This is a genomic window from Streptomyces sp. NBC_01429, from assembly GCF_036231945.1.
Lineage (GTDB): Bacteria > Actinomycetota > Actinomycetes > Streptomycetales > Streptomycetaceae > Streptomyces.
This window is the reverse complement of record NZ_CP109599.1, coordinates 6,253,029-6,366,507: the sequence shown is the minus strand read 5'-3', so window position 1 is coordinate 6,366,507 and position 113,479 is coordinate 6,253,029. Positions and strand designations below refer to the sequence as shown.

104 protein-coding genes, 3 rRNA genes, 3 pseudogenes and 1 riboswitch (1 of these 111 running past the window's edge) are annotated in these 113,479 nt (G+C 71.0%); of the genes and pseudogenes, 43 read left to right on the top strand and 67 right to left on the bottom strand.

Features of this window, described 5'->3' with window-relative positions:
- The 10 genes and pseudogenes from OG627_RS28055 to OG627_RS28010 all read right to left on the bottom strand — a co-directional run.
- Positions 1-484, bottom strand: the 5' portion of a protein-coding gene (locus OG627_RS28055) for an NUDIX hydrolase (protein WP_329069723.1). The gene continues 284 nt to the left of window position 1, outside the view; only the first 484 of its 768 coding nucleotides appear in the window; it begins with the start codon at positions 482-484; its stop codon lies beyond the left edge, outside the window.
- A 160-nt stretch (positions 485-644) separates the two neighbouring features.
- A pseudogene (locus OG627_RS28050) lies at positions 645-1,960 on the bottom strand (pseudouridine synthase).
- Positions 1,960-2,535 (bottom strand): SMC-Scp complex subunit ScpB, encoded by a 576-nt coding sequence (scpB, locus tag OG627_RS28045; RefSeq protein ID WP_329073043.1) that lies wholly within the window; start codon positions 2,533-2,535, stop codon positions 1,960-1,962. Before scpB ends, OG627_RS28050 begins: the two are co-directional and overlap by 1 nt.
- Before the next feature lie 98 nt (positions 2,536-2,633).
- Entirely contained in the window at positions 2,634-3,617 is a 984-nt protein-coding gene (locus OG627_RS28040; protein WP_329069721.1) for a segregation and condensation protein A, read from the bottom strand.
- Positions 3,618-3,664: 47 nt separating this feature from the next.
- A complete protein-coding gene (locus tag OG627_RS28035; protein WP_329073041.1) occupies positions 3,665-4,261 on the bottom strand; it encodes a hypothetical protein in 597 nt (198 codons plus the stop codon).
- The gene (locus OG627_RS28030) at positions 4,258-5,379 is read right to left on the bottom strand and encodes a ParA family protein (RefSeq protein WP_114625862.1); all 1,122 of its coding nucleotides are present in this window, start codon (positions 5,377-5,379) and stop codon (positions 4,258-4,260) included. Before OG627_RS28030 ends, OG627_RS28035 begins: the two co-directional genes overlap by 4 nt.
- A 382-nt stretch (positions 5,380-5,761) precedes the next feature.
- Entirely contained in the window at positions 5,762-6,877 is a 1,116-nt protein-coding gene (gene ald, locus OG627_RS28025) for an alanine dehydrogenase (RefSeq protein ID WP_329069720.1), read from the bottom strand.
- A 181-nt stretch (positions 6,878-7,058) separates the two neighbouring features.
- Positions 7,059-9,425: a tetratricopeptide repeat protein gene (locus OG627_RS28020; RefSeq protein ID WP_443073552.1), complete on the bottom strand. Its 2,367-nt coding sequence runs from the start codon at positions 9,423-9,425 to the stop codon at positions 7,059-7,061.
- A 390-nt stretch (positions 9,426-9,815) separates the two neighbouring features.
- Positions 9,816-10,442, bottom strand: coding sequence for an NUDIX hydrolase (locus OG627_RS28015; protein WP_329069718.1), 627 nt, complete (start codon positions 10,440-10,442; stop codon positions 9,816-9,818).
- Between the two features lie 95 nt (positions 10,443-10,537).
- The gene (locus tag OG627_RS28010) at positions 10,538-12,226 is read right to left on the bottom strand and encodes a CTP synthase (protein WP_329069716.1); all 1,689 of its coding nucleotides are present in this window, start codon (positions 12,224-12,226) and stop codon (positions 10,538-10,540) included.
- A 424-nt stretch (positions 12,227-12,650) separates the two neighbouring features.
- On the opposite strand from OG627_RS28010, the gene OG627_RS28005 reads away from it, so the two are divergent.
- From OG627_RS28005 to OG627_RS27990, 4 genes are all read left to right on the top strand, one after another.
- The gene (locus OG627_RS28005; protein ID WP_329073039.1) at positions 12,651-14,459 is read left to right on the top strand and encodes a glycoside hydrolase family 15 protein; all 1,809 of its coding nucleotides are present in this window, start codon (positions 12,651-12,653) and stop codon (positions 14,457-14,459) included.
- Between the two features lie 427 nt (positions 14,460-14,886).
- On the top strand, positions 14,887-15,681 hold the full coding sequence (locus OG627_RS28000; RefSeq protein WP_329069714.1) for an SDR family oxidoreductase: 795 nt from the start codon (positions 14,887-14,889) through the stop codon (positions 15,679-15,681).
- Positions 15,682-15,823: 142 nt separating this feature from the next.
- A complete protein-coding gene (locus OG627_RS27995) occupies positions 15,824-16,717 on the top strand; it encodes a helix-turn-helix transcriptional regulator (RefSeq protein WP_329069712.1) in 894 nt (297 codons plus the stop codon).
- A 244-nt stretch (positions 16,718-16,961) separates the two neighbouring features.
- Positions 16,962-18,590, top strand: coding sequence for a PucR family transcriptional regulator (locus OG627_RS27990; protein WP_329069710.1), 1,629 nt, complete (start codon positions 16,962-16,964; stop codon positions 18,588-18,590).
- Between the two features lie 19 nt (positions 18,591-18,609).
- Here OG627_RS27990 and OG627_RS27985 read toward each other — a convergent pair whose 3' ends face one another.
- The 5 genes from OG627_RS27985 to OG627_RS27965 form a co-directional block, all read right to left on the bottom strand.
- Positions 18,610-19,698, bottom strand: coding sequence for a glycosyltransferase family 4 protein (locus OG627_RS27985; RefSeq protein ID WP_329069708.1), 1,089 nt, complete (start codon positions 19,696-19,698; stop codon positions 18,610-18,612).
- A 291-nt stretch (positions 19,699-19,989) separates the two neighbouring features.
- Entirely contained in the window at positions 19,990-21,735 is a 1,746-nt protein-coding gene (gene recN / locus OG627_RS27980; protein ID WP_329069706.1) for a DNA repair protein RecN, read from the bottom strand.
- A 207-nt stretch (positions 21,736-21,942) separates the two neighbouring features.
- Positions 21,943-22,848: an NAD kinase gene (locus OG627_RS27975; protein ID WP_329069705.1), complete on the bottom strand. Its 906-nt coding sequence runs from the start codon at positions 22,846-22,848 to the stop codon at positions 21,943-21,945.
- A complete protein-coding gene (locus tag OG627_RS27970) occupies positions 22,845-23,660 on the bottom strand; it encodes a TlyA family RNA methyltransferase (RefSeq protein WP_329069703.1) in 816 nt (271 codons plus the stop codon). The genes OG627_RS27975 and OG627_RS27970 overlap by 4 nt, the downstream gene beginning before the upstream one ends.
- 34 nt (positions 23,661-23,694) lie before the next feature.
- Positions 23,695-24,012: a hypothetical protein gene (locus tag OG627_RS27965; protein WP_329069700.1), complete on the bottom strand. Its 318-nt coding sequence runs from the start codon at positions 24,010-24,012 to the stop codon at positions 23,695-23,697.
- Positions 24,013-24,054: 42 nt separating this feature from the next.
- Between OG627_RS27965 and OG627_RS27960 the strand changes: the two genes are divergently transcribed.
- On the top strand, positions 24,055-24,402 hold the full coding sequence (locus OG627_RS27960; RefSeq protein ID WP_329069697.1) for an SCP2 sterol-binding domain-containing protein: 348 nt from the start codon (positions 24,055-24,057) through the stop codon (positions 24,400-24,402).
- A 40-nt stretch (positions 24,403-24,442) separates the two neighbouring features.
- On the opposite strand, the gene OG627_RS27955 is transcribed toward OG627_RS27960, so the two are convergent.
- Entirely contained in the window at positions 24,443-25,306 is an 864-nt protein-coding gene (locus OG627_RS27955) for an ABC transporter ATP-binding protein (RefSeq protein ID WP_329069696.1), read from the bottom strand.
- Positions 25,307-25,443: 137 nt separating this feature from the next.
- On the bottom strand, positions 25,444-26,325 hold the full coding sequence (locus tag OG627_RS27950; RefSeq protein WP_329069695.1) for a FecCD family ABC transporter permease: 882 nt from the start codon (positions 26,323-26,325) through the stop codon (positions 25,444-25,446).
- Positions 26,326-26,474: 149 nt separating this feature from the next.
- On the opposite strand from OG627_RS27950, the gene OG627_RS27945 reads away from it, so the two are divergent.
- Positions 26,475-27,362, top strand: a complete 888-nt coding sequence (locus OG627_RS27945) for a siderophore-interacting protein (protein ID WP_329069693.1) — start codon at positions 26,475-26,477, stop codon at positions 27,360-27,362.
- A gap of 108 nt (positions 27,363-27,470) precedes the next feature.
- Here OG627_RS27945 and OG627_RS27940 read toward each other — a convergent pair whose 3' ends face one another.
- Positions 27,471-28,502 (bottom strand): HAD-IIA family hydrolase, encoded by a 1,032-nt coding sequence (locus tag OG627_RS27940; protein WP_329069691.1) that lies wholly within the window; start codon positions 28,500-28,502, stop codon positions 27,471-27,473.
- Between the two features lie 74 nt (positions 28,503-28,576).
- Between OG627_RS27940 and OG627_RS27935 the strand changes: the two genes are divergently transcribed.
- Complete coding sequence (locus OG627_RS27935) at positions 28,577-29,986, top strand: DUF1015 domain-containing protein (RefSeq protein ID WP_329069689.1); 1,410 nt, start codon at positions 28,577-28,579, stop codon at positions 29,984-29,986.
- 109 nt (positions 29,987-30,095) lie between these two features.
- On the opposite strand, the gene OG627_RS27930 is transcribed toward OG627_RS27935, so the two are convergent.
- The 6 genes and pseudogenes from OG627_RS27930 to OG627_RS27905 all read right to left on the bottom strand — a co-directional run bounded on the left by OG627_RS27930 (position 30,096) and on the right by OG627_RS27905 (position 38,579).
- On the bottom strand, positions 30,096-30,818 hold the full coding sequence (locus OG627_RS27930; protein ID WP_329073037.1) for a tetratricopeptide repeat protein: 723 nt from the start codon (positions 30,816-30,818) through the stop codon (positions 30,096-30,098).
- 87 nt (positions 30,819-30,905) lie between these two features.
- Positions 30,906-31,658 (bottom strand): annotated as a pseudogene (locus tag OG627_RS27925) (hypothetical protein); the annotation flags it as partial.
- A 507-nt stretch (positions 31,659-32,165) separates the two neighbouring features.
- A 5S ribosomal RNA gene (gene rrf / locus OG627_RS27920) occupies positions 32,166-32,282 on the bottom strand.
- Between the two features lie 134 nt (positions 32,283-32,416).
- Positions 32,417-35,539: ribosomal RNA gene (locus OG627_RS27915) — 23S ribosomal RNA — on the bottom strand.
- A gap of 300 nt (positions 35,540-35,839) precedes the next feature.
- Positions 35,840-37,365: ribosomal RNA gene (locus OG627_RS27910) — 16S ribosomal RNA — on the bottom strand.
- Together the 16S, 23S and 5S rRNA genes form the textbook arrangement of a ribosomal RNA operon.
- 563 nt (positions 37,366-37,928) lie before the next feature.
- Positions 37,929-38,579, bottom strand: coding sequence for a DNA-3-methyladenine glycosylase (locus OG627_RS27905; RefSeq protein ID WP_329069687.1), 651 nt, complete (start codon positions 38,577-38,579; stop codon positions 37,929-37,931).
- Between the two features lie 106 nt (positions 38,580-38,685).
- On the opposite strand from OG627_RS27905, the gene OG627_RS27900 reads away from it, so the two are divergent.
- From OG627_RS27900 to OG627_RS27890, 3 genes are all read left to right on the top strand, one after another.
- Positions 38,686-39,468: a sporulation protein gene (locus OG627_RS27900; protein WP_329069685.1), complete on the top strand. Its 783-nt coding sequence runs from the start codon at positions 38,686-38,688 to the stop codon at positions 39,466-39,468.
- Between the two features lie 86 nt (positions 39,469-39,554).
- Entirely contained in the window at positions 39,555-40,094 is a 540-nt protein-coding gene (locus tag OG627_RS27895; protein WP_329069683.1) for a YbhB/YbcL family Raf kinase inhibitor-like protein, read from the top strand.
- A gap of 153 nt (positions 40,095-40,247) precedes the next feature.
- Complete coding sequence (locus tag OG627_RS27890) at positions 40,248-40,784, top strand: HNH endonuclease (RefSeq protein WP_329069681.1); 537 nt, start codon at positions 40,248-40,250, stop codon at positions 40,782-40,784.
- Between the two features lie 59 nt (positions 40,785-40,843).
- Here the strand turns inward: OG627_RS27890 and OG627_RS27885 are convergent, their stop codons facing one another.
- The 4 genes from OG627_RS27885 to OG627_RS27870 all read right to left on the bottom strand — a co-directional run bounded on the left by OG627_RS27885 (position 40,844) and on the right by OG627_RS27870 (position 44,060).
- Positions 40,844-41,620, bottom strand: coding sequence for a sulfite exporter TauE/SafE family protein (locus OG627_RS27885; RefSeq protein ID WP_329069679.1), 777 nt, complete (start codon positions 41,618-41,620; stop codon positions 40,844-40,846).
- Positions 41,621-41,733: 113 nt separating this feature from the next.
- Positions 41,734-42,666 (bottom strand): SPFH domain-containing protein, encoded by a 933-nt coding sequence (locus OG627_RS27880; protein WP_329069677.1) that lies wholly within the window; start codon positions 42,664-42,666, stop codon positions 41,734-41,736.
- Between the two features lie 90 nt (positions 42,667-42,756).
- Positions 42,757-43,185: an NfeD family protein gene (locus OG627_RS27875; RefSeq protein ID WP_114622019.1), complete on the bottom strand. Its 429-nt coding sequence runs from the start codon at positions 43,183-43,185 to the stop codon at positions 42,757-42,759.
- Between the two features lie 83 nt (positions 43,186-43,268).
- Positions 43,269-44,060 carry an ABC transporter ATP-binding protein gene (locus tag OG627_RS27870; RefSeq protein WP_329069675.1) on the bottom strand — a complete coding sequence of 264 codons (792 nt, stop codon included), beginning with the start codon at positions 44,058-44,060 and terminating at the stop codon, positions 43,269-43,271.
- Positions 44,061-44,187: 127 nt separating this feature from the next.
- On the opposite strand from OG627_RS27870, the gene OG627_RS27865 reads away from it, so the two are divergent.
- Complete coding sequence (locus OG627_RS27865; protein WP_329069674.1) at positions 44,188-44,988, top strand: hypothetical protein; 801 nt, start codon at positions 44,188-44,190, stop codon at positions 44,986-44,988.
- A 59-nt stretch (positions 44,989-45,047) separates the two neighbouring features.
- On the opposite strand, the gene OG627_RS27860 is transcribed toward OG627_RS27865, so the two are convergent.
- From OG627_RS27860 to OG627_RS27850, 3 genes are all read right to left on the bottom strand, one after another.
- Entirely contained in the window at positions 45,048-45,296 is a 249-nt protein-coding gene (locus tag OG627_RS27860; protein WP_329069672.1) for a chaplin, read from the bottom strand.
- Positions 45,297-45,504: 208 nt separating this feature from the next.
- Positions 45,505-46,152: a response regulator transcription factor gene (locus OG627_RS27855; RefSeq protein WP_329069670.1), complete on the bottom strand. Its 648-nt coding sequence runs from the start codon at positions 46,150-46,152 to the stop codon at positions 45,505-45,507.
- Entirely contained in the window at positions 46,145-47,290 is a 1,146-nt protein-coding gene (locus OG627_RS27850) for a GAF domain-containing sensor histidine kinase (protein WP_329069668.1), read from the bottom strand. Before OG627_RS27850 ends, OG627_RS27855 begins: the two co-directional genes overlap by 8 nt.
- Positions 47,291-47,546: 256 nt before the next feature.
- Here OG627_RS27850 and OG627_RS27845 point away from each other — a divergent pair, with 256 nt between their 5' ends.
- The 3 genes from OG627_RS27845 (at position 47,547) to OG627_RS27835 (ending at position 50,328) form a co-directional block, all read left to right on the top strand.
- Positions 47,547-48,245 (top strand): SDR family NAD(P)-dependent oxidoreductase, encoded by a 699-nt coding sequence (locus OG627_RS27845; protein WP_329069667.1) that lies wholly within the window; start codon positions 47,547-47,549, stop codon positions 48,243-48,245.
- Entirely contained in the window at positions 48,242-49,318 is a 1,077-nt protein-coding gene (locus OG627_RS27840) for an S-adenosylmethionine:tRNA ribosyltransferase-isomerase (protein ID WP_329069665.1), read from the top strand. Before OG627_RS27845 ends, OG627_RS27840 begins: the two co-directional genes overlap by 4 nt.
- A gap of 272 nt (positions 49,319-49,590) precedes the next feature.
- Positions 49,591-50,328 (top strand): transglycosylase SLT domain-containing protein, encoded by a 738-nt coding sequence (locus tag OG627_RS27835; RefSeq protein ID WP_443073551.1) that lies wholly within the window; start codon positions 49,591-49,593, stop codon positions 50,326-50,328.
- Between the two features lie 132 nt (positions 50,329-50,460).
- Here OG627_RS27835 and OG627_RS27830 read toward each other — a convergent pair whose 3' ends face one another.
- Positions 50,461-53,103 (bottom strand): ABC transporter ATP-binding protein/permease, encoded by a 2,643-nt coding sequence (locus OG627_RS27830; protein WP_329069661.1) that lies wholly within the window; start codon positions 53,101-53,103, stop codon positions 50,461-50,463.
- 350 nt (positions 53,104-53,453) lie between these two features.
- On the opposite strand from OG627_RS27830, the gene serB reads away from it, so the two are divergent.
- Positions 53,454-54,674, top strand: a complete 1,221-nt coding sequence (serB, locus tag OG627_RS27825) for a phosphoserine phosphatase SerB (RefSeq protein ID WP_329069659.1) — start codon at positions 53,454-53,456, stop codon at positions 54,672-54,674.
- A gap of 178 nt (positions 54,675-54,852) precedes the next feature.
- Here serB and OG627_RS27820 read toward each other — a convergent pair whose 3' ends face one another.
- From OG627_RS27820 to OG627_RS27805, 4 genes are all read right to left on the bottom strand, one after another.
- Complete coding sequence (locus OG627_RS27820) at positions 54,853-55,371, bottom strand: SixA phosphatase family protein (protein WP_329069658.1); 519 nt, start codon at positions 55,369-55,371, stop codon at positions 54,853-54,855.
- 93 nt (positions 55,372-55,464) lie between these two features.
- Positions 55,465-55,674: a hypothetical protein gene (locus OG627_RS27815; protein WP_329069656.1), complete on the bottom strand. Its 210-nt coding sequence runs from the start codon at positions 55,672-55,674 to the stop codon at positions 55,465-55,467.
- Positions 55,675-55,829: 155 nt separating this feature from the next.
- Positions 55,830-55,946 carry an SGM_5486 family transporter-associated protein gene (locus OG627_RS27810; protein ID WP_329069654.1) on the bottom strand — a complete coding sequence of 39 codons (117 nt, stop codon included), beginning with the start codon at positions 55,944-55,946 and terminating at the stop codon, positions 55,830-55,832.
- A gap of 4 nt (positions 55,947-55,950) precedes the next feature.
- The gene (locus tag OG627_RS27805) at positions 55,951-57,306 is read right to left on the bottom strand and encodes a CynX/NimT family MFS transporter (protein WP_329069653.1); all 1,356 of its coding nucleotides are present in this window, start codon (positions 57,304-57,306) and stop codon (positions 55,951-55,953) included.
- Between the two features lie 67 nt (positions 57,307-57,373).
- Between OG627_RS27805 and OG627_RS27800 the strand changes: the two genes are divergently transcribed.
- Positions 57,374-58,048: a FadR/GntR family transcriptional regulator gene (locus OG627_RS27800; RefSeq protein WP_329069652.1), complete on the top strand. Its 675-nt coding sequence runs from the start codon at positions 57,374-57,376 to the stop codon at positions 58,046-58,048.
- Positions 58,049-58,103: 55 nt separating this feature from the next.
- Here the strand turns inward: OG627_RS27800 and OG627_RS27795 are convergent, their stop codons facing one another.
- The 4 genes from OG627_RS27795 to OG627_RS27780 all read right to left on the bottom strand — a co-directional run bounded on the left by OG627_RS27795 (position 58,104) and on the right by OG627_RS27780 (position 62,303).
- Complete coding sequence (locus OG627_RS27795; RefSeq protein ID WP_329069650.1) at positions 58,104-58,484, bottom strand: hypothetical protein; 381 nt, start codon at positions 58,482-58,484, stop codon at positions 58,104-58,106.
- A gap of 172 nt (positions 58,485-58,656) precedes the next feature.
- Positions 58,657-59,424 carry an enoyl-ACP reductase FabI gene (gene fabI, locus OG627_RS27790; protein WP_329069648.1) on the bottom strand — a complete coding sequence of 256 codons (768 nt, stop codon included), beginning with the start codon at positions 59,422-59,424 and terminating at the stop codon, positions 58,657-58,659.
- Between the two features lie 4 nt (positions 59,425-59,428).
- On the bottom strand, positions 59,429-60,148 hold the full coding sequence (gene fabG, locus OG627_RS27785; RefSeq protein ID WP_329069646.1) for a 3-oxoacyl-[acyl-carrier-protein] reductase: 720 nt from the start codon (positions 60,146-60,148) through the stop codon (positions 59,429-59,431).
- A 178-nt stretch (positions 60,149-60,326) separates the two neighbouring features.
- Positions 60,327-62,303, bottom strand: a complete 1,977-nt coding sequence (locus tag OG627_RS27780) for a translation factor GTPase family protein (protein WP_329069644.1) — start codon at positions 62,301-62,303, stop codon at positions 60,327-60,329.
- Between the two features lie 285 nt (positions 62,304-62,588).
- Between OG627_RS27780 and OG627_RS27775 the strand changes: the two genes are divergently transcribed.
- Genes OG627_RS27775 through tyrS form a run of 3 tightly spaced genes read left to right on the top strand, consistent with a single transcriptional unit; the run spans position 62,589 to position 66,832 of the window.
- A complete protein-coding gene (locus OG627_RS27775; RefSeq protein ID WP_329069642.1) occupies positions 62,589-64,112 on the top strand; it encodes a TldD/PmbA family protein in 1,524 nt (507 codons plus the stop codon).
- A gap of 5 nt (positions 64,113-64,117) precedes the next feature.
- Positions 64,118-65,509 carry a metallopeptidase TldD-related protein gene (locus OG627_RS27770; RefSeq protein WP_329073035.1) on the top strand — a complete coding sequence of 464 codons (1,392 nt, stop codon included), beginning with the start codon at positions 64,118-64,120 and terminating at the stop codon, positions 65,507-65,509.
- A 54-nt stretch (positions 65,510-65,563) separates the two neighbouring features.
- Positions 65,564-66,832, top strand: a complete 1,269-nt coding sequence (tyrS, locus tag OG627_RS27765) for a tyrosine--tRNA ligase (RefSeq protein ID WP_329069640.1) — start codon at positions 65,564-65,566, stop codon at positions 66,830-66,832.
- A gap of 145 nt (positions 66,833-66,977) precedes the next feature.
- Here the strand turns inward: tyrS and OG627_RS27760 are convergent, their stop codons facing one another.
- Positions 66,978-67,271 carry a GlsB/YeaQ/YmgE family stress response membrane protein gene (locus OG627_RS27760; protein WP_329069638.1) on the bottom strand — a complete coding sequence of 98 codons (294 nt, stop codon included), beginning with the start codon at positions 67,269-67,271 and terminating at the stop codon, positions 66,978-66,980.
- 213 nt (positions 67,272-67,484) lie between these two features.
- Between OG627_RS27760 and OG627_RS27755 the strand changes: the two genes are divergently transcribed.
- Together OG627_RS27755 and OG627_RS27750 are read left to right on the top strand one after the other, a co-directional pair.
- Positions 67,485-67,841 carry a DUF3099 domain-containing protein gene (locus OG627_RS27755; RefSeq protein ID WP_329069637.1) on the top strand — a complete coding sequence of 119 codons (357 nt, stop codon included), beginning with the start codon at positions 67,485-67,487 and terminating at the stop codon, positions 67,839-67,841.
- Positions 67,842-68,075: 234 nt separating this feature from the next.
- Entirely contained in the window at positions 68,076-68,354 is a 279-nt protein-coding gene (locus tag OG627_RS27750) for a hypothetical protein (protein WP_329069635.1), read from the top strand.
- Between the two features lie 24 nt (positions 68,355-68,378).
- Here OG627_RS27750 and moaA read toward each other — a convergent pair whose 3' ends face one another.
- From moaA to OG627_RS27735, 3 genes are all read right to left on the bottom strand, one after another.
- Entirely contained in the window at positions 68,379-69,368 is a 990-nt protein-coding gene (gene moaA, locus OG627_RS27745; protein ID WP_329069633.1) for a GTP 3',8-cyclase MoaA, read from the bottom strand.
- 191 nt (positions 69,369-69,559) lie between these two features.
- Positions 69,560-71,197, bottom strand: a complete 1,638-nt coding sequence (locus tag OG627_RS27740) for a solute symporter family protein (RefSeq protein WP_329073033.1) — start codon at positions 71,195-71,197, stop codon at positions 69,560-69,562.
- 17 nt (positions 71,198-71,214) lie between these two features.
- Positions 71,215-71,592, bottom strand: a complete 378-nt coding sequence (locus tag OG627_RS27735) for a DUF485 domain-containing protein (protein ID WP_329069631.1) — start codon at positions 71,590-71,592, stop codon at positions 71,215-71,217.
- Positions 71,593-71,844: 252 nt separating this feature from the next.
- Here OG627_RS27735 and OG627_RS27730 point away from each other — a divergent pair, with 252 nt between their 5' ends.
- On the top strand, positions 71,845-73,413 hold the full coding sequence (locus OG627_RS27730; protein ID WP_329069629.1) for a S8 family peptidase: 1,569 nt from the start codon (positions 71,845-71,847) through the stop codon (positions 73,411-73,413).
- Between the two features lie 121 nt (positions 73,414-73,534).
- Here OG627_RS27730 and OG627_RS35580 read toward each other — a convergent pair whose 3' ends face one another.
- Positions 73,535-73,735 (bottom strand): hypothetical protein, encoded by a 201-nt coding sequence (locus tag OG627_RS35580; protein WP_443073550.1) that lies wholly within the window; start codon positions 73,733-73,735, stop codon positions 73,535-73,537.
- Here OG627_RS35580 and OG627_RS27725 point away from each other — a divergent pair.
- Positions 73,734-75,455: an NACHT domain-containing protein gene (locus OG627_RS27725; RefSeq protein ID WP_443073549.1), complete on the top strand. Its 1,722-nt coding sequence runs from the start codon at positions 73,734-73,736 to the stop codon at positions 75,453-75,455. The two genes, OG627_RS35580 and OG627_RS27725, sit on opposite strands and share 2 nt — an antisense overlap.
- 237 nt (positions 75,456-75,692) lie before the next feature.
- On the opposite strand, the gene OG627_RS27720 is transcribed toward OG627_RS27725, so the two are convergent.
- Positions 75,693-76,409: a VIT1/CCC1 transporter family protein gene (locus tag OG627_RS27720; protein ID WP_329069627.1), complete on the bottom strand. Its 717-nt coding sequence runs from the start codon at positions 76,407-76,409 to the stop codon at positions 75,693-75,695.
- A gap of 173 nt (positions 76,410-76,582) precedes the next feature.
- Here OG627_RS27720 and OG627_RS27715 point away from each other — a divergent pair, with 173 nt between their 5' ends.
- The 5 genes from OG627_RS27715 to OG627_RS27695 all read left to right on the top strand — a co-directional run bounded on the left by OG627_RS27715 (position 76,583) and on the right by OG627_RS27695 (position 81,640).
- Positions 76,583-77,563, top strand: coding sequence for a DEDDh family exonuclease (locus OG627_RS27715; protein WP_329069625.1), 981 nt, complete (start codon positions 76,583-76,585; stop codon positions 77,561-77,563).
- A 172-nt stretch (positions 77,564-77,735) separates the two neighbouring features.
- On the top strand, positions 77,736-77,972 hold the full coding sequence (locus OG627_RS27710; RefSeq protein ID WP_329069622.1) for a hypothetical protein: 237 nt from the start codon (positions 77,736-77,738) through the stop codon (positions 77,970-77,972).
- A 181-nt stretch (positions 77,973-78,153) separates the two neighbouring features.
- Positions 78,154-78,960 carry an SURF1 family cytochrome oxidase biogenesis protein gene (locus tag OG627_RS27705; protein WP_329069620.1) on the top strand — a complete coding sequence of 269 codons (807 nt, stop codon included), beginning with the start codon at positions 78,154-78,156 and terminating at the stop codon, positions 78,958-78,960.
- Positions 78,961-79,052: 92 nt separating this feature from the next.
- Positions 79,053-80,879, top strand: a complete 1,827-nt coding sequence (locus tag OG627_RS27700) for a glycoside hydrolase family 15 protein (RefSeq protein ID WP_329069618.1) — start codon at positions 79,053-79,055, stop codon at positions 80,877-80,879.
- A 5-nt stretch (positions 80,880-80,884) separates the two neighbouring features.
- Positions 80,885-81,640 carry an SDR family oxidoreductase gene (locus tag OG627_RS27695; protein WP_329069616.1) on the top strand — a complete coding sequence of 252 codons (756 nt, stop codon included), beginning with the start codon at positions 80,885-80,887 and terminating at the stop codon, positions 81,638-81,640.
- A 120-nt stretch (positions 81,641-81,760) separates the two neighbouring features.
- On the opposite strand, the gene amaP is transcribed toward OG627_RS27695, so the two are convergent.
- The 5 genes from amaP to OG627_RS27670 form a co-directional block, all read right to left on the bottom strand.
- Positions 81,761-82,339: an alkaline shock response membrane anchor protein AmaP gene (gene amaP / locus OG627_RS27690; RefSeq protein WP_329069615.1), complete on the bottom strand. Its 579-nt coding sequence runs from the start codon at positions 82,337-82,339 to the stop codon at positions 81,761-81,763.
- Between the two features lie 4 nt (positions 82,340-82,343).
- On the bottom strand, positions 82,344-83,051 hold the full coding sequence (locus tag OG627_RS27685) for a DUF6286 domain-containing protein (RefSeq protein ID WP_329069614.1): 708 nt from the start codon (positions 83,049-83,051) through the stop codon (positions 82,344-82,346).
- Positions 83,048-83,392 carry an Asp23/Gls24 family envelope stress response protein gene (locus OG627_RS27680; RefSeq protein ID WP_329069612.1) on the bottom strand — a complete coding sequence of 115 codons (345 nt, stop codon included), beginning with the start codon at positions 83,390-83,392 and terminating at the stop codon, positions 83,048-83,050. Before OG627_RS27680 ends, OG627_RS27685 begins: the two co-directional genes overlap by 4 nt.
- 6 nt (positions 83,393-83,398) lie before the next feature.
- Entirely contained in the window at positions 83,399-83,590 is a 192-nt protein-coding gene (locus OG627_RS27675) for a hypothetical protein (RefSeq protein WP_329069610.1), read from the bottom strand.
- A gap of 64 nt (positions 83,591-83,654) precedes the next feature.
- The gene (locus tag OG627_RS27670) at positions 83,655-84,155 is read right to left on the bottom strand and encodes an Asp23/Gls24 family envelope stress response protein (RefSeq protein WP_329069608.1); all 501 of its coding nucleotides are present in this window, start codon (positions 84,153-84,155) and stop codon (positions 83,655-83,657) included.
- 95 nt (positions 84,156-84,250) lie between these two features.
- Here OG627_RS27670 and OG627_RS27665 point away from each other — a divergent pair, with 95 nt between their 5' ends.
- Positions 84,251-85,015, top strand: a complete 765-nt coding sequence (locus OG627_RS27665; RefSeq protein WP_329069606.1) for a hypothetical protein — start codon at positions 84,251-84,253, stop codon at positions 85,013-85,015.
- 47 nt (positions 85,016-85,062) lie between these two features.
- Here the strand turns inward: OG627_RS27665 and OG627_RS27660 are convergent, their stop codons facing one another.
- From OG627_RS27660 to OG627_RS27650, 3 genes are all read right to left on the bottom strand, one after another.
- On the bottom strand, positions 85,063-85,884 hold the full coding sequence (locus OG627_RS27660) for an enoyl-CoA hydratase/isomerase family protein (RefSeq protein ID WP_329069603.1): 822 nt from the start codon (positions 85,882-85,884) through the stop codon (positions 85,063-85,065).
- A 151-nt stretch (positions 85,885-86,035) separates the two neighbouring features.
- Positions 86,036-86,257: a helix-turn-helix domain-containing protein gene (locus OG627_RS27655; RefSeq protein WP_030753304.1), complete on the bottom strand. Its 222-nt coding sequence runs from the start codon at positions 86,255-86,257 to the stop codon at positions 86,036-86,038.
- A 394-nt stretch (positions 86,258-86,651) separates the two neighbouring features.
- Complete coding sequence (locus OG627_RS27650) at positions 86,652-88,250, bottom strand: ABC-F family ATP-binding cassette domain-containing protein (protein WP_329069598.1); 1,599 nt, start codon at positions 88,248-88,250, stop codon at positions 86,652-86,654.
- A 197-nt stretch (positions 88,251-88,447) separates the two neighbouring features.
- On the opposite strand from OG627_RS27650, the gene ypfJ reads away from it, so the two are divergent.
- Both ypfJ and OG627_RS27640 read left to right on the top strand, forming a co-directional pair.
- Entirely contained in the window at positions 88,448-89,338 is an 891-nt protein-coding gene (gene ypfJ / locus OG627_RS27645) for a KPN_02809 family neutral zinc metallopeptidase (protein ID WP_329069596.1), read from the top strand.
- A gap of 110 nt (positions 89,339-89,448) precedes the next feature.
- Positions 89,449-89,850, top strand: a complete 402-nt coding sequence (locus OG627_RS27640; RefSeq protein ID WP_329069595.1) for a VOC family protein — start codon at positions 89,449-89,451, stop codon at positions 89,848-89,850.
- Between the two features lie 34 nt (positions 89,851-89,884).
- Here the strand turns inward: OG627_RS27640 and OG627_RS27635 are convergent, their stop codons facing one another.
- From OG627_RS27635 to OG627_RS27625, 3 genes are all read right to left on the bottom strand, one after another.
- Positions 89,885-91,192 carry a hypothetical protein gene (locus OG627_RS27635; protein ID WP_329069593.1) on the bottom strand — a complete coding sequence of 436 codons (1,308 nt, stop codon included), beginning with the start codon at positions 91,190-91,192 and terminating at the stop codon, positions 89,885-89,887.
- A 297-nt stretch (positions 91,193-91,489) separates the two neighbouring features.
- The gene (locus tag OG627_RS27630) at positions 91,490-92,623 is read right to left on the bottom strand and encodes an alpha/beta hydrolase (RefSeq protein ID WP_329069592.1); all 1,134 of its coding nucleotides are present in this window, start codon (positions 92,621-92,623) and stop codon (positions 91,490-91,492) included.
- A gap of 85 nt (positions 92,624-92,708) precedes the next feature.
- Positions 92,709-93,389, bottom strand: a complete 681-nt coding sequence (locus OG627_RS27625) for a class II aldolase/adducin family protein (protein ID WP_329069590.1) — start codon at positions 93,387-93,389, stop codon at positions 92,709-92,711.
- A 172-nt stretch (positions 93,390-93,561) separates the two neighbouring features.
- Between OG627_RS27625 and OG627_RS27620 the strand changes: the two genes are divergently transcribed.
- From OG627_RS27620 to OG627_RS27590, 7 genes are all read left to right on the top strand, one after another.
- A complete protein-coding gene (locus OG627_RS27620; RefSeq protein ID WP_329069588.1) occupies positions 93,562-94,857 on the top strand; it encodes an inorganic phosphate transporter in 1,296 nt (431 codons plus the stop codon).
- On the top strand, positions 94,854-95,099 hold the full coding sequence (locus OG627_RS27615; RefSeq protein ID WP_329069586.1) for a hypothetical protein: 246 nt from the start codon (positions 94,854-94,856) through the stop codon (positions 95,097-95,099). Before OG627_RS27620 ends, OG627_RS27615 begins: the two co-directional genes overlap by 4 nt.
- 62 nt (positions 95,100-95,161) lie before the next feature.
- A riboswitch (cobalamin riboswitch) is annotated at positions 95,162-95,313 on the top strand.
- Between the two features lie 33 nt (positions 95,314-95,346).
- Positions 95,347-96,354: a cobalamin biosynthesis protein gene (locus tag OG627_RS27610; protein WP_329069584.1), complete on the top strand. Its 1,008-nt coding sequence runs from the start codon at positions 95,347-95,349 to the stop codon at positions 96,352-96,354.
- On the top strand, positions 96,351-97,895 hold the full coding sequence (locus OG627_RS27605) for a cobyric acid synthase (RefSeq protein ID WP_329069582.1): 1,545 nt from the start codon (positions 96,351-96,353) through the stop codon (positions 97,893-97,895). The genes OG627_RS27610 and OG627_RS27605 overlap by 4 nt, the downstream gene beginning before the upstream one ends.
- A gap of 37 nt (positions 97,896-97,932) precedes the next feature.
- Positions 97,933-100,023 (top strand): putative cobaltochelatase, encoded by a 2,091-nt coding sequence (locus tag OG627_RS27600; RefSeq protein ID WP_329069580.1) that lies wholly within the window; start codon positions 97,933-97,935, stop codon positions 100,021-100,023.
- Positions 100,023-100,622, top strand: a complete 600-nt coding sequence (cobO, locus tag OG627_RS27595; protein ID WP_329069579.1) for a cob(I)yrinic acid a,c-diamide adenosyltransferase — start codon at positions 100,023-100,025, stop codon at positions 100,620-100,622. Before OG627_RS27600 ends, cobO begins: the two co-directional genes overlap by 1 nt.
- A gap of 13 nt (positions 100,623-100,635) precedes the next feature.
- On the top strand, positions 100,636-102,063 hold the full coding sequence (locus OG627_RS27590; protein WP_329069578.1) for a cobyrinate a,c-diamide synthase: 1,428 nt from the start codon (positions 100,636-100,638) through the stop codon (positions 102,061-102,063).
- A 46-nt stretch (positions 102,064-102,109) separates the two neighbouring features.
- Here the strand turns inward: OG627_RS27590 and OG627_RS27585 are convergent, their stop codons facing one another.
- On the bottom strand, positions 102,110-102,859 hold the full coding sequence (locus OG627_RS27585; protein WP_329069576.1) for a ZIP family metal transporter: 750 nt from the start codon (positions 102,857-102,859) through the stop codon (positions 102,110-102,112).
- A gap of 117 nt (positions 102,860-102,976) precedes the next feature.
- On the opposite strand from OG627_RS27585, the gene OG627_RS27580 reads away from it, so the two are divergent.
- The 3 genes from OG627_RS27580 (at position 102,977) to cobC (ending at position 104,674) form a co-directional block, all read left to right on the top strand.
- Positions 102,977-103,417: a cobalamin biosynthesis protein gene (locus OG627_RS27580; protein WP_329069574.1), complete on the top strand. Its 441-nt coding sequence runs from the start codon at positions 102,977-102,979 to the stop codon at positions 103,415-103,417.
- A gap of 65 nt (positions 103,418-103,482) precedes the next feature.
- Complete coding sequence (locus OG627_RS27575) at positions 103,483-103,629, top strand: hypothetical protein (protein ID WP_329069572.1); 147 nt, start codon at positions 103,483-103,485, stop codon at positions 103,627-103,629.
- On the top strand, positions 103,613-104,674 hold the full coding sequence (gene cobC / locus OG627_RS27570; RefSeq protein WP_329069570.1) for an Rv2231c family pyridoxal phosphate-dependent protein CobC: 1,062 nt from the start codon (positions 103,613-103,615) through the stop codon (positions 104,672-104,674). Before OG627_RS27575 ends, cobC begins: the two co-directional genes overlap by 17 nt.
- A 148-nt stretch (positions 104,675-104,822) precedes the next feature.
- Here the strand turns inward: cobC and OG627_RS27565 are convergent, their stop codons facing one another.
- The 8 genes from OG627_RS27565 to OG627_RS27530 form a co-directional block, all read right to left on the bottom strand.
- The gene (locus OG627_RS27565) at positions 104,823-105,827 is read right to left on the bottom strand and encodes an SCO1860 family LAETG-anchored protein (protein WP_329069568.1); all 1,005 of its coding nucleotides are present in this window, start codon (positions 105,825-105,827) and stop codon (positions 104,823-104,825) included.
- A gap of 202 nt (positions 105,828-106,029) precedes the next feature.
- Positions 106,030-106,473: an NUDIX hydrolase gene (locus OG627_RS27560; RefSeq protein WP_329069566.1), complete on the bottom strand. Its 444-nt coding sequence runs from the start codon at positions 106,471-106,473 to the stop codon at positions 106,030-106,032.
- A gap of 18 nt (positions 106,474-106,491) precedes the next feature.
- Positions 106,492-107,286 carry an STM4013/SEN3800 family hydrolase gene (locus tag OG627_RS27555; protein WP_329069564.1) on the bottom strand — a complete coding sequence of 265 codons (795 nt, stop codon included), beginning with the start codon at positions 107,284-107,286 and terminating at the stop codon, positions 106,492-106,494.
- Positions 107,283-107,780, bottom strand: coding sequence for a hypothetical protein (locus OG627_RS27550; protein ID WP_329069562.1), 498 nt, complete (start codon positions 107,778-107,780; stop codon positions 107,283-107,285). The genes OG627_RS27555 and OG627_RS27550 overlap by 4 nt, the downstream gene beginning before the upstream one ends.
- On the bottom strand, positions 107,773-108,351 hold the full coding sequence (locus tag OG627_RS27545; RefSeq protein WP_329069560.1) for a dTMP kinase: 579 nt from the start codon (positions 108,349-108,351) through the stop codon (positions 107,773-107,775). The genes OG627_RS27550 and OG627_RS27545 overlap by 8 nt, the downstream gene beginning before the upstream one ends.
- Before the next feature lie 56 nt (positions 108,352-108,407).
- The gene (locus tag OG627_RS27540) at positions 108,408-109,499 is read right to left on the bottom strand and encodes a radical SAM protein (RefSeq protein ID WP_329069558.1); all 1,092 of its coding nucleotides are present in this window, start codon (positions 109,497-109,499) and stop codon (positions 108,408-108,410) included.
- Between the two features lie 136 nt (positions 109,500-109,635).
- The gene (locus tag OG627_RS27535; protein ID WP_329069555.1) at positions 109,636-109,839 is read right to left on the bottom strand and encodes a hypothetical protein; all 204 of its coding nucleotides are present in this window, start codon (positions 109,837-109,839) and stop codon (positions 109,636-109,638) included.
- On the bottom strand, positions 109,836-110,282 hold the full coding sequence (locus tag OG627_RS27530) for an ATP-binding protein (RefSeq protein ID WP_329069553.1): 447 nt from the start codon (positions 110,280-110,282) through the stop codon (positions 109,836-109,838). The genes OG627_RS27535 and OG627_RS27530 overlap by 4 nt, the downstream gene beginning before the upstream one ends.
- 233 nt (positions 110,283-110,515) lie before the next feature.
- On the opposite strand from OG627_RS27530, the gene OG627_RS27525 reads away from it, so the two are divergent.
- Complete coding sequence (locus OG627_RS27525; RefSeq protein WP_329069551.1) at positions 110,516-111,790, top strand: XRE family transcriptional regulator; 1,275 nt, start codon at positions 110,516-110,518, stop codon at positions 111,788-111,790.
- Positions 111,787-112,324 (top strand): annotated as a pseudogene (locus tag OG627_RS27520) (GNAT family N-acetyltransferase). The gene OG627_RS27525 and the pseudogene OG627_RS27520 overlap by 4 nt, the downstream one beginning before the upstream one ends.
- 13 nt (positions 112,325-112,337) lie before the next feature.
- Here the strand turns inward: OG627_RS27520 and OG627_RS27515 are convergent.
- A complete protein-coding gene (locus tag OG627_RS27515; protein ID WP_329069549.1) occupies positions 112,338-113,429 on the bottom strand; it encodes an amidohydrolase family protein in 1,092 nt (363 codons plus the stop codon).
- Between the last annotated feature and the right edge of the window lie 50 nt (positions 113,430-113,479).

Below are 113,479 nucleotides of genomic sequence, written 5' to 3'. Positions count from 1 at the left end.
CGATCCGGTCGTAGGCGTCGGCGAGGATGCGTCCGTGGTCGAAGGCGAGCAGCGCGTGGCCGTCGAACGGCGTCCACCGGGCCCACGCCGCGTCTCCCCCGCCGCGCGGCTCCGGCAGATCCGGTACGAGCGCCGCGTACGCCACCGACACGACCCGCATCCGGGGGTCGCGGTCCGGGGCGCTGTAGGTGCGCAGCTGCTCCAGGTGGAACGCGCCGGCCGTCTCCTCCGAGAGCCCGGTCTCCTCGGCGAGTTCGCGCAGGGCGGCCTGCCCGGCGGACTCCCTCGGCCGTACGAAGCCGCCGGGCAGCGCCCAGGCGCCCCGGTACGGGTCCTCGCCGCGCTCCACGAGCAGGACGTGCAGCCGGTTGTCCCTGACGGTGAAGACGGCGAGGTCGACGGCGACCGCGAACGGCTCGAAGTCGGCGGGGTCGTACCCCTCGGGCGCCCTCGGCGGCCCCGGCGCGGCGTTGGTGAGACTCACCACGGCCCCCCCCTCGCCTCCCCGGTCGCTTCCCCGGCCTTTTTTATAGTCACCCTGACTATAAAGCGGGACGGGCCACCGGACAAGACGGGCCGCCGGGCAGGGCAGAGGCCCGCGGCCGGTGGCCGCGGGCCTCTGCCCTTCGTTCGACGGAGCGGGCCTACAGGCCCACTTCCTTCATCAGCATGCCGACCTCGGTGTTGGTGAGCCGGCGCAGCCAGCCCGACTTCTGGTCGCCCAGCGGGATCGGCCCGAACGACGTGCGCACCAGCCGGTCGACCGGGAAGCCCGCTTCGGAGAGCATGCGGCGGACGATGTGCTTGCGTCCCTCGTGGAGGGTGACCTCGACGAGATAGTTCTTGCCGGTGTTCTCGACGACGCGGAAGTGGTCGGCCTTGGCGTAGCCGTCCTCCAGCTGGATGCCGTCCTTGAGGCGCTTGCCCAGGTCGCGCGGCAGCGGTCCCTGGATCGCGGCGAGATAGATCTTCTTCACGCCGTACTTGGGGTGGGTGAGGCGGTGGGCCAGCTCTCCGTGGTTGGTGAGCAGGATGATGCCCTCGGTCTCCGTGTCGAGCCGGCCGACGTGGAAGAGACGCGTCTCACGGTTGGTGACGTAGTCGCCCAGGTTCTGCCGGCCGTCGGGGTCGCCCATCGTGGAGACCACACCGGCCGGCTTGTTCAGCGCGAAGAAGAGATGCGACTGCGTGGCCACGGTCAGACCGTCGACCTTGATCTCGTCCCGGTCCGGGTCGACGCGCATGCCCTGTTCGAGGACGATCTCGCCGTTGACCTCGACGCGGGACTGCTCGATCAGCTCCTCGCAGGCGCGGCGCGAGCCCATGCCGGCGCGGGCGAGGATCTTCTGCAACCGCTCGCCCTCCTGCTCGGCGCCCGGGTTGGTCCTGGGGGTCTTGATCGACGGCTTCTCGGAGTACCGGTCGCGGTTGCGCTGCTCGATCTTGGCGTCCAGCTCACGCGGACGGGACGAGGCACCGCGCCGCGGACCACCGCGCCCGGCGCCGCCGGCGCGTGCGGGCTTGGGGCCGCCCTTGGCGCCGCCCCTGGCCTCAGCGCCGCGCGCGCCGGCACCCTTGCGGCCGCCGGGCGCACCGGTGGCGGAGGAACCGCCGGTGGGACCGTCCGAGCGGCCGACGTCGTAACGGCGCTCCTCGGGGCGGGGACGGGACGGACGCTTCGGCTCGTCGTCACGCCCGGCGCCCGCGCTCCGACCGGTGCCCGCGTCACGCCCAGCGCCCGCGCTCCGACCGGCGCCGGCATGCCGGCGCCGCGACCGGTGCCCGCGCCGCGACCTCCGCCGACACCCCGGCCGCCTCCGCCGACACCCCGGCCTCCGCCGGTGCCGCGGCCGCCGCCGGCGGCGCCCCGGCCGTCCCGGCTGTTCCGGCCGCCGCCGCTCCCGCTTCCGCCGCCACCGCTCCGGTTGCCGCTTCCGCTGTTCCTGTCGTTGCTTCGCATCAAAGTTCCGTCTTGTCGTCTGCGTGGGTGTCCGGGGCGTACGGTGCGTCCGGATCGAACGACGGAACGCCTTCCTGGCTCTCGGCCTCGATCGCGTCCGCCTCTGGGAGGAAAGGTGCGAGTTCGGGTAGCTCGTCCAGGCCCCGCAGGCCCATCCGCTCCAAAAAGTAGTTCGTCGTCCTGTACAGGATCGCACCTGTTTCGGGTTCCGCGCCCGCCTCCTCCACCAGACCCCGCTGGAGGAGGGTGCGCATGACGCCGTCGCAGTTCACTCCGCGCACGGCGGAGACCCGCGAGCGGCTCACCGGCTGGCGGTACGCGACGACCGCGAGGGTCTCCAGCGCGGCCTGGGTCAGCCGGGCCTGCTGGCCGTCCAGGACGAAGCTCTCGACCGCCTCGGCGTACTCGGGCCTGCTGTAGAAGCGCCAGCCCCCCGCGATCAGCCGCAGTTCGAAACCGCGCCGCTGGACCGTGTACTCGTCCGCCAGCTCGCGCAGCGCGTCCGCGACGGCCTGGCGGGGCCGGTCGAGGACCCTGGCGAGATGTTCCTCGGTGGCGGGCTCGTCGACGACCATGAGGACGGCTTCCAGCGCGGGCTTGAGGGCCGGCCGCTGGTCCGTACCCGTCCCCGTACCGGCGCCCCGGTCCGTGCCCGTACCGTGCCGCTCGTCGCTCATGCCCGCTCCCCGTTCCTCTCGCGCGTCCCCGAGCGCCGCTCCGCCCGCTCCCCCGCCGAGTCCGCCGCCGGGTCCGCCGCGCGGTCGAACTCGTCCGTCACGGCCGGTGCCGCGCCGTCCTGTCCGCCCGTCCAGCGGACCATGAGCGGGCCGAGCGCCTCGCCCTGCTCCAGGGCGACGGCCCGCTCCCGGTACAGCTCCAGCAGCGCCAGGAAGCGCGCCACGACGGTCAGGGTGTCGGCGGCGTCTTCGGTGAGGGCCGCGAAATCGGTCTCCCCGCACTCCCGCAGCCGGGCCACGACGAGCGCGGCCTGTTCCTGTACGGAGACGAGGGGGGCGTGGATGTGGTCGACGTACACCTGCGGCTCCGGCTTGCCCCGCGACGCCTTCGCCGCGAGCGCGGCGAGCCCCTCGGGGCCGATACGGATGACGACCTCGGGCAGCAGCTCGGCGTGGTGCGGTTCGAGCCCCACGGTGCGCGGGTGGCGCCGGGCCTCGGCCTCCAGCCGGGCGTCGAAGATCTCCGCGACGCGTTTGTACGCCCGGTACTGGAGCAGCCGGGCGAAGAGCAGGTCGCGCGCTTCGAGGAGGGCGAGGTCGGCCTCGTCCTCGATCTCGGCGGCGGGCAGCAGCCGGGCGGCCTTGAGATCCAGCAGGGTGGCCGCGACCACCAGGAACTCGGTGGTCTGGTCGAGGTCCCCGTCGGGCCCCATGGCCCTGATGTAGGCCATGAACTCGTTGGTGACGGTCGACAGAGCGACCTCGGTCACATCCATCCTGTGCTTCGAGATGAGCTGAAGCAGCAGATCGAACGGGCCCTCGAAGTTCGCGAGCCGTACGGTGAACCGGCCGTCGCCCTCGGCAGCAGGCTCCGCGGCAGGCTCGGCGATCGGCTCCGCCACCGGCTCCGCGGCTTCCACCGCCGCCCCGCGCCCCAGCGGGCGGCGGGGCGGACGGGCGGCGGTGGGCGGCGGAGGCATCGGGGTCCTGGTGACGGGGCGGGAGGAGCTGCTCGCGCAGGCTACCTTCAGCGTCCGCGCAGCCGTCGTACGAGGATGCTCGCGTCGCCGCGCGATTCGAGGTCGGCGAGGACCACGGCGACGGCCTCGCGGACGATGCGCCCGCGGTCCACGGCGAGGCCGTGCTCACCGCGCAGGACGAGCCGCGCGTGTTCGAGGTCCATCAGTTCCTCGGCCGAGACATAGACCGTGATCTTCTCGTCGTGCCGTTCGCGTCCGCTGGGACGGCGGTTGGCGCCCCGGCCGCGGCGGCGCTGCTGGCCGCCCTGCGGCCCGCCCGCCGGTGCCTGTCCGGCGGAGCCAGGGGGGCCCGGCGAACCGGCCTCCTGCGGTCTGCGCCCCTTCGCCGATGCGGCGGCCTGCTCCGTCTCGGCGGACCGGCCGCGCGCGGACTCGGCGGAGTTCGGGTCGGCGGCGGAGTGCTGCTCGGCCGGGGCCGCGGATCCCGCGCCGCCCGTCCTGCCCTCGCCCGCCGGGTCGCTCTCCCCGGCGGGCCCCGGCACCCTGGGCTCGCCGTTGTTGCGCCGCTGCGAGGCGGGCGACGAGGAGGTCAGCGCCATGCCGCCGGTCGTACGGAACAGCTCGTCGGCCCCGGGCAGACTCACTCGGCGTGACACCGGGCGAGCACCTCCCTGGCGAGCTGACGATAGGCGGCGGCGCCGACGGAGTTGGAGGCGTACGTGGTGATCGGCTCACCGGCGACCGTGGTCTCCGGGAAGCGCACGGTCCGCCCGATCACCGTGTGGTACACGTGGTCGTCGAACGCCTCGACCACGCGGGCGAGGACCTCGCGGCTGTGCACCGTACGGGAGTCGTACATCGTGGCGAGGATGCCGTCGAGTTCCAGTTCCGGGTTGAGCCGTTCCTGGACCTTCTCGATGGTCTCCGTGAGCAGCGCCACACCGCGCAGCGCGAAGAACTCGCACTCCAGCGGCACGATCACCTTGTGCGCCGCCGTCAGCGCGTTCACGGTCAGCAGACCGAGCGAGGGCTGACAGTCGATCACGATGTAGTCGTAGTCCTGGAGCAGCGGCTTCAGGGCGCGCTGGAGCGTGGACTCGCGCGCGACCTCGCTGACCAGCTGCACTTCCGCGGCCGAGAGGTCGATGTTGCTCGGCAGCAGGTCCATGTTGGGCACGGCGGTCTTCAGGAGCACCTCGTCGGCCGCCATGCCCCGCTCCATGAGCAGGTTGTAGACGGTGAGGTCCAGCTCCATCGGGTTCACGCCGAGGCCGACCGACAGGGCTCCCTGCGGGTCGAAGTCGACGAGCAGCACGCGCCGGCCGTACTCCGCGAGCGCGGCACCCAGGTTGATGGTCGACGTGGTCTTGCCGACGCCGCCCTTCTGGTTGCACATCGCGATGATCTTCGCGGGGCCGTGGTCGGTGAGCGGGCCCGGGATCGGGAAGTACGGCAGGGGACGCCCGGTCGGGCCGATCCGCTCGCGGCGCTGGCGTGCGGCGTCGGGGGCGAGGGTGGCCGCGTACTCGGGGTCGGGCTCGTACTCGGCGTCGGGGTCGTAGAAGTGCCCCTCGGGCACTTCGCTGTAGTCGGCGAATGGGCTGGACTCTCGCCCGCCCTCGTTGCCGGCCATGGCGTTCACGTGTTGGCCGTCCATCATCTGGTGGGCTGTCGTCATGTGCTGGTGGGTGGCGAAGGTGCGGACAGCTACGGAGCCGACAGCCTCGAACCCGGACGACGGGTTCTGGCCCCTCACCGGCATACCTGGTTGACCACCCCCGGGAGTAAATGTCGACTCATTCACAAGTCGTCTTACCTCCTTGGACGGGACCAGGAAACTTTATCGATAGGTCAGCGTGGCACCATGCCGACGGTTGGCGACTCTATGGCGTGTCACCGCTTCGCAGCAACACAATCCGCCGGACCCGGCCCGATGTGTCGGTAACGGAACATCCCTCTGTCAAGGGCGCACAAGCCTCTCACCAAGGCATGGCCCGCGTGATTTCCGTACCCATCAAACGGTTGAAAACGTTACGTTCGAGGCGTGTTGACCGGGGGTTCGGCGGGGTGCGGCACGCGATCGGCCGGACCTCGGGGAGCAAGATCCGGCCGCTGGCGCGGTGTTGACGTGACGCGTTGACGCGTCAGCCCAGAAGCGTGCCCAATTCGGCGTGATCCAGACCGTGCGCCTCGGCCACCTCGCGGTAAACCACCTGGCCCTCATGGGTGTTGAGGCCCTTGGCGAGGGCCGGGTCCCGGCGCAGCGCGCCGGTCCAGCCGCGGTTGGCCAGCTCCACGATGTAGGGCAGCGTGGCGTTGGTCAGAGCGTACGTAGATGTGTGCGGTACGGCACCCGGCATGTTGGCCACGCAGTAGAAGACCGAGTCATGGACACGGAACGTCGGTTCGGCGTGGGTCGTCGGGCGCGAATCCTCGAAGCAACCGCCCTGATCAATCGCAATGTCGACAAGTACACTTCCGGGCTTCATTCCGGCCACCAGCTCGTTCGTGACGAGCTTCGGCGCCTTCGCGCCCGGGATGAGAACGGCCCCGATGACGAGGTCCGCCTCGACGACCGCCTTCTCCAGTTCGAAGGCGTTGGAGACGATGGTCCGGACCTTGCTGCCGAAGATCCGGTCGGCCTCGCGCAGCTTGTTGATGTCCCGGTCGAGCAGGGTCACCTGGAAGCCCATGCCGACGGCGATCTGGGTGGCGTTCCAGCCGGAGACCCCGCCGCCGATGACCACGGCCCGGCCCGCGGCCGTGCCCGGGACACCGCCCGGCAGCACCCCGCGCCCGCCGGCGGAGCGCATCAGGTGGTACGCGCCGACCTGGGGCGCCAGCCGACCGGCGACCTCGGACATCGGGGCGAGCAGCGGCAGCGCGCGGTTCGCGGTCTCGACGGTCTCGTAGGCGATGGCGGTGGTGCCGGAGTCGAGCAGGGCCTCCGTGCAGGCACGGGAGGCGGCGAGGTGCAGATACGTGAAGAGCGTCTGGTCCTTGCGCAGCCGGTGGTACTCCTCGGCGACCGGCTCCTTGACCTTGAGCAGCAGGTCGGCGGCGGCCCAGACCTCGTCGGCGGTGGCCAGGATCCGCGCGCCGGCGGCCGTGTACTCCTCGTCCGTGATCGAGGAGCCGATGCCGGCGCCGTGCTCGACGACGACCTGATGGCCCTGGTGCACCAGCTCGTGCACACCGGCGGGTGTGATGGCCACCCGGAATTCGTTGTTCTTGACTTCGCGGGGGATACCGACCAACACGGCAGATCACGGTCCTTGACTCAGGGGACTCCCGGGGCAATCCCATACATACCCGGACACACGTGGCGCACGGGAAGACACCGCGGGCGAATGCGGCAGAGCCAGTCTAATGAAGGATTTCTCGCTGTCTAGCCTTGCAAAGCATCAATCTCCAGCCGAAGCGCTACGGATTTCGTAGGTGTTATCCCTCGGTTTCCAGGAGTCGATCGGAGGTGGCCCGGTGCAGCCTGGCCGCCGTGGGGTCCCCGAGCCGGTCCAGGGTGTCGGCCAGCCGGAGCTGGAGCGCGGCCTGGAGCCGTACGTCCTGTGCCTGCCGCGCCCATTCGACCGCCTCCTGGCAGGTGCGCAGCGACTCCTGCGGCCGGCCCGCGTACTCCTGGACCCGGGCCACCTCGCTCAGCGCCCGCGCCAGGCCGGCCGGTTCCTGGAGCCGGCGGTGGACGGCGGCGGCGGCCCGCCAGTTGCGCAGCGCCTCGCCGTAGCGGCCCGCGTAGGTGTGCACGGTGCCGAGGCGGCCGTACAGCCGCGCCTCGTCGGCCCGCTCCCCCCGGCTCAGCCGCTGGGAGAGCGCCCTTCCGTACCAGTCGGCCGCGCGCTGCCAGTCGCGCAGGTCCTGGTGGGCCCCGCCGATGGATTCCATGGCGCGGCCGGTCGCGTAGAGGTCGCCCGCCTCGCGTCCGGCGTCCAGCGCCGCGCGGTAGCGCACGAGCGCGTCGTGGGTACGGCCGGTCCTGGCGTCCAGATCGCCGATGTTCAGCAGCGCCGCCGCCCGTTCCCGGTGCAGCTCGCGGCGCTCGGCGATGTCCAGGACCAGCTGGTGCAGCCCGTACAGCTCGGGCGCGGCCGCCTCGGTGCCCCGGTGCGCGGCGAGCGCCCTGACCAGCGCGGCCACCAGCCTGCGGGCGAGGGTGTCCAGCTCGCCGTCGGCGACCGCGAGCCGGGCGGAGGCCAGCAGCGCGGGCCGGCGCGAGTACAGCCACGCGTCGGCCGACCCGGCGTGCGGGAAGCGCAGCGCGCGCGGCAGTCCGGCCAGCCGCAGCCGGGCCGGGGAGCCTTCGGGATCCGTGACCGCGCGGCAGGACTGGAGCAGCCGTACGGTCCGCTCCAGCATCCGCGCGCGGGCGAGCTGCACCTCGGCGGGCCGGTCCTCGCGCTCCATGACGGCCCGCAGCAGCGGGACCAGACAGCCGGGCACCACGTACTGGGGCTCGGCCGCCCCGGAGTCCGGGTCCCGGAAGTCCAGCGGGCCCGGGTCGGGCGTCGGGGCGTCGGCCCGGTGCAGCAGGCCGCGCGCGGTGAAGTCGTCCAGCGCGACCCCGGCCGCCGACACCGAGCAGCCCGCCAGCGCGGAGGCGGTGTGCGCGTCGGCGAGACCGGCGGGGGCGAGCGCGAGCAGTCGCAGTATCCGGGCGGCGGGCCCCGGCAGGCTCTCGTACACCAGCTGGAAGGCGCGGGCCAGCGGCCGGTCCCCGACCGGCCGCTCGGCGTCGTAGGGCAGCGCGCGCAGCCGCTTGGCCGCGTCGGCGACCGAGGCGGTGGGCCGGGCGGCGAGCCAGCCGCCCGCCAGGACGAGCGCGGCGGGCTGGCCCCCGCACTCCTCGGCGAGGGACTCGGCGGCCTGCGGGTCGACGGTGATCCGGACGGATCCGGCGAAGCGCGCGAGCAGTTCGATGGCGGCCTTGGCGTCCATGCCGCCGAGCGTGCAGGGGCGTACGTCGGGAATCCCGGTGAGCGGCCCCTGCGCCACCGCGACCACCAGGCAGCCGGGGTTGTCGGGCACCAGCGGATCGACCTGCCCGGCGTCGACCGCGTCGTCGAGGAGCAGCAGGACCCGGCGGACGGCCAGCGCCTCGCGGACCATCTCGGACAGCTCGTCCTCCCCCGCGCCCGGCGGGGTCGCGACCCCGAACACGCCGAGGATCTCGCGCGCGGTCCGCTCGGTGGGGACGGGCGCGCCGCCCGCCTCGGTCAGCCGCGCCCTGACGACTCCGTCGGGGTAGCCGGCGGCGAGCTGCCCGGCCAGCTCCCGGCCGAGCGCGGTACGTCCCGAGCCGGGGCGTCCGGCGATCAGCAGGACCCGGGCGCGGGGCTCCTTGCGTCCGGAGATGGTGTTGAGTCCGGCGCGCTCGATGTCGCCGTGCAGGGCCTTCAGTTCGCGCTGGCGCCCGAAGAACAGCCCGTCGGGCTCGGGCCGTACCGGGTCGGGGGTACGGAGCGGCTGGGGCGGCCGGACACCGGCGGGGCCGGCCGGGCCGGTCAGCAGCGGCGCGGCGGAAGCCTCGACGACGGCGGCGCTCTCCGGTTCAGGACCGAGGTCGGGAGCGGGACCCGGGTCCGGAGCAGGGCCGGCCTCGGGAGCGGAATCGGCCTCGGGAGCGGGACCGGTCTCCGGAGCGGGACCGGCCGTCGCGGCGTCGTCCGCCTCCGGCCGCGCCGCCGGGGATTCGGGCGCGGGGGCGGGCCCGGCCTCGTGTGTTCCGCCACCGTGCGTCACGCCGTCCGGCGCGGGGTCCGGCTCCGGGTGCCGGTCGCGGCCGCTCTCGCGCACGGGGTCCGTGGTGGATTCGGCACTCTCCGGGACGTTCGTCCGGCTCTTCCCTTTCGCGCGGGAACTCCGCTTCGACGGCTTCCGTTCCGACCCGGCGCGGTCGCTCCGCCGCGTTTCCGACGGAGCGTCAGATGCCGTCGCCGCCACCGAGGTTGACTCTTGTTCAGGAGCGTCGCCGCCCCCGGTCGCCCGCGCGCGGCCCGAGCCGCTCACATCCACCGCCTGATCCGTCACGGGCCACGCTCCGTCCGCCTGCGCACGAGCCGAGCCCGGCGGGTCTCCGCCCGGGCGGTTCGAGCGTAGTTCACTCTCTGCGACGGAACCTGAGGAGCGTGGCCGGGGATTCCCCCGATCGGATCAGCATTTCGTCAGATCAGAGGGCCGAAAGGGTCAGGATTCGAACGGGCGCGCGGGCCATGGCGCGTCGGCCGGCCGCAGCGCGTCCGTACCGTCGCCCGCCAGCGCCGCCGTGAGCGCGAGCACCCCCACCGCGAGGCAGTTGTTGTGCAGCTCACCGGCGAGCACACCCCGTACCAGCTCCGGCAGGGCGACCCGGGCCAGCTCCATGTCGGCCTCCTCCTCGGAGACCTCGAAGCGCTCGCCCTCCGCCGCCGACAGATCGCGGGCGAGGAAGATCCGTACCGCCTCGTCGCAGCCGCCCGCCGTCGTGTAGACGTCGGTGAGCACCCGCCAGTCCTCCGCCTTGACGTGTGCCTCCTCGTACAGCTCGCGCTGCGCCGCGTGCAGCGGGTTCTCGCCCGGCACGTCGAGGAGCCCGGCCGGGATCTCCCACAGCTTCTGGCGCACCGGGTGCCGGTACTGCCGCAGGACGAGCACCCGGCCCGTCCCGTCCAGGGCGAGGATCGCGACGGATCCGGGGTGGACCTGGTAGTCCCGCTTCACGACCGTGCCGTCGGGCATGACCACATCATCGGTACGGACACTGGTCTTGTTGCCGCGGAAGGGCGTCGTGGTCGCGGTGACCCGCCACTCCTCAGGGGTGTCCTTGATGGTCATGGCAGCGTCCTCCCACAGTGGCGCACAAGCGGAAACCGGGGCACCGGTCCGCACGACCCGTACCCCGGCTCCCACCGTATCCCCTGCGTCACGCCCTACGACTGCTTGGCCGGCGGCGTGAGCGCGACCGCGTTCTCCCGGCGCTCGACCGCGGCCTTCACCAGCCCCGCGAAGAGCGGGTGCGGGCGGGTGGGCCGGGAGCGCAGCTCCGGGTGGGCCTGGGTGGCGACGAGGTACGGGTGCGTGGCGCGGTCGTACTCGACGTACTCCACCAGCTTGTTGTCCGGGGACCTGCCCGAGAAGACCAGGCCCGCCTTCTTCTCCAGCTCGGCGCGGTAGGAGTTGTTGACCTCGTAGCGGTGGCGGTGGCGCTCCTCCACGTACGGCTGGTCGCCGTAGACCTCGCGCACGATCGAGCCCTCGGCGAGCTTCGCCGGGTAGAGCCCGAGCCGCATCGTGCCGCCGAGGTCACCGGCGCCCTCGACGTAGGCGAGCTGCTCCTCCATCGTGGAGATCACCGGGTGCGCGGTGCCCGAGTCGAACTCGGTGGAGTTGGCCTCGGGGATCCCGGCGAGATTGCGCGCGGCCTCCACGACGATGCACTGGAGACCCAGGCAGATGCCGAGCAGCGGGACCTTGTTCTCGCGGGCGTACTGGATCGCGCCGACCTTGCCGGTCACCCCGCGCTCGCCGAAGCCGCCGGGGATCAGGATCCCGTCGACGTCGCCGAGGTGCCTGGCGGCGCCGGCCTGCGTCTTGCAGTCGTCGGAGGTGACCCACTTCACGGTGACGCGCGCCTTGTTCGCGAAGCCACCGGCGCGGATCGCCTCGGTCACCGACAGATAGGCGTCCGGCAGGTCGATGTACTTGCCGACCAGCGCGATGGTGACCTCGTGGTCGGGGTTGTGCACCCGGTCCAGCAGATCGTCCCAGACCGTCCATTCCACATCGCGGAACGGCAGGTCCAGCTTGCGGACGACATAGGCGTCCAGGCCCTCGGTGTGCAGCACCTTGGGGATGTCGTAGATCGACTTGGCGTCCACGCAGGCCACCACGGCCGCCTCGTCGACGTCGCACATCAGCGAGATCTTGCGCTTGATGGAGAGCGGCACGTCCCGGTCGGCCCGGAGCACGATCGCGTCCGGCTGGATGCCGATGTTCCGCAGGGCCGCCACCGAGTGCTGGGTCGGCTTGGTCTTCAGCTCGCCGGACGGGCCGATGTACGGCAGGAGCGAGATGTGCACGACGAAGACGTTGTCGCGGCCCACCTCGTGGCGCACCTGGCGGACGGTCTCCAGGAACGGCAGCGACTCGATGTCGCCGACCGTGCCGCCGACCTCGGTGATGACCACGTCGACGTCGTCGGTGGCCATCCGCCGGATGCGGTGCTTGATCTCGTTGGTGATGTGCGGGATGACCTGGACGGTGTCGCCCAGGTACTCACCGCGCCGCTCCTTGGCGATGACCTGCGAGTAGACCTGGCCGGTGGTGACGTTGGCCGAGCCGTCGAGGTCCACGTCGAGGAAGCGCTCGTAGTGGCCGATGTCCAGGTCGGTCTCGGCGCCGTCGTTGGTGACGAACACCTCACCGTGCTGGAACGGGTTCATCGTGCCGGGGTCGACGTTCAGGTACGGGTCGAGCTTCTGCATGGTGACCCGCAGACCGCGCGCCTTGAGCAGTGCGCCCAGGCTGGAGGCCGTCAGGCCCTTGCCGAGGGAGGAAGCGACCCCCCCGGTGACGAAGATGTGCTTGGTCGTCGAGGAAGTCGAGGATCGGTTCGGCATGGCCAAGAGGGGGCTCCCGTGGTCGCGGTCTGAGGTGCGTACCGGTATCCCGGCCGGAAGAGGCGGGGGTGCCGGTCGCTGCGGTTTCGGGGTCTCTTTGCTGCGCAGCGAGTCCACCGGTCCACGGGCTACCAGGGTATCAGCGCCGAGGAGAGGGTCGTTCCGGTCACGCTTCCGCAACCGCTTTCCCCCGGAGTCACGTTTTTTCCGCCCAGTCACCCGGCCCCCCACTCGTTCGGCGGAAGGATGTTGTCGAGAGCGTGACGCGGAAGCCCCGCGTGCGTCGTATCCTGCTCAAACATTCGCTGCCGAGTCCGGCCGGCAAACGGCACCACCCCCGCCCGATTTCCCGGAAACCCAGCTCGTCAACGACCCTTGACCGAAGTACGCGCCCCACGGGGCGGACATGGCCGTTCGACTGGAGATGCACGTGGCCGGGCGCATCGAGGATTACGCACTTATCGGAGACATGCAGACCGCTGCCCTGGTCTGCCGGGACGGCACAGTCGACTGGCTGTGCCTCCCACGCTTCGACTCGCACGCCGTGTTCGCGGCCCTGCTCGGTACGGAGGAGCACGGCTTCTGGCGACTCGGGCCCGCGCATCCCGCGGGCTCCGAGGCCCCGCGCGCCACGCGGCGCCGCTATCGGGGCGACTCCCTCATCCTGGAATCGGAGTGGGACACACCGCGTGGCACGGTCAGAGTGACCGATTTCATGCCGCCGCGTGACGGAGCACCCCAGGTGATCCGGATCGTGGAGGGCATCAGCGGCCGGGTGCCGATGCGGTCCGCTCTGCGGATGCGCTTCAGCTACGGCCGGGTCGTGCCGTGGGTCCACAAGGTGGACAACCGCACGGTCGCCGTGGCGGGCCCCGACTCGGTCTGGCTGGACACCGACGCGGAGACGCACGGCAAGGACCTCACGACGTACTCCGACTTCACCGTCGCCCCGGGCGACCGGGTCGCCTTCACCATCAGCTGGCAGCCCTCGCACCGCAGGCCGCCGGCGCTGCCCGATCCCGAGGGATCGCTGGAGGCGACCTCCGACTTCTGGCGGGAGTGGATCGAGCACTGCACGTACCACGGCCCCTACCGGGAGGCCGTCGTCCGTTCGCTGATCACGCTCAAGGCGCTGACCTACGCGCCGACGGGCGGGATCGTCGCGGCGCCGACGACCTCGCTGCCCGAGGAGATCGGCGGCAGCCGGAACTGGGACTACCGCTACACCTGGCTGCGCGACGCCGCGATCACCCTCTCCTCGCTGCTGCGCACCGGCTACCGCGAGGAGGCCCGCGCCTGGCGCGAGTGGCTGCTGCGCTCGGTCGCCGGTGACCCGGAGAACCTCCAGATCATGTACGGCATCGCCGGCGAGCGTGAGCTGGGCGAGGCCGAGCTGGACTGGCTGCCGGGGTACGAGAACTCGGGCCCGGTCCGGGTCGGCAACGGCGCGGCGCACCAGCTCCAGCTGGATGTGTACGGCGAGGTCACCGAGGCGCTGCACCTGGCGCACATGACGGGTCTGGCCCGCAACGACTACGCGTCGGTGCTCCAGCTCAAGCTGATCCAGTACCTGGAGAAGCACTGGGACCAGCCGGACGAGGGCATCTGGGAGGTCCGCGGGCCGCGCAGGCACTTCGTGCACTCCAAGGTGATGGCGTGGGTCGCGGTCGACCGGACGATCAAGCTGATCGAGTCCGGGGACGCCGACGGGCCACTGGAGCGCTGGCGCGAGCTGCGCGACGACATCCACCACGATGTCTGCGAGAAGGGGTACGACAAGGAGCGGAACACCTTCACGCAGTCGTACGGCTCCAAGGAGCTGGACGCGTCGCTGCTGCTCATCCCGCAGATGGGCTTCCTGCCGCCGGACGACAAGCGGGTCATCGGCACCATCGAGGCGATCCAGCGCGAGCTGTCCACCGAGGACGGATTCGTGCTGCGCTACCCGACCTCGGGTGACGACGCGGGCGTCGACGGGCTGGCGGGCGACGAGGGTGCCTTCCTGGCCTGCTCGTTCTGGCTGGCGGACGACCTGGCGATGATCGGGCGGGTGGACGAGGCGCGCAAGCTCTTCGAGAAGCTGCTCTCGCTCCGCAACGACCTGGGGCTGCTGGCCGAGGAGTGGGACTCCAAGCTCCAACGGCAGGTGGGCAACTTCCCGCAGGCGTTCAGCCATGTGCCGCTGATCGACACGGCGCTGCGGCTGACGGCGTCCGGAGCCTACGGGGGCTGAGCAGGTGAGGGATCCCGGATCCCCTGTCCTTTTCCCACCGGTGATGTCCACCGTGGCCGATAGGACAGGGGGATGGGATTCACGCCCCCGTGAGCGAGTAGTTCCCCTCTTTGTGCAGGAGCGCCCCGGTCAGCGTGCGCGGCCGGGGCGGGACTCCGGCGTCTGGCGCCCAGTGGGGCCGCCCGGGACATCGCGGGGTCGGTCATCCGATGGATCTCCGGCAGTGAGGACCTTGCGCGGCCGGACGAGCCGCGACCTCTGTACGCCCCTGGATCCGGGCCGGATGTGCCGGCGCCTTTGAACGCACGCGGGAACACTCCGTCCACCAGGAGAGGGGCTCTGGCAGTACTCGTATTACAAGGATCTCCCTCTCTCCCGCAAGCCCGCCTAACTTGTTGTTCTCAGCCATACAGAGGAGACGCGGCAAGTGGTGGACAACCAATTCACGACGCATGCAGAACTTTTCGATCTGCGCGGAAAGCGCGCGCTCGTCACCGGTGGCACCCGAGGCATCGGGATGATGATCGCGCGTGGCCTTCTCCAGGCGGGCGTCCGCGTGGTCATCAGCTCACGCAACGCGGAAGCGTGCGCCCAGGCGCAGGAACAGCTGTCCGAATTCGGTGAGGTGCGGGCCATTCCCGCCGACCTGTCCCGCCACGACGAGTGCCGGCGACTGTCCGACCTCGTCACCGCCGACTCGGAGCGTCTCGACATCCTCGTCAACAACGCGGGCGCCATATGGGACGAGCCGCTGGCGACGTTCCCGGACGCGGCCTGGGACACGGTCGTCGACCTCAACCTGAAGTCGCCGTTCTGGCTGGTCCAGGCGCTGCTGCCCGCACTTCGCAAGGCGGGCACCGCCGACGATCCCGCGCGGATCATCAACATCGGCAGCATCGCCGCCATCCACATCCCCCAGCGGCACAACTACTCGTACTCCAGCAGCAAGGCCGCGCTGCATCAGCTCACCAGAGTGCTCGCCAAGGAACTAGGACCGCAGCACGTCACCGTGAACGCCGTGGCGCCGGGACCGTTCCCGTCGACGATGATGGCCGCAACCCTCGATGAGCTCGGCGAGGCGATCGCGGCGTCGGCCCCACTGCGCCGGATCGGCCGCGACGACGACATGGCGGGGGTCGCCGTGTTCCTGGCCAGCCGGGCAGGCGCGTACCTGACGGGCACCGTGATCCCCGTCGACGGCGGCATCGCCACCACCGCGTAGGCCGCCTGGGCGAGGACCTCATCGACGCCGACGAGTGCCAAGCCGTCGCGGCGACATGTGTGGGTGGTGAGGGGTGCATTGCGGGCTTCGGGGTATGAGCGGTACCCCCCTTCGCCCGCGGGCCAGGCGCTACGATGAAAAAATGGCCGGCACGATTGATTTGCGCAGCGAGATCCGAGAGTTTTTGAGATCACGTCGCTCCCGCATCACGCCCGATAAGGCAGGTCTGCCCGTCTACGGTGGCCACCGCCGGGTCAAGGGTCTGCGTCGCGAGGAAGTAGCGCTTCTCGCAGGAGTGTCGGTTGATTACTACGTGCGTATGGAGCGCGGCGCCCTGGCCGGTACCTCCGAGGGCGTGCTCGACGCGTTGGCCTCGGTCCTGCAACTCGACGACGCTGAGCGCGATCACCTGTTTCACCTCGCGCGCCAGTCCGGGACACCCAGCAGTCGTCGCCGCCGCAAGGCGGCGGCGACGGTGCGCCCGGCGCTGCGACAAGTGCTCGACGCCATTACCGATGCACCGGCGTGGATCCGCAACGGCCGCCACGACGTGCTCGCCATGAACAAACTTGGCCGAGCCCTGTATTCACCGGTGCTGGCGGACCCGCGACGCCCCGCCAACACCGCGCGGTTCGTGTACCTGAATCCCGACGCGGCCAGGACGTTCTTCGTCGACTACGACCAGGTCGCACGAAATGCGGCCGCGATGCTGCGCATGGAAGTCGGCCGCGATCCGCACGACGAGGAACTCGTCGCCCTTGTTGGCGAATTGTCGACGTGCAGTGAGCTATTCCGGCAGCAGTGGGCATCTCAGGACGTGCGGCTGCACGGATACGGGAGCAAGCGTGTAAACCATCCGGTAGTGGGCCGGCTCGACTTGGACTTCGAGTCCATGGATCTGCCCACCGATCCTGGCCTGCAATTGAATGTCTACACCGCACCCGCGGAGGGGCTGGCCGCTGACAATCTCGCCCTGTTGGCGTCGTGGGCGGCTGGCGAAACGTTGGCGACCGAGTTTCTGGCACCTAGCGAATAGCAATAGCCCGATCCCCCTCCGCCTGTGCGTGTGGTCGCTATCAGTGGCCAAGAGGAGAGTTTCCGCGGCGGACAGGACCGGCATCGTCGCTCCGGTTCACTCCGACAAGCTGAGACAACCGACGACCGACGACCGACTGACTGTACGAACGCACGCGGATCTGGCGCTCGACTTCATCGAACCCGACATCCGCGATGTCCGGTGGGTCCGGGCCCCTGCCGCGTTTCCAGTAATCTCCGGCCTCATGGACAGTCAGGGCGGAATCACCGTGCGGCGGGCGCTGGAGCTGCCCGGGCTCCGTGGCGGGCTGCCGGAGGTGGTCGCCTGCGCGGACCGGCTGGACCGTACGGTGCGCTGGGTGCACGCGGGCGAGGCGCCGAACATCGCTTCGCTCCTCAAGGGCGGCGAGCTGCTGCTGACGACCGGGCTCGGGCTCGGCGCCCGCCCCGCCGAGCAGCGCGCCTTCGTCCGGGGGCTGGCCGAGCGCGGCATCGTGGCGCTGGTGGTGGAGCTGGGGCCGCGCTTCGAGCGGCTGCCCCCGGCGATCGTGGAGACCGCGCGGGCGGCCGGGCTGCCGCTGGTGCAGCTGCACCGCGAGGTGCCGTTCGTCTCCGTCACCGAGGAGATCCACACGGAGATCGTCAACGGCCACTACGCGCTGGTGCGCCAGGCCGAGGAGGTCCACCGGCGGTGTACGCGGGCGCTGCTGGACGGTGGCGGGGTGGAGCGGGTGCTGCGGATCCTGGCGGACTTCGCCGGCAACCCGGTCTTCCTGGAGACGGCCGAGGGCCGCCTGCTGTACGCGGCGGCCCCCGGCACCGGCCGGGCGGCCGCCGATCCGCTGCAGATCTGGGCGGGGCTGCGCGGCAGCCGTACGGCGCGGGAGGCGGGGCCGCCCGCGGGCGCGGTGCTGGTGGATGTGGCGGGCGGCGGCCACGGCGCGGGGGCGGTACGGGCCAGGCTGGTGCTGCCCGCCGTATCGGCTCCGGCGCTGCCGGTGCACCGGCTGGCGGCGGAGCGCGCGGCGGGGCTGCTGGCCGTCGTCCTGATGCAGGCGCGCCAGGACGAGGAGCTGGCCGCGCGGGGCCGGGGCGACTTCCTGACCGACCTCGCCGAGGGGCGTATCCGGGCCGAGGACGCCCCGGCCCAGGCGAAGGTCCTCGGTTTCACGCCGGGCGCGGGACCGCTGCTGCCGGTGGTGACGGTGCTGGCCCCCGAGCTGCTGCCGTCGGGCAACTGGGCGCTGCTGGCCCGCGCGGTGCTGGAGGAGCTGTCCTCGGTGGGGACGGCCGTCCTGCTCGGCGTACGCCCCCTGGAGGGCCGGGTGCCGCTGCTGCTGGGGCTGCGCTCCGAGTCCGAACGTACGGCGGTCGCCGACCGGGTCGCGACCGCGCTGCGCGCGGGGGTGGCCCGCGCGGGTCTGGAGCGCCCCGGCGCCCGGCCGCCGGTGGTCGTCGTCGGGGTGGCGGGCGGCTGGAGCACCGCGGGCGCGGCGCTGCACCACGCCGCCGAGACCGCGACCGCCGCGCAGGGCCTGTCCGACCGCCCCTGGTACGACGCGCGGCGGCTGGACATCGATCTGCTGCTGTGGCGGCTGCGCGACCACCCGGACCTGGCGGCCTTCGTGGAGCGCGCGATCGGCCCGCTGCGCGCGCACGACCGCGCCTCGCGGCCCGCGCTGCTGCCGACCCTGGAGACGTTCCTCGCCCACGCGGGCCGCAAGGCGGAGACCGCGCGCGAACTCCATCTGAACCGCCAGACCCTCTACAACCGGCTGGCCCGCATCTCCGAGCTGCTCGGTACGGATCTGGACGATCCCCAGACGGTGCTGGCCCTGAGCCTGGCGCTGCGGGCGCGGCGCCACACGCCCTGACTCGGCGCTGCCGGAAGCCTCAGCGCGGCCGGGGCGTCTGGGACAGCTCGTCGTAGACGCTCAGGACCTGCGCGATGGTCTGGTCCTCGGTCGTCCAGGTCGACGCCTGGGCGCGCCCCGCGACGGCGAGGGCGCGGCGGCGCTCGGGGTCGGCGAGGAGCCGGATCACGGCGTCGGAGAGCGCGGCCGCATCGCCGTGCGGAACGAGTTCGGCCGCGTCGCCGACGAGTTCGGGAACGGCGCCGACCGCCGTGGCGACGAGCGGCACGCCCAGCCGCAGCGCCTCCTGGGCGAGGACGGAGCGGGCTTCCCAGCGGCTGGCCAGGACGGCGATGTCGGCGGCGGCGAGCAGGGCGGAGATGTCGTCGCGGCGGCCGACGAGCTGGACGGGCAGCTGCTCGTCCTCGATACGGCGCTGGAGCCGGGCTCGCTCCCGGCCCTCCCCCGCGATGGTGAGCAGCGGCATCGGGTCGAGGCGGCGCCAGCCGGCGGCCGCGTCCAGCAGGGTGTCGTACCCCTGGTCGGGTACGAGGCTGCCGACGGCCATGAGTAAGGGCCGGTCGACCGCGCCGAGTTCGGCGCGGGCCTTGTTCTCGGGGGCGTCGCTCACGGCGCGCGGCGCGGGCACGGCGACCGGCGCGAGGCGGGCGTCGCGGGCGCCCCGGCTGCGGGCGCGGTCGACCAGCTCGGAGGAGGCGCCCAGGACGACCGCCGCCGCCCGGACGGCCCGCCGCTCCATCAGCCGCAGCAGCCGGCCGCGCGGGCCCTCGGCGTGCGCGCGCGTGTGCCAGGTGACGACCAGGGGCACCCGCAGCCCGCCGATCGCCAGCGCGGTGCGTATGGCGGCGTGCAGCCCGTGCGCGTGCACCACGTCGGCGCCGGCGCACGCCGCACGCAGCGCCGCGAGGGCCGCCGGGTCGGTGCGCCGGGGTACGGGTACGTGATGCGCCCCGGCCCCGCCGTAGTCGTAGGCGCGGTCGAGTTCGGCGGGGGCGCACACGGTGACGCGCACGCCCCGGGCGACGAGTCCCGCCGCCAGCGATCGGACGTGCGCGCTGCTGCCCGCACTGCCCCCACCGAGCACCTGGACCGTACGCAGTGGTGTCACGTGGTCAAGGCTCCTGGTCGGATGTCGGGCCCCGGCCCCGGGACCCGCGCGTCGGGATGCGGGGATCCGGGGTGAGGGAGGGCAGGGGTACCTGTCAAGGATGCCAGCCCGTCAGCACGTTCAGGCACCAAGGAGACGCCGTTCCTGTGTCCGTCGCCCCGCCCCCACCCCCGGTATCACTCACATGGGTGAAGGAACGGGGTTCGCCGACCCGGTTGCCGAACGGCCGACCCTGTCACCGTACGCCGTCCGGACGGCGACTCCCAGTGCGGGAACGGCCATCCCGGCGCGCTACGCGTCCAGCCGCGCCGTGGCGAGCAGTTCCTCCGCGTGCGCCCTCGCCGTCTGCGAGTCCTCCTGGCCCGCCAGCATCCGCGACAGCTCCCGTACCCGGTCCTCGCCCTCCAGGACGGTCACCCCGGACCGGGTCACCGATCCGTCCACCGTCTTCTCGACCAGCAACTGGCGGTCGGCGAACGCCGCGACCTGCGGAAGGTGGGTCACCACCACCACCTGTGCGGATCTGGCCAGTTTCGCGAGCCTGCGGCCGACCTCGACCGCCGCCTTGCCGCCGACGCCCGCGTCCACCTCGTCGAAGAGATAGGTCGGCACGGGATCGGCACCGGCGAAGACCACCTCCACGGCGAGCATCACCCGCGACAGCTCACCGCCCGACGCGCCCTTGGCGATCGGCCGGGGCTGCGCGCCGGGGTGCGGGGCGAGGAGGAGTTCCACGTCGTCGACGCCGTGCGGCCCGTACACCACGCAGCGCCCGCCGACCTCGACCCCGGCCCGTTCGTCCGGCGACTCGGTCTGCCGGATGTCGAACGAGACGCGCGCGTGGGGCATCGCCAGCGACGCCAGCTCCGCGGTGACGTCCTGGGCGAAGCGCGCCGCCGCCTCGGTGCGGGCGTCGGTCAGTTCCTGGGCGAGGACGGAGAGTTCGGAGCGCAGCCGGTCGTGTTCGGCCGACAGCTCGCCGATCCGGTCGTCGTCGCCCTCCAGTTCGGTGAGCCGGGCGCTGTTCTCCTCGGCCCAGGCCAGGACCGCGGCGATGTCCTCGCCGTACTTGCGGGTGAGCGTGGTCAGCGCGGCCCTGCGCTCCTCCACGGCGGCGAGCCGCAGCGGATCGGCGTCCAGATGGTCCGCGTAGCTCGCGAGTTCGCCCGCCACGTCCGCCAGCAGGATGGAGATCTCGCCCATCCGGTCGGCGAGCCCGGCGAGCGCCGGGTCGTGGGACCGTACGGCCTCCAGCGCGCGGCCCGCGCCGCCGACGAGCATGGTCGCGTCCACGGACTCGGGGTCCTCGGGGTCACCGGCGAGCGCGGCGTGCGCGAGCGCGGCGGCCGAGGCGAGGGCCTCGGCGTGGCCGAGCCGTTCGGCCTCCGCCGCGAGTTCGGTGTCCTCGCCCGCCACCGGTTCGACGGCCGCGATCTCGTTCAGCCCGAAGCGCAGCAGATCGGCTTCCTGGGCGCGCTCGCGGGCCCGCGTGGTCAGGGTGTCCAGTTCGGTGACGACGGCCCGCAGCCGCCGGTAGGCCGCCGCGTACGCCGCGAGCGGCACGGCGACGGCGTCGCCCGCGTATCTGTCGAGGGCCTTGCGCTGGCGCGCGGGCCGCAGCAGGCCCTGCTGGTCGGTCTGGCCGTGCACGGCGACCAGATCGTCCGCCAGCTCGGCCAGCACCCCCATGGGCACCGCGCGTCCGCCGAGGTGGGCGCGCGAGCGCCCCTCGGCCGAGACGGTCCTGCTGATGAGCAGCGCCCCGTCGTCCAGCTCCGCCCCGGCCTCCTCGGCGCGCCGGGCGGCGGGCGCGTCGGCGGCCATGGTGACCCGCCCCTCCACCACCGCCGACTTGGCACCGACCCGCACCAGCGCGGGATCGGCACGTCCGCCGAGCAGCAGCCCGAGGCTGGTGACGACCATGGTCTTGCCCGCGCCGGTCTCGCCCGTCACCGCCGTGAAGCCGGGTGACAGCTCCACGACCGCGTCGTCGATGACTCCGAGCGACCGTATCCGCATCTCCTCCAACACGGTCATGACCATACGAGGTCCCGGAGCCGCCGTGCGACGGACCCCACCCCCGGTTCCCCCGACCGGGCCGGGTCCGGATGGCGCGCCGTACGGTGCATACACCCGCAATCCACCCGGAACCGCCCACTCGTATCGTCGGCGAAATCGCCTACCCGTCGGCGCGCCACCCGCCCGTACGGAACCCGTCGGTGCGGCCCGTCGGCACGGCACCCGTCAGTGCGGCGCCCCGCGCCAGCCGGAGACCGGAAGCGCGAACTTGGCGACCAGCCGGTCCGTGAACGACGCGTGGTGCAGCCGCGCCAGCCGTACGGGAGTGGCTCCGCGCCGCACCTCCACCCGTGCGCCCGGCGGCAGTTCGATGGTTCTGCGCCCGTCGCACCACAGGACCCCGTTCGGGGTGTCCGGCTGGACCTCCACCGCGAGCGTGTTGGTCGGCGAGGTGACCAGCGGCTTCGCGAACAGGGCGTGCGCGCTGATCGGCACCATCAGCAGCGCCTCGACGTCCGGCCAGACGACCGGCCCGCCGGCCGAGAACGCGTACGCCGTCGACCCGGTCGGAGTGGCGCAGACGATCCCGTCGCAGCCGAAGCCGGTGACGGGCCGCCCGTCGATCTCCAGGATGACTTCGAGCATCCGCTCGGGCGAGATCTTCTGCACGGCGGCCTCGTTGAGCGCCCAGTCCGTGTGGACGATGTCGCCGTTGCTGCGGACGACGACATCGATGGTCATCCGCTCCTCGACCTCATACGCACGAGTGACGACGCGGTCCACGACCTTGTCCAGATCGTCCCGTTCCGCCTCGGCGAGGAAGCCGACCCTGCCGAGGTTGACCCCGAGCATCGGAACGCCCGAGGCGCGGGCGAAGGCGGCGCCGCGCAGCAGTGTCCCGTCGCCGCCGAGCACGATCAGCAGCTCACAGCCGTTGAGCGCGTCGGGGATCGCCTCGGGGACCGTCTCGACGGACGACGGCAGCGGCAGATCGGCGGCCTCCATGGCGAGCACGCGCACGCCGAGACCATTACGGAGCAGCCCCTCCACGACGAGTTCGGCGCTGCGGATGGCCGCGGGCCTGCCGGTGTGGGCCACCATGAAAACGGTGCGGTCGGTCTGAGTGGTCAACGGGGTCCCTCCGCCACTGCACGGTCGGCGTCCGCCGGGTCCAGCTCGGGCGCTCCGGCGCGGAGCCACAGAAAATACTCGACGTTTCCGGAGGGTCCGGGCAGCGGACTGGCGGTGACCCCCCGGGTGCCGAGCCCGAGTTCGCTCGCCCGCCGCGCCACCGTACGGACGGCCTCAGCGCGCAGTTCGGGGCTGCGTACGACGCCCCCGCTGCCGAGGCGCTCCTTGCCCACCTCGAACTGCGGCTTCACCATCAGCACCAGATCGGCGTCGGGGGCGGCGCAGCGCACCAGCGCGGGCATGACCACCCCCAGCGGAATGAACGACAGATCCCCCACAACAAGATCCACGGGCTCCCCTTCGATCGCATCCAGCGTCAACTCACGTACGTTCGTACGGTCCTTGACGGTGACGCGTTCATCGCTCTGCAGGGACCAGGCGAGTTGTCCGTATCCGACGTCCACCGCGACGACCCGGCGGGCCCCCGCGCGCAGCAGCACATCGGTGAATCCGCCGGTGGAGGCACCGGCGTCGAGCGCGCGGCGGCCGCGTACCTCCAGCCCCAGGGGCATGAAGGCGGCGAGGGCACCGGCGAGTTTGTGTCCGCCGCGCGAGACGTAGTCGGGGTCGCTGTCGTCGGCCTTGACGACGACGGCGGCACTGGTCTCCACCTGGGTGGCGGGTTTGGTAGCGGTGGCGCCGCCGACCGTCACCCGGCCCGCGGCGATCAGCTGGCTCGCGTGCTCACGCGAGCGTGCGAGGTTACGGCGTACCAGCTCGGCATCGAGTCGGCGGCGTGCCAGTCCAGCCACGTTCGGTTCAGCTCCTGTGGTCGTACGCGAGAAATCACCGGGGCGCCGGCTGTCCATGAGACCCCTGGGGGCCTTGCGGTCCCGGTGGCCGCTGTGGCCCGTGGGACCCCTGATGGGGTGCCGGACGTGCGTCGAGCGCGGTCAGCGCGTCGCGCAGCCCCAGGTGTACATCCTCGTACACCTGGGCGTGGCCGTCGGCGGGGAGGTGGTCGGCGTCGGCGAGCCGCGCCAGCCGCTCGTCCACCTCGGGGTGGCCGGTCGGCGGGCGCTCCACGCCGAGGGGCAGGGGCGGAGCCGGTTCGTACGGGGGAGCCGCTGCGTACGGCGGAGGGCCCGGCATCGAGTCGCTCATGCGGGAACGCTACCGCGAAGCCCTGCGGTAACGTCGATCACGATGGCGACGAAGGAGGAGTGCCGCAGCGCACTCGACAAGCTCTCTGACAACCTGGCGCGGGCGGACGGGAAGGTCCGCTCCGCGGCCGGGTTCGACCGTTCGCTCAGCTGCCACATCACGGACCTGGATCTGACCTTCACCGGCCGTCTGACGGACGGCCGGATCGAGGTGGCCGACACCGTGGCGGGACCACCGCCGGGGAAGGCGGAGATCCGGCTCGCGATGGCGGGCGACGATCTGGTGGCGCTGGTTGACGGCGAGTTGAACTTCGCCCGCGCCTGGGGCTCGGGGCGGGTGAGGCTGGAGGCGGGGTTCCGCGATCTGCTGCGGCTGAGATCGCTGCTGTAGGTGCTCCGGGCGCTCCAGGTGTCCACGTGCTCCAAGTGCTCTAGGCGCGGTCGGGAACGGCGTCGGCCTTCGCATCGGCCTCCGTGTCGACGCCGGTCTCGGCCGCCGCCGCCTCGCGCCGCGTCCGCCGGGACGCCGGGACGACCAGTGGCGTACCCGTCTCCGGGTCGTCGATGACCTGGCAGCGCAGCCCGAACACCTCCTCCACCCGCTCCGCCGTGACCACCTCGGCCGGTGTGCCCTCCGCCACGATCCGGCCGTCGCGCATCGCGATGAGATGGGTCGCGTACCGCGCCGCGTGGTTCAGGTCGTGCAGGACGGCGACGAGCGTGCGGCCCTGTGTCTCGTGCAGTTCGGCGCAGAGGTCGAGCACATCGATCTGGTGCTGGATGTCCAGGAAGGTGGTGGGCTCGTCCAGGAGCAGCAGCGGGGTCTGCTGGGCGAGGGCCATGGCGATCCATACGCGCTGACGCTGCCCGCCGGACAATTCGTCGACATAACGACCGGCCAGTTCGCCGACGCCGGTCGCCGCCATCGATTCCTCGACTATTCGCTCGTCGTCGGGCGACCACTGGCGCAGCAGCCCCTGGTGCGGGTAACGGCCGCGCGCCACCAGGTCGGCGACGGTGATGCCGTCGGGCGCGATGGACGACTGCGGCAGCAGTCCGAGGATCCGCGCGACCTTCTTGGCGGGCATCGAGTGGATGGGCCCGCCGTCGAGCAGCACCCGGCCCTCGGACGGCTTGAGCATCCGGGAGAGCGCGCGCAGCAGGGTGGATTTGCCGCAGGCGTTCGGGCCGACGATGACGGTGAACGAGTGGTCGGGGATCTCCACCGAGAGATCACGGGCGATGACCCGCTGGTCGTAGCCGAGGGTCACCGATTCCGCGGTGAGGCGCTGCATGGTCGTACTCCTGGTGTCGTCCGCGGGGTTCATCTGTACGGGTTGCTGCCCGGCTCGCGTGCGCGGGCCGGGTACGGCCTTCGGATCAGGATGGCGGGTGGCCGCCCCCGGCTCCGCGGCCATGGGCTCACGGGCCTTCATACGCGTCCCGCCCCGCGTTCGGTGACGAGCAGCCGGAGCAGGTAGCAGCCGCCGAGCACCCCGGTCACCGCGCCGACGGGCAGGTGCCTGCCGCCGAAGGCCGAGGTGCCCGCCCAGTCGGCGGCGAGCAGCAGTACGGCGGAGGCCATCAGGACCACCCGGGTGTGCTCGACGCGTACCCCGAGGGCGTACGCCGTGTCGTCCCCCATCTCCAGCGCGTTCAGCGGACGGGCGATCAGGAGCGCCAGCACGACCCCGGCGGCGATGAACGGCCACACCTCCCGCACCGTCGGCAGATCGGCCGAGGCGAGCGAGCCGACGGTCCGGAAGCGCAGCCGGTCCAGCGCGGCGGAGTCCAGGAGCTGTACGGCGTTGACGTACCCGTACAGCGCGGCGCTCGCCGCCGTACCCGCCAGCGCGAGCCGTACGGGCGTGGCGCCGCGGCTGCCGCCGAGGACGTACACGAGGGCCGATGCGACCGCCGCGCCGAGGAAGGCGAACCACACATAGCCGGTGAGCGAGGTGACGCCCAGGAAGCTGATCGCGGAGACGACGGCGGCGGACGCCCCCGCGTTCACGCCCAGCAGTCCCGGCTCGGCCAGCGGATTGCGGGTGAGCGCCTGCATCACGGCCCCCGCGAGCCCGAGCGCGCAGCCCACCAGCAGCCCGAGGGGCGTGCGCGGCAACTGGACGTCGGCGACGATCACATCGTCCCCCACACCCGTGTCGTGGAACAGCCCGTGCCGGACGCCGCCGAGCGGAACCGGCTTGGCGCCCAGCGCGAGGCTCGCCGCACAGACGGCCAGCGGCACGCCGACAGCGACGAACAGCCCGGCGGCGCGCGCCGAACGGCGCCTGCGGGGTGCGGCGGAGGCCATCGGCTCCGCGCTCTGTTCGGGGGGGGACTGTCGACCAGCACCAGGTTAGGTTAGCCTACCCTCGCATCTCGTCTCGATGGGGGAAGTACCGCCATGAACAGCCCGGAGCGGCCCACCGCCGCGATCGACAAGTCGGAGAGGCTTTCCTGATGACCGATGCCCCTTTCCAGTTCTTCGATGTCGAAGTGCTCCGCACCGAGCGCGTCACCCCGGCCGTGGCCCGTATCGTCCTCGGCGGAGCGGCCGTCTCCCGGATGGCCTCGGCCGGCCGCGACCAGCGCGTGAAGCTGTTCCTGCCGCGCCCCGGCCAGCGCGAACCGGTGATGCCGGACAAGAAGCGGGCCGACTGGTACGACGCCTACCGTCAACTGGACCCGGCGGTACGGGGCGTCATGCGGACGTACACGGTGCGCGAGCTGCGCCGCGACCCGGGCGAGCTGGTCATCGACTTCGCCCTGCACGGTGACGACGCGGCCGCGCCCGCGAGCAGGGCCGCGGGCGGGAGCGGGACCACGGGCGGGGACACCGCGTCGGGCCCGGCGACCCGCTGGGCGCGGGCGGCGGGCCCCGGCGACCGGATCAGCGTCCTCGCGCCGGTCCAGGAGGAGAACGCCGGATACGACTTCCGGCCGCCGGAGGGCACGGACTGGGTGCTGCTGAGCGCCGACGAGTCGGCGCTGCCCGCCGTCGCCGGCATCCTCGAAAGCCTGCCGCCGGGGCTGCCCGCCCGCGTCTGGATCGAGATCCACGACCCGGCGGACCGTCAGCACCTGCCCACCAAGGCGGATGCCGAGATCACCTGGCTCGTGCACGGCACCTCCGCCGCCCCCACCGACGCGATCCGAGCCGCCGAACTGCCGGCCGGCACGCCGTACGCGTGGACGGCCGGAGAGGCGGCGACGGTGAAGGCCCTGCGCCGCCACCTCGTCGGCGAGCGCGGATTCGACCGCAGAGCGGTGAAGTTCAGCGGCTACTGGCGCCGCGGCGCCTCCGAGGACTCCCTGATGAGTGCGGCGGAAGCGGAAGCGGAAGCCTGAGCGGCCGGTGTCGGTACGCATGTGAACGTACCGACACCTCATCTACGCACGAGCGCACCGATACCTCATGTACGCACGGAAGCGCACCGACACCTTCCGCGCGCGGGCTCAGAGGCCGAGCTTCGCCAGCGCCTTGCCCGTCTCCCGCGCGCAGGAGCCCTCGCCCGCGTCCGTCCAGGCCGCCGCGCACAGCGCGCGCAGCCCGTCCAGCGCGTCACCGTCCCCGTCGAGCACCAGCGCGTCCCCGCCGACCGAGGCCGTCCAACCGCCGCACCCGAAACCGCCGTCCGGGCCCCCGGTGACGTCCGGCTGCCCGGTCAGCAGTCCGCGCAGATCGGCGTCGACATAGGTCGGCCGGTACTCGGGTGCGGCGGCCAGCAGCTGCGCGCCGTCCGTCACCCCGGTCAGCACGAGCAGCGAGTCGACCCCGCCGTTGAACGCGCCCTCGATGTCCGTGTCCAGCCGGTCCCCCACGACGAGCGCGCGCCTGGCGCCCGTCCGCAGGATCGTCTCGCGGTGCATCGGGGGCAGCGGCTTGCCCGCCACCTGCGGCTCGGCGCCCGTGGCGATCCGTACGACCTCGACCGCCGCGCCGTTGCCCGGCATGATCCCGCGCGGGCTCGGAATCGTCAGGTCGGTGTTGGAAGCGAACCACGGCACCCCGCGGTTGATCGCGTAGCACGCCTCGGCGAACCGCCCCCACGCCAGATCGGGACCGCCGTAGCCCTGCACCACAGCGACCGGACCGTCCTCGGCCGACTCCACCGGTTCGAGACCGCGCTCGCGCAGCGCGACCCGCAGTCCCTCCCCGCCGATGACCAGCACCTTCGATCCGGCCGGGAACCGCTCGGCGATCAGCCGGGACACCGCCTGCGCCGAGGTGATCACGTCCTCGGGCCCGGCCGGGACGCCGAGTTCCGTCAGATGACGCGCGACGGCCTCCGGCGGGCGGAGGGCGTTGTTGGTGACGTACGCGAGACGCATCCCCGCGTCCCTGGCCGTGACGAGCGAGTCCACGGCGTGCGCGATGGCCTCCCCGCCCGCGTAGACCACCCCGTCGAGATCGAGCAGGGCAGTGTCGTACGACTCGTTCAGCGCGGTCGCGTTCCCGCTCGGCCTGGTCCTGCTCTGCTGGCTCATCCGTCTTACGCTCCTCGCTGGGGACTTCTCCCACGATCATCCCCCATCACCCGCCGTACACATACGATGCGTAAATGAACACAACAGGTCCCGTGGACAAGGGGCTGCGGCTGATTCCGTTCAGTGGGCTCCGCTATGTCCCCGAACGGGTCGGCAGTCTGTCGGCCGTGACCTCGCCCCCGTACGACGTGGTCGTCAGACCCGACGGGCTGCACCATCTGGAGTCGGCGGACCCGTACAACATCGTCCGGCTGATCCTCCCGCAGGCCGCCACCGCCGAGGAGCGGCACCGCCAGGCGGCGGCGACGCTGCGCCGGTGGCAGGCCGAGGGCATCCTCGCGCCGGATCCCGAGCCCGCGCTCTACGTGTACGAGCAGCGCAGGGGCGAGGTGTTGCAGAGGGGCGTCATCGGGGCGCTGGCGCTCTCGGCGCCGGCGGACGGCATCGTGCTGCCGCACGAGGACGTGATGCCGGACGTGGTGGAGGACCGCGCTGACCTGCTGCGGACGACGGCGGCGAATCTGGAACCCCTGCTGCTGACGTACCGGGGCGAGCCGCGGACGGCACCCGCGGAAACCGCGTCGGACGCGACGGGCGCCACGGGCCCCTCGGGCACTTCGGGGGTGATCGAGCGCGCCCTCGGCCGCCCGCCGCTCCTCACCACGACCACGGAGGACGGCTTCAGCCACCGGCTGTGGTCGGTCACCGACCCCGGCGAGCTCGCGGAGATCTCCGGGGATCTGGCCCACCACCAGGCCCTGATCGCCGACGGGCACCACCGCTGGGCCACCTATCTGCGGCTGAGCGCCGAGCACACGGCCGCGAACGGGACCGGGACCGGGGCGGGGACCGGGACAGGGACAGGGGCCGGAGCGGGAGCCGGAGTCGCGGCCGACGGGCCCGGCCCTTGGGGCTACGGGCTGGTCCTGCTGATCGACACGGCACGCTACCCCCTCCAGGTCCGCGCCATCCACCGGCTACTCCACCGGCTGCCGGTGGACCGCGCGCTCGAAGCCCTCCATGACGCCCCGGGCTCCTTCCGGGTCCGCACGGTCGAGGGGCCGCTCCCCCGGGCGCTGGAGATCCTCGCGGAGACAGCGGCCGCAGCGAACGCGTTCCTGCTCGCCGGGGACGGCCGCTTCCACCTGGTCGACCGCCCGGACCAGGACCTCCTGGCGCGTACGGTACGAGCCGACCGGCCGGCGGCCTGGCGCGAACTGGACGCGACGGTCCTGCACTCCACCCTCCTCGACCATCTCTGGCGCATCCCGGACGACCCGGAGCACATCGCCTACATCCACGACGCGGAGGCGGCCGTCACCCAGGCCGAGCGCCACGGCGGTACGGCGGTGCTGCTGCATCCGGTGCGCGAGGACGTCGTACGGGAGCTGGCCCGCCAGGGCGTCACCATGCCGCGCAAGTCCACGTCCTTCGGTCCCAAACCGGCGACGGGGCTGGTGCTGCGCGACCTCGCGCGGGGCTGACACGGGACTGACACGAGGCTGACGCGGGCGGCGCCTCGCCCACCAAAGAAAAGTGGGGCGGTACCCCGGTCCGGGATACCGCCCCACTTCTATGGATCGCTTGTGTCACTCAGCTGTTGTCGTCTGCCGTCCCGGTCTCGGGCCGGCTGTCGGCTGCGGCGGGAGACTCGGCGGTGGGAGACTCGGCGCCGGGCGCGGCCTCGGGCTCGTCCTCGCCCATGGCGTCGACGAACTCCACCCCGTCCAGCTCGGCGAGCCGGTCGGAGGCGTCCGTCATGCCGTCCTTGTCGGCCTCGACCGTCTTGCCGAACCACTCCCGCGCCTCGTCCTCACGGCCCGCCGAGAGCAGGGCGTCGGCGTACGCGTAGCGCAGCCGCGCGGTCCAGGGCTGAATGGCGTGCGCGGCGAGTTCGGGGCCCTGAAGCGTCACGATGGCCGCCTCGATCTGCCCCATGTCCCGGCGCGCACCGGCCGCGACGAGCCGCATCTCGACCTGTCCCGCCTTGTCGAGCTTCTGCACCTCGGGCTCGCCCGCCATCGCCATGGCGCGCTCCGGACGGCCGAGGCCGCGCTCGCAGTCCGCCATGACGGGCCACAGGTCGACGCCACCGGTCATCCGCCGCGCCGCCCTGAACTCGGCCAGCGCCTCGGCGTACTTCTGCGTCGCGTACGCGGCGAAGCCGGCGGCCTCGCGGACCGCGGCGACCCGGGAGGCGAGCCGCAGGGCGATACGGGAGTACGCGTACGCCTGCTCCGGATCCTCGTCGATCAGCTTGGCGACCATGACGAGGTTCTTGGCGACGTCCTCGGCGAGCGTCTTCGGCAGGCTCATCAGCTCCTGACGCACGCCCTTGTCGATCTCGTCACCGGTGACGTCCTCCGGGATCGGCAGCCGCTTGATCGGCTCGCGATCGCGGTCACGGTCCCGGTCGTCCCGACGGTCGTAGCCGCCGCTCCGGCTGTCGTCCCGGCCCCGGTAGCCGCCACCGCTCGGGCGGCCGCCGCGGTCCCGGTCACGGTCGTCACGGCGTCCGTAACCGCCAGCGCCGCCGCCACTGCCGGTGGGACGGCCTCCGGTGGGACGTCCTCCCCTGCGGTCGTCGTCACGTCGGGGGGCGCTGCCACCACGGTCGTCGCGACGGAAGCCACCGCCGCTGGAGGAGGGCCGGTCATCACGACGGTCATCACGACGGTCGTCACGGCGGAAACCACCGCTGGAGGAGGGCCGGTCATCACGACGCGGGCCGCTGGGACGGTCGTCACGGCGGAACGACGGACGGTCGTCACGCCGGTCATCACGACGCGGGCCGCTGGAACGGTCGTCACGACTGGGACGGTCGTCACGACGGAACCCGCCGCCGGTCGGACGGTCATCGCGACGGAAGCCACCACCAGCGGGACGGTCATCACGACGCGGGCCGCTGGGGCGATCGTCACGCCGGGGGGCGCTGCCACCACGGTCGTCACGGCGGAAGCCACCGCCACTGGAGGAGGGCCGGTCATCACGACGGTCATCACGACGCGGACCACCGGTCGGACGGTCATCACGACGGAACCCACCACCGGTCGGACGGTCGTCACGACGGAACCCGCCGCCGGTCGGACGGTCATCGCGACGGAAGCCACCACCAGTGGGACGGTCGTCCCGACGCGGAGCACCACTGCCCGAACGCTCGTCACGTCGCGGCCCGTCGCTGCGGGGACGGTCATCACGACGCCCGTACCCACCACTGGCGGAGCCGCCACCGGACGGCCGGCCACCACGGTCGTCACGACGCGGAGCACCGCCGGAACGGTCGTCGCGACGGAAGCCACCACCGGAAGAGGGCCGGTCATCACGACGGTCGTCGCGACGCGGACCACTGGGACGGTCATCACGCGCACCGCGGAACCCGCCACCGCGATTGTCATCACGTCGCGGTCCGCGATCGCGATCGTCACGGCCTCCGCGGAAGCCGCCCCGGTCGCCGCTGTCACCGCGGCGCGGGTCGCGCTCGGGACGGTCGTCGGAGGAGTTGGGGGACATCGGTGGGGCTCCTGTCTTCGGGTACCGCAGTCATTCTCGCGCAGTCGGGCTTCCGGTGCGCTTCGAGCAAAAGAGGGGGTACAAAACGCGGGGACAAAACAAAAAAGACCCGTGGTCCAGCGTGAACGCTGGACCACGGGTCCATGAAAGATTGTTCGGCGGCGTCCTACTCTCCCACAGGGTCCCCCCTGCAGTACCATCGGCGCTGTGAGGCTTAGCTTCCGGGTTCGGAATGTAACCGGGCGTTTCCCTCACGCTATGACCACCGAAACCCTATCGGGCCATCCCAAAAAAATGGGATATCGGCACTTAGCGAACAAGCACGCTCTTCAATTAGAAAACATACTGGTTCAACCGGTGCGACTGTTCGCAACCCGGGAACCACACAGTGGACGCGAGCAACTGAGGACAAGCCCTCGGCCTATTAGTACCAGTCAGCTCCAACCGTTACCGGTCTTCCACATCTGGCCTATCAACCCAGTCGTCTACTGGGAGCCTTAACCCCTCTAGGAGGTGGGAGTCCTCATCTCGAAGCAGGCTTCCCGCTTAGATGCTTTCAGCGGTTATCCTTTCCGAACGTAGCCAACCAGCCATGCCCTTGGCAGAACAACTGGCACACCAGAGGTTCGTCCGTCCCGGTCCTCTCGTACTAGGGACAGCCCTTCTCAAGACTCCTGCGCGCGCAGCGGATAGGGACCGAACTGTCTCACGACGTTCTAAACCCAGCTCGCGTACCGCTTTAATGGGCGAACAGCCCAACCCTTGGGACCGACTCCAGCCCCAGGATGCGACGAGCCGACATCGAGGTGCCAAACCATCCCGTCGATATGGACTCTTGGGGAAGATCAGCCTGTTATCCCCGGGGTACCTTTTATCCGTTGAGCGACGGCGCTTCCACAAGCCACCGCCGGATCACTAGTCCCGACTTTCGTCCCTGCTCGACCCGTCGGTCTCACAGTCAAGCTCCCTTGTGCACTTACACTCAACACCTGATTACCAACCAGGCTGAGGGAACCTTTGGGCGCCTCCGTTACTCTTTAGGAGGCAACCGCCCCAGTTAAACTACCCATCAGACACTGTCCCTGATCCGGATCACGGACCCAGGTTAGACATCCAGCACGACCAGAGTGGTATTTCAACGACGACTCCACCTGAACTGGCGTCCAAGCTTCAAAGTCTCCCACCTATCCTACACAAGCCGAACCGAACACCAATATCAAACTATAGTAAAGGTCCCGGGGTCTTTCCGTCCTGCTGCGCGAAACGAGCATCTTTACTCGTAGTGCAATTTCACCGGGCCTATGGTTGAGACAGTCGAGAAGTCGTTACGCCATTCGTGCAGGTCGGAACTTACCCGACAAGGAATTTCGCTACCTTAGGATGGTTATAGTTACCACCGCCGTTTACTGGCGCTTAAGTTCTCAGCTTCGCCAACCCGAAGATTGACTAACCGGTCCCCTTAACGTTCCAGCACCGGGCAGGCGTCAGTCCGTATACATCGCCTTACGGCTTCGCACGGACCTGTGTTTTTAGTAAACAGTCGCTTCTCGCTGGTCTCTGCGGCCACCCCAAGCTCAGGAAGTAAATTCCATCACCTAGAATGGCCCCCCTTCTCCCGAAGTTACGGGGGCATTTTGCCGAGTTCCTTAACCATAGTTCACCCGAACGCCTCGGTATTCTCTACCTGACCACCTGAGTCGGTTTAGGGTACGGGCCGCCATGAAACTCGCTAGAGGCTTTTCTCGACAGCATAGGATCATCCACTTCACCACAATCGGCTCGGCATCAGGTCTCAGGCTTGTGCTGTCCGGATTTACCTGGACAACGCCCTACACCCTTACCCCGGGACAACCACCGCCCGGGCTGGACTACCTTCCTGCGTCACCCCATCGCTTACCTACTACCACCTTGGATCAGCGGCTCCACCACTCCCCTTTGCCCGAAGGCTCCAGGACGGCTTCACGGCCTTAGCATTAATGGATTCGATACTGGGCGTTTCAAAGCGGGTACCGGAATATCAACCGGTTGTCCATCGACTACGCCTGTCGGCCTCGCCTTAGGTCCCGACTTACCCTGGGCAGATCAGCTTGACCCAGGAACCCTTAGTCAATCGGCGCACACGTTTCCCACGTGTGTATCGCTACTCATGCCTGCATTCTCACTCGTGAACCGTCCACAACTAGCTTCCGCTGCTGCTTCACCCGGCACACGACGCTCCCCTACCCATCACAGTCCCCGTTGGGGGTATGTACTGCAATGACACGACTTCGGCGGTACGCTTGAGCCCCGCTACATTGTCGGCGCGGAATCACTTGACCAGTGAGCTATTACGCACTCTTTCAAGGATGGCTGCTTCTAAGCCAACCTCCTGGTTGTCTCTGCGACTCCACATCCTTTCCCACTTAGCGTACGCTTAGGGGCCTTAGTCGATGCTCTGGGCTGTTTCCCTCTCGACCATGGAGCTTATCCCCCACAGTCTCACTGCCGCGCTCTCACTTACCGGCATTCGGAGTTTGGCTAAGGTCAGTAACCCGGTAGGGCCCATCGCCTATCCAGTGCTCTACCTCCGGCAAGAAACACACGACGCTGCACCTAAATGCATTTCGGGGAGAACCAGCTATCACGGAGTTTGATTGGCCTTTCACCCCTAACCACAGGTCATCCCCCAGGTTTTCAACCCTGGTGGGTTCGGTCCTCCACGAAGTCTTACCTCCGCTTCAACCTGCCCATGGCTAGATCACTCCGCTTCGGGTCTTGAGCGCGCTACTAAATCGCCCTATTCGGACTCGCTTTCGCTACGGCTTCCCCACACGGGTTAACCTCGCAACACACCGCAAACTCGCAGGCTCATTCTTCAAAAGGCACGCAGTCACGACTGTATGTGCAAGCACATACAGCGACGCTCCCACGGCTTGTAGGCACACGGTTTCAGGTACTATTTCACTCCGCTCCCGCGGTACTTTTCACCATTCCCTCACGGTACTATCCGCTATCGGTCACCAGGGAATATTTAGGCTTAGCGGGTGGTCCCGCCAGATTCACACGGGATTTCTCGGGCCCCGTGCTACTTGGGTGGTTCTCAAACGAGCCGTACAGATTTCAGCTACGGGGGTCTTACCCTCTACGCCGGACCTTTCGCATGTCCTTCGCCTATCCATACGGTTTCTGACTCGCCGACCGGCCGGCAGACCGATCAAAAGAACTCCCACAACCCCGTATACGCAACCCCTGCCGGGTATCACACGCATACGGTTTGGCCTCATCCGGTTTCGCTCGCCACTACTCCCGGAATCACGGTTGTTTTCTCTTCCTGAGGGTACTGAGATGTTTCACTTCCCCTCGTTCCCTCCACACTGCCTATGTGTTCAGCAGCGGGTGACAGCCCATGACGACTGCCGGGTTTCCCCATTCGGACACCCCCGGATCAAAGCTCGGTTGACAGCTCCCCGGGGCCTATCGCGGCCTCCCACGTCCTTCATCGGTTCCTGGTACCAAGGCATCCACCGTGCGCCCTTAAAAACTTGGCCACAGATGCTCGCGTCCACTGTGCAGTTCTCAAACAACGACCAGCCACCCATCACCCCCACCAGAAGTGGAGTTCACCGGGGCCGGTATCGCAGAAGGGCGAGCAGCGCTCGCACCCTCAGATACCCAACAGCGCGCCCGGCACGATTCTCCTATCCTTACGTTCCACGCCGAAGCAGTACTTGTAAGTCCCGGACAACCGTGCCGAATAGTCAACGTTCCACCCATGAGCAACCAGCATCAGACATTCGCCGATGTACTGGCCTCTGACCAGGCAGAGCCTGGTAAGAAGTGCTCCTTAGAAAGGAGGTGATCCAGCCGCACCTTCCGGTACGGCTACCTTGTTACGACTTCGTCCCAATCGCCAGTCCCACCTTCGACAGCTCCCTCCCACAAGGGGTTGGGCCACCGGCTTCGGGTGTTACCGACTTTCGTGACGTGACGGGCGGTGTGTACAAGGCCCGGGAACGTATTCACCGCAGCAATGCTGATCTGCGATTACTAGCAACTCCGACTTCATGGGGTCGAGTTGCAGACCCCAATCCGAACTGAGACCGGCTTTTTGAGATTCGCTCCGCCTCGCGGCATCGCAGCTCATTGTACCGGCCATTGTAGCACGTGTGCAGCCCAAGACATAAGGGGCATGATGACTTGACGTCGTCCCCACCTTCCTCCGAGTTGACCCCGGCAGTCTCCTGTGAGTCCCCATCACCCCGAAAGGCATGCTGGCAACACAGAACAAGGGTTGCGCTCGTTGCGGGACTTAACCCAACATCTCACGACACGAGCTGACGACAGCCATGCACCACCTGTACACCGACCACAAGGGGGCGACCATCTCTGGCCGTTTCCGGTGTATGTCAAGCCTTGGTAAGGTTCTTCGCGTTGCGTCGAATTAAGCCACATGCTCCGCTGCTTGTGCGGGCCCCCGTCAATTCCTTTGAGTTTTAGCCTTGCGGCCGTACTCCCCAGGCGGGGAACTTAATGCGTTAGCTGCGGCACCGACGACGTGGAATGTCGCCAACACCTAGTTCCCAACGTTTACGGCGTGGACTACCAGGGTATCTAATCCTGTTCGCTCCCCACGCTTTCGCTCCTCAGCGTCAGTAATGGCCCAGAGATCCGCCTTCGCCACCGGTGTTCCTCCTGATATCTGCGCATTTCACCGCTACACCAGGAATTCCGATCTCCCCTACCACACTCTAGCCTGCCCGTATCGAATGCAGACCCGGGGTTAAGCCCCGGGCTTTCACATCCGACGTGACAAGCCGCCTACGAGCTCTTTACGCCCAATAATTCCGGACAACGCTCGCACCCTACGTATTACCGCGGCTGCTGGCACGTAGTTAGCCGGTGCTTCTTCTGCAGGTACCGTCACTTGCGCTTCTTCCCTGCTGAAAGAGGTTTACAACCCGAAGGCCGTCATCCCTCACGCGGCGTCGCTGCATCAGGCTTTCGCCCATTGTGCAATATTCCCCACTGCTGCCTCCCGTAGGAGTCTGGGCCGTGTCTCAGTCCCAGTGTGGCCGGTCGCCCTCTCAGGCCGGCTACCCGTCGTCGCCTTGGTAGGCCATCACCCCACCAACAAGCTGATAGGCCGCGGGCTCATCCTTCACCGCCGGAGCTTTCAACCCTCCCCCATGCGGAGGAAAGTATTATCCGGTATTAGACCCCGTTTCCAGGGCTTGTCCCAGAGTGAAGGGCAGATTGCCCACGTGTTACTCACCCGTTCGCCACTAATCCACCCCGAAAGGCTTCATCGTTCGACTTGCATGTGTTAAGCACGCCGCCAGCGTTCGTCCTGAGCCAGGATCAAACTCTCCGTGAATGTTTACCCGTAATCGGGTCGACACGCACGAGAGCCGGAACCACCGGTCGGAATAAGACCAGTGGTTCACAGCGTCCTCGCTGTGTTTTTTCTTCAAAGGAACCTCAACCCACCGAATAATTCGGTAGGTCGGGGTATCAACATATCTGGCGTTGACTTTTGGCACGCTGTTGAGTTCTCAAGGAACGGACGCTTCCTTTGTACTCACCTACGGACACTGTCCGAGGCTTTCCTCCGGGCGCTTCCCTTCGGTGTTTCTTTGTTTTGTTTCCGTCTTGCGTTTCCGACTCTATCAGACTCTCTCGGCGGTGTTTCGCTTCCAGAATTCCGATGGCCTTTGGATTGGCCTTTTGCCTTTCGGCTCCGCCTCTCGACGTGTTCACTACTTTAACCGAATCCCCGCCCGGCTCATAATCGAGTCGGTGGGTCCGAATTTCGGCATGCCGAAATCCACACCCGTCAGGGGCTACAGCTGGATAGTGGATGGCCGCTCCGGAAGCTGCTGAACAGCAGTGCTCCGTTGAAAGCGGCTCGGACTACATTAGGTGGCCGGTGGAACCGAGTCAAGTTCGTCGGCGCCGCGGAGCGTGGGCCCGATAGGGGCTCACGGACGGGTCGCCGTCGATCCAGAAACGCCATGGGTGGAGGGTCGCGTCGCCGCCCGCTCCGGAGACTCCCGTGCGCGGACCACTGCGGACCTGGTGTTTGGGGGCGGGGGTGCCGGTGAGAACGGACAGCGGGCTTTCGGGGCCGGCGCAGACGTCGGTGCCGTCCAGAGCGCGGTCGACATCGAGGGCGGTGGCCAGGCGGGCCGGGCCTTTGGCGAGTTCTCTGTCGTACCGGGCCGAAAGGCGACGTTTGCGGGCCTGCTCGGCGCCTACCCGGATCTCGCCTCCCCTGAGCAGCACACCGCTCGCGGCGCCCTCCGGGCCGCACACCAGGTTGAGGCAGTGCCACATCCCGTAGGTGAAGTAGACGTACGCGTGTCCGCCCGGACCGAACATCACCGCGTTCCGGGCCGTGCGGCCCCGGTACGCGTGCGAGCCCGGGTCGACCTCGCCCGCGTACGCCTCCACCTCGGTGAGCCGGAGTTCGACGGGCCCGTCGTCCGTGTTCCTCAGCAGCGTTCGGCCGAGGAGATCGGGGGCGACCTCCAGCACCGGCCGGTCGAAGAACTCCCTTGGCAGCGGCAGGCGGTCGGGCGTCTCGGTCATGACGTACGAGCGTACTCGGGAACCGGTTACGGTCATGGCGCGTATGTAGAGGTCAGGACCGCGTGGGACCTCGATAACGGGACCCCGAGAAGGAAGAAGTGGACACATGGGCTTCAAGAAGCTGCTCGCGAGCCTCGGTGCCGGTGGGGCGACCGTCGAGACGGAGCTGACCGAGCCGAACGTGGTGCCGGGTGGGGTCGTCCAGGGAGAGGTACGGCTCCAGGGCGGTTCGGTGAACCAGCAGATCCAGGGGCTCTCGGTCGGCCTCCAGGCGCGGGTCGAGGTGGAGAGCGGCGACCAGGAGGTCAAGCAGGACATCCAGTTCGCCAAGGAGCACGTCGGCGGCGCCTTCGAGGTGGAGGCCGGGGCGACGCATGTGGTCCCGTTCGGTCTGGAGATCCCCTGGGAGACCCCGATCACCATCATCGAGGGCCAGCAGCTGCGCGGGATGAACATCGGGGTGACCACCGATCTGGACATCGCGCGCGCGGTGGACAACAGCGACCTGGATCCCCTGCATGTCCACCCGCTGCCGGCCCAGCAGGCGATCCTGGACGCCTTCACCCATCTCGGGTTCCGTTTCAAGAGCGCGGACATGGAGCGGGGGCACATCCACGGCACCCGTCAGCGGCTGCCGTTCTACCAGGAGATCGAGTTCTTCGCGCCGCAGCAGTACCGGGGGCTCAACCAGGTCGAGCTGACCTTCATCGCGGACGACCGCGAGATGGACGTGATCCTGGAGATGGACAAGAAGCCCGGTCTGTTCACCGAGGGCAGCGACTCGTTCCGGGCGTTCCAGGTGGGTCTCGGCGACTTCCAGGGCACCGACTGGCCCGCCTATCTCAACCAGTGGCTCGCCGAGGTCGGTGGCCGTCGCAACTGGTTCTAGGCGGAAGATCTAGGCTCGGGTGTGGGCCGTAGGCCGTAGGGCTGTAAGGCCGTAAGCAGTACCAGCCGATTTTCGGAGGTTCGGACGTGACCGAGGCGACGAGGGCTCCGCTCCCTCATGACTTCCATCCCCAGGTGCCGTCGTTCACCGTGGTGAGCGACGACGTCGCGCCCGGGGCCGTACTGAAGGACGCCCAGGTGCAGGCGGCGGGCAACACGTCGCCGCAGCTGCGCTGGGAGGGGTTTCCTCCGGAGACCAAGAGCTTTGCCGTGACGTGCTTCGATCCGGACGCGCCCACCGGCAGCGGGTTCTGGCACTGGGTGGTCTTCGACATCCCGGCGTCCGTGACGGAGCTTCCGGTGGGCGCGGGTACGGGTTCCTTCGAGGGGCTGCCGGGAAGTGCGGTGCAGGCGCGCAACGACTACGGGTCGAAGGACTTCGGCGGTGCCGCTCCGCCGCCCGGCGATCCGGCGCACCGCTATGTGTTCACCGTCTACGCGGTGGACAGTGAGCGGCTCGGTCCCGACAGCGACGCGTCGCCGGCCGTCGTCGGTTTCAATCTGCGGTTCCACACACTGGCGCGCGCTCAGCTCGTCGGGGAGTACGCGGCCCCCGCCGGAGGCTGACCGTTTGCTTTTTGTTTGCCCTGCCCTGGTCTTGGAGAGATCAGGGCAGGGCATTTTTATTGTGTTGTCCCTCTCGGCGCGCCCGGCCAGAGTTGATCCAAGCCCGATGCCTTGTCGATGGGGCGGGGCCGGTGAACACGGGAGGTGGACAGGATGCGGGACACGCTGGTGCTGAATGCGAGCTTCGAGCCGCTGTCGACGGTGACGCTCAACCGCGCGGTGGTGCTGGTGCTTCAGGACAAGGCCGTCGTCGAGCAGGCCCATCCCGCGCTGCGTGTGCGTGCCGCCGCTGTGGAGCTTCCGGTGCCCCGGGTGATCAGGCTCTGCCGTTTCGTCCGGGTGCCTTTCCGAAGACAGGCGCCGTGGTCGAGACGGGGGGTGCTGATACGGGACCAGCACCGGTGCGCGTACTGCGGCAGGCGCGCGACGACGGTGGACCATGTGGTGCCGCGCTCCCGGGGTGGCGGGGACAACTGGCTGAATACGGTCGCCTCTTGTGCCGAGGACAACCACCGCAAGGCCGACCGTACGCCGGAGCAGGCAGGGATGCCGCTGCTGCACCAGCCGTTCGTGCCCTCCCCCGCCGAGGCGATGCTGCTCGCGCTGCGGGCGGGCGAGCGGTCCGATCTGCCGCACTGGCTGACCGGGGAGCCCGCCGGAGGCATCGGCTCCGTACTGCCCGCGGCATAGCGGACGGTTCGGGTCCTGTTCGGTACGGGTCCGGTCCGGCCCGCCCGGGCCCGGTCCGCTCAGCCGTATCTGCGGATGAGCAGTTGCACGATGGCGACGACACCGACCAGGACGACGATCGCGCGCAGTGCCGTCGGTGGCAGCCGGCGCCCGACCTTGGCGCCGATCTGCCCGCCGAGCGCCGAGCCCACGGCGATGAGGACGACAGCCGTCCAGTCGAACTCGGCGACGAAGAGGAAGAAGAGGGCCGCGACGCCGTTGACGACGGCGGCGAGGACGTTCTTCACCGCGTTGAGGCGTTGCAGGGTGTCGTCGAGGAGCATGCCCATCAGGGAGAGATAGATGATCCCTTGGGCCGCCGTGAAGTAGCCGCCGTAGACGCTGGCGAGCAGCAGTCCGGTGAACAGGAGCGGGCCGCCGTCGGGGCGGGCGACGGTGCCGGTGCGTTCGCGGCGGGCCTGGACGGCCGCCGCCAGCCGGGGCTGGAGGATCACCAGGACCAGGGCGAGGGTGACCAGGACGGGCACGATCGTCTCGAAGGCCGTCGAGGGCAGGAGCAGCAGCAGGGTCGCGCCGCAGAGTCCGCCGACGAGCGCGGCGCCGCTGAGGCGCAGGATGCGGCGGCCCTGGCCTGCGAGTTCGGCGCGGTAGCCGATGGCGCCACTGACGGAGCCCGGTATCAGTCCGAGGGCGTTGGAGACGGTGGCGGTGACCGGGGGGAGGCCCGTCGCCAGTAGGACGGGGAAGGTGATCAGCGTGCCGGAGCCGACGATGGTGTTGATCGTCCCGGCGCTGATACCCGCCACGAAGACGGCGAGCATCTCCCAGATGGTCACGGTGTGTTGCCCTTCGGTGATCGGTGCCGGTTGCACCGATCATGCCCGAAGGAGCGGCTGAATCGGACGAGCGGGGTCGGTCCGGGGCCGGCGGGGATACCGGAAAACGGGGATCAGTCGAGCGGCGGGGTCTGCCTGCGTTCCTTGCCGCTGGTGTTGAAGCCGGGCATGCCGCCGCCGAGGTTGTCGAAGGCTCCGCTGAGTCCCTTGAGGGCGTCGCCGATCTCGCTGGGCACGATCCAGAGCTTGTTGGCGTCGCCTTCGGCGATCTTGGGGAGCATCTGGAGGTACTGGTAGGCGAGGAGCTTCTGGTCCGGGTCGCCCGCGTGGATGGACTCGAAGACCGTGCGGATGGCCTGGGCCTCGCCCTCGGCGCGCAGGGCGGCGGCCTTGGCGTCACCTTCGGCGCGCAGGATAGAGGACTGCTTCTCACCCTCGGCGGTGAGGATCTGCGACTGGCGGATGCCTTCCGCGGTGAGGATCGCGGCGCGCTTGTCACGGTCGGCGCGCATCTGCTTCTCCATCGAGTCCTGGATGGAGGTGGGCGGTTCGATCGCCTTCAGCTCGACGCGGTTGACGCGGATGCCCCACTTGCCGGTGGCCTCGTCGAGGACGCCGCGCAGGGCCGCGTTGATCTCCTCGCGGGAGGTGAGGGTCCGCTCCAGGTCCATGCCACCGATGATGTTGCGCAGGGTGGTGACGGTGAGCTGCTCGATGGCCTGAATGTAGCTGGCGACTTCGTAGGTCGCGGCCCTGGCGTCGGTCACCTGGTAGTAGATGACGGTGTCGATGTTGACCACCAGGTTGTCCTGGGTGATCACCGGCTGGGGCGGGAACGGGACGACCTGTTCACGGAGGTCGATGCGGTTACGGATCGAGTCGATGAACGGGACCACGATGTTCAGACCCGCGTTGAGCGTGCGGGTGTAGCGGCCGAACCGCTCCACGATGGCGGCGCTCGCCTGGGGGATGACCTGAATGGTCTTGACCAGGGCGATGAATACAAGCACCACCAGGATGACCAGGACGATGATGATTGATGGCATCGCGTTCCTCGGGCCCTTCGCTGCCGGATGTTCTGATGATCGAGTTTCTCAGACGTTGGGCCAACGTGGTGACCGTTCGGCCGGGTTGGCTCACATCACGACGGCTGTCGCACCGTCGATCTCGACGACGTCGACGTTCTGGCCGGGTTCGAACGAGCGGTCCTCGTCGTAACTGCGCGCCGACCAGACCTCGCCGGCGAGTTTGATCCGGCCTCCGGCGCGGTCCACCCGTTCCAGGACAACGGCCTGACGGCCTTTCAGCGCGTCGATGCCGGTGTTGGCGTCGGGGTTCGCGCTGCGCTGCCGGGCCGCGTAGGGCCGTACGACGGCGATGAGAGCGACCGACACCACGACGAACACCAGGACTTGGGCGACCACACCACCGCCCAGCGCCGCCGTGATCGCGGCGGCCACCGCTCCGGCGGAGAACATGCCGAACTCGGGCATCGCCGTGACGACCAGCGGAATACCCAGCCCGACGGCCCCGATCAGCCACCACACCCACGCGTCGATTTCCACATGTTCATGGTAGGGGCGACAGTCCCTCTCCCGACAGGGGTCATATCAGGTCAGCCGCAGAGCAGTTCGGCCGGGCGGGCGGCTCAGCCGAGCGGAAGTCCGTGCGCGGTCCAGCGTTCGCCGTTGCGCTCGACGAGGAGCGGGAGGCCGAAGCAGAGGGAGAGGTTGCGCGAGGTCAGTTCCGTCTCCATGGGGCCGGCGGCGAGCACCTTGCCCTGGCGGATCATGAGGACGTGCGTGAAGCCGGGGGCGATCTCCTCGACATGGTGGGTCACCATGATCATGGAGGGGGCGTACGGGTCGCGGGCGAGCCGGCCGAGCCGCCGTACGAGGTCCTCGCGGCCCCCGAGGTCGAGTCCGGCGGCGGGCTCGTCCAGGAGCAGCAGCTCGGGGTCGGTCATCATGGCGCGGGCGATGAGGGTGCGCTTGCGCTCGCCCTCGGAGAGCGTGCCGAACCTGCGGTCGAGGAACTCGGTCATGCCGAGGCGGTCGAGGAAGGCGCGGGCGCGCTGTTCGTCGACGGCGTCGTAGTCCTCGTTCCAGGTCGCGGTCATGCCGTAGGCGGCCGTCAGGACGGTCTGGAGGACGGTCTGGCGCTTGGGCAGCTTCTCGGACATGGCGATGCCGGCCATGCCGATGCGGGGGCGCAGGTCGAAGACGTCCACCTTGCCGAGCCGCTCACCGAGGATGGTGACGTCGCCGGTGGTCGGGAAGAGGTAGCTGGAGGCGAGGTTGAGCAGGGTGGTCTTGCCGGCGCCGTTGGGGCCGAGGATGACCCAGCGCTCCCCCTCCTTCACCGACCAGGAGACATCGTCCACCAGAGCGCGTCCGTCGCGGACCACGGATACGTCCACCAGCTCCAGTACATCGCTCATGAGCGCGTTGTCTCCCCATGCAATCGTCTTGAGGTTTCAGGTGCGCCTGTAGGCGCGGCCCCCATGGGAAAACCTACGCCACCGGTCGAGTGGTCCGGTCCCGAGGTCCGTTCCCTAGGCTGGGCCCATGCTTTCGCAACCACGTTCAGGACTGCTGGCCGCTTGGGGAAATGCCCTGTTGGCCGGGTTTGTATCGCCGGACGACGCCGTGCTCGCGGTGGTCGGGGACGACGCGTCGCACCGGGTGGAGGGGCTGCCGGGCGAGCCCGGCCCTGTCGGGCTGACGCTGGCGCTGGGGCGGCTGCGGACGCTCGGGGTGACCGGCTTCCGGGTCGCGCTGCCCGCGCCGGGGCATCCGCTGGGGCTCAGCGGGCCGCCGGAGTTCAACGCCCGCGCGCTGGAGGCCGGGGAGGCCGTGATCGCGGCGGGGGCGCCGTACGGGCTGGTGCCGGAGGTGTCCGCGGTGGGCCCGGAGGGGGACCTCCATGTGGAGGTCCGCTGGCACTGCCTGCCCGTACGGGAGGCGCCGCCGGCGGACGTGCCGTCGCTCGGTGAGGCCGAGCGCGAGCTGGCGGAGGCGCTGCGGGACGCGACGGAGGTGCTGTCGCGGCTGGATGTGGCGGCCTCGGGGCCGGTGGCCGAGGCGGCGCTGGACGCGTACCGGGCGCGCTCGGAGCGGGAGCACGAGGTGCTGGCTCCCGGTTATCCGCCGCGCGCGGTGCGGGTGGCTCATCTGGCGCAGCGGATCGCGCTGCTGGTCTCGCTGGCGTACGAGCGCGGGCACGGCGGCGCGGTGAGCGCGTCGGAGATGGCGGCGCGGGGGGAGGCGCTGCGGCCGGTGGAGCGGTGTGCGCGGCGGGCGCGGGTGGCCGCGTACAACGCGTACGTGGAGGAGCGGGAGCGGAACGCGCCGCCCACCGCGCCGTGACACGCGGTGGGCGGCGCCGGGTGCGCCCGGCTCATACCGCCCCGGAGGCGAACCGAGCCTTAGAAATTGGTGGAGCCGTTGCCGAACGCCGGGTTCAGCAGGCCGATCACGTTGACCGTGTTGCCGGTGAGGTTGACGGGGATGTGCACCGGGACCTGGACCGCGTTGCCGGAGCCGACGCCCGGGGAGTGCACGGCCTGGCCGTCGGCGTGGGCGCCGCCGGTGGTGGCGAACGCGGCACCGGCGGAGGCGCCCGCCGCGAGACCGGCGGTGACGATGACCAGGGCGGCCTTCTTGGCAACCTTCATGGGATGTTCCTTAATCGCGTGATCAACAACCGCGGCGGGACACCGCGGCACGCCATGAGGAACGCCCGGCCCACGGGCTGGATACGCCGTGTGGGTTACATCCACCCGACAGTATGAATCTCCGATCGGAAGATGACACTCCAGTTCGACTCCGGCCGGTTCGACTCCCGGCCAGGTTCGCCTTCGGCCCGGACCGGTCCGTCGTTCCTCAGTCCGTCAGCCCGTGCCGTACGGCCCACAGCGCCGCCTGCGTGCGGTCCGAGAGGTCCAGTTTCATCAGGATGTTCGACACGTGCGTCTTGACGGTCTTCTCCGAGAGCACCAGCGCACGGGCGATCTCCCGGTTGGAGCGCCCGTCCGCGATCAGCCCGAGCACCTCGCGCTCCCGCTCGGTGAGCGAGGTCCCCCGGCCCTGGCCGCCGCCGGCCGGATCGTCCTGCGCCAGCAGCGCGCCCGCGACCTCCGGCTGGAGCAGGACGTGGCCCGCGTGCACGGAGCGGATCGCGCCGGCCAGCGCCTCGGGGTCGACGTCCTTGTATACGTAACCGAACGCCCCGGCGCGCAGCGCGGGGACGACGGTGCGCTGCTCGGTGAAGCTGGTGACGATCAGGACCCGGGCCGGGTTCTGGAGTTCCCGGAGCTTGCGCAGCGCCTGGATGCCGTCGGTGCCGGGCATCTTGATGTCCATCAGGACGACATCGGGGCGCAGCTCCTCGGTGCGGGCGACGCCCCCGGCGCCGTCGGACGCCTCGCCCACGACCTCTATGTCCTCCTGGATCTCCAGGAACGTCCGCAGTCCCCGCCGGACCACCTGGTGGTCGTCGACCAGCACCACGCGGATCTTCTTGTCAGCCACCGGGCACCTCCATCTCGATCGTGGTGCCCCGGCCGGGCGCCGATCGCACTCTGAGTCTGCCGCCCACGCCGCTCGCCCGGTCCCGCATCGAGACCAGGCCCAGATGACGGCCGGCCCTGCGGACCGTGCGGGGTTCGAAGCCCGCTCCGTTGTCGGTGACGCTGAGCACCGCGCCCTGGCCGCGCCGGGCGAGGGTGACGTCGACCCGCTCGCCGCCGGAGTGGCGCAGCGCGTTGTGCAGGGCCTCCTGCGCGACGCGCAGCAGCGCCTCCTCCTGGGCGGCCGGCAGGGCCCGTACCCCCGAGCTGTCGAAGGTGACCCGGGCCGAGTGCGCGCGGTCCAGGACCTGGATCTGGGTGCGGAGCGTGGCGACGAGGCCGTCCTCGTCGAGGGCGGCGGGGCGCAGCTCGACCACGGCGGCGCGCAGCTCGTCGGCGGCCTCGGCGGCCAGCGCGGCGACCTGCTGGAGTTCGCCCTTGGCGCGGGCGGGGTCGCGGTCGACCAGGGCGGCGGCGGCCTGGGCGGTCAGCCGCAGGGAGAACAGCTTCTGGCTGACGGCGTCGTGCAGCTCGTGGGCGAGCCGTGAGCGTTCCTCGACGATGGTCAGCTCGCGGCTGCGCTCGTAGAGCCGGGCGTTGGTGAGGGCGATGGCGGCGTGCTGGGCGAGGATCGTGAGGAGCTCCTCGTCCTCCTCGGTGAATCCGCAGCCGCCGTGCGGCTTGGGGCAGCGCTTGTTGGCGAGGAAGAGCGCGGCGATGGTCGCGTCGCCGTCCCTGACGGGCACGCCCAGGAAGTCCGACATGTCGGGGTGGGCGTTCGGCCAGCCCTCGAAGCGGGGGTCCTGGCGTACGTCGGCGAGGCGCTCGGGCTTCTTCTCGTGGAGCATCGCGGCGAGGATGCCGTGCTGGCGCGGGAGCGGGCCGATGGCCTTCCACTGTTCGTCGCTGACCCCGTCCACGACGAACTGGGCGAACCCTCCGTGGTCGTCGGGCACACCGAGCGCCGCGTACTCGGCGTCGAGGAGTTCGCGGGCCGAGGCGACGATCGTCTTGAGGACGTCGTGGACCTCCAGGTGCCGGCTCATCGCGAGGAGCGCGGTGCTCACGGCCGCGAGGCCGGAGCTGGGGCGATGGCTCATGGCTTCACCGTACCGGCGGGCGGGACGCACCGTATCGGGCTCGGGACCCCCCGCGACCGGGGCCGATGACCTAGGTCCTGTCCGACAGGACCGCCCGGACAGGGCCTAGTCCGCGCGACGGGGGCCGACGGCCTAGTCCGAAGTACCCCACGCGGACGGGGCCCGCGTCCGAGGCGGTGGCGGGGGGCGCGTTCCTACGTTGGGGGGCATCGGCGTGCGACGGAGCACGCCGGCACGGGTGAAGAGGAGCGACATCATGCCGGTGGCGATCATCACGGGGGCGTCGAAAGGTCTGGGGCGCGCGCTGGCCGCGGGGCTGGCCGAGCGGGGCTGGGATCTGGTGCTGGACGCCAGGACCGCGCCCGTACTGGAGGAGACGGCCCGCGCGCTCGGGGCGCGCGGGACCGGGGTGGTCGCGCTCGCCGGGGATGTGAGGGACGCCGCGCACCGGGCGGAGCTGGTCGCGGCGGCGGCCGGGCTCGGCGGGCTCGATCTGGTGGTGAGCAACGCCAGCGCGCTGGGGGCCGAGCCGCTCGTACGGCTGGACGCGCTCCCGCTGGACGGGCTGCGGGCGGCGCTGGAGACCAATGTGGTGGCGGCGCTGGGCCTGGTGCAGGAGGCGCTGCCGCTGCTGCGGGCGAGCGCGGCGGGCGCGGTGGTCGCCGTCAGTTCCGACGCGGCGGCTGAGGCGTACGAGACCTGGGGCGGGTACGGGGCGTCCAAGGCGGCGCTGGACCATCTCGCGGCGGTGCTCTCGGTCGAGGAGCCGGGGCTGCGGGTGTGGACGGTCGACCCGGGGGACATGGGGACGGATCTGTACGCGGCGGCCGTGCCGGACGACCCGGAGCCGCGTCCTGTGCCGGAGTCGGTGGTGCCGGGCTTCCTGCGGCTGCTGGAGCGGCGCCCGCCGAGCGGACGGTACGCGGCTCCGGCGCTGACGGGGGTGACGAGGTGACCGCCCTGGCGGAGCTGACGGTGCCCGAGGAGCTGTCGGCCCGGGTGCCCGCCGAGCAGCGCGGCAGCGGCAGGGACGACGTACGGCTGCTGGTCTCCCGGGGCACGCGGGTGTCGCACCACGTGTTCCGGCAGCTGCCGGAGCTGCTGCGGGCCGGGGACGTGCTGGTGGTCAACACCTCGGCCACGCTGCCCGCCGCGGTCAGCGGGCGGCTGGGCCGGGCACGGGTCGTCGTGCACTTCTCGACGCGCGGTGACGACGGCCGGTGGGCGGTCGAGCTGCGCACGCCGCGCGCCGGTGAGGCGGCGGGCACCACCCTGCCCCGCCCCGGCGGTCCGGCGGGGGCGTTCGTGACGCTGCCGGGCGGGCGGCGGCTCGTACTGGAGGAGCCCCTGGCCCCCGACGGGGCCCGGCTGTGGTGGGCGAGGGTCTCCTGCGACGTGCCGGAGCTGCTGCGCCGGTACGGGCGGCCCATCCGGTACGGGTACACGGAGCGCGACCAGCCGCTCTGCGTCTACCAGAGCGTGTTCGCGCTGCCCGTTTCCGACGGCTCGGGCTCCGCCGAGATGCCGAGCGCCTCGCGGCCCTTCACGGCGGGGCTGGTCACGGAGCTGGTGAGCCGCGGGGTGCTGTTCGCGCCGCTGACGCTGCACACGGGGGTGGCGTCGACCGAGGCGCACGAGCCGCCGTACCCGGAGCGCTTCGAGGTGCCGGAGACCACGGCCCGGCTGGTGAACGCGGCCAGGGCGGGCGGCGGGCGGGTGATCGCGGTCGGTACGACGGCGGTACGGGCCCTGGAGTCGGCGGCGGTCGCCGGCGGGGACGTACGGGCGGCCGGGGGCTGGACGGACCTGGTGGTGACACCGGGGCGCGGGGTGCGGGCCGTGGACGGGCTGCTGACCGGGCTGCACGAGCCCCGTGCCTCGCACCTGCTGATGCTGGAGGCCATCGCCGGGAGGGCGGCGCTGGCCCGTGGATACGGGGAAGCGCTGCGGCGGCTCTACCTCTGGCACGAGTTCGGGGACGTCCATCTCCTCCTCCCGCAGGAAAACGCTCACACTTCGCATTGCTGAAGCAACGCATGGTCAAGTCGTTATGGCCGCGGTGTGAGCCCAGGCATAGGACGTACATCACTTACGAACAGCACTAGTCGACGGATAAAGGGGTGTGAACGCGGGATAAACGGTCGGCGGGGCGCCTTCTCGGTGCCCCGCTCCACTATCCCGGGTCGTACGTCACACCTTTGCCAGAGCATTTTGCGGCCGCTAACAATTGCGGACGTCGCCGCCGAGCAGGCTGGCCATCCGGCCTCCGCGACTCCCGCTATTCGAAGAGGTACGTCTCTATGTTCTCGTCACGCACCCCTGGCCTCAGTCGCCTGAACAAGACCCAGAGGGCTTCCATGGCCGGCGTCGCCGCCGCCGGAGTCGCCGCGGTCACGTTCTCGCTGGTTCCCGGCAACGGCGGCTCCGCCGAGGCCGGCTCCACGTCCCAGTCGAAGCCCGCGTCCGCCTCCCAGGTGGCGTGGAGCTCGACCACGGACGGCTCCCAGGCATCTGCCGTGCACGCGATCATCGCCAAGCAGCACACCAGCGCCGTCAGCAGCGCCGCCAAGGCTCCCGCCTCGGACAAGACCAAGGCCGAAGCCGACGCGAAGGCGAAGGCCGCCGCCAAGGCCAAGGCCGAGGCGAAGGCCAAGGCCGACGCGAAGAAGCGCGCCAAGACGGCCGCGAGCCGGTCCGCCACCCGTAAGCCCGTCTACGCGAACAACCTGGACGGCTGGATCCGCGAGTCGCTGGCGATCATGAAGAAGCACGGCATCCCCGGCTCCTACAACGGCATCCACCGCAACATCATCCGCGAGTCGAGCGGTAACCCGAAGGCGATCAACCTCTGGGACATCAACGCCCAGAACGGCATCCCCTCGAAGGGCCTGCTCCAGGTCATACCGCCGACCTTCAAGACGTACCACGTCAAGGGCACGCCGAACGACATCTACAACCCGGTCTCCAACATCGTGGCCGCGTGCAACTACGCCGCGGACAAGTACGGATCGATGGACAACGTCAACAGCGCCTACTGATCCGGCCGCGCCACGCACGGACCGGCACAGCGCACGCCGGAGGGCGGCACCCCCACCACGGGGGTGCCGCCCTCCGGCGTGCTGTTCGTACTGTCGTCGTCGCCCGGACAGGACCCGGACAGGACTCGGGCGCTACTTGCGCATGACCTCGGGCTCGTGGCGGCGCAGCAGCCGCGACACCACGAAGCCGAGGACGGCCGCCATGAGGAGCAGGACCGAGATGTTCATCAGCCACTGGGCCGCCGAGTGGTCCCACAGCGGGTCCAGGTTGGTGGGGTTGTCGATGTCCCAGGGCGCCATGAGGTGCGCGAGGTCCAGCGTCGTGCCCGCGCCCGCGATGGCCCAGCGGGACGGCATCAGCCAGGCGAACTGCTCCAGGCCCGGTGAGTCGAACAGCTGGAAGAGGACGCCGGTGAAGACGACCTGGACGATGGCGAACATGACCAGCAGCGGCATGGTCTTCTCGGAGGTCTTCACCAGCGAGGAGATGACCAGGCCGAACATCATCGAGGTGACGCCCAGAGCGATCACGACGAGGCACATCTCGACGGCCGGCGGCATGATCAGGCCCTCGGCGGGCAGGGCGCGCGGGAAGAAGCCGATCCCGCAGATGATGACGCCCTGGAGAGCCGTGATCACACCGAGTGTGATCACCTTCGACATCAGATAGGCGGAGCGGGACAGCCCGGTGGCCCGTTCCCGTTCGTAGATCACCCGTTCCTTGATCAGTTCACGTACGGAGTTGGCCGCGCCGGTGAAGCACATACCGACCGTGAGGACCAGCATGATCGTGCCCGCGCCGCTGTTGAAGCGGGAGGGCAGCTCGGGCGGGCCGAGCCCGAACTTGGCGGGGATGACGGTGCTGACCACGCCGAGCACGGCGGGCAGGGCCACCAGCAGCGCCATGAACCCCTTGTCGGACGCGATCACCGAGACGTAGCGGCGGATCAGCGTCCAGAGCTGGGAGCCCCAGCTCTGCGCCTTGGGCGCGCGCATCTGCTGCGCCGGCGGCATGTGGACGGACTGCGCGGCGACGGCGTCGATGTCCGCCGCGTACATCTGGTAGTGCTGCGAGCCGCGCCAGCGGCCCGCCCAGTCGTAGTCGCGGTAGTTCTCGAAGGCCGAGAAGACATCGGCCCAGCTGGTGTAGCCGAAGAAGTTGAGCGCCTCCTCCGGCGGGCCGAAGTACGCCACGGAGCCGCCGGGGGCCATGACCAGCAGCTTGTCGCAGATCGCCAGCTCGGCCACGGAGTGGGTGACGACCAGGACCGTACGGCCGTCGTCGGCCAGGCCGCGCAGCAGCTGCATGACGTCGCGGTCCATGCCCGGGTCGAGGCCGGATGTCGGCTCGTCCAGGAAGATCAGCGACGGCTTGGTGAGCAGCTCCAGGGCGACGGAGACGCGCTTGCGCTGACCACCCGAGAGCGAGGTGATCTTCTTGTCCTTGTGGATGTCGAGCTTCAGCTCGCCCAGCACCTCACCGATCCGGGCCTCGCGCTCGGCCTCGGCGGTGTCGCCGGGGAAGCGGAGCCTGGCCGCGTACTTGAGGGCCTTCTTGACGGTCAGCTCCTTGTGCAGGATGTCGTCCTGCGGGACCAGACCGATGCGCTGACGCAGCTCGGCGAACTGCTTGTAGAGATTCCGGTTGTCGTAGAGGACATCGCCCTGGTCGGCGGGGCGGTAGCCGGTGAGCGCCTTGAGCAGAGTGGACTTGCCGGAGCCCGACGGGCCGATGACCGCGATCAGGGACTTCTCGGGGACGCCGAAGGAGACGTCCTTGAGGATCTGCTTGCCGCCGTCGACCGTCACCGTCAGGTGGCGGGCGGAGAAGGACACCTCGCCGGTGTCGACGAACTCCTCCAGCCGGTCGCCGACGAGCCGGAAGGTCGAGTGCCCGACGCCGACGATGTCGCTGGCGCCGAGGTGGACGGTGCCGGACTTGGCGATCGGCTGGCCGTTGACGTACGTGCCGTTGTGGGACCCGAGGTCGCGGATCTCGAAACGGCCGTCGGGGGTCGCCGTGAACTCGGCGTGCAGGCGGGAGACCTGGAGGTCGGAGACGACCAGTTCGTTCTCCAGCGCGCGGCCGATGCGCATGACACGGCCCAGCGAGAACTGGTGGAAGGTGGTCGGGCTGCGGTCGCCGTACGCCGGTGCGGCTGCCGCGGCGCCGGCCGCCGCCGCGCCGCCGGGGCCGGGGCCGGGGCTGCCGGGGTTCTCGCGCCGGGAGTGGTCGCCGGAGCCGCCGTCCTGCTGGTGCGGGAACTGGCCCTGTCGCGGAGCCTGCTGCTGCGGCTGCTGCCATCCCTGCTGCTGGGCGGGGGGCTGTTGCTGGACGGGGGCCTGCTGCTGGGACGCCCAGCCGGGGGCGGCCTGACGCTGGGGCTGCTGGGGCTGCGCCGCCTGCGCCGCCTGCTGGGGCGCGGCTCCCTGACCGCTGTACGCCGCGCCGCCGGCGGCCTGGCCGGCCCCTCCCCCGGTGAGGCTCACCCGGGGCCCGTCGGTGGCGTTCCCGAGGTGCACGGACGAGCCCGCGCCGATCTCCAGCCGCTGGACCCGACGGCCCTCGACATAGGTGCCGTTGGTGGAGCCGTGGTCCTCGATGACCCAACCCCGCCCGGCCCAGCTGATGGTGGCGTGCCGCCACGAGACCCTGGCGTCATCGATCACCAGATCACCCTGCGGATCACGTCCGAGGGTGTACGACCTGGACGGATCGAGCGTCCAGGTTCTTCCGTTCAATTCAAGTACGAGTTCCGGCACTCCACGCCCCACTTGTCTTTCCCCCGAGTTACCCCCATCGCAGGGAGTCTAGGGACGGCGAACATCGTGGGGAACTATTTCAGGCTCGCTCCCCTCTGTGAAAGCCAGGTCAGGTGCATTACCGGCACAAGCATGTAACAGCGCGGGAGAAAGGCCCTGATCGACATAAAGCAGGCATAAAAACCCCCTGATCGTGTGTGAATACCAGCAATGACCGCATCCAGGACAAAAATCGGCGGGCCCGCGGACGGGCCGTCTTGTTCAGGCCGTGGCGCCCGATTGCGCCATGTCCGCGCGCGGGACGTCCGGTACACGGGACACTCGGCGGATATCCGCGCTCCGCCCGATACGGTGGAACCACCATGAGCGCATCTCAGCCACCCCGGACCGCCGATGTCCCCACTCTTCTGGTCAAGATCTTCGGGAAGGACCGTCCCGGGATCACCGCAGGACTCTTCGACACCCTCGCCGCCTACTCCGTCGATGTGATCGACATCGAGCAGGTCGTCACCCGCGGCCGTATCGTGCTGTGCGCGCTGATCACCGCGCCGACCGCGGAGGGTACGAGCGAGGGCGCGCTGCGGGCGACCGTGCACAGCTGGACCGACTCGCTCAGACTCCAGGCCGAGATCATCTCCGGCACCGGTGACAACCGGCCGCGCGGCAGCGGCCGTTCCCATGTCACGGTGCTCGGGAATCCGCTCACCGCCGATTCGACGGCCGCCATAGCGGCCAGCATCACCGCCACGGGCGGCAATATCGACCGGATCTTCCGGCTCGCGAAGTACCCGGTCACCGCCGTGGAGTTCGCGGTGTCCGGTGTGGAGACCGAACCCCTGCGTACGGCGCTGGCCACGGCGGGCGCCGAGATCGGCGTCGATGTCGCGGTCATCTCGGCCGGACTGCACCGGCGGGCCCAGCGGCTCGTGGTGATGGACGTGGACTCGACCCTCATCCAGGACGAGGTCATCGAGATGTTCGCGGCGCACGCCGGCTGCGAGGACGAGGTGGCCGAGGTCACCGCCAGGGCCATGCGCGGCGAGCTGGACTTCGAGCAGTCCCTGCACGCCCGGGTGGCGCTGCTCGCCGGGCTCGACGCGTCGGTGGTGGAGAAGGTGCGCGCCGAGGTCCGGCTGACGCCCGGGGCCCGCACCCTGGTCCGCACGCTCAAGCGCCTGGGCTACCAGGTGGGCGTCGTGTCCGGTGGGTTCACCCAGGTCACCGACGCGCTCCAGGATCAACTGGGGCTGGATTTCGCCTCCGCCAACACGCTGGAGATCGTGGACGGGAAGCTCACGGGCCGGGTGATCGGCGAGATCGTCGACCGGGCCGGCAAGGCCCGGCTGCTGCGCAGGTTCGCGGCCGAGGCGGGAGTGCCGCTGGCGCAGACGGTCGCGATCGGTGACGGGGCCAACGATCTGGACATGCTGAACGCGGCGGGGCTGGGCGTGGCCTTCAACGCCAAGCCGGTGGTCCGCGAGGCGGCTCACACGGCGGTGAACGTACCGTTCCTCGACACGGTGCTGTATCTGCTGGGCATCACCCGCGAAGAGGTCGAGGCGGCGGACGGCGAGGACGGCTGACCCGGCGCGGAGCCCGATGCCCCCGAGACGTGCGAAGACCCCGGCCTTCCCGCCGGGGTCTTCGCACGTCGGGCCGCGTGGGAGACCGCGTCGGGCCCGAGCCGGGCGGGAGCCGTCGTGGGCGAGCCCTACCCGGCCGGTCATGCGCGGCCGGTCGTGCGCGGTCAGTCGTGCGCGGTCAGTCGTGCGGGCTCCAGAACTCGTCGAGCCTGCCCACGCCGTGCTCCACCGACTTCCAGGTGCCGCTGAAGCTGATCACGGCGAACGAGGAGGTCGGGAACCCGGTCCGGTTCATCCGGCCCAGCGCGCCGGAGTCCGCCGTGCCGGCGAGGGCGTCGGCGAGGGCGTGCGTCCCGGGGTTGTGCCCGATGACGAGGAGATCGGCCACTTCGTCGGGCGTCTCGTTCAGCACGGCGATCAGCTCGCCGAGCGAGGCTTCGTAGAGCCGGTCCTCGTAGCTGGTCCTGGGCCGGTTCGCCAGCTCCTGCACGACCAGCTTCCAGGTCTCGCGCGTTCTGACCGAGGTCGAGCAGAGAGCCAGGTCGAAGTCGATGCCGGTGCCGGCCAGAGTGCGGCCCGCCACGGACGCGTCCGTACGGCCCCTCTCGGCGAGCGGACGCTCGTGGTCGGACACCTCGGGCCAGTCGGCCTTCGCGTGCCGGAGTAGGACGATCCTTCGGGGTGTATCGACGCTCATGCACTCCAGCTTCGCATGAAAGGCGCCACGGGGCGCAGGGTGTTGACGGGCGGACCCCGGCACGGGTGAACGCGTCCGGGGCGCTGACCGGCGCTATCGGGCGAGGGTCAGCTGGATGTGCTCCAGGATCCGGCCGACCGCCGGGTCGCCCGTCGCCGCGTGCGCCTGCCCGGGGCCCGCCATCAGGAGGAAGAGCACGCCGAAGGCGAGCGCGGGAAGGGCTATGGACCACCACGGCAGCCGGATGTCGACGCCGCCGGAGTGGACCTGGGGGCGGGTCCGGGAGCGCGTGTGGGCCGGCATGGCCACCTCCGTAGATCTGCGAGTCAGTAGGCCCGGACCTCACGGTCCGGCCTACCTCAGAACTTACGGATCGTGGACTCCCGCGCCCATCCGGTGACCCACCCACTTCACCCTGACCCCTGCCCCCTAAGGGTTGGGGGGGCAGGCACCACCTCTCAGGGGCTGGCGAGGGTGGCGACGATGCTGATGATCACCATGATGCCGATGATGGCACCGAAGACGAGGAGCAGCTTTCGCTGGCCGTTCTGGGGATTCGGGTCAAGGACAGGCATGCCCTCAGTCTCGCACCCGGGTCTCGTCCTCGATCGTCCGGTCCCGCCCCGCGACCGTACCCGCCAGCATCTGCGGCACGAGGAACCCGGCCATCAGCGCGATCGGCAGCCCCCAGCCGCCCGTGTGCTGGTAGAGCACGCCCACCAGCAGCGGACCGGGGATGGAGATCAGATAGCCGGTGCTCTGGGCGAAGGCGGAGAGCCGAACGACACCCGCGCCGGTCCGCGACCGCATGCCGATCATGGTGAGGGCCAGCGGGAAGGCGCAGTTCGAGACGCCCAGGAGCAGCGCCCAGAGCCAGGCGCCCCCGGCGGGTGCGAAGTAGAGGCCCGCGTAGGCCGTCAGTCCGCAGAGCCCGAGGAAGAGGACGATCGGTGCCTGATTGCTCATCCGCGCGGCCACGCGCGGGATCACGAAGGCCAGCGGTACGCCCATGACCATGGTCAGGGCGAGCAGCAGTCCGGCCGTGCCCGCCGAGACGCCCGCGTCCCGGAAGATCTGCGGCATCCAGCCCATGGTGATGTACGCGCCGGTGGCCTGGAGGCCGAAGAAGCAGGCCAGTGCCCAGGCGGTACGGCTGCGGCGCAGCAGGAGGCCGGAGGGCGCCGCGGAGGGAGCGGCCGACCCGGGGCCGGTGCCACGCTCGCGCATCAGCCCGAGCCAGGGCAGTACGGCCACGGCGGCGAGCACGGCCCAGATCCCGAGCCCCGGCCGCCAGCCGCCGAGCGCGCGCGTCATGGGGACGGTCACCGCCGCCGCGCCCGCCGTGCCGAGGGCGAGGGCCATCGAGTACAGCCCGGTCATGGTGCCGACCCGGTCGGGGAAGTAGCGCTTGACGATCACCGGCATCAGCACATTGCTGACGGCGATGCCCATGAGGGCGCACGCGCTGGCGACGAGGAAGAGGGCCGTACCGCCCGCGAGGGGGCGCAGCGCCAGTCCCACTGTGATCGCGGCCATGCCCGCGAGGACGACGGCGCCGGGCCCGAACCGCCGGGCCAGCCGGGGCGCGGCGAAGCCGAAGACCGCGAAGCACAGGGGCGGTACGGAGGTGAGGACGCCCGCGACGCTGCCGCTCATGTGCAGCCCGACCCGTACCTCTTCGAGGAGCGAGCCGAGGCTGGTGATGGCGGGGCGGAGATTGAGCGCGGCGAGCACGAGCCCGGCGACGAGGAGCCGGGTGCGCCAGGGCGAGGAGGCCGGCGGGAGCGGTGCGGCCGGAAGCACGGCGGCCGGGAGCGGTGCGGGCGCGGCGGCCGGTCCGCTCCCGGCGGGTATCTCCGTCGAGACGGCGGAAGGCGGGGAAGGTATCGGAGAGGGTGTCCGGGGCTGTGTCGGACGCTGCGGCTCATCGGGCATGGCCCCATCATAGAATGATGGGATGATTTGCGGTTCCCTCCCTCTCCACTGATCATTTGGGAGCATCATGGCGTTGACCTCACCCCGGCGTACGGCACTGTCCGACCAAGTGATCACCGAGCTGCGGAACCAGATCACCTCGGGCGCGTGGCCGGTGGGCTCCCGTATCCCGACCGAACCGGAGCTGGTCGAACAGCTCGGCGTGGCCCGCAACACCGTCCGCGAGGCGGTCCGCGCGCTCGCCCACAACGGCCTCCTGGACATCCGGCAGGGCTCGGGGACCTATGTCGCCGCGACCAGCGAGCTGGCCGGGGTGATGCACCGCAGATTCGCCGGCGCCGACCCCCTGCACATCGCAGAGCTGCGCTCGACGCTGGAGTCCTCGGCCGCGCGGCTGGCCGCGGAGCGGCGTACGGACCGGGACCTGGGCCAGCTGGAGAGCCTGCTCGCGCGGCGCGAGGCGGCGTGGGCGGCGGGCGAGGCGGAGCCGTTCGTCGCGGCGGACGCGGCGCTGCACATGGCGGTCGTCGCGGCTTCGCACAACGAGGTGCTGACCGCCGTCTACGCGGACCTCGGCCAGGTGCTGCACGACTGGCTCCGCCACGACGTGGGCCAGGAGCTGCGCCCGGAGGACCACATGGACCACGCGCGGCTGGTGGCGGCGATCCGGGCGGGCGACGCGGAGACGGCGGCGCGGGAGGCGGCGAGTTACGCGCTGGCCTGCCTGGCCGACCGGGTCTGATCCGGTCCGCGCGACCCACCCTCCCGTCGCACTCTCACGACCGACCGTCGGCCCGTCACGGCCGCTCGTGGGTGACCCATGCCGCGCGGATCTCCTTCCAGCACCGGTCGGTGAGCCTGACGTAGTGCGCGGGCCCGACCTCCACGCGCGCGCTGTCGGCGCCCACGTCCCACCAGTGCGCGCACTGGACGTGGAGCTGGACGAGATCGGTCTCCGGGTACGGGTTGTGGCACGACGCGGTCGCGCGCGAGCCCTCGACGGTCGTCAGACAGGTGGAGTGGGAGGCGGCGCGGGGGGAGGCGGGTGAGGCGGGTGAGGCGGCGCGGGTACGGTCCGGGTCGGCGCGGTCTGCCCGGTCGACGGCGGTAGCGAGCCCCGACACGGTCGCCAGCACGGCCACGCCGAGCGCCACCGTACCGAGACGGAGCGGGCGCATGCGCACACACCTCCTCCCCCACGACGACCGGAACGCTCCGGTTCACCCAGTCTGCGGTGAAATGCCGTTCTTTTCGACTCGGGCTTTTCGGCTCGGGGCGGCAGGCGCGAAAAGGCCGTGTGCCCGTCCCGGGACGGTCACACGGCCTTCGATCGAGCGGGTGGGGCCGAGGTCAGGCACCCATCATGTGCACGCCACCGTCGACATGCACGATCTCGCCGGTCGTCTTCGGGAAGAAGTCCGAGAGCAGCGCGGCCACACCGCGGCCGGCCGGCTCCGGGTCGGTCATGTCCCACTCCAGCGGGGAGCGGTGGTTCCATACGTCCGCCAGCTCCGAGAAGCCCGGGATGGACTTGGCGGCCATCGACTTGAGCGGTCCGGCGGAGACGAGGTTGCAGCGGATGTTCTGCTTGCCCAGGTCACGGGCGAGGTAGCGGGAGGTGGCCTCCAGCGCGGCCTTGGCCGGGCCCATCCAGTCGTACTGCGGCCAGGCGAACTGCGCGTCGAAGGTCAGGCCGACGACCGCGCCGCCCTCCTCCATCAGCGGCAGACAGGCCATGGTCAGCGACTTCAGCGAGAACGCCGAGACGTGCATCGCCGTGGAGACCGACTCGAAGGGGGTGTTGAGGAAGTTGCCGCCGAGCGCGTCCTGCGGCGCGAAGCCGATGGAGTGCACGACGCCGTCCAGGCCGCCCAGCTCGTCCCGTACCAGCCCGGCCAGCCGGTCCAAGTGCTCGGTGTCGGTCACGTCCAGCTCGATGACCTTGGCCGGCTTGGGCAGCTTCTTGGCGATGCGCTCGGTGAGCGTGGGCCGCGGGAAGGCGGTGAGGATGACCTCGGCACCCTGCTCCTGGGCCACCTTGGCGGCGTGGAAGGCGATGGAGGACTCCATCAGCACACCGGTGATGAGGATGCGCTTGCCGGCGAGAATTCCGCTCATGTGATCAGTGACCCATGCCCAATCCGCCGTCAACGGGAATGACGGCTCCAGTGATGTACGAGGCGTCGTCGGAGGCGAGGAACCGCACCGTGGCGGCGATCTCCTCCGGCTGCGCGTAACGGCCGAGCGGTACCTGCGAGACGATGCCCGCGCGCTGCTCGTCGCTGAGCACCTTCGTCATGTCGGTGTCCACGAAGCCGGGGGCGACGACATTGAAGGTGATGTTCCGGGAGCCCAGCTCCCGGGCGAGCGAGCGGGCGAAGCCGACCAGCCCCGCCTTGGACGCGGCGTAGTTCGCCTGGCCCGCCGAGCCGAGCAGCCCGACGACCGAGGAGATGAGAACGACCCGGCCCTTCTTGGCGCGCAGCATGGCGCGGTTGGCGCGCTTGACGACGCGGAAGGTGCCGGTGAGGTTGGTGTCGAGTACGGAGGTGAAGTCCTCCTCGGACATCCGCATCAGCAACTGGTCCTTGGTGACACCGGCGTTGGCGACCAGCACCTCCACGGGACCGTGCTTCTCCTCGATCTCCTTGTACGCCTGCTCCACCTGCTCGGCATCGGTGATGTCGCAGCGGACCGCCAGGCACCCCAGCTCCGTGAGGGCCTCCGGGGGCTCGCCGGAGCGGTAGGTGATGGCGACCTTGTCACCGTTGTCGGCGAAGGCGCGGGCGATGGCGAGGCCGATGCCCCGGTTTCCTCCGGTCACGAGAACCGAGCGGCTCAACGGATCAGCCTTTCCCTAAGTCTTTCAGCGGTCGGGTACCGCTAAAAGATGACTAGAGGTACCGCTAGAAACCTATCGGCCCGGGTCCGTCCACGGGCGATCGCCCCTGACAGCACCCGTGGACGGTCCCTGTTGGATCCCTACAGAAACCGCCGCACCGGCCGCCTCGGCCGCCTCGTCACCCGGCGACCCGCCGCACCACCCGCAGCAGGTAGTCCTTGCGGTGCAGGGGGTCGTGGTCCGTGCGGGGCCGGGCCGGGGCGGGGCCCGTGACCGGGCGGTAGTGGGCGAAGGCGGATTCGAGCAGGCTCTCGCCCCGGGTCAGGGCCGGCAGGCGCTGTTCGAGTTCGTGGACGCGGGCCGCCGGGATGTCGCCTTCCAGCAGGTACGAGGCGCCTCGGCCGGTGAGGGTCTCGGGGATCGCGCGCAGCCGGGTCAGGAGGGGCAGCACGGAGCCGTGGGTGTCGGCGGGGAGGTCGAGGCGGAAGCGGTGCATCGGCTCGTACACCGTGGTGCCGGCGCGGCGGAGGGCTTCCATGAGGACCAGTGGGGTCAGGTTGCGGAAGTCACCGGCGGTGCTCAGCCGGCTGTCGAAGCCGGAATGGGTCAGGGTGACCACACCGTCCCTCACCTGCCAGCCGTGCGTTCCCTGGGTGAGGGTGTCCCGCGCCGTGTCCTCGACGGCCTTCATGAACGCGTACGGCATGGAGCCGAGTTCGACCTCCAGCCGGAAATCGATGCCCTTTCCCGCCGGAGCGGGATCGATCCGCAGGCCGACGGTCGCGAAGAAAGGATTGGGGTCCTTTCCGATGAATTCGACTGCGGCGCCCGTCCTGTTCGGGCGTTCGATACAGAGGGTGGTGGTTTCGCGGAAGATGACATCGACGCCGAAATCGTCCGCCAGGGTCGTCTGAATGACCTCTTTCTGCACCTCGCCGTAGAGCGATACGGAGGTCTCCTGCCGGATCGCGTCCTGCCGGAGATCGATCAGCGGGTCCTGTTCGGCGAGTTGGGTGAGGGCCAGGTGCAACGCGCCCTTTTCGGCGGGATCCAGGGGAAGGACGACCGTTTCCAGGGTCGGCGGGGAGAAGTGCTTCTGGTCTCCGTCCGTGGTGTGCGCCGTGCCGATACGGTCGCCGATCCGGATACCGCCGAGTCCCCAGAGCTTTCCGATCCGACCGGCGCCGACCGAGACCCGGGGGACGGCGGAGCCGTGGTCGAATACCCCGATCGCCGTGACTTTCCCCGCGCCGTCGCGGCCGAAAGGCAGCCGGTCACGCGTCCGCACCGTGCCCGAGAACATCCGGACGTAGGCGGCCTTCTCCCCCGCAGCACCTCGTTCGATCTTGAAGACGGTGCCGGAGACCGGCCCTTCGGGGTCTCCCCCGGCCGTGGGCAGCAGTTCCTTGATACCGGCGGTCAGCGCGCCCATGCCGGCGCCGGTGATGGCGGAGCCGAAGAGGACGGGATGGACCAGCGCCCGCGCGGTCTGCGCCGCCAGTTCGGTGCGCAGCCGGTGGTACGGGACCGGCGCGCCGTCGTCCTCACGGGAAACGCCTTCGAGGTACGCGGCCAGAAACACGTCGTCGTGGTCGGCGAGCGATTCGGCCAGCGCGGCGGTGAATTCGGCGTCGCCCGCACCGTAAGGACCGAATCGGGCGTCCTGGGTACCGGGGGCGTGCACCGCGCCCAGGGGAATGACGGCGGGCGTCAGTTTCTCCGCGATCTCCTTCAGTACGTGTTCGGGACGCGCACCGCCGCGATCGATTTTGTTCACGAAGACGAGCGTGGGAATACGGAGCCGTCGCAGCGTCCGCATCAGCACCCGGGTCTGGGCCTGGACTCCCTCGACGGCGGAAATCACCAGCACCGCACCGTCGAGCACGCTGAGGACCCGCTCCACTTCGGCGATGAAATCCGAGTGACCGGGTGTGTCGATCAGATTGACCGTGACGCCGTCAATCGCGAGCGAGACGACGGCGGACTTGATGGTGATTCCACGCCGGCGTTCCAGCGCCAGGGAATCGGTCTGCGTGTTTCCGTCATCGACGCGGCCGATCTCGTCGATGACTCCGGCGGCGTGCAGCAGCCGCTCGGTGAGGCTGGTCTTACCGGCGTCTACGTGCGCCAGAATTCCCAGGTTCAATGTGCTCACGAAGCGTGATGTCCTCTAGATAGGCGGAAATTACCTTCTGGATGGGCATGAACGCTTCGCGCATCGGTCTCTCCTCTGCCGGTGACTCGGTGGTACAGCACGGGAGTAGAGCAGACCGACAGGAGGGGAGCAACCGGATATTCAGTTGGCGTCCGGAGTGGGCGCGAAGGGGGCCCGGGCGATCGGAGTCGGCCGAGTCGGGTCTTCGGCACCCGCGTTGTCCGTGCCTCGTGATTCACTTCCGAGACATATCGCATCCCGAGAGGGAGAGAAGGGGAGGCATCCGTGCCCCACGAGGTGGATCAGTCGTTCCTGGCGCTTCCGCTACGGGCCCTCGCCGACGCCGCGCTGGCCCGGGCGCGGGCGCTCGGGGCCGCGCACGCCGATTTCCGGTTCGAGCGGGTGCGCGGCGCGTCCTGGCGGTTGCGGGACGCGAAGCCGGCCGGGTCTTCGGACACCACGGACGTGGGGTACGCGGTTCGGGTGGTGCACGGCGGGGCCTGGGGCTTCGCGTCCGGGGTGGATCTGACCATGGACGCGGCGGCGCGGGTCGCGGGGCAGGCCGTGGCGATGGCGAAGCTGTCGGCGAAGGTGATCGCCGCCGCGGGGTCCGACGAGCGGGTGGAGCTGGCCGACGAGCCGACGCACGCCGAGAAGACCTGGGTGTCGTCGTACGAGATCGATCCGTTCGACGTGCCGGACGAGGAGAAGGCGGCGCTGCTGGCCGAGTGGAGCGGGCGGCTGCTCGGGGCCGAGGGGGTGGCGCATGTGGACGCGTCGCTGATGACCGTCCACGAGAACAAGTTCTACGCGGACACGGCGGGCACGGTCACCACGCAGCAGCGGGTCAGGCTGCATCCGCAGTTCACCGCCGTCGCGGTGGACGGCAAGAGCGGCGAGTTCGACTCGATGCGCACGATCGCGCCGCCGGTCGGCCGGGGCTGGGAGTATCTGACCGGGACCGGCTGGGACTGGGACGCGGAGCTGGAGCGGATTCCGGGGCTGCTGGCCGAGAAGATGCGCGCGCCGGGCGTCGAGGCGGGGACGTACGACCTGGTGGTCGACCCGTCGAACCTCTGGCTGACGATCCACGAGTCGATCGGCCACGCCACCGAGCTGGACCGGGCGCTGGGGTACGAGGCGGCGTACGCGGGGACGTCGTTCGCGACGTTCGACCAGCTCGGCACGTTGGCGTACGGCTCCTCGGTGATGAACGTGACGGGCGACCGCACCGCCGAGCACGGGCTGGCGACCATCGGGTACGACGACGAGGGCGTCGAGGCGCAGTCCTGGGATCTGGTCAAGGACGGCACGCTCGTCGGCTACCAGCTGGACCGCCGGATCGCGAAGCTGACGGACCTCGGCCGGTCCAACGGGTGCGCGTACGCCGACTCGCCGGGCCATGTGCCCGTGCAGCGCATGGCGAACGTGTCGCTGCGGCCGGATCCGGGCGGGCTGGCGACGGAGGATCTGATCGGGGGTGTGGAGCGCGGGATCTATGTGGTCGGGGACCGGTCGTGGTCGATCGACATGCAGCGCTACAACTTCCAGTTCACGGGTCAGCGGTTCTTCCGGATCGAGAACGGCCAGCTGGCGGGTCAGCTGCGCGACGTCGCCTACCAGGCGACGACCACGGATTTCTGGGGCTCCATGGAGGCGGTCGGCGGGCCGGGGACCTATGTCCTGGGCGGCGCGTTCAACTGCGGCAAGGCGCAGCCGGGCCAGGTCGCCGCGGTCTCGCACGGCTGCCCGTCCGCCCTGTTCCGCGGCGTCAACATCTTGAACACCACGCAGGAGGCGGGACGATGAGCAGCGTGATCAGGAGCAGCAAGCCGCACGAGATCGTCGAGCGCGCTCTCGAACTGTCCACCGCCGACGGCTGCGTGGTGATCGCCGACGAGCAGTCGTCGGCCAATCTGCGCTGGGCGGGCAACGCGCTCACCACCAACGGGGTCACCCGGGGCCGCACGCTCACCGTCATCGCCACCGTCGACGGCGCGCAGGGCACCGCCTCGGGCGTGGTGTCGCGCACCGCCGTGACCGCCGACGAGCTGGAGCCGCTGGTGCGGGCCGCCGAGGCCGCCGCGCGCGGGGCCGGCCCGGCCGAGGACGCGACGGAGCTGGTCGGCGGCGGGCAGGTGTCCGGGGACTTCACGGACGCGCCGCTGGAGACGACCTCCGCCGTCTTCGCCGACTTCGCGCCGGCCCTCGGCGAGTCCTTCGCCCGCGCCCGGGCCGGCGGCCGTGAGCTGTACGGGTTCGCCAACCACGAGCTGACCTCGACGTATCTCGGCACCTCCACCGGCGTACGGCTGCGCCACGACCAGCCCAACGGCACGCTGGAGCTGAACGCCAAGTCCCCCGACCGCACCCGGTCGGCCTGGGCGGGCCGGGCGACGCGCGACTTCAAGGACGTGGACCCCGCCGCGCTCGACGCCGAGCTGGCGCGCCGGCTGGCCTGGGCCGAGCGGAGGATCGAGCTGCCCGCCGGGCGGTACGAGACGCTGCTGCCGCCGACCGCCGTCGCGGATCTGCTGATCTACCAGCTGTGGTCCTCGACGGCCCGCGACGCGGTGGAGGGCCGTACGGTCTTCTCCCGCCCCGGCGGCGGCACCCGCGTCGGGGAGACCCTCTCCGCGCTGCCGCTCACCCTGCGCAGCGACCCGAACGAGCCGGGCCTGGAGTCCGCGCCGTTCGTGATCGCGCACGCGTCGGGCGACGACGCGTCCGTCTTCGACAACGGGCTGCCGCTGGAGCCGACGGACTGGGTGCGGGAGGGCACGCTGAACCGGCTGGTCACCACCCGGCACAGCGCCGCCCTGACCGGGCTGCCGGTCGCGCCCGGCATCGGGAACCTGATCCTGGACGGCGGCGGGGAGAAGTCGCTGGAGGAGATGGTGGCCGGCACCTCGCGCGGGCTCCTGCTGACCTGTCTGTGGTACATCCGCGAGGTCGACCCGGCGACGCTGCTGCTCACCGGACTGACCAGGGACGGCGTGTATCTGGTCGAGGACGGCGAGGTCGTCGGCGAGGTGAACAATTTCCGGTTCAACGAGTCACCCGTCGGGCTGCTGTCGCGGGCGACCGAGGCCGGGCGTGCGGAGAAGACGCTGCCGCGTGAGTGGGGCGACTGGTTCACCCGGGCGGCGACGCCGGCGCTGCGTGTCCCCGACTTCAATATGAGCTCGGTCAGCCGGGGCGTATGACCCCCATAGACTGACCGGTGGTACATCCATTGACGTGCGAGGAGAGACCCGACCGTGACGGACATCGTCGACGAGCTGAAGTGGCGTGGGCTGTTCGCCCAGTCCACTGACGAGGACGCTTTGCGCAAGGCGCTCGCGGACGGTCCCGTCACGTTCTATTGCGGCTTCGACCCCACCGCGCCCAGTCTGCATGTGGGGCATCTGGTGCAGGTGCTGACCGTACGCAGGCTCCAGCAGGCCGGGCACCGGCCGCTGGCGCTGGTGGGCGGGGCGACCGGGCAGATCGGTGACCCCCGGCCGACGGCCGAGCGGACGCTGAACGATCCGGAGACGGTGGCGGGCTGGGTGGCGCGGCTGCGGTCGCAGATCGAGCCGTTCCTGACCTTCGAGGGGCCGAACGCCGCCACGATGGTCAACAACCTGGACTGGACGTCGGGGCTGTCCGCGATCGAGTTCCTGCGGGACATCGGCAAGCACTTCCGGGTGAACAAGATGCTCGCGAAGGACTCGATCGCCCGCAGGCTGGAGTCGGACGAGGGCATCAGCTACACCGAGTTCAGCTACCAGCTGCTCCAGAGCATGGACTTCCTGGAGCTGTACCGGCGGTACGGCTGTGTCCTCCAGCAGGGCGGCAGCGACCAGTGGGGCAATCTCACCGCCGGTCTCGACCTGATCCACCGCGTCGAGCCGGGCGCCGAGGTGCACGCGCTGGCCACTCCGCTGATGACCAAGGCGGACGGCACCAAGTTCGGCAAGACGGAGGGCGGGGCGGTCTGGCTCGACCCGGAGATGACCACGCCGTACGCGTTCTACCAGTTCTGGCTGAACGTGGACGACCGGGACGTCATCGCGTACAGCCGCATCCTCAGCTTCCGGACCCGCGACGAGCTGGAGCAGCTCGAACTGCTCACCGCCGAGCGGCCGCAGGCCCGCGCGGCGCAGCGGGCGCTGGCCGAGGAGCTGACGACGCTGGTGCACGGCGCGGACCAGTGCGCGGCGGTCGTCGCCGCGTCCCGGGCGCTGTTCGGCCAGGGCGAGCTGACGGATCTGGACGAGGCGACGCTGGGCGCGGCGCTCTCCGAGGTGCCGCACGCGCGGGTCGCCGAGCCGGTGTCGGTGGTGGACCTGCTGGTCGAGGCCGGTCTGGCACCGAGCAAGTCGGCGGCCCGCCGTACGGTCAAGGAGGGCGGCGCGTACGTGAACAACGTGAAGGTCGCCGACGCGGACGCGGTCCCCGGCCGGTCGGAGCTGCTGCACGGCCGCTGGCTGGTGCTGCGCCGGGGCAAGAAGAACCTGGCGGCGATCGAGGTCGCGGCGGGCTGACCGCCGTACGGCGGCCGGCATGCGGCGCCGACCCTCATACGGGGCTGACCGGCATACGGCGGCGGCCGGGGCGTACGGGCTTTCCGTACGACCCGGCCGCCGCCGTCGTTCCGGTCCGGTTCCGCCCACGGGGCGGGGGCGCCCCTCAGATACGTTCTCGGGCGCCCTTGTTCCCTCTGTCGCCCCGGATCGCACTCCACAGTTTCGCGCCCACGGCGACCACGACGATGGCGCCGATCAGCTGGAGCACATGGCGGGTCCAGTCGATTCCGCTGGTGTGGCGCACCCCGATCCAGCCGGCCACGGCATTGCCGAGAATGCTGCCCAGGATGCCGAACACGGCCGTCAGCCACAGCGGGATGTGCTGCTTGCCCGGGATGATCGCTCGGGCGATCAGACCGAGCACCAGGCCCACAACGATGACCCACAACCAATTCATGGTCGCCTCCTCACGCGGCGCGATATGCGCATGAGCGTCAGTCTGCGGTGGCGGCCGACACGCCGCATGTCGGGCACGTCCGCACGAGGCGGGCCCCTGCTCCGGGCCGAACGGCGGCCGACCCGCTCTCGTGGCGGCGGGGGCCGCGGCGTACCGTGGTAACGCGTCCGGGCCGGCAGCGCCCGGCACGGACACATCGGGTGGTGGATCGGGATGCGGAAGCGGAGCGATGCAGAGGTCTTCCGGATCACGGGGGCACGCCAGGGACTGGCCGAGGATGTGCGCGGCCGGCAGCGCCGCTATGTGATCTCGATGCTCGTGCGGACCGCCTCGGTGATCGCGACCGTGGCGCTGTGGAACGTCCAGCGGCCGGTGGCCGTCGTGACGCTCGTCCTGGGGGCCCTGCTGCCGTATGTCGCGGTGGTGTTCGCCAACGCGGGCCGGGAGAACGTCCCTTCACTGCCCTCGACGTTCGTGACCCCGCCGCCCCCGACGATGATCGCGCCGCAGCCCGGCCCGGTCGCGGCGGCGGCGCCTTCGGCGGAGAGCGGGGCCGAGGACCGTCCGTAGGGCGGCCCCTTCGCAGAGCTACCACCGGTGGAACGGCGGCCCGTAAGGCTCCGCCAAGCTCAAGAAAAGCTCAGATCAATCGTGAAGTTCTTGTGCACTGCACCCCGTTGCGCGTGACATACTTTGCAGGCGCTCCGCATCCCCCGTCGGAGCGACAGACCGACGCCGGGCAGCTCCCCCCGTGGCTGCCCGGCGTCGCCTTTTCCGGCGTGGGGATGCGCTTAGGGTGGACGGGTGAACCTCCCCTTCCCTCTCGGCCCCGCCTCCGGCGGCCATGACTCCGATGCCTCCGACGCCGCGCCGGTCTGCTCCGCCAAGGGGTGCCGCACCGCCGCTGTCTGGGTGCTGGCCTGGAACAATCCCAAACTGCACACTCCGGAGCGGCGCAAGACCTGGCTGGCCTGCGACGAGCACCGTGAGCATCTCTCCTCGTTCCTCGGGGTGCGCGGCTTCCTGAAGGACGTCGTGGATCTGGAGGAGTGGGAGCGCGGCCGGACGGGCCTGGACGGGTGAGGAGCCGAGGTCCGGGCCGCCGGTTCAGCCGCCGATGGCCGACATCGGGCGGTCCGGCTGAAGGAACGTCGGGTCGTCCAGACCAGAACCGGCCTTCTTTCCCCACATCGCCAGGTTCCAGAGCCGCGCGATCTCCTCGTCGGGCGCGTCGGAGCGCAGCGCGGCGCGCAGATCCGTCTCCTCCTGGGCGAACAGACAGTTGCGCACCTGGCCGTCGGCCGTCAGCCGGGTGCGGTCGCAGGCGCCGCAGAACGGCCGGGTGACGGAGGCGATGACCCCGACGCGGTGCGGGCCGCCGTCCACGAGCCAGCGCTCGGCGGGGGCGGAGCCGCGAGCCCTCTCGCCCTCCTCGGTGAGCGTGAACCGGGTACGCAACGAGGCGAGGATGTCACCGGCGGTAATCATGCCGTCGCGCTTCCAGCCGTGCTGGGCGTCGAGGGGCATCTGCTCGATGAACCGCAGCTCGTAGCCGTGCTCCACGGCCCAGGCCAGCAGATCGGGCGCCTCGTCCTCGTTGAGACCGGGCATCAGGACGGTGTTGACCTTGACCGGGGTCAGCCCCGCCTCGTGCGCCGCGCGCAGCCCGTCGAGCACGTCCGCGTGGCGGTCGCGCCGGGTGAGGGTCTTGAAGGCGTCGGGCCGCAGGGTGTCGAGGGAGACGTTGACCCGGTCGAGCCCGGCGGCCCGCAGCGCGGCGGCCGTGCGCTTGAGACCGATCCCGTTGGTGGTCAGCGACATCCTGGGGCGCGGCTCCAGCGCGGCGCAGCGCTCGACGATCCCCACCAGACCGGGCCTGAGCAGCGGCTCCCCGCCGGTGAAGCGGATTTCGGTGATGCCCAGACGCGTCACGGCGAGACGGATCAGCCGGACTATCTCGTCGTCGCTCAGCAGGTCGGACTTGGTGAGCCACTGGAGGCCCTCCTCCGGCATGCAGTACGTACACCGCAGATTGCAGCGGTCCGTCAGCGAGACGCGCAGATCGGTGGCGACCCGGCCGTAGGTGTCGATGAGCACGATGAGCCTCCTCCCGATGGACTGGCCCAGGAGCGGCCCTGTGGGCGCCCCGGTGTTCGGTCCCTGTGTCCGGCCCTGTGTGCGGCTCGGACACGTCCGAGCCTACGTCAGACCACTGACACCGCCGGGGGCCGTACGTCCAGGAGCGTGGACGTACGGCCCGGGGCCGGCGCCGGGAGGGGCGCAGGGGGTCAGTGCGCTCCGGTACCGGTGAGGGACTTGACCTCCAGCTCCGCGTACTTGCCCTTGTCTGGCTCCTCCTTCGACAGGACGGTCCCCAGCCAGCCGAGCAGGAAGCCCAGCGGGATCGAGATCAGTCCGGGGTTCTCCAGCGGGAAGAAGTGGAAGTCGACGCCGGGGAACATCGAGGTGGGCTTCCCCGAGACGACCGGCGAGAACAGCACCAGCAGGACGGACGAGGCCAGGCCGCCGTAGATCGACCACAGGGCGCCCCGTGTGGTGAATTTCTTCCAGAAGAGGCTGTACAGGAGCGTCGGCAGATTGGCCGAGGCCGCGACGGCGAAGGCGAGCGCGACCAGTCCCGCCACGTTCAGATCGCGGGCGAGGGCGCCGAGCGCGATGGAGACGATGCCGATGGCGACGGTCGCCCAGCGGGCGGCCCGTACCTCTTCCTGCTCGGTCGCCTCACCCTTGCGGATGACATTGGCGTAGATGTCGTGCGCGAACGACGACGAGGACGCCAGCGTCAGGCCCGCGACCACCGCGAGGATGGTGGCGAACGCGACGGCCGAGATCACCGCCAGCAGGATCGCGCCGCCGGTCGAGCCCGCGCCACCGCCGATCTCCAGGGCGGCCAGTGGCGCCGCCGTATTGCCCGCCTTGTTGGAGGCGATGATGTCGCCGGGCTTGAGCAGGGCGGCCGCGCCGAAGCCGAGCACGATGGTCATCAGATAGAAGGCCCCGATGATGCCGATGGCCCAGATGACCGACTTCCGGGCGGCCTTCGCGGTCGGAACGGTGTAGAAGCGGATCAGGATGTGCGGCAGCCCCGCCGTACCGAGCACGAGGGCGATGCCCAGAGAGATGAAGTCCAGCTTCGAGGTCGCGGTGGCTCCGTACTTGAGCCCCGGCTCCAGGAAGGCCGCGCCCTTGCCGCTGTTGCTCGCCGCCGAGCCCAGCAGGTCGGAGAGGTTGAAGTGGAACTTCAGCAGGATGAGGAAAGTGATCAGCAAGGTGCCCGCGATGAGCAGGACGGCCTTGACCATCTGCACCCAGGTGGTGCCCTTCATGCCGCCGATCGTGACGTACACGATCATCAGCAGGCCGACCAGCGCGACGATGGCGATCTTCCCGGCGTCGCTGGTGATGCCGAGCAGCAGCGAGACCAGCACGCCCGCGCCGGCCATCTGCGCCAGCAGATAGAAGATCGACACGACGATGGTGGAGGCGCCGGCGGCCGTACGGACCGGGCGCTGGCGCATGCGGTACGCGAGGACGTCGCCCATCGTGTACCGGCCGGAGTTGCGCAGCGGCTCCGCGACCAGCAGCAGCGCCACCAGCCAGGCCACGAGGAATCCGATGGAGTAGAGGAAGCCGTCGTATCCGAAGAGGGCGATGGCTCCGGCGATGCCGAGGAACGACGCGGCGGACATGTAGTCGCCGGAGACCGCCAGACCGTTCTGGAAGCCGGTGAACTGCCGGCCGCCCGCGTAGAAGTCGGAGGCGCTCTTGGTCTGGCGGCCGGCCCAGACGGTGATGATCAGGGTGGCGACGACGAACAGCCCGAAGAGCGTGATGATCAGCGGCCGGTGCTCGCTGGCGTCCCCGGCGGCGGCGAGCTGGAGGGGCACCTCGGCGGGCCCGCTCATGAATGCGACCGGGTGGCTCATGCGTCCGCCTCCATACGGGACTTGATGGCCTGCGCGCCCGGGTCGAGCCGGCGGGCCGCGTGCCGCGAGTAGATCCAGGCGATCAGGAAGGTGGTGACGAACTGCGCGAGACCGAGGATCAGCGCGACGTTGATGTTGCCGAAGACCTTGGTGCCCATGAAGCCGCCCGCGTAGTTGGACAGCAGCACGTACAGCAGGTACCAGGCGATGAAGGCGACGGTCAGGGGAAAGGCGAAGGAGCGGTAAGTACGGCGCAGTTCGGCGAACTCGGCGCTCTCCTGCACCTCGACGAACTGGGCCGTCGTGGGCCCGGCCGGCGTGGCAGGGGAGGAAGGGTCCGGCACGGGCTCGGGCGGCGGGGCATCGGATGCCACGGAATCTCCTCGTGACGCGGGTGCGGTGGAGTGGGACACGGGGGAAGACCTCACAGAGTCGGACGGACGCTCGTCCCCCTGACAACGGCACGGGAGCCGCGGCGACGCGGTTCAACCCCGGGCTTTTTCTTCCGGAAATGATTCCGGGGAACGATTGAAGAGCACCGCTGATCAGCGATAGCTTCACTGGTCATGTACCCGTCCAAGCGCAGCCTGCGCGGGGGCGGCTCTCAAGGATGATGTGGAGAACCCATGGCTCATCTGGGATCCAGACGGCGGCGCGCACTCGCACTGCCCGTAGGTCTGGCACTCACCGTCTCGCTCGGCTTCCTGCCCGCGGCCTCGGCGTCGGCCGCCCCCGCGGGCGGACCCACGCCGGTCGTGACGGACGGTCCGAAGCTGTCGTACGTGGTGAACACGTACGGCGGCGTCCTGACGGCCAAGTCGGTCGCGAAGGCGATAGACCGGGCCGGCGGCACGGTGGTGACGACCTATGACCGGATAGGCGTCACCGTCGCCACCTCGCAGAACCCGGACTTCGCGAAGACCGTGCGCAGGACCCCCGGTGTGCTGTCGGCCGGTGCCACCCGCACCGCGCCGCTGCCCTCGCAGTCGACCACGGACATCGGTACGCCCCAGGAGCTGACGGCCGAGCAGGTCGAGGCGGCGACGGCGGCCACGGCGAAGGCGTCGAAGGCGGCGTCCGCCAGGTCAGGCGCGGCGGACGAGCCGGACCCGCTGGAGCCGTTGCAGTGGGACCTGCCCGCCATCAACGCGGACAAGGCGCACCAGAAGACGCTGGGCAGCTCCAAGGTCACCGTCGGGGTCATCGACACGGGGGTCGACGACACCCACCCGGACCTCGCGCCGAACTTCAACCGCGCGGCGTCGGTCAACTGCGTGAGCGGCAAGCCCGACACGACGGACGGCGCCTGGCGGCCGACCGCCGGGGAGAGCCCGCACGGCACGCATGTGGCGGGCGAGATCGCCGCCGCGAAGAACGGCATCGGCGTCACCGGTGTGGCGCCGGGCGTGAAGGTGGCGGGCATCAAGGCGTCCACGCCGGCCGGCTACTTCTACGCCGAGGCCGTCGTGTGCAGCTTCGTCTGGGCCGCCGAGCACGGCATCGACGTGACGAACAACAGCTATTACACCGACCCGTGGTACTTCAACTGCCTGAACGACCCGGACCAGAAGGCCCTGGTCGACGCGATCACCCGGGCCACCCGGTACGCGGAGTCGAAGGGCACGGTCAACGTGGCCGCGGCGGGCAACGAGAACTACGACCTCGCGTCCCACTCGATCGCCGACTCGTCCAGCCCGAACGACTCCACCCCCGGTGACCGTGTCATCGACCCGGCCAAGTGCTTCGACATCCCGACCCAGCTGCCGGGTGTCGTCACGGTCGCCTCCACCGGTGCGAAGGGCCTGAAGTCGTCCTTCTCCAACCACGGTCTCGGCGTCATCGACGTCGCGGCCCCCGGTGGCGACTCCACCCGCTACCAGACCCCGGCTCCCCCGGCGACCAGCGGTCTGATCCTCGGCCCGCTGCCGGGCGGCTCGTGGGGCTACATGGCCGGTACGTCGATGGCCTCCCCGCATGTCGCGGGCGTGGCGGCGCTGCTGAAGTCGACGCACCCGCACGCGTCGGCGGCGGCCATCAAGGCGCTGCTGAAGGTCCAGGCCACCCCGGTGGTCTGCCCGGAGGCGTACGACATCGACGGTGACGGCGAGATCGACGCCGTGTGCACCGGCGGCAAGAACTACAACAGCTTCTACGGGGCGGGTCTGGTCGACGCCCTGGCGGCGGTACGCAAGTAGGAGCGTCCGGCGCGACACACACCGCGGGCCGTCCCCCTCGGCGGGGGCGGCCCGCGGCCTTGGGTCATCACGTACGGGTCACCGCGTACAGATCACCGCGTACAGGTCACCCGGGTACAGATCACATCGTGACGAGCACCTTGAGGGCGATGCGCTCGTCCATGGCCTTGTAGCCGCGCGCGGACGCGGGCGCGCTCGACTTCGAGCGCCGGTACGCGGCGTATGCGACCGAGACCCACGGCCGACTGGAGCTGTTCGGGCTGACGCTGGGCCGGTCGAGCCGCGAACTGCCCCTGGACACCGCCTGCATCAGCCTCGCCATGAGCGGCGAGCGGGAGATCCCGGGGCTGCCGCGCGTCGGCCCCGCCACGCTCACCACCGAACAGGCCCTGGCGGGCGCGGACCGGCTGCTGCTGCGCGGGGCGGCCGGTTCGGGCAAGAGCACGCTGGTGCAGTGGCTGGCTGTGACCGCCGCCCGGCGCGGCTTCGTCCCCGAGCTGGCGGACTGGAACCAGTGCGTCCCCTTCGTCCTGCGGCTGCGCGCCTTCACCGCGTCGGAGACCCTCCCGGTGCCGGAGGACTTCCTGCGGGCGGCGGGGGTCCCGCTGACCCCGGCGGGACCCTGGGCGGAGTCCCTGCTGACGGAGGACCGGGCGCTGGTCCTGGTCGACGGCGTGGACGAGGTGCCGACGCGGCTGCGGGCGCGTACGGAAGCCTGGCTGAAGTCCCTGGTGGCGGCGTTCCCCAGGGCGCGGTACGTGGTGACGACCCGCCCGTCCGCCGTGCCCGTGGACTGGCTGTCCGGGCCGGGCTTCATGGCGCACTCGCTGCTGCCGATGGAACGGGAGGCGCTCGGCTCGTTCGTCGGCCACTGGCACGACGCGGCCCGGCTGGAGTGCCGCGCGGACGACGAGCGCGGGCGGCTCGACACGTACGAGAAGTCCCTCATGCACGCCGCGACCACGCGCCGTGGTCTGGGGCGGCTGGCGACGAACCCGCTGATGTGCGCGCTGCTCTGCGCCCTGAACCGGGACCGCCGGATGCAACTTCCGCGAGCGCGCGAGGAGTTGTATGACGCGGCGCTCGAAATGCTGCTGGTGCGAAGGGATACGGAACGCGAGATCCAGGGCGGCGAGGGCGTCACCCTCACCCGCGACGAGCAGACGGCCCTGCTCCAGCGCCTCGCGTACTGGCTGATCCGCAACGACCAGGTGGAGGCGGCGCGGGACGAGGCCGTGGAGATGATCGGCGAGTGGCTGGCCGCGATGCCGCAGGTGGCGGGCGAGGCGGAACACGTCTTCCAGCACCTGCTGATCCGCGGCGGCCTGCTCCGCGAACCGGTCCCGGGCGCCGTCGATTTCGTCCACCGCACCTTCCAGGACTACCTGGGCGCGAAGGCGGCGGTCGAGTCGAGGGACTTCGGCGTGCTGGTGAGCAGCGCGCACGACGACCAGTGGGACGACGTGGTGCGGATGGCGGTGGGCCACGCGCGCGTGGACGAACGGGCGCGCCTGCTGAAGGGGTTGCCGCGACGGGCCGACCGCGCGCCCCGGCTGCGCAACCGGCTGGTGCTGCTGGCGGCCACCTGCCTGGAGCACGCGCCGGAGCTGGATCCGGGGGTACGGGGCGAGGTGGAGCGGCGGACGGGCGCGCTGGTGCCGCCGCGCGGGACGCGGGACGCGGAGGAGCTGGCGAAGGTCGGGGAACTGGGTCGTCGAGCTGCTGCCGGGGCCGGAGGGGCTGGACAAGCGCACGGCGGGCGCGGTGGTGCGAACGGCGGCACTCATCAAGGGGGACGCCGCCCTGGCCGTGATCTCACGGTTCCGGGAGGATGCGCGGCCGTGGGCGGCCGACGAGGTTTCCGAGGCATGGAGTTCGTTCGACAGCGCGTCGTACGCCAAAGCTATTCTGTCTGGCCACGGCTGGGAGCGGTGCTATCTGTCCGTCCGCACCACGCTCTGGCTCTTCAGCTGCGGCCGGTCAGGACCTGCGCTGAACCTGGCTCCGCCGGCCGGCCTGGAGCACCTCACCATCAGTCCTGACGACACCCCCGTGACCGGCGAAGACCTCTTCCCGCCCGGCCGCGTCATCCGCGACCCCGACTAGGGCGTGTTTCGAAAGTAGCGCCGTCCGCCCGTAGGGCGGGGCTCGCGGCGTCTGGTGCGTGCGATCGCAAGGCGGAGGATCGTCCTCGTACTGGACGTACTTGGACGACTCCGACAACGCGGCGAGCGTGCGTGCCAGGCGTCGCGAGCCAGGCGGGACTTTCGAAACACGCCCTAGACCCCCGCCGCCCCCAGCAACGTCCCCGCCGCGTACGTCACCCCCATCGCCAGCGCCCCGCCCCCCGTGTTCCGCAGCAGCGCCGGGCGCAGCGCCGTCGCGCCGAGGCGGGCGCTGCCCCAGCCCGTCAGGGCGAGCGCGGCCAGTACGGAGACGACCGTGACCGTCAGCCGCAGGGAGGCCGGGGGCAGGACCATCGCGAGCAGCGGCAGCAGCGCGCCCGCCGTGAAGGCGAGGAAGCTGGCGCCCGCCGCGTGCCAGGGGTTGGTGAGGGCGTCGGGGTCGATGCCCAGTTCCACGCGCGCGTGGGCCCGCAGGGCGTCGCGGCGGGTGAGTTGTTCCGCCGCCTCGCGCGCGACGTCCTCGGAGAGGCCGCGGTCGGCCAGCATCCCGGTGAGTTCGTCGAGTTCGGCCTGCGGCTGCTCGCGCAGTTCGCGGCGCTCCAGGTCCAGCGCGGCCTTCTCCGAGTCGCGCTGGGTGGACACCGATACGTACTCCCCCGCCGCCATCGACATCGACCCGGCCAGCAGCCCGGCGAGACCGGCCGTCAGGAGAGTGGTGCGCGAACCGGTGGCCCCGGCCACGCCGACCACGATGCCGGCGGTGGAGACGATGCCGTCGTTGGCGCCGAGGACCGCGGCGCGCAGCCAGTTGAGGCGGGAGCCGAGGGCGCCGCTGTGCGGTTCGCCCTCGTGGGTGGTGGTGTCGGTCACCGAGGGAGCGTCTCACGGCCGGGGCGGGAGGGGCCGGTGGCGCGGGACCGGGCGGCGGCGTGGCTGCTCACCGTCCCCCGTAAGGGCCTTGACGCGATGAATTGTCGGGCGGCGGCCGGGGCGGCCGGTGGTGGACCGGGCTGTGTGGCTGTCGGTGGCGGCCCGTATTCTCTGTGACCATGCTCGACGACCAAACGACAGCAGCGACCTGGCCGACCGCCTACCCCGAGGGGTACGCGGTCGTCGACGTCGAGACCACCGGGCTCGCCCGCGACGACCGGATAGTCTCCGCTGCCGTCTACCGCCTGGATTCCCGGGGCAACGTCGAGGACCACTGGTACACCCTGGTCAACCCGGAGCGCGATCCGGGACCGGTGTGGATCCATGGGCTGACGACCGATGTCCTGGCGGACGCCCCGCTCTTCCCCGAGATCGCCGGTGCGCTGGCGGAGCGGCTCGACGGGCGGGTGCTGGTGGCGCACAACGCGATCTTCGACTGGTCGATGATCGCCAGGGAGTACGCGCGCGCCGAGCGGACCGCGCCCACCCGGCAGCGGCTGTGCACCATCGCGCTCTCCAAGGAGCTGGAGCTGCCGCTGCCCAACCACAAGTTGGAGACGCTCGCCGCGCACTTCGGTGTCGTGCAGGAGCGCGCGCACCACGCGCTGGACGACGCGCGCGTGCTGGCCGAGTCGTTCCGGCCGAGTCTGCACGCGGCGGCCAGGGGCGGCGTACGGCTGCCGCTGCTGGAGTGCCGGCCGCTCACCGAGTGGTCCGACGCGCCCGCCAGGCCCCGGGTCGGCTATCAGGCGTCGTACCGGCAGTCGAGCTGGCGGGCGTCGCGCAAGCGGCCGGCCTGTCCGTATCCGAACCCCGGACGGTACGAGCCGGGCGGGCGGCTGCGGCAGGGGATGCGGGTGGCGTTCTCGGGCGACACCTCCGTCGACCGCGAGCTGCTGGAGGACCGGGCCGTGGAGGCGGGGCTGCATGTCGCGACGAGTGTGTCGCGGCTGACCAGTCTGCTGGTGACCAACGACCCGGACTCGTCCACGTCGAAGACGGTCAAGGCTGCCTCGTTCGGCACACCGGTGATCGACGAGGCGGCCTTCACCCAGTTGCTGCGGGACGTGGCACCGGCGGCCGAGCGGGGATGAGCCCGAGCCGGGTGAGCTGACGGCCCTTCACCCGTACGACGGGCGCGGTCCCCGCGCCTCCGCCGCCACCCGGCCGCGCCACCCGGCCGCGCCTCCGCCGGTCGGGTGCAGCCTCGCCGACCCGCCCGGCGGGGTCTTGCCACGGCCACCCGCGCCGCCGACCATGCGGCGCATGGCACGTTGCGAAGTATGCGGCAATGACTACGACCTGGCGTTCTACGTGGAGACCCAGGACGGCGCACGGCATGTGTTCGACTCGTTCTCGTGCGCCATCCACCGTATGGCGCCCATCTGCGAGCACTGCCGTGTCCAGATCATCGGGCAGGGCGTCGAGGTGGAGGGGCACTGGTTCTGCGGCGGGCACTGCGCCCGGGCCGACGGCAGGGCGGGCATCGTCGACCGGGTCTGAGGCTCGGGGGCAGGCTCGAGGGGGGGCAGGGAACGCCCCGCGCCGGATCGCGCACAGCCGTCGGCCACCGGCTATCCATCACCCGCTATCCACCACCCGCCACCCGCCACCGCCCGGACGGCCGACTGAAATGTCCACCCCCCGTCCCGGCGCCCGATTCCCGCCGAGTAACGTCAACGGCGTGTACCGCTTCCTGTTGTCCCGGCAGTGGGTGATCCTCACCCTCCTTGGCCTCGCCCTCATCCCCGCGATGATCGAACTGGGCTTCTGGCAGTTGCACCGGCACGAGCACAAGGTCGCCCAGAACACCCTGATCTCGGGCAATCTCCAGGCGAAGCCCGTCCCGGTCACGGAGCTGACCTCCCCGGGGCACACCGTCCCGCGCGCCGACTACTGGCGCACGGTCACCGCGACCGGCAGATTCGACCCCGCGCACGAGGTGGTCGTACGCCGCAGGACCTCCAACGACGACCGGGTCGGCTACCACGTCCTCGTCCCGTTCATCCTGAAGGACGGCCGGGCCGTCATGGTGAACCGCGGCTGGTTCCCCGCCGACGGCGACCAGTACGCCTTCCCCGCCATCCCCGCCCCGCCGAAGGGCGAGGTCACCATCGCCGGCCGGCTCAAGGCCGACGAGACGGCGGCGGCCTCCGGCATCAAGGACGTCACGGATCTGCCACCGCGCCAGGTCATGCTGATCAACAGCGAGCAGCAGCGGGAACGGCTGGGCCGTACCGTCCTCGGCGGCTACATCGAGCTGACCTCCCCCGCACCGGACGGCGGCAGGCCCGAGCCGATCCAGAAGCCCGACGACAGCTCGATCGGGCCGCACATGGCGTACGCGGTCCAGTGGTGGCTGTTCGTCGCCGCCGTGCCCGTCGGCTGGCTGATCCTCGTACGGAACGAGAAGCGCGAACGGGCCGAGGCCGCCAGGAAGCAGGCCGACGAGGCGCGCGCCGAGCAGGAGCCCGTACCCGCGAGCGCCTGACGGCCCCGCGCCGACCGGGCCATCCGGTCACTCGGTCACCCGACGCGCCGAACCCCTGCTTAACGCCCGTGTACTGCGGGAACAGCCATGGCGTGACCCAACGCATCGAGGACTACGCACTCATCGGCGATCTCCAGACCGCCGCCCTGGTCGGCAGGAACGGCTCCATCGACTGGCTGTGCCTTCCTCGCTTCGACTCCGCCGCCTGCTTCGCCGCGCTGCTCGGCACCGAGGACAACGGCCACTGGCGGCTCGCCCCCACCGGTGCCCGCGCGTGTACCCGGCGCGCCTACGTCGGTGAGTCGCTCGTCCTGGAGTCCGTGTGGGAGACCAGGACCGGCACCGTCAAAGTCACGGACTTCATGCCGCAGCGCGATGTGGCACCCGAGATCATGCGCATCGTGGAGGGCGTCAGCGGCACGGTGGAGATGTCCGCCACCCTCCGGCTGCGCTTCGACTTCGGTTCCGTGGTGCCGTGGATGCGCCGCTCGCAGGGCCACCGGGTGGCCGTCGCCGGGCCCGACTCGGTGTGGCTGCGCAGCGAGCCGCCGGTCAAGACCTGGGGGCAGCACTACAGCACCTGTTCGTCGTTCACCGTGGCCGAGGGCGAGAAGGTGGCCTTCGTCCTCACCTGGCATCCCTCCCACGAACCCCGTCCGCCGCGCGTCGACCCGTACGAGTCGCTGGAGCGCAGTCTGGAGGACTGGCGGGAGTGGGCGGCGCGCTGCCGGTACCAGGGGCCGCACCGCGCCGCCGTCATGCGCTCGCTCATCACGCTCAAGGCGCTGACCTACGGGCCGACGGGCGGCATCGTCGCCGCCCCCACCACCTCTCTGCCGGAGGAGCTGGGCGGCGTCCGGAACTGGGACTACCGGTACTGCTGGCTGCGCGACTCCACCCTGGTGCTGGGCGCGCTGGTGTCGGCGGGGTATCTGGCCGAGGCGGCGGCCTGGCGCGACTGGCTGCTGCGCGCCGTCGCCGGTGATCCGGCCGATCTGCAGATCATGTACGGCCTGGCCGGCGAGCGCCGGCTGCCGGAGGTGGAGCTGCCGTGGCTGAGCGGCTACGCGCACTCCACCCCGGTGCGCACCGGCAACGACGCGGTGAAACAGCTCCAGCTCGATGTGTACGGCGAGGTGATGGACTCGCTGAACGTGGCGCGGACGGCCGGTCTCGTCGGGAAGCCGCACGCGTGGAACCTCCAGCTCAGTCTGCTGGGCTTCCTGGAGTCGAAGTGGCGCGAGCCGGACGAGGGGCTGTGGGAGATCCGGGGCCCGCGCCAGCACTTCACGCACTCCAAGGTGATGGCCTGGGTCGCCGCCGACCGGGCCGTGCGGACGCTGGAGGCCGATCCGACGCTCGGCGGTGATGTCGGGCGGTGGCGGGCGATGCGGGACGAGGTGCACCGGGAGGTGTGCGAGAAGGGGTACGACCCGGTGCGCAACACCTTCACCCAGTCGTACGGCTCCGCCGAGCTGGACGCGGCGACCCTGCTGATCCCCCGGGTCGGCTTTCTGCCGCCGGACGATCCGCGGGTGATCGGCACGGTCGACGCGGTACGGGCGGAGCTGGGGCACGGGGGGCTGCTGCGCCGTTACAGCACGACGGGGAGCGGGGTGGACGGCCTGCCGGGGCGTGAGGGAACGTTTCTGGTCTGCTCGTTCTGGCTGGCCGACGCACTTCATCTGACGGGGCGTACGGAGGAGGCGGCCGAGCTGTTCGAGCGGCTGCTCGGCCTGTGCAACGACGTGGGGCTGCTCTCCGAGGAGTACGACCCGGTGGCCGGGCGGCAACTGGGCAACTATCCGCAGGCGTTCAGCCATATCGGGCTGGTGGTCTCGGCGCTGACCCTGGCCGGGTACGACACCGCGGGAGCCGATGCGGGCGGTGACACGGCGGCGGGCGGCACGGCAGGATAGGAGCCATGGATCTTGGACTGAAGGACCGGGTGTACGTCATCACCGGCGCCTCGCGCGGCCTGGGCCGCGCGACGGCCGGGGCGCTCAGCGCGGATGGCGCGCGGGTCGTCGTCTCCGGGCGGGACGCGGGGAGCATCGAGAAGACGGCGTCGGAGCTGGGCCCCGGCGCGTACGGGCTGGCCGCCGACAACGCCGACCCGGCCGCCGCTCAGGCCCTGATCGGCGCGGCCCGGGAGCGGTTCGGGCGCTTCGACGGCATCCTGATCAGCGTCGGCGGCCCCGCGCCCGGCACGGCGGCGAGCAACACGGACGAGCAGTGGGAGTCGGCGTTCGAGTCGGTGTTCCTGGGGGCGGTACGGCTGGCCCGCGCCGCCGCCGCCGAGCTGGGCGAGGGCGGGGTCATCGGCTTCGTGCTGTCCGGCTCCGTCCACGAGCCGATCCCCGGCCTGACCATCTCCAACGGTCTGCGCCCCGGCCTGGCCGGCTTCGCCAAGTCGCTCGCCGAGGAACTCGGCCCGCGCGGTATCCGGGTGATCGGCCTGCTGCCGTCCCGGATCGACACGGACCGGGTCCGGGAGCTGGACGCGCTGGGCGGCGACCCGGTGGCGGCGCGGGCGGCGCAGGAGGAGAGGATCCCGCTGCGGCGCTACGGGACGCCGGAGGAGTTCGGCAGGACGGCGGCGTTCCTGCTCTCGCCCGCCGCGTCGTATCTGACGGGTCTGATGCTGCCGGTGGACGGCGGCGCGCGCCGGGGATTCTGAGCGCGCCGGGGAACGTGCCCGGGAACGGACCGAGCCCTCGTGCGGGGCGTCGGTCCGTTCCCGGGCATACGGGCGTCGGGCATACGGGCGTCGGGCATACGGGCGTCGGCCGCCCGCCGGTCAGCTGACCCGTTCCGCCCGGTGCCGGGCCGCGCGCAGCCGGACCTCCGCCGGAAGCGCGGCCAGCCCCGCCGAGTCGCGCGCGTGCGCCAGCGCCTCGTCGCCGAGGCGGCGCAGCGTGCCGGCCGGGGCCGCGTGCGGCTCCAGGAGCAGGCGTACACGCGCGACCGGGCCGGTTCGGCGGCCGGTCAGCCGCACCCGGGCACGGGACACCCCGTCGAGGGACCGCGCGTCATCCTCCACCGCCTCTTCAAGGGCCCGGCCGCGCAGCGCGGCCCCCTCGCCGTCGCCGCTGTCCACCAGCACCTCCGACAGGCGGGCGCGCCGCGCCTGGGACAGCAGCCACCACAGGGCCAGTACGACCAGGACCGCGAGTACGGCGATCACGACCGGCCACCACCAGCCCTCACCGTGCCAGCGTTCGCGGTTGGCCCGGCTGAGCAGTACGTCGTGCGGTCCGCGGTACGGCCACCAGGACGGCACCGGCCAGTCCAGCCCCCGCGCCAGCACGATCCCGCCCGAGCAGAGCAGGATCAGGCCGGCGAGGGCCAGCAGTACGCGGTTGACCGGTCGGAGCATCCTGTCATCCCTTTCTCGCGGGCCTGCGGACACGGACCGTCAGCGCGGGCCGTTTGTCGAGGCCGAGTTCGCCGATGCCTGCGGTCAGTGTCCGGTCGAGATCGTCCCGTACGTCGTCCAGTTCGCGGAAGTGCGACAGGGCCCGCACGCCGACCTTGGAGCGGCGCAGCCGCACCTGCGCGGACTGGACGCCGGAGACCTCCATGGCCCGGTCGCGCAGGGCGAGTTCGGCGGCCTCGCGGTCGAGCCCGGCGCGTACGTGCGGGGAGTCGCGGCGCATGGGGAGCAGCGTGCGCAGCCCAGGGGTGAGGGCGAGGGCGAGCAGCCATACGCCGAGGGCCATGGCGACGGCGGCGGCGACCAGGATCCAGGTCTGGTCGAGCGGCTGCCGGGCGAGCTGGTCGGCGAGTTGGCGGCGCCAGGACATGGCGTGGTGGCCGGCCCGTACCGCCGCGACGTCGTAGAGCAGCAGTCCGGTGGCGCCGAGCGCGACCAGCCCGGTCAGGGCGGCGGGGATCCGGCGGGTGGACCAGAAGCGGTGGGCCTTGGCCGCCGGTTCGTCGTCGTAGTCCGAGAGTGTGGGGACGGACTCGTGGGGCGCGCCGGACTCCGCCGGGTCGAGGGCGGTGACGCCACCGCCCCGGTCCGTGCTCCGGTCGCCCGGCCGGTCGTCGGGGGCTCGCGCGGGACGCTCGGACGCGGGTTCGCTCATCGGATCCTCCCCCGGTCGGCGGCGGAGCGGTCGGAGTGCAGCCGCTCGACCCGTACCGCCACCTCGCGCACGTCCATGCCCGCCAGCGTCGTGACGCGGTGGGCGACCTGGCTGCGTACCGCGCCGCACCGCGCGCCGATGTCGGAGGGGTAGTCCAGCTCGACTCCGACCCGTACGCGCGCGCTCCCCTGGTGCACCGTGACGGTCGCGTGGGGCGGGGAGCCGCCCTCGGGCACACCGTCGAGCGCTTCGCGCGCGGCACGCGCGGCGATCTTCGCGACGACCCGGTCGGCGATCACCGTCGCCCCGCGTTCGGCCGCCGCCACCCGGTCACCGGCCACGTGGGGTCACCGCCGCCGGTCGTCGCGGTCGCGGGTGCGGAAGAGGTCGCCGGGTTCCAGATCTCCGTCGACGAACCTGCCGATCACGAATCCGACCACGCCCAACGCGGCCACCAGCACAAACGCTCCGAAGCCGCCGAAGTACCCGGCGAATCCGAGGGCCATACCGGCCAACAGGCCGACCACCGCCATGCTCATGATGTGCTCCTCTTCGGCTTGTACGGGCCGGTCGCGCGCGGCCTTCACCGGCTGCGCGCTGCCTCTACTGGATCCGGGAATCCGAATCGTCGTCGTCATCGTCCTCGTCGGGCAGCTTGACGTCGCTGACCGCGATATTGACCTCTACCACTTCCAGACCCGTCATGCGCTCGACAGCCGCGATGACGTTCTCCCGTACGGCGGCGGCGACTTCGGTGATGGCGACGCCGTAGTCGACGACGATCTCCAGGTCGAGCGCGGTCTGCACCTCGCCGACCTCGGCCTTCACGCCCCTGCTGGGGGTCCGGCCGCTGCCGGCGCCGGGCACTCGGTCGCGCACGGCGCCGAAGGTGCGGGAGATTCCGCTGCCCATGGCATGGACGCCGAGCACATCGCGGGCCGCGAGACCGGCGATCTTCTCGACCACGCCGTCGGCGATGGTGGTCCGGCCGCGGGAGGCGGGGTCGCCGCCGCCGCGCTTGGTGACGGGCGTGGATCCGCTCTGGTCGCCGGAGAATTTTCTGTCGGAGGACGCTGACTGGTTGCGGGGTGCGGTGTCTGACATCGCCATTCATCCCTTTCCGGGGCGGTGGGGGACTCCACTGTCCACATTAGGTGCGCTTGCCCGGTCCCGCGCCGTGGATACGGCAGAGTGGAGGAATGACGACTGCGCACGGCACCGACGGATGGACGGCCTCGGTACGGCAGAGGCTCGCCCTGGGGCGACTGCTTCCGCTGGGCGAGGCGGCGGACGGTGCCTGGCTGGCGGAACGGGCGGCCAGGGCCGAGCTGCGGCGCGCGGCGGCCGGGGTGCCGGGCACCGTCCTCGATGCCGGGCTGAGGATCGGTCCCGCCGGTCCGGGGGCGCACGGCGAGCCCGTGGTGACGCCCCCGCCGAGCGCGCTGCCGCCGGGGCCGCTGCGTATCGACGGGCAGTTCACGGCCGTGGCCTCCCCGGGCGGCTCCGCGTCCGGCCCTCCGGATGGCTCCGCGTCCGGCTCCCCGGCGGCGGGCGAGTCGCTGCCCGCCGTGGCCGAGCGGCTGCGCGCGGCGCTGTCGGCCTGTGCGCGGGAGGTACTGGGCCTCACGGTGACGGAGGTCGATCTGCGGGTGACGGGGCTGCTGACGCGGGCCCCCGGCGAATCGGCGGACTTCACTGCTCCGCACGGGGGACGGCCCGTCTCCCCCGGGGACGATGTGGAGCGCGCGGTGGCCGCCGTACCGGGGGTCGCGTATCTGACCAGTGCGCTGGGCAGCCCCGTGGTCACCACCCCGGGCCATGTGCGGGTCGAACTGGCCACGGCGGCGGGCCACCATCCGCCGGCCGTCGCGCGGGAGGTACGCGCCCGGCTGGCCCGCTCCCTGCCGGGCGCGCCGACGGTCGCCGTCCTGGTCACCGCGGTGGAGGCCACGCCCGCGCCGTGAATCCGGCCCGTCGTCCGTGGTCCGTGGCCCGTGCCCGCGCGGGCCGGTCAGTCCCCGAGCCCCGCGAGGTCGCGCAGCCGGCGGGCCTGGGCGGCGCGTTCCGCGGCGCGCTGGTCCTCGAAGGAACGATTCCTCGCGCCCTGTAGAAGCGCTTTGGTCTCGATCAGCGCGTCCCTCGGCGCGGCCAGCAGCGCGGCGGCCAGATCCCGTACGGCGGCGTCCAGCTCATCGGCGGGGACGACCAGATTGGCGAGGCCGGTGCGCTCCGCCTCCTCCGCCTGGACGAAGCGGCCCGTGGCGCAGATCTCCAGCGCGCGTGCGTAGCCGACCAGCCCCACCAGGGGGTGGGTGCCGGTGAGGTCGGGGACCAGGCCGAGGCTTGTCTCGCGCATGGCGAACTGCACATCGGACGTGACGATCCGCAGGTCGCAGGCGAGGGCCAGCTGGAAGCCGGCCCCGATCGCGTGCCCCTGGACGGCGGCGATCGACACGAGATCGCTGCGGCGCAGCCAGACGAACCCGTCCTGGTACGCGGAGATCTCCGCGTCGAGCCGCTCGTCGGATCCCCGTGCGAGATCACCGAACGACGGCTCGCCGTCGAACCCCTCGGGGGTGAACGCCCGCCGGTCGAGTCCCGCGGAGAAGGACTGGCCTTCCGCGCGCAGCACCACGACCCGCACGCTGCCCGGCAGCGACCTGCCGGCTTCCGTCAACGCCCGCCACAGAGCGGGAGACTGAGCGTTGCGCTTCGCCGGGTTGGTCAGTGTCACCGTGGCAACGGCGTCCTCGACGGTGAGCCGTACGCCGTCCTGGTCGAGTACGGGTTCCCGTACTGCTACTGGTTCCTGTACTGGTTCGAGCGAAGTCATGGGGCGCCTCCGGTTCGGGCAGTCGCGTACAGCACTAAGTGACTGCACAGTAACCACCTGGGCGATCGTGTGATCGGCCCGGGTGGCCACCATCCGAACCGGTGGCCGGTGCCACGGGGGCACCGGGGAGGAACCGCGCCCGACGGCCAGGTCAGGCCGACGCGGCCTTCTTGCCTCGCGTAGCCCCGCCGCGTCCCCGCAGCGTGACTCCGGACTCGCTGAGCATCCGGTGGACGAATCCATAGGAGCGGCCGGTTTCCTCGGCCAGTGCCCGGATGCTCGCACCGTTGTCGTATTTCTTCTTCAGGTCTGCCGCGAGCTTGTCGCGCGCGGCGCCGGTTACCCGGCTGCCCTTCTTCAGAGTCTCGGCCACCCGTGCCTCCTCATGGGAAGTGCGCTCTGGACTTCTCATGATCACCCCTAGCGGGCTTCCTGGCCACCCATTCGGCAAGGTCCGTACGACGACCTTGCTCCGGGTTCAGGCTTCGAACACGAGCGGAATCGCAGATTCCAGACGTGACAGGGGCCACATCCGTCCAACTCGCCGGGCGAAGTGCCAGGTCAGCGCGGTGCGCACGGAAAGAGCGCGGATCATGGCCCGAACTGCCCGATCGGTCACGCACCACGCCGAAGGTACGAGACGTACTCACACAGATGAAGGATCACTACTGAGCCGAATGATCCATACGGTGTGGATCACGTGTCGCCGGACCCATGTCGTCCCGTACACCGCCGCGTACCTGCCCGTAGCCGCCGCCCGCCGGGCGTCAGGCGAGGGCCACCAGATCCGCGTAGTCCGCGCCCCAGAGGTCCTCGACCCCGTCCGGCAGCAGGATGATCCGCTCCGGCTCCAGGGCGTGGACCGCGCCCTCGTCGTGCGTGACGAGGATGACCGCGCCCTTGTACGTGCGCAGCGCGCCGAGGATCTCCTCACGGCTCGCGGGGTCCAGGTTGTTGGTGGGCTCGTCGAGGAGCAGCACATTGGCCGAGGAGACGACCAGTGTGGCCAGCGCCAGCCGGGTCTTCTCGCCGCCGGAGAGCACTCCGGCGGGCTTGTTGACGTCGTCGCCGGAGAAGAGGAAGGAACCCAGTGTCTTGCGCACCTCGACGAGGTCGAGGTCCGGGGCGGAGGAGCGCATGTTCTCCAGGACGGAGCGCTCCGGGTCGAGGGTCTCGTGCTCCTGGGCGTAGTAGCCCAGCTTGAGCCCGTGGCCCGGGGTCACCTGGCCGGTGTCCGGCTTCTCGACCCCGGCGAGCAGCCGCAGCAGCGTGGTCTTGCCCGCGCCGTTGAGTCCGAGGATGACGACGCGCGAGCCCTTGTCGATGGCGAGATCGACATCGGTGAAGATCTCCAGCGAGCCGTACGACTTGGACAGCCCCTCGGCCGTGAGCGGTGTCTTGCCGCAGGGCGAGGGCTCGGGGAAGCGCAGCTTGGCGACCTTGTCGGACTGGCGCACCTGTTCGAGGCCCGACAGCAGCCGCTCGGCGCGGCGGGCCATGTTCTGCGCGGCGACGGTCTTGGTGGCCTTGGCGCGCATCTTGTCGGCCTGGGAGTTGAGGGTCGCGGCCTTCTTCTCCGCGTTGGCGCGCTCGCGCTTGCGGCGCTTCTCGTCCGACTCGCGCTGCTGCTGGTAGAGCTTCCAGCCCATGTTGTAGACGTCGATCTGGGAGCGGTTGGCGTCCAGGTAGAAGACCTTGTTGACGACGGTCTCGACCAGCTCGACATCGTGGGAGATCACGATGAAGCCGCCGCGGTAGGTCTTGAGGTACTCGCGCAGCCAGACGATCGAGTCCGCGTCGAGGTGGTTGGTGGGCTCGTCCAGGAGCAGGGTGTCGGCGTCCGAGAAGAGGATGCGGGCCAGCTCGACACGGCGGCGCTGACCGCCGGAGAGCGTATGGAGGGGCTGGCCGAGCACCCGGTCGGGCAGGCCGAGCGCGGCGGCGATGGTGGCGGCCTCGGCCTCGGCGGCGTATCCGCCCTTGGTGAGGAACTCCGTCTCCAGGCGCTCGTACTTCTTCATCGCCTTCTCGCGGGTGGCGCCCTGTCCGTTCGCCATCCGCTCCTCGTTCTCGCGCATCTTCTTCAGCACGGAGTCGAGGTCGCGGGCGGAGAGGATGCGGTCGCGGGCGAGGACGTCGAGGTCGCCGGTGCGCGGGTCCTGCGGCAGATAGCCGACCTCGCCCGAGCGGGTGATGGTGCCGGCGGCGGGCATGCCCTCACCCGCGAGGCACTTGGTGAGCGTGGTCTTGCCCGCCCCGTTGCGGCCGACCAGTCCGATGCGGTCGCCCTTGGCGATACGGAACGAGGCGGACTCGATGAGGATGCGGGCGCCGGCGCGCAGCTCGACGCCGGTTGCGGTGATCACGGAAAGACTCCAGGGCGGTATGGACGGCGAAAGAGGGCAGGCGGAGGAGATTCTTCGACGCCGGCTAATGCACAAGGAGAAATGCCATACGGCTCAGTCTACCGGGCGCGGCAACTGCTTTCCCCGGCCGGTGCGTACGCCGATATTCTGCGCGGGCGACGGGCCGCTGGGGCCGTCGGAACGGAGAGTGGTGGCACATGCGGTTCGATGACGACGCCGAACTGGACACGTCGGAGGTCCAGGACGAGCGCGGCGGCGGTGTCCCCGGCGGGGCGGCCACGGTCGGGGGCGGCATCGTCGGGATCGTCGCACTTCTGATCGGTCTCTACTTCGGGGTCGGCCCCGAGCAGCTCGGGCTCTCCTCGGGCGGCTCCACCCCCTCGTCGGGCTCCTCGGCCGCCGACGGCGTCAACGAGAACTGCAAGAGCGGGCGGGACGCCAACACGCGCGAGGACTGCCGGATCGTCGCGGTGGTCAACAGCGTGCAGACCTTCTGGCGCGCGGAGTACCAGCGGCGCGGCGAGCGCTACACGGACGCGGACACGAAGTTCTTCACCGACCGGGTCAGCACCGGCTGCGGCGCGGCGACCTCGGCGGTCGGGCCCTTCTACTGCCCGGCCGACAAGATGGCGTATCTGGATCTCGGCTTCTTCCAGGAGTTGAAGACGACGTTCGGGGCGAGCGGCGGGCCGTTCGCCCAGGCGTACGTGGTGGCGCACGAGTACGGCCACCACGTGCAGAACCTGAAGGGCACGCTGGGGCGGGCGCACGACGGCAGCAAGGGCCCGGACAGCAACGCGGTCAAGGTGGAGCTCCAGGCCGACTGCTACGCCGGGGTCTGGACGCACCACGCGACGACCACACCGTCCCCGTCCACCGGGAAGCCGCTGCTCAGCAGCCTCACGGACGAGGACATCCAGGACGGTCTGGACGCGGCGGCGGCCGTCGGGGACGACCGGATCCAGGAGAAGTTCCAGGGCAAGGTCACCCCGGAGTCCTGGACCCACGGGTCGGCGGCGCAGCGGCAGGAGTGGTTCCGCACCGGCTACGGCACGGGCGATGTGGAGCGGTGCGACACGTTCCGCTGACGGAGGGCGCGGGGCTGGGCCGGGCGGCGTACGGCGGGCGGGCCGATTGTCGGTGCCGGGTGCGAGACTGAGATCCAGGTCACAGTCGAGCCCGTGAGGGGATGATCCGCATGTCCGCAGTGCCGTCGATCTACCCGACCCTGCTGTACGACGACGCCAAGGCGGCCATCAGGACGCTCAAGGACGCCTTCGGCTTCACCGAGGCCAGTGTGTACGAGGACGAGAACGGGACGGTGCTCCACGCCGAGCTGGCGTGGGGCGACTCGATGGTGATGCTGGGGTCCAGGGGCAGGGAGGGCGTGTTCGCGCGGGCCCTGGCGGGCGGGGGCCCGGCGGGGGTCTATGTCGTCGTGGCGGACGTGGACGCGCACCACGCGCGGGCCGCGGCGCGGGGCGTGGAGATCCTGATGGAGCCCACGGACCAGGACCACGGCTCACGGGACTACATGGCGCGCGACGCGGAGGGCAACGTGTGGAGCTTCGGCACGTACGCGCCGGGCCGGCCGGGCTGATCCCGGTCGGCCCGGCGCGTAGCCGCCGAGCGGGTCAGGAGCCTCCGGTGTGCACCTGGAAGGCCGCGCGGCGCACGGCCTTGGCCAGGGCCGGGTCCGGATGCGCGGCGGCCAGGGCCACCAGGACCTGGACCGTACGGGGATGGCCGATGGCCCTGACCTCGTCGAGCAGGGCGGGCACATTGCCCTGCACGGCGGATTCCAGATGGCGCACGAGCAGATCGCTCTCGCCGTGGTCGGCGACGGCCGCGGCGGTGTCGACCCAGAGCCAGGTCGACTCCTCGCGGGTCAGCACCTCGGAGGCGTCCTCGGGGTCGGCCCCCTCGTACTCGGCGAGCCAGAGCAGGGCGTAGGGCCGCAGCGAGGCGTCGGACGCCGCCGCGCGCACCTCGCTCTCGGCGGGGGCGCCGACGACGCGCAGCGCCTCGAAGGCGAGTCCGCGCAGCAGGGCGTCCTCGCCCCGGGCGACGGCGAGGAGTTCGGCGACCGCGCTGCCGACGGTACGGGCGGCGAGCCAGGCCCGGTACTCGGCGCGGGCGGGGCCCGGCGTCAGCCGGGCGCAGCCGCGCAGCATGTGCTGGGCGGACTGTTCGATATTGCCCGCGGGGCTCTGGGCGGCGACGCAGATCTGCTCCAGCTTGACCCAGACCGCCCAGTTGCCGAGCGGGGTGAGGGTCGCCTGCCCCTCCCCCAGGGTCAGCGCGCCGACGGCGGCCAGCCCCTCCAGGGCCCAGTCGAGCAGCGGGGGCAGCAGGTCCTCGTCCACCGGCTCGGGGGTCACCGGACCGGTGGGGGCCTGCTGCGGCCCGTAGGGGACCTCGCAGTGCTCCTCGTGGAGTTCGGCGACGCGCTGCTGGAGCAGGTCGAGCAGGGCCGGTACGGTCACCGGCCCGGCCGAGAGCTGAAGCAGGGAGAGCACCTGGGGGATGGCCTCGACCACCTCGGCGACCGTGGCCGCCGCGACGTCGTCGGGGCCCGGGTGGACCAGCGACCAGGCGTCGAAGAGGGCGACCCAGCCACGCTGGACGGCGCTGTCGTCCCGGTCCCACGCCTGGAGCCGCCAGCCGGGGCGCACGGCGTCGCCGTGCAGCTCGACGAGCCCGGCCAGTCTGGCCCGGTCCCAGCCGGCGCCGACCTGCTCCGGGGTCAACTCCAGCGCGGCTGCGGCCCGTTCGCGCGCGGGCCCGGTGAGCGGGCCCGCGCCGGGATCCCGGTCGGCGGCTGCCCAGCGGGCGACTCGTACCGCGTGGGCGAGCACCTCCCGCGCCTGGCGGGCCAGCTCCGCCGGGGGCGGAGTGCCCTCGGGCGGCCGGGGTGCCGGCCGGTTGCGCCCGTCGGTCACAGTCCGTCGGGCCGTGGTCAACGGCCGCGCGCGGACGAGTCGGAGTCTGGAGTTGCGCGCCAATTGCTCATCAGGCTTTCGGGACGTCACGGGGGCAGTCTTCCCGGTGACCGCCCGAAAGCCCAAACGGAACCTGTCGCGACCCCGCCGGGGGCATGGCGGGAGCCCCTCCGGCGGCCGTGGCTCGGGGGCCGCGCGGGGGGCACACAGAGGTACGGAAGGGGCGATATGGGGGCCTCACAGAGCCGCCGGCCGGGCTTTCACGGGGTTTCCGGCGGGGGCGGCCGGAAGGCGTCCTCACATGAGTGGGGTGAGGAAACGGCGGAGCGTCTCCTCGTAACCGGCCGGATCGGCGTTCCACATCGCCCCATGCGGAGCGTGCGCCACGGTGTGCAGGCCGATCAGTTCCGGCCGGTGCGCGGCGAGTTCCCGCGAGGGTTTCCAGGGCGCGAGGGTGTCGTCGGGGCCGTGGAAGATCAGCGTGGGCACATGGAGATTGCGCGGGTCGGCGGCTTCCAGCAGCCGGTCGCCGTGCAGCCCGGTCCTGCCCTGGGCCGCCCTGACCGCGAGCGGCAGCAGCGGTCCCGGGACCCGGCGGGCGGTGGCCAGGGACCGCAGGGTGGCCTCCCAGTCCAGCACCGGCGAGTCGAGCACCAGCCCGGAGATCCGCTCGCTGAGCGCCGAGTTGGCGGCGGCGTGCAGGGCCATGGACGCGCCGATGGACCAGCCGTGCAGGACGACGCGCTCGGCGCCGTACCGGACGGCGTAGCGGATCGCCGCGTCCAGGTCGCGCCACTCGGAGTCCCCGAGGTGGCCGAGGCCGCCCGGGGAGCGGGGCGCGCCGGGGTCGGGGTCGCCCCGGTAGGCGAGGTCGAGGACGGGGAACTGCTGCCCGGCGAGGAACTCCATGACGTTCATGGGGTGCTCGCGGGTGGTGCCCAGGCCGTGCGTGGTGATCACCCAGGTGTCGCGCGCCCCGGGGACGAACCAGGCGGGCAGCGGGCCCAGCTCGCCGGGGATCGACACGTCCCGGTACGGGAGGCCGAGCGCGGTGCCGGGGTCGCCGGTGTACACCTGCGGGGTGAGGCGTACCCGGGTGCCGGTGCGCAGGATGCCGTGGCTGACGCGTTCCAGTCGGCGCACGACGGTGTCGGCGGGGTGTTCCACGCCCTCCAGGACGGGCCCGACGACGGCGTGCACGCCGGGGCCCTGGATCCCGTACGTACCGGGGCGCAGGGCCGCGAGGCAGCGGGTCAGGGTGACCTGTCCGGCCGCGGTGGCGTGGACGGTGAGACGGGGGTCGCCGGGCAGGGGCCGCCCCGGCGGTGCCTTGAGCGCGGCATCGCTGGCGTACCGGCCGGCCGCGACCGCGGCCGCGCCGACTCCGAACACTGTGGTGACGGCAGCTGCCGTTGCTTTGGCCGGGCGCACGCTCCCAGTGTCGCGACCTCCGCGCGTCCGGGCCACCGGGCGGGGGCCGTCGGGGTGTTCCGGGGCCCGGAACACCCCGGGGACGTCAGCCCCCGGCGTCGCCGCCGTCGCGCCGGCCGTAGCCCTTCAGCTTCCGGCCCACCTCGGCCACCTGCTCCTCGGACAGCAGCGCGGGCGTGCGCCCGGGGAGCGCGGCGGCGGTGAGCCAGAGCCGGCACATCCACTCCAGCTGCGCCGTGCGGTCGTACGCCTGGTCGAGGCTCGCGCCGTAGGTGACGGTGCCGTGGTTCCCGAGCAGACAGCCGGTGCGCCCGCGCAGCGCTTCGAGCATGTGCGCGGCCAGCTCCGCCGAGCCGTACAGCGCGTACGGAGCGACCCTGACCGGTCCGCCGAAGGCCGCCGCCATGTAGTGGATCAGCGGCAGCTCGGGGAGGAGCGTGGAGACGGCCGTGGCGTGCACGGCGTGGGTGTGGACCACGGCGAGCGCGTCGGTCTCCCGGTACACGGCGAGGTGCAGGGGCAGTTCGCTGGTGGGGACAAGCTCACCGAGGACCTGCCGTCCTTCGAGGTCGACGGCGACGGTGTCCTCGGGGGTGAGCCGGTCGTACGGCACCGCGCTCGGCGTGACCAGGACCAGGTCACCGACGCGTACGGAGACATTGCCCGAGGTGCCGACGACCAGCCCCTCGGCAGCCGTCCGCCGGGCGGTGGAGACCAGTTCCCGCCACGCCTCTTCCGTCGTGTCGCGCCGCCTCTGATGCGTCATGGCCCGATCCTGTCAGGTGCCGGGCCGAGGGCGCTGCCGTCTCGGTGAACCGATGACAGCCGACTCCGCGAGGGTGAACACCGCGAAGTCCCACCCAGTTCATCTTCCGTTCACCCTGACTCCTTACGTTCACCGAGGCCACCGACGTCGAACGATTGCCTGGGTCAGGTCAATGGAACACATCACGCTGCTGCTCGCGATTGTGATCGTGACAGCCCTCGTGTTCGATTTCACGAACGGTTTCCACGACACCGCCAACGCGATGGCTACGACCATCTCGACCGGCGCTCTGAAGCCCAAGGTCGCGGTGGGTATGTCCGCGGTCCTGAATCTTGTCGGCGCGTTCCTGTCGGTGGAGGTCGCCAAGACGATCTCCGGCGGCCTCATCAACGAACAGGGCATCAGAACAGAAGTGATCTTCGCGGCGCTCGTCGGCGCGATTCTGTGGAATCTGTTCACCTGGCTCCTGGGCCTGCCCTCCAGCTCCTCGCACGCGCTGTTCGGCGGGCTGATCGGCGCCACGCTGATGTCGGTGGGCGCCTCCGGCGTCAACGGCGGCGTGGTCGTCACCAAGGTGCTGATCCCGGCGCTCGCCGCGCCCGTCGTCGCCGGTCTGGCGGCCATGCTGGCCACGAAGCTGACGTACCGGATCGGCCGGAACACGGACGAGAAGGCGACCGCCAAGGGGTACCGCGTGGGCCAGATCGCCTCCGCCGGTCTCGTCTCCCTCGCGCACGGCACCAACGACGCGCAGAAGACCATGGGCGTCATCACGCTCGCGCTGGTGACCGGCGGCGTGCTCGCCCCGGGCTCCAACCCGCCGGTGTGGGTCATCGTCTCGGCCGGTCTGGCGATCGCGCTCGGTACGTACCTGGGCGGCTGGCGCATCATCCGCACCATGGGCACCGGCCTCACCGATCTCCGGCCGCAGCAGGGCTTCGCCGCGCAGACCAGCGCGGCCACCGTCATCCTGGCCTCCTCGCACCTGGGCTTCTCGCTCTCCACCACGCAGTCCTGCTCCGGCGCCGTGATGGGCGCTGGTCTCGGCCGCAAGGGCGGGGTGGTCCGCTGGTCCACCGCCTCCCGGATGTTCATCGCCTGGGGGCTGACCCTGCCGGCCGCCGGACTGGTCGCCGCGGGCGCCGAGTTCCTCACCGGTCAGGGCACCTGGGGAGTCACGGCCGTCGCCGTCCTGCTCATCGCGGGATCGGGCGCGATCTGGCTCGTCTCGCGGCGCCAGCCGATCGACCACACGAACGTCACCGAGGGCGCGGACGCCGCGGCTGGTACGGAGTCCCCGGTCGCCGGGGGCGCCGGTTCCGCCGAGCCCGCCGGCATCGTGACGACCGCCATCGCCGCCGTCACCCCGCCGCCCGCCGGGGCCGCGCAGGACCTGTCGGCCACCATCCACGCCCCCGTCCCCACCGGCACCACCGCCGAGCCCGCGCGTAAGGAAGTCATCGCATGAACATCGACTGGGCAGCGCTCGGCTCCGTCTTCGGCGTCAGCCTCGTGACCACCGTCGCCCTGGTGGGCCTGTTCACCCTGGGCATCGTCGCCCTCGCCAAGCGGGAGGGACAGCCGGAGGCCGGTACGGGGGCGCAGGGCGCCGCCGGGTCGCTCACCGCCGTCCGCACGGCGGGCGCCTACCTCTGCTTCGCGCTCTGTGTGGCGGCGGTGGCGTACGGGATCTATCTGATCGTCGCGTGACCGCCCCGCCCCGTGTGGGCCTCGGCACACTGCCCCGTCGCAGGTCAAGGCGGAGTTGACGGGTCTTTCGACGGCGTGGTGGACTGCCGGGGCCATACACGGCGGCAGAAGAGGAAGCCGGTGCGAATCCGGCGCGGTCCCGCCACTGTCACCGCGAGCGCCCCGCACGGGCGCTCCGGGAGCCAGGAACTCCTGCCGCCGCGTCACGTCGAACCGGGGCGCGGACCCTGAGTGAGGACATTTCGCCATGCCTGGCCGCGGTTCTGCCGTCGCGCGCGGCGGCGGCTCCGCCGTCACCGAGCGGGTCTTCGCGTACGGTGCCACCGCCGGCCTGCTGGCCGACCTCCTCTTCGCCGATCCGCGCCGCGGCCATCCTGTCGCGGCGTTCGGCCGGGCCGCCGGGGCCGTGGAGCGCGTCCTGTGGCGCGACCACCGCGGCTGGGGCGCGCTGTACACGGTGGTGTGCGCCGGTGGCGCCGCCGGGGCCGCCGCGCTGGCCGCCCGTGCCGTACGCCACCGTCCCCCCGCCGCCGCGGCCCTCACCGCAGCCGCCACCTGGTCCGTGATCGGCGGGACCTCGCTGGGCCGCGAGGCGCGGGCGATCGGCGCCGCGCTGGCCGCCGGGGACGTCGAAGGGGCCAGGGAGCGGCTGCCGCATCTGTGCGGGCGCGACCCGCAGACGCTGGACGGAGCGGGAATCGCGCGGGCCGTCGTGGAGTCCGTCGCCGAGAACACCTCCGACGCCGTCGTGGGCGCGCTGGTGTGGGGCGCGGTCGCGGGTCCTGCCGGGCTGGCCGGGTTCCGGGCCGTGAACACGCTGGACGCGATGGTGGGGCACAGGAGCGAGCGGTACCGCCGGTTCGGCTGGGCCTCCGCGCGGCTCGACGACGCCGCGGGATGGCCGGGGGCCCGGCTGACCGCCGCGCTGGCGATCGTCGCGGGCGGCGATCCGCGCGGGGCGCTGCGGGCCGTACGGCGGGACGCTGCCCGGCACCCGAGCCCCAACGCGGGCCCGGTGGAGGCGTCGTTCGCCGGCGCGCTGGGCGTACGGCTGGGCGGCACGCTCGCGTACGGCGGGCGGGTCGAGCACCGGCCGGTGCTGAACGGCGGCGGGCGGTCCGTGGAGGTAGCCGACATCGAGCGCGCGGTGCGGCTGTCGCGCCGGGTGAACGCGCTGGCCCTGGCGGCCTGCGTGACCGGCCGGGTCGTGTACGGCACCCTGCGGCGGACGGCCGCGCGAAGGAGGAACGGATGAGCCGGGGCGGGCGCGGCGGCGGGCTCCTGATAGCGGGGACCACCTCCGACGCGGGCAAGAGCGTCGTCACGGCGGGGATCTGCCGGTGGCTGACGCGCCGCGGGATGAAGGTCGCGCCGTTCAAGGGGCAGAACATGTCCCTGAACTCGTTCGTGACGCGCGAGGGCGCCGAGATCGGCCGTGCCCAGGCGATGCAGGCGCAGGCCGCGCGGGTGGAGCCGACCGCGCTGATGAACCCCGTGCTCCTCAAGCCGGGCGGCGACCGCAGCAGCCAGGTGGTGCTGATGGGCCGGCCCGTCGGGGAGCTGAGCGCCACCGACTACCACGGGGGCCGGCGCGAGGCGCTGCTCGGCACCGTACTGGAGTGCCTGGAGGAGCTGCGGTCCACCTACGACGCGGTGATCTGCGAGGGCGCGGGCAGCCCGGCCGAGATCAATCTGCGCCGTACGGACATCGTCAACATGGGCATCGCGCGGGCCGCCCGGCTGCCGGTGGTCGTGGTCGGGGACATCGACCGGGGCGGGGTCTTCGCGTCGTTCTTCGGCACGACGGCGCTGCTGAGTCCGGAGGACCAGGGGTTGCTCGCGGGCTATCTCGTCAACAAGTTCCGGGGCGATGTGTCGCTGCTGGAGCCGGGGTTGGAGATGCTGCGCGGGCTGACCGGGCGGGCGACGCTCGGGGTGCTGCCCTTCCGGCACGGTCTGGGCATCGACGAGGAGGACGGACTCAACGTCTCGCTGCGCGGCGCCGTGCGCGAGTCGGCGGTGGCTCCCCCGTACGGCGAGGACGTGCTGCGGGTCGCGGTCTGCGCCGTACCCCTGATGTCGAACTTCACCGATGTGGACGCGCTGGCGGCCGAACCGGGTGTCGTCGTGCGGTTCGTGGACCGGCCGGAGGAGCTGGCCGACGCGGACCTGGTGGTCGTGCCGGGCACGCGCGGCACGGTGAAGGCGCTGGCCTGGCTGCGCGAGCGCGGTCTCGCCGACGCCCTCGCCCGGCGGGCCGCCGAGGGCCGTCCCGTGCTGGGGATCTGCGGCGGCTACCAGATCCTGGGCGAGCGCATCGACGACGAGGTGGAGTCGCGGGCGGGCACGGTGGCCGGGCTGGGACTGCTGCCCGTACGGGTCACGTTCGACCGGGAGAAGACCCTGGCCCGGCCGGTCGGGACGGCGCTCGGCGAGCGCGTCGAGGGGTACGAGATCCACCACGGGGTCGCCGAGGTGCGCGGCGGCGACGCGTTCGTCACGGACGCGGAGGGACAGCGCGTCGACGGCTGCCGGGTGGGGGCCGTCCGGGGCACGCACTGGCACGGGGCGCTGGAGAGCGACGCGTTCCGGCGGCGCTTCCTGGCCGAGGTGGCGCGGGCGGCCGGCCGCCGTTTCGTCCCGGCGCCCGATACGAGCTTCGGCGCGTTGCGCGAGGAACAGCTCGACCTTCTCGGTGACCTCATCGAGGAGCACGCGGACACCGACGCGCTGCTGCGGCTGATCGAGGAGGGCCCGCCGACGGGGCTGCCCTTCATTCCCCCGGGGGCGCCATGACCACCGTACGAGAGCCATTCGAAGGAGCGATCAGCACATGAGCACACCCTTTCCGTTCACCGCCGTCGTCGGCATGGACGATCTGCGGCTCGCCCTGGTCCTCAACGCGGTCAGTCCCGCCGTGGGCGGTGTGCTCGTACGCGGTGAGAAGGGCACGGCCAAGTCCACGGCCGTACGGGCGCTCTCGGCGCTGCTGCCCGAGCTGAGTGTCGTCCCCGGCTGCCGGTTCAGCTGCGACCCGGGCGCGCCCGACCCGGGGTGCCCGGACGGGCCGCACGAGCCGGGTCCCGGCGCGGCCAGGGCCGCCCGGGTGGTCGAGCTGCCGGTCGGCGCCTCGGAGGACCGGCTCGTCGGCGCGCTGGACATCGAGCGGGCGCTGTCCGAGGGCGTGAAGGCGTTCGAGCCGGGACTGCTCGCGGACGCGCACCGGGGAGTGCTCTACGTCGACGAGGTCAATCTCCTCCACGATCATCTGATCGACGTGCTGCTGGACGCCGCCGCCATGGGTGCCTCCTACGTGGAGCGCGAGGGCGTCTCCGTACGGCACGCCGCGCGCTTCCTGCTCGTCGGGACGATGAACCCCGAGGAGGGCGAGCTGCGGCCGCAGTTGCTGGACCGCTTCGGGCTGACCGTCGAGGTGGTGGCCTCGCGCGAGCCGGAGACGCGGGTGGAGGTGGTGCGGCGGCGCCTCGCGTACGACGACGACCCGGCCGGATTCACCGGGCGCTGGGCCGGGGAGGAGACGGCGCTGCGGGAGCGGATCGCCACCGCGCGGGCGCTGCTGCCCGAGGTGCGGCTCGGGGACGCGGCGCTGCTCCAGATCGCCGCGACCTGCGCCGCGTTCGAGGTGGACGGGATGCGCGCGGACATCGTGATGGCGCGCACCGCGACGGCGCTGGCCGCCTGGGCGGGGCGGACGGACGTGCTGGCCGAGGACGTACGGCAGGCCGCGCTGCTCGCGCTGCCGCACCGGCGGCGGCGCAATCCGTTCGACGCGCCGGGGCTGGACGAGGAGAAGCTCGACGACACGCTGGAGGAGTACAAGGGGGACGACGATCCGGACCCCGAGGGACCGGACGGTCCCGACGGCCCCGGCGGCGGTGGCGGGCTGCCGCCGCAGCGCGGCCCCGAGGGACCGCAGGAGTCCGGCCCGCCCGACACGCCGGGCGAGTCCTCCTCGGGCCGGGACGACACACCGGGCCCGGCCGAGGACGGCCAGCCCGAACAGCAGCCCGAACCGCAGCCGCAGCAGCGGGCCGGCGGCGCGGGAGCCGGTGAGCAGTCCGCCGTGGCGGCCACCGAGCCGTTCCGCACGAAGACGCTCAGCGTGCCCGGCCTGGGCGAGGGCGCGACCGGGCGGCGCTCCCGGGCCCGTACCGAACACGGCAGGACGACCGGATCCCGGCGGCCCCAGGGCGCGCTGACGAAGCTGCATCTCTCGGCGACCGTCCAGGCGGCGGCGCCGCACCAGCGGGCGCGCGGGCGCACGGGCGCCGGTCTGGTGGTGCGCAAGGACGATCTGCGGCAGGCGACGCGGGAGGGGCGCGAGGGGAATCTCGTGCTGTTCGTGGTCGACGCCTCCGGTTCGATGGCGGCCAGGCAGCGGATGAGCGCGGTGAAGGGCGCGGTGCTCTCGCTGCTGCTGGACGCGTACCAGCGGCGCGACAAGGTCGGTCTGATCACCTTCAGGGGCAAGGAGGCCGAGGTGGCGCTGCCGCCCACCTCGTCGGTGGACGCGGCGGCGGCGCGGCTCGAATCGCTGCCCACGGGCGGGCGGACCCCGCTCGCCGCCGGGCTGCTCAGGGCCCATGACGTGCTGCGGGTGGAGCGGATGCGCGACCCCGCGCGCCGTCCGCTGCTGCTCGTGGTGACGGACGGCCGGGCGACCGGCGGCCCCGATCCGGTGGCGCTGGCCGCACGCGCGGCGCGGCTGCACGCGGCGCGGGGGACGGCCTCGGTGGTCGTGGACTGCGAGACGGGGCCGGTGCGGCTCGGGCTCGCGGGCGCGCTCGCGCGGGATCTGGACGGTACGGCGATCACGCTGGACGAACTGCGCGCCGACCGGCTCGCGGGGCTGGTCAGGGATGTACAGCAGGCAGGCGACGAACGACGCGGGAGGGCCGCATAGTGCCGCAGGGACAGCCGGAGAACGTACCGGACGACGGTCTCACCACCCGTCAGCGCCGCAACCGCCCGCTGGTGCTCGTCCACACGGGCACCGGCAAGGGCAAGTCGACGGCGGCCTTCGGGCTCGCGCTGCGGGCGTGGACGCAGGGGTGGCCGATCGGGGTCTTCCAGTTCGTGAAGTCGGCGAAGTGGAAGGTCGGCGAGGAGCAGGCCCTGAAGACGCTGGGCGCGAGCGGCGAGGGCGGCAGCGTCGCCTGGCACAAGATGGGCGAGGGCTGGTCGTGGGTGCAGCGCGACTCGCAGCTCTCCAACGAGGAGGCGGCGCGCGAGGGCTGGGAGCAGGTCAAGCGGGACCTGGCGGCCGAGACCCACAAGCTGTACGTCCTGGACGAGTTCGCCTATCCGCTGCACTGGGGCTGGGTGGACACCGCCGAGGTGATCGAGGTGCTGCGCGACCGGCCCGGTACCCAGCATGTGGTGATCACCGGGCGCAACGCCCCTCGGGAGCTGATGGACTTCGCGGATCTCGTCACGGAGATGACGAAGGTCAAGCACCCGATGGACGCGGGACAGAAGGGCCAGAGGGGCATCGAGTGGTGAACAGGAGCAGCGCGTGGTGAACGTCCCGAGGCTGGTCATCGCCGCGCCCGCCTCGGGCAGCGGCAAGACCACGGTCGCTACGGGGCTGATGGCGGCCTTCTCGGAGCGCGGTCTCGCCGTGTCCCCGCACAAGGTCGGTCCCGACTACATCGACCCGGGGTACCACGCGCTGGCGGTCGCCTCGTCGGCGCGCGGCCCGGTGGCCAGGCCCGGCCGGAACCTCGACGCGTACATGTGCGGGACGGGGCTGATCGGGCCGCTGTTCGCGCACGGCGCGGCGGGCGCGGACCTCGCGGTGGTCGAGGGCGTGATGGGGCTGTACGACGGCGCCTCCGGCCAGGGCGAACTGGCCTCCACCGCCCAGGTGTCGAAGCTGCTGCGCGCACCGGTGGTGCTGGTGGTGGACGCCTCGTCGCAGTCGCGTTCGGTGGCGGCGCTGGTGCACGGTTTCGCGTCGTGGGATCCGGAGGTGCGGATCGGCGGAGTGATCCTCAACAAGGTCGCCACCGACCGGCACGAACGGCTGCTGCGGGAGGCGCTGGACGAGTCGGGCGTGCCGGTGATGGGGGTGCTGCGCCGTACCGACGGGGTCCAGGCGCCCTCGCGCCATCTGGGTCTGGTGCCGGTCGCCGAGCGGCACGCGGACGCGCTCGCGGCGATGCGGGAGCTGGCCGGGCGGGTACGGGAGGGCTGCGACCTGGAGGCGCTGCTGGCGCTGGCCAGGAGCGCGCCACCGCTGGACGCGGTGGCCTGGGAGCCGCAGGTCGAGCCGGTCGTGAACGCCGACGCCGTGTCCGGTGCGCGGCCGGGCTCCGGGGCGGGTTCCGGGCGGCCGGTGATCGCGGTGGCCGGCGGATCGGCGTTCACCTTCTCGTACGCCGAGCACACCGAGCTGCTGACGGCCGCCGGCGCGGAGGTCGTCCCCTTCGATCCGCTGCGCGACGAGGAACTCCCGGAGGGGACGCGGGGGCTGGTGATCGGCGGCGGCTTCCCGGAGGTCTACGCGCCCGAACTGTCCGCCAACGAGCCGCTGCGCAAGGCCGTGGCCGAGCTGGCGTACTCCGGCGCCCCGGTGGCCGCCGAGTGCGCCGGGCTGCTCTATCTGGCGCGCTCCCTGGACGGGAAGCCGATGTGCGGCGTGCTGGAGGCCGAAGCGCGGATGTCGGGGCGGCTGACCCTGGGCTACCGCGAGGCGGTGGCGATCGGTGACAGCGCGCTCGCGGCGGCCGGGACCCGGGTACGGGGGCACGAATTCCACCGTACGGTGCTGGAACCGGGCGCCGGGGCGGCGCCCGCCTGGGGGCTGGTGCACCCGGAGCGCCGGGTGGAGGGGTTCGTCCGGGGCGGCGTGCACGCGAGCTATCTGCACACCCACTGGGCGGCGGCGCCCCGGATGGCACGGCGGCTGGTGGCGGCGTGCGCCGGGGAAAACACGGCGTGAGCGGCAGGGGACGACCGTGAGCGTCCGCCCGCCGTCCCCGCACGTCTCATCCGGCGACGCCGACCACCAGCCAGACGAAGCAGACGCCCAGCACCGTGCAGAGCACCGTGGAGCGCGCCGGATGCTCGTGGTGCGCCTCGGGCAGGATCTCGGCGGCGGCGAGGTAGAGCAGCGCGCCGCCGAAGAAGCCGAGATAGCTGCCGAGCGCCTCCTCGGGAAGGGTGAACAGCAGCGTGGACGCGGCGCCGATCACCGGCGCGACGGCGTCGGCGACGAGCATCGTGACGGCCCGGCGCCGGTCGTTCCCGTACAGGCTGGTCAGGGTGTACGTGTTGAAGCCGTCGGCGAAGTCGTGGGCGATGACGGCGAGCGCGACGGCGAGTCCCATGCCGCCGCCGACCTGGAAGGCGGCGCCGAGCGCGACGCCGTCCATCAGGCTGTGCCCCACCATGGCCGAGGCGGCGGTGAGCCCGACCTGGGGGACCCGGTGGCGGTCGGTGGGCCCGACGACGGCGTCGGCGCCGTGCGGGCCGCCGGACTGACGGAAGGCGAGGAGCCGTTCGACCATATGGGCGACGAGGAACCCGCCGACGAACAGCAGCAGCGCCTGCGGCACCCCGAAGAGTTCGTGTCCCGCCGCGCGCATCGCCTCGGGCAGCAGGTCGAGGCCGACCACCCCGAGCATCAGTCCCCCGGCCAGGCCCAGCACCAGATGGCGGCGGTCGGTGACCCGCTGCGCCGTCCAGCCGCCGAACAGCGTCATGAGGAACGCGCCGAGCGCGACGAAGACCGCCATGCGCCCCTGCATAGCCGATCGGACCGGCACGGCGCACCTCCTGAGCGGGACGGGCCGGACCTGGCGGTCGGACCTGACCTGACCGTCGGACCGGACTTGGTGGTCGGACGGGGCCCGGTGATCGGACGGGGCCCGGTGGCCGGGCCGGACCTGGTGGTCGGAGTCGGCGCGAGCAGCGGCGCCTTGGCCGAGGACGTACTCGCGCTGATCGCGCTCACCCTGCGCGAGGCGGGGCTCCCGCCCGGCCGGGTGGTGGAACTGGCGACCGTGGCGTCCGCCGCCGCGCGGCCCGCGATCGCCGGGGCCGGGGCGCGGCTCGGGGTGCCGGTACGGGGCTGGCCGCCGGAGCTGCTGGCCCGTGTCCCCGTACCGAATCCGTCGGCCGTGCCGCTGGCGGCGACCGGGACCGCTTCGGTCGCCGAGGCCGCCGCGCTGATGGGCGGGGGCACGCTGCTGGTGCCGAAGCGGAAGTCGGGGGCGGGGGGCCGGCGGTCCGCTGTCACCTGTGCCGTGGCGAGTAGGGGCCACTCGGAGTGGAACCGGCCGGGGCGGACATGATGTGGGGGACGGCAGACAGCACGACAGGCGCCCCGGGACACCGGTGGCAGGGGGGAAGGAGCCCGGTGACCCGTGTCGTCCAGCACTTCGAGAACACCAGACGCAGCACGCACGGCGAGCACAGCAAGCGCACCGATACCACCGACACCACCGATACCACCGAGAACGTACGCACAGTCCGGAGAGCCGACGGTCATGTCTACGCGCGATGACCCCCATGACCTGCGCCATCACGGCGATGCCGAGGTACGGGACGGGGCGGCGGGACTGATCGATCTCGCCGTCAACGTCCGTACCGGCACGCCCCCCGACTGGCTGCGCGAGCGCATCGCCGCGTCGCTGACCGGGCTGGCCGCCTACCCCGACGGGCGGGCGGCGCGCGCGGCGGTCGCGGCGCGGCACGGGCTGCCGGTGGAGCGGGTGCTGCTGACGGCGGGCGCGGCGGAGGCGTTCGTGCTGCTCGCCCGCGCGCTGCCGGTGCGCCGGCCCGTGGTCGTCCATCCGCAGTTCACCGAGCCGGAGGCGGCCCTGCGGGACGCGGGTCACACGGTGCGGCGGGTGCTGCTGCGCGCGTCGGAGGGCTTCCGGCTCGATCCGGCGGCGGTGCCCGACGACGCGGACCTGGTCGTGATCGGGAATCCGACGAACCCGACGTCCGTGCTGCATCCGGCCGAGGCCATCGCGAAGCTGGCCCGTCCCGGGCGGACGCTGGTGGTGGACGAGGCGTTCATGGACGCGGTGCCGGGCGAGCCGGAGGCGCTGGCCGGGTGTGCGGATGTGCCGGGGCTCGTGGTGCTGCGCAGCCTGACCAAGACCTGGGGGCTCGCGGGGCTGCGCATCGGCTACGTGCTGGCGGAGCCGGAGACGGTGGCGGCGCTGGAGCGCGCGCAGCCGCTGTGGCCGGTGTCGACTCCCGCGCTGGCGGCGGCGGAGGCGTGCGTGTCGCCCGAGGCGCTGGCCGAGGCGGAGCGGGCGGCGCTCGGGATCGCGGTGGAGCGGGCGCATCTGCTCGCCGGTCTCGCGGAGTTCGAGGAGATACGCACGGTGGAGGCGGCGCGCGGCCCCTTCGTGCTCGTACGGACGGACCGCGCCGACGCGGTACGGGCCAGGCTGCGCACGCTGGGCTTCGCGGCCCGCCGCGGGGACACGTTTCCGGGTCTGGGGCCGCAGTGGCTGCGGCTCGCGGTCCGCGACCGGGTCACGACGAATCGTTTCCTCCAGGCCCTGGACCAGGCACTGACGGCGGTGGGCGGCTGAGGAGGCACGTCCCGGCCGGGCGCGGTCTTCCGCGCGGGCCGCGCGGGCCGCGCGGGCCGCGCCGTGGGCGGCGAGGAGCGGCGAGGAGCGGTGCTCCAGGGTCGGAGCACCGCTCCTCTCATCCGTTCCGGTCGGTCAGCGCACCGGGTCAGCGCCTGGCGCGGGCCTTCCTGGCCACGAGCAGCGCGCCGCCGCCCGCCGCGAGCAGGGCCGCCGCGCCGCCCGCGAGGTACGGAGTCGTGGAACTGCCTCCGGTCTCGGCGAGGTTGGCCGCGACCGGCTCCGCCCCGGTCTGGGTCTTCACCTCGGTCTTCTCCGTCTCGTCGGCCGGCTTGTCCGACTCCGTCGGCTTCACGGGCTCCGGCTTCGACTCCTCCGGCTTGTGCTCCCCGGGCTTCGACTCCTCCGGCTTCGGCTTCTCCGGCGCGGGCGCCTCGGGCGACTCACAGGTGGCCCCGGCGAGCGTGACCGTGCCCTCGACCTCGGCGACGTTCAGCTTGAGCGGATTGACCGACACCTTGAGTTCGAGCGCCGAGGCCGCCGCCGTACGGGACGTGGTGTGCGTCTTCGACAGGTCGAGCGTGACCTCTCCGACGCCCGGCACCCGGACCAGGGTGGTGCCGCCCGCCGACAGCGTGACCTTCTTGCCGAGGACGGTCACGGGACCGAGCAGATTCGATTCGGCGACCGGCCGCTTCCCGGCCTCGCAGACCGCCTTGGAGGTGACCTCCTGGATCTCGATCAGGGAGAGCAGCGGCAGCCCGGGGACATGGACCTTGGCGTGCGCGATGTTGCTGTAGCCCTCGGCCCTGTCCGCGTCGGCCGTCGCCTTCGAGGTGGCCACGTCGGCACGCAGCAGGGTGAACGGCCTGCCCTGGTCCACGCCGTCCAACTGGGCGCTGAGCGCCGTCTTCTCCGCGCTCGCCGGCGCCTGGACCTCGTTGAGCGCGACCTTGAGCGGCACGTTGACGGTCTTGTTGAGCAGGGACACGTCGAGTCCGACGCCGAGCACGACCGCACTCGCCCGTCCCTCGCCCTTGCCTCCGGTGGCCTGTGCCGGGGCGGCGAGGAGTACCGGTCCGGCCGTCAGCGTGGCGGCCGCCACGACGGCGGCGCACCGGCGCGCGGGCATGCGGAAGGTGTTGCTGTTCAAGATGTGGAACCCCCACAAGAGATTTGACGTCGCCGCGCTGCCGAACGGGGACACGTGGCAGTGGCGACTGAGACACCGGAATCTTTACGCACTTAGAGTGAACAGGCGAGCACCTGAAGTGAGTTCACTCTAAAGTGGTGTTTTCGGGTCCACATTCGATTCTTGTGGCACGCGCGTTCCCCAGGGAGTGCCTGCGCTCCTGTCAGACTGAGGTTGCCTGCTGGGTCAGCAGCAACGCCAGGGGGCCGCCCTGAAGGAGGAATCGACCCTGAGTGGCGGCCTGGATCGCGTCGGCCATCGGCCACCACATCAGTTTGAAGTCCGCTTCGCTCGGGGTGAGTTGACGCGGCCCGCAGGTGAGACCCTCGGCCAGGAAGAGGTGGATACGGGCTGGGGAGTTCAGAGTGATGGCGTACGAACCGAGGAGGCACCAGGTGTCGGCAGTGACACCGGCTTCTTCACGAAGTTCGCGCCGCGCACACTCCTCCGGTGTCTCGTCGCCTTCCCGGCGCCCCCCGGGCAGGAACACGTACTCGCCACCGTGCCGGGGGAATTCGGCACTCAGGACGGCGACCATGCCGTTCAGGTCTCGGGCCACGATGACGGAGGCGTCGCGCATAGCCCCCCGCTCGGATGTGTCGCTCATGGCCCGGGAGCGTAGTCCTTACGGGGTGAGCAGGGCGGCGAACGGTACGTTCAGCACGGTGGGGTGGGCGATGCCACGGCCGTGGTAGCCGTCCTCGCCGAAGGCGTCGCCGTGGTCGGCGCACATGATGATCAGCCATCTCCTCTTGGTGGTGAGCGCTTCGACCAGACGGCCGAGGTGTGTGTCCGCGTAGGCCAGCGCGGCGGCTTGGGAGCGCCAGGAGTCGCCGCTGTCGCCCGTGTAGTGGCCGTGGGGAACGTGGGTGGCGGAGACGTTGACGAACAGGAACAGCGGGCGGTCGGCGTACTGCTCGGCCACGGTCAGGGCGTGGTCGACCTGGTGGCGTGTGGATTCGGGCTCCGGGGAGCAGAACTCGGGCCGCCAGTGGTCCTCCTGGAACATGTCGGGCAGCACCGACCCGAGCGGTGTCTCCCGGGAGAAGTAGGTGACGCCGCCGATGCACACGGTGCGGTATCCGTACTGGGCGAGCCCGGTGAGGAGGTTCGGTGCGTCGAAGACGAACGTGCCCGCATCGACGTCCTTGAAGGCGGGCGGGCGGCACTCCCACAGCCTGGGCGGCTGCACGGGCTGGGGCAGCTTGGGTAAGAAGCCGGAGAAGAACGCGATGTGCGCGGGGAGGGTGAAGGTGCCGGGAGTGCGGCGCTCCTCCCACACACCACCCGGCAGGATCCTCGCCAGGCTCGGTGTCCGACCGGCATGCAGGGCCGCGCGGGCGACGTCGTAGCGCAGGGAATCGAGGGTGACGAACAGGATGCTGGTGCCGCTGGTGACTACCTCGGCCGCGTCAATCACGGCGCCTCCACCAGGTCGCGGCGCTCGGTGATGCTGCCTTTGGCCTGGTCGTTCACCGGAATGGGAACCCGGTCCGAGGCGATCATCTGCCGCAGCGCGGCCAATCCGGTGTCCTCGGTGACCGGGCGGCCGTGCGCGTCGTAGAGGCGGATGGTGACGGTCAGCCGCCCGCTGTCGTCGGTCGTCGACAGCCACGCGCCAGGGACGGAGCCGAGTGCCTTCATTGCGTGCAGGAGCTGGGCTTCGTCGGCCTTGCCGAGGGTGGAGATCTGACAGCCGAAGTGCTGGGCGTTGATGGCCCCGTGACAGAAGCGCCGGTGGAACTGGGCCGTGGTGGGGTGCCCATCGTGTGCCACGACCATCTGCCGGGTCTGGCTGACCACAACAAAGCAGGCGGCGACCCACCAGGCCACACCCTCATGGATCTCATCCGGGAACACGCCGACGACGCGGCCGTCACGGATTACGGTGTTGGTGTCGATCGGGTTAAGCACGCCTGTCCTCCAGGTGTTTGACGATGATGTGAGCCAGGTCGTCAGGGCTGCGGCCGTCGGTGGGGAGCGTGACGGCGCTCGGGTCCTCGTCGGCTACGGCCTGGAAGTTCTCCCGGATCCGGGCAAGGCGTCCGGGAACACCGAACAGGTCGGTGTCGTCCTGCTTCACGTCCGCCTTGGTCCCCATCCGTTCCCTCAAGGAGTGATCGGAGCTGATGAGGTAGAAGGTGGCGTCCGGTGCCACGAGGTACATCCGGAACGGGGTGATCAGCTCATTCACCTGGTCCAGGCCGACGCCGTTGACTGCGGCGTGGCAGGCCGCGACCGAGGAGGCGTACCGGTCCACGACCACGGGCCCCACAGTCAGGGCCTGCCGTACGGCGTCGGAGGCGTGGAGGAGACCGGAGAGGTAGAAGGCGAACTGCGGCAGCGGTCGGATCTCCCGGTTGACCGCGTCGGACCAGCCGGTGTGCGGATCGGTGAGTGTGTGGATCGCCGTGGCGCCGAGCCGCTTGGCAAGCAGGCGGCTGAGCGTTGACTTCCCCACCCCTGAGACGCCTTCCAGGACCACGAACGGCCCTTGGCGGCCTCCATCAGGCCCAGGTGTGTACGGGGCGCGAAGAGGCCTCACAGAGTGCCCTCGGTGAAGGCGGCGACGTGCTGGGCCACGGCTGCGGGAACCTGCTCCGGCTGGTCCAGCAATGACCGGATGTCCATGCGCAGGTCGTCGCGCAGAAGGCAGGGCTGGATTCCGCCGGCATGGTCCATGCGCAGGGCCCAAAAGCCCTCGACACACTTGGCCTTCACCGGGCAGGTGCCACACTGGCCAACGTGATGGCGGCCCAGTTCGCGGTGTATGACGTCGATCTCGATGCCGTCGATGCGGAAGATCCGCCGTCCCTGACCGACGCCGGAGACCACCGCTTCCTCCTCGCGCGTCAGTGTGCGCAGGTAGTCGATGAGGCCGTGAGCCCCGACCGCCGAGGACTTCCGGTCGGCGTTGAAGTCGGTGTCGACCAGCTCGATGAACTGCGCCGGCAGCCTGCGTTCGAGGGCGAACGCGAGGATGTCGCGCAGCTCGTGTTCGTTCTCGCGCTGGATGAGCGTGTTCAGCTCCACTCGTTCGAACGTCTCGCGGGCAGCCTCGATGCCGTCCAGGACGGCCGCGACGCCGTAGCGAGTCTGGGCAATGGCCCGGAAGGACTCGTCGGAGAAGTAGTGAAGGGAGACCTTCACCTTGTCCAGGCCGGTCGTGGCGAGCCAGTCCTGGTGCGTGCGCACCAGGAGGCCGTTCGTGATCAGCGTGTAGGACACGTCCGGACCGCGAACGGGAAGCCGGGTCAGAACAGACTGGGCGAGCCTTGACGTAAGTGGCTCGCCGCCGGTGAAGTACACGCGCTTCAGACCGGCTCCGATCAGCTCACGCAGCACGTTCACGTAGTCCTCGGCGGTCAACTCGCGGGCTCGGGGCTTGGCGTCGCGGTGCAGATGTGTGAACGGTGGTGGCACATCGCCCTCGTTGTGGCAGAACCAGCACTTCACGTTGCAGATGGGTGTCAGCGAGACCCTGAGCTGTCCTCGCAGCGCGGCGAAGTTCCGCAGCGCGGTCCAGTCCAAGCCGGCAATCGGGAGCGGAATGGTCATGACCGGTACTCCTTCAAGAGAGGTGGAATCCGGCGCGCACCGCGCCTCGGCGGCAGCCGCACCGGCGGCCGTCATTTGGCCAGCAGAGCCGAGGCAATGGCTGCCAGCAGCCCTGCGATGTCCGCGACCAGCCACCAGACTTCCCAGCGGCACGTCAGCGGGTTGCGACGGTCAGGGACCCGGTGGGAACGTGTACGGCGCCGACGGCCGGTCACCGCTCGCCACGGGCGAGCGATCGGCACCCGTCCCCGCAGATCCACAGCCGGAACATCAGGCCCCGGTATCGCACGTCGCCGAGCACCCGGCCGGACATCCCCAGATGCCGGGCACACCGGGCGCAGTCGATGGCCATCTGCTGCCGGGGCCTCAGCTGAGCCAGCTCCGGCAGGGGCAGGGGTGCGGGATCGGCGGTCACTGTCCGGTTTCAATGAGGATCTCCGCCCAAACCTCTTTGCCCCATACGCTCCTGCCGTTTCCGTGAAGGTCGTATCCCCAGCGGTCGGCGATCGCGTCGATGAGGAGCAGGCCGCGGCCGGACTCGTCGTCGGTGTCGACCGGGCTGAGTTCCGGCAGTAGCGAGGGCGCCCGGTCCACCACTCCGACGCGTACCCGTCTCGCGCTCGGCCGCCCGACCATCAGGCGGATCGAGGGGCAAGGGGTGTGCCGGGCAGCGTTCGCGACCAGCTCGGACATGATCAGCGCCGAGCGGTCGCCGAGATCGTCGAGGCGCCATACGGCGAGGGCGTGGCGGACAAGCTTGCGGCCGGCCTCGGCCGTCTCCGGCTCGCACGGAAACGTTTGGCTGTAGGCGGGATGACCGACGGGCGCGGCCTGAACTGGGTTACTGAGACTCGTCATTGGTGGAGCCTTCGTCGTTGTCTCGGCGCCCGGCCCTCCCCTCCGGGGGACTTCAGGAACGAGCCGGGCCGTCAACAGCCGCTAAACACGAGGTTGTGAGCGGCCAGTAACCAGACAACTCCCCTGCGCAGCAGGATGGTTAGGACAATCGCAGGGTATTCGGCGCATTACCCTAGGGCGATTTGACCTCTCGCTGCCCTGACAGGCGGAGATCGTGCGGCTACCGTGCGGGTATGGACGCCACGCGCAACACGGTGCTTGAGGCATGGATGGCCGAGCATGGGCACAGCTCCAACAGCCTGGCCGACGCCGTGAACGGGGCTCTTGGGCGACTGACCGGACGAACCGGCGGGCTGGACGGCTCGTCGATCCGGTCCTGGAAAGCAGGTCGGGTCAAGTGGCCGAAATCGGCTACCCGTAAGGCACTTGAGGATGTCACCGGCCTACCCGCCGTCGCTTTAGGGTTCGTTCCACGGGGCCGGACCTCACTCACGCCCCCACCGCAGGAGGGCCCCGATATGAAGCGCCGCACTCTCTTCGGCGGTATCGCTGCCGCCGCAGCAGCGGCAGCCGCCCCCGGCACATCGCCTCGCCGTATCGGTATGAGCGATGTCGACCGTCTGCGGACACGCTTCGCCGAGGTCATCGCCAGTGACCACCGCCACGGAGGACAACTCGGCATCGAGCAGCGGGCCGCCACACTGGCCAACGAGGCACTGAACCTTCAGAACGCGGGCAGCGCGACCCAGCGTGTACGCAGCAGTCTGTACGCCTGCGCGGCGTCGTTCCGCTCCTCGGCGATGTGGGCAGCGATCGACGGCCGCCGCTACGACGACGCGAAGGGGCACATGCGCGAAGCGCAGGGCCTCGCCGAGATGTCCGGCGACCAGGCGATCAAGTTTCGCATCTGGAGTCACACGGGGACCATGTACCGCCATATGGGCCGCCCTTCGGATGCTCTCGCTGCCAACGATGTCGCCCGCAATCTGCACATCACTCGCCGTGACCCCCTGTTCGCCTGCCTCGGGCATGCCCGCCAGGCCGCCACCTACGGGCTCACCGGCGACACCGCAGCCGTACAGCGTGCTCTCGGCTGCGCTCAGGACGCACTCGAACGCGCCGATCCGGCTCTCGCTCGACCGGTATGGATGGCCGCGGTCAGCGACGGTGCAGAGCTTGAAACACTCGCTCTCGCCGCGCACCTTCGCCTCGGAAACTTCGAACAAGCGGAAACGCATGCTCACCAGAGCCTGACCCTGCTTCGCCCTCAGATGCGTCGCGACCGCGCTATCAACATCACCCGGCTCGCCGCCGCCCAACTCGGACAAGGCGATATTGAACTGGCCGTCGCCACGGCGGTAAAGGTCCCCTCTGACATCGCTGCCCAACACGCCCGAGTGACGCGCATGCTGCAAGAGTTCGGGGCCGCACTGCCCGCCACCGCGGCGGGCAGCCCCGCTGTGCGGACATGGGCCGAGCACGCCGCCGCCTGGAGGACCACAGCATGATCACGGCGCCCGCCATCGAACTGCGCACGTTCACCATTCTCGACACCGGCCACGGCCCTCTTCTCAACGCGTAGGCCAAGGTGCACCCCGCTGCTCCACCTGCCGAACTACGCGGTGACCACGTTCGGCGAGCGCCTGGACCGGCACGGGGCCGAACCGGGGTTCGTCGCGATCCTCGGGTACGCGGACGGGCACCCGGTCGGCTACGCCTACGGCAACACGATCGAACGTGGCGACCGGTACTGGCAGCGCACCACCCCTGCACCGGCGGATGAGTACACCGACCGTCCCGCCGTGGCTCTGAAGGAGATCGGTGTACGCACCGCGTGGCGTGGCACAGGGACCGCGTGGCGCATCTTTGACGCCTTCCTCGCCGCGCGCGACGAGCCGTACGTCACGCTCATGGTCAACCCGGCAGCCGGTGACGGAAAGGTCCACACGCTCTACCGGTCGTGGGGGTTCGAGGACATCGGGCAGAGCCAGCCGTCAGCGGCCTCGCCGGTCCTCGCGGTCATGATCCGCGCCACCCACTGACCGGCACGGGCACTCAGCCGACCACCCGCCCGTTCAGCACGATCCGGCGCGGCGCCGCCAGGGCCCGTACGTCGACCCGGGGATCCTCGTCGTAGACCACCAGATCGCCCGGGGCGCCCTCGTCCAGCGCTGGACGTCCCAGCCAGCTCCTGGCCCCCCAGGTGGTGGCGGAGAGCGCCTCCAGCGGCGGGATGCCGGCCTTCGTCAGCTCCTCGACCTCGGCCGCCACCAGGCCGTGGGCGAGGCCGCCGCCCGCGTCCGTGCCGACGAAGACCGGGACGCCCGCGTCGTATGCCGCGCGGACCGTGTCGTACCGACGTTCGTACAACCGGTTCATATGCGCGGACCAGCGCGGGTAGCGCTCCTGGCCGCCCGCCGCGAGCTGCGGGAAGGTAGCGATGTTGACGAGCGTCGGAACGATCGCCACGCCGCGTTCGGCGAAGAGCGGGATGGTGTCCTCGGTGAGCCCGGTGGCGTGCTCGACGCAGTCGATGCCCGCCTCCACCAGATCGCGCAGCGCGGCCTCGGCGAAGCAGTGCGCCGTGACGCGGGCACCGAGCCGGTGCGCCTCGGCTATGGCCGCCTCCACCTCGGCGCGCGGCCAGCAGGCGGTCAGGTCGCCCGCTTCGCGGTCGATCCAGTCACCGACGAGCTTGACCCAGCCGTCGCCGCGCCGCGCCTCTCTCGCCACATACGCCACCAGTTCTCCCGGCTCGATCTCGTGCGCGTAGTTGCGGATGTAGCGGCGGGTGCGGGCGATGTGGCGGCCCGCCCTGATGATCTTCGGAAGGTCCGGGCGCGCGTCGGTCCAGCGGGTGTCCGCGGGGGAACCCGCGTCCCTGAGCAGCAGGGCGCCCGCGTCCCGGTCGGTCAGCGCCTGCTTCTCGCTGGTCGCGGCGTCGACCGCGCCATGGTGGTCGAGGCCGACATGGCAGTGGGCGTCGACCAGTCCGGGCAGCGCCCAGCCCTCGACCGTACGGACGTCACGGGCGCCCGGGGGCCGTTCGTAGGTGATACGGCCGCCCACCACCCACAGTTCGTCCCTGGCCTCCTCGGGGCCGACCAGGATCCGGCCCTTCACCCGCAGCACCGCGTGATCGCTCATGAGCAGCACTGTACGAGCCCGTGAGTACCCTCGACCGGGAGGGATTCCCC

Bases quoted from the DNA above. Each gene is read 5' to 3' on its own strand.
- cobC (WP_329069570.1), top strand. From the start codon at position 103,613: ATGTCTACGCGCGATGACCCCCATGACCTGCGCCATCACGGCGATGCC.
- scpB (WP_329073043.1), bottom strand. From the start codon at position 2,535: ATGGTCGTCGACGAGCCCGCCACCGAGGAACATCTCGCCAGGGTCCTC.
- OG627_RS28005 (WP_329073039.1), top strand. From the start codon at position 12,651: ATGCACGTGGCCGGGCGCATCGAGGATTACGCACTTATCGGAGACATG.
- OG627_RS27640 (WP_329069595.1), top strand. From the start codon at position 89,449: ATGTCCGCAGTGCCGTCGATCTACCCGACCCTGCTGTACGACGACGCC.
- OG627_RS27560 (WP_329069566.1), bottom strand. From the start codon at position 106,473: ATGAGCGACACATCCGAGCGGGGGGCTATGCGCGACGCCTCCGTCATC.
- OG627_RS27795 (WP_329069650.1), bottom strand. From the start codon at position 58,484: ATGCGCCCGCTCCGTCTCGGTACGGTGGCGCTCGGCGTGGCCGTGCTG.
- OG627_RS27695 (WP_329069616.1), top strand. From the start codon at position 80,885: ATGGATCTTGGACTGAAGGACCGGGTGTACGTCATCACCGGCGCCTCG.
- OG627_RS27950 (WP_329069695.1), bottom strand. From the start codon at position 26,325: ATGGCCTCCGCCGCACCCCGCAGGCGCCGTTCGGCGCGCGCCGCCGGG.
- OG627_RS35580 (WP_443073550.1), bottom strand. From the start codon at position 73,735: ATGGCGAGGCTGATGCAGGCGGTGTCCAGGGGCAGTTCGCGGCTCGAC.
- OG627_RS27865 (WP_329069674.1), top strand. From the start codon at position 44,188: ATGCTTTCGCAACCACGTTCAGGACTGCTGGCCGCTTGGGGAAATGCC.
- OG627_RS27800 (WP_329069652.1), top strand. From the start codon at position 57,374: ATGGCGTTGACCTCACCCCGGCGTACGGCACTGTCCGACCAAGTGATC.
- OG627_RS27755 (WP_329069637.1), top strand. From the start codon at position 67,485: ATGCGGAAGCGGAGCGATGCAGAGGTCTTCCGGATCACGGGGGCACGC.
- OG627_RS27525 (WP_329069551.1), top strand. From the start codon at position 110,516: ATGGACGCCACGCGCAACACGGTGCTTGAGGCATGGATGGCCGAGCAT.
- OG627_RS27730 (WP_329069629.1), top strand. From the start codon at position 71,845: ATGGCTCATCTGGGATCCAGACGGCGGCGCGCACTCGCACTGCCCGTA.
- OG627_RS27725 (WP_443073549.1), top strand. From the start codon at position 73,734: ATGAGCGGCGAGCGGGAGATCCCGGGGCTGCCGCGCGTCGGCCCCGCC.
- OG627_RS27990 (WP_329069710.1), top strand. From the start codon at position 16,962: ATGGACAGTCAGGGCGGAATCACCGTGCGGCGGGCGCTGGAGCTGCCC.
- OG627_RS28040 (WP_329069721.1), bottom strand. From the start codon at position 3,617: ATGCCTCCGCCGCCCACCGCCGCCCGTCCGCCCCGCCGCCCGCTGGGG.
- OG627_RS27815 (WP_329069656.1), bottom strand. From the start codon at position 55,674: ATGCCGGCCCACACGCGCTCCCGGACCCGCCCCCAGGTCCACTCCGGC.
- OG627_RS27515 (WP_329069549.1), bottom strand. From the start codon at position 113,429: ATGAGCGATCACGCGGTGCTGCGGGTGAAGGGCCGGATCCTGGTCGGC.
- OG627_RS27960 (WP_329069697.1), top strand. From the start codon at position 24,055: ATGGCGACGAAGGAGGAGTGCCGCAGCGCACTCGACAAGCTCTCTGAC.
- OG627_RS27850 (WP_329069668.1), bottom strand. From the start codon at position 47,290: ATGAGCCATCGCCCCAGCTCCGGCCTCGCGGCCGTGAGCACCGCGCTC.
- OG627_RS27890 (WP_329069681.1), top strand. From the start codon at position 40,248: ATGCGGGACACGCTGGTGCTGAATGCGAGCTTCGAGCCGCTGTCGACG.
- amaP (WP_329069615.1), bottom strand. From the start codon at position 82,339: ATGCTCCGACCGGTCAACCGCGTACTGCTGGCCCTCGCCGGCCTGATC.
- OG627_RS27935 (WP_329069689.1), top strand. From the start codon at position 28,577: ATGAACACAACAGGTCCCGTGGACAAGGGGCTGCGGCTGATTCCGTTC.
- OG627_RS27610 (WP_329069584.1), top strand. From the start codon at position 95,347: ATGCCTGGCCGCGGTTCTGCCGTCGCGCGCGGCGGCGGCTCCGCCGTC.
- OG627_RS27540 (WP_329069558.1), bottom strand. From the start codon at position 109,499: ATGACGGCCGCCGGTGCGGCTGCCGCCGAGGCGCGGTGCGCGCCGGAT.
- OG627_RS27665 (WP_329069606.1), top strand. From the start codon at position 84,251: ATGACGACTGCGCACGGCACCGACGGATGGACGGCCTCGGTACGGCAG.
- fabI (WP_329069648.1), bottom strand. From the start codon at position 59,424: ATGAGCGGAATTCTCGCCGGCAAGCGCATCCTCATCACCGGTGTGCTG.
- OG627_RS27660 (WP_329069603.1), bottom strand. From the start codon at position 85,884: ATGACTTCGCTCGAACCAGTACAGGAACCAGTAGCAGTACGGGAACCC.
- OG627_RS27835 (WP_443073551.1), top strand. From the start codon at position 49,591: ATGTTCTCGTCACGCACCCCTGGCCTCAGTCGCCTGAACAAGACCCAG.
- OG627_RS27670 (WP_329069608.1), bottom strand. From the start codon at position 84,155: ATGTCAGACACCGCACCCCGCAACCAGTCAGCGTCCTCCGACAGAAAA.
- OG627_RS27955 (WP_329069696.1), bottom strand. From the start codon at position 25,306: ATGCAGCGCCTCACCGCGGAATCGGTGACCCTCGGCTACGACCAGCGG.
- OG627_RS27620 (WP_329069588.1), top strand. From the start codon at position 93,562: ATGGAACACATCACGCTGCTGCTCGCGATTGTGATCGTGACAGCCCTC.
- ypfJ (WP_329069596.1), top strand. From the start codon at position 88,448: ATGCGGTTCGATGACGACGCCGAACTGGACACGTCGGAGGTCCAGGAC.
- OG627_RS27530 (WP_329069553.1), bottom strand. From the start codon at position 110,282: ATGACGAGTCTCAGTAACCCAGTTCAGGCCGCGCCCGTCGGTCATCCC.
- OG627_RS28015 (WP_329069718.1), bottom strand. From the start codon at position 10,442: ATGACCATCAAGGACACCCCTGAGGAGTGGCGGGTCACCGCGACCACG.
- OG627_RS27965 (WP_329069700.1), bottom strand. From the start codon at position 24,012: ATGAGCGACTCGATGCCGGGCCCTCCGCCGTACGCAGCGGCTCCCCCG.
- OG627_RS27605 (WP_329069582.1), top strand. From the start codon at position 96,351: ATGAGCCGGGGCGGGCGCGGCGGCGGGCTCCTGATAGCGGGGACCACC.
- OG627_RS27880 (WP_329069677.1), bottom strand. From the start codon at position 42,666: ATGCCATCAATCATCATCGTCCTGGTCATCCTGGTGGTGCTTGTATTC.
- OG627_RS27760 (WP_329069638.1), bottom strand. From the start codon at position 67,271: ATGAATTGGTTGTGGGTCATCGTTGTGGGCCTGGTGCTCGGTCTGATC.
- OG627_RS27805 (WP_329069653.1), bottom strand. From the start codon at position 57,306: ATGCCCGATGAGCCGCAGCGTCCGACACAGCCCCGGACACCCTCTCCG.
- OG627_RS28030 (WP_114625862.1), bottom strand. From the start codon at position 5,379: ATGCCGGTGAGGGGCCAGAACCCGTCGTCCGGGTTCGAGGCTGTCGGC.
- OG627_RS27945 (WP_329069693.1), top strand. From the start codon at position 26,475: ATGACCGATGCCCCTTTCCAGTTCTTCGATGTCGAAGTGCTCCGCACC.
- OG627_RS27685 (WP_329069614.1), bottom strand. From the start codon at position 83,051: ATGAGCGAACCCGCGTCCGAGCGTCCCGCGCGAGCCCCCGACGACCGG.
- serB (WP_329069659.1), top strand. From the start codon at position 53,454: ATGAGCGCATCTCAGCCACCCCGGACCGCCGATGTCCCCACTCTTCTG.
- OG627_RS27615 (WP_329069586.1), top strand. From the start codon at position 94,854: ATGAACATCGACTGGGCAGCGCTCGGCTCCGTCTTCGGCGTCAGCCTC.
- OG627_RS27625 (WP_329069590.1), bottom strand. From the start codon at position 93,389: ATGACGCATCAGAGGCGGCGCGACACGACGGAAGAGGCGTGGCGGGAA.
- OG627_RS27585 (WP_329069576.1), bottom strand. From the start codon at position 102,859: ATGGCGGTCTTCGTCGCGCTCGGCGCGTTCCTCATGACGCTGTTCGGC.
- recN (WP_329069706.1), bottom strand. From the start codon at position 21,735: ATGACCGTGTTGGAGGAGATGCGGATACGGTCGCTCGGAGTCATCGAC.
- OG627_RS27900 (WP_329069685.1), top strand. From the start codon at position 38,686: ATGGGCTTCAAGAAGCTGCTCGCGAGCCTCGGTGCCGGTGGGGCGACC.
- OG627_RS27675 (WP_329069610.1), bottom strand. From the start codon at position 83,590: ATGAGCATGGCGGTGGTCGGCCTGTTGGCCGGTATGGCCCTCGGATTC.
- OG627_RS27870 (WP_329069675.1), bottom strand. From the start codon at position 44,060: ATGAGCGATGTACTGGAGCTGGTGGACGTATCCGTGGTCCGCGACGGA.
- OG627_RS27600 (WP_329069580.1), top strand. From the start codon at position 97,933: ATGAGCACACCCTTTCCGTTCACCGCCGTCGTCGGCATGGACGATCTG.
- OG627_RS27810 (WP_329069654.1), bottom strand. From the start codon at position 55,946: ATGCCTGTCCTTGACCCGAATCCCCAGAACGGCCAGCGAAAGCTGCTC.
- OG627_RS27820 (WP_329069658.1), bottom strand. From the start codon at position 55,371: ATGAGCGTCGATACACCCCGAAGGATCGTCCTACTCCGGCACGCGAAG.
- OG627_RS27860 (WP_329069672.1), bottom strand. From the start codon at position 45,296: ATGAAGGTTGCCAAGAAGGCCGCCCTGGTCATCGTCACCGCCGGTCTC.
- OG627_RS27740 (WP_329073033.1), bottom strand. From the start codon at position 71,197: ATGAGCGGGCCCGCCGAGGTGCCCCTCCAGCTCGCCGCCGCCGGGGAC.
- OG627_RS27845 (WP_329069667.1), top strand. From the start codon at position 47,547: ATGCCGGTGGCGATCATCACGGGGGCGTCGAAAGGTCTGGGGCGCGCG.
- OG627_RS27905 (WP_329069687.1), bottom strand. From the start codon at position 38,579: ATGACCGAGACGCCCGACCGCCTGCCGCTGCCAAGGGAGTTCTTCGAC.
- OG627_RS27995 (WP_329069712.1), top strand. From the start codon at position 15,824: ATGGCCGGCACGATTGATTTGCGCAGCGAGATCCGAGAGTTTTTGAGA.
- OG627_RS27710 (WP_329069622.1), top strand. From the start codon at position 77,736: ATGGCACGTTGCGAAGTATGCGGCAATGACTACGACCTGGCGTTCTAC.
- OG627_RS27940 (WP_329069691.1), bottom strand. From the start codon at position 28,502: ATGAGCCAGCAGAGCAGGACCAGGCCGAGCGGGAACGCGACCGCGCTG.
- OG627_RS27930 (WP_329073037.1), bottom strand. From the start codon at position 30,818: ATGAGCCTGCCGAAGACGCTCGCCGAGGACGTCGCCAAGAACCTCGTC.
- OG627_RS28010 (WP_329069716.1), bottom strand. From the start codon at position 12,226: ATGCCGAACCGATCCTCGACTTCCTCGACGACCAAGCACATCTTCGTC.